The 105,284-nt window shown below is 59.5% G+C and carries 100 protein-coding genes, 4 tRNA genes and 1 riboswitch; of the genes, 66 read left to right on the forward strand and 38 right to left on the reverse strand.

Features of this window, described 5'->3' with window-relative positions; genetic code table 11:
* Both AB5Y86_RS09695 and AB5Y86_RS09700 read left to right on the forward strand, forming a co-directional pair.
* Nucleotides 1-189 (forward strand): hypothetical protein (locus AB5Y86_RS09695; RefSeq protein WP_227016271.1); only part of this gene is annotated, 189 nt, incomplete at its 5' end.
* A gap of 346 nt (nt 190-535) precedes the next feature.
* On the forward strand, nt 536-1,027 hold the full coding sequence (locus tag AB5Y86_RS09700; RefSeq protein WP_005339200.1) for an RNA-binding protein: 492 nt from the start codon (nt 536-538) through the stop codon (nt 1,025-1,027).
* Between the two features lie 6 nt (nt 1,028-1,033).
* Here the strand turns inward: AB5Y86_RS09700 and murI are convergent, their stop codons facing one another.
* The 3 genes from murI to AB5Y86_RS09715 all read right to left on the reverse strand — a co-directional run bounded on the left by murI (nt 1,034) and on the right by AB5Y86_RS09715 (nt 4,979).
* Nucleotides 1,034-1,837: a glutamate racemase gene (murI, locus tag AB5Y86_RS09705; RefSeq protein WP_368192764.1), complete on the reverse strand. Its 804-nt coding sequence runs from the start codon at nt 1,835-1,837 to the stop codon at nt 1,034-1,036.
* A gap of 108 nt (nt 1,838-1,945) precedes the next feature.
* A complete protein-coding gene (locus tag AB5Y86_RS09710; RefSeq protein WP_368192766.1) occupies nt 1,946-3,811 on the reverse strand; it encodes a TonB-dependent receptor in 1,866 nt (621 codons plus the stop codon).
* A gap of 51 nt (nt 3,812-3,862) precedes the next feature.
* Nucleotides 3,863-4,041: riboswitch (cobalamin riboswitch) on the reverse strand.
* A gap of 35 nt (nt 4,042-4,076) precedes the next feature.
* Complete coding sequence (locus AB5Y86_RS09715; RefSeq protein WP_368192767.1) at nt 4,077-4,979, reverse strand: LysR family transcriptional regulator; 903 nt, start codon at nt 4,977-4,979, stop codon at nt 4,077-4,079.
* A 109-nt stretch (nt 4,980-5,088) separates the two neighbouring features.
* Between AB5Y86_RS09715 and AB5Y86_RS09720 the strand changes: the two genes are divergently transcribed.
* The 4 genes from AB5Y86_RS09720 to AB5Y86_RS09735 all read left to right on the forward strand — a co-directional run bounded on the left by AB5Y86_RS09720 (nt 5,089) and on the right by AB5Y86_RS09735 (nt 8,016).
* Complete coding sequence (locus tag AB5Y86_RS09720; RefSeq protein WP_005342109.1) at nt 5,089-6,015, forward strand: sodium-dependent bicarbonate transport family permease; 927 nt, start codon at nt 5,089-5,091, stop codon at nt 6,013-6,015.
* Between the two features lie 4 nt (nt 6,016-6,019).
* Nucleotides 6,020-6,322, forward strand: a complete 303-nt coding sequence (locus AB5Y86_RS09725) for a hypothetical protein (protein ID WP_005321666.1) — start codon at nt 6,020-6,022, stop codon at nt 6,320-6,322.
* Between the two features lie 63 nt (nt 6,323-6,385).
* On the forward strand, nt 6,386-6,895 hold the full coding sequence (purE, locus tag AB5Y86_RS09730) for a 5-(carboxyamino)imidazole ribonucleotide mutase (RefSeq protein WP_236368100.1): 510 nt from the start codon (nt 6,386-6,388) through the stop codon (nt 6,893-6,895).
* The gene (locus AB5Y86_RS09735) at nt 6,892-8,016 is read left to right on the forward strand and encodes a 5-(carboxyamino)imidazole ribonucleotide synthase (protein ID WP_368192768.1); all 1,125 of its coding nucleotides are present in this window, start codon (nt 6,892-6,894) and stop codon (nt 8,014-8,016) included. The genes purE and AB5Y86_RS09735 overlap by 4 nt, the downstream gene beginning before the upstream one ends.
* 73 nt (nt 8,017-8,089) lie before the next feature.
* Here AB5Y86_RS09735 and AB5Y86_RS09740 read toward each other — a convergent pair whose 3' ends face one another.
* The 6 genes from AB5Y86_RS09740 to fabV all read right to left on the reverse strand — a co-directional run bounded on the left by AB5Y86_RS09740 (nt 8,090) and on the right by fabV (nt 15,074).
* Nucleotides 8,090-9,280, reverse strand: coding sequence for an MFS transporter (locus tag AB5Y86_RS09740; protein ID WP_005339218.1), 1,191 nt, complete (start codon nt 9,278-9,280; stop codon nt 8,090-8,092).
* Nucleotides 9,281-9,389: 109 nt separating this feature from the next.
* The gene (locus AB5Y86_RS09745) at nt 9,390-10,133 is read right to left on the reverse strand and encodes a LytTR family DNA-binding domain-containing protein (RefSeq protein ID WP_108613331.1); all 744 of its coding nucleotides are present in this window, start codon (nt 10,131-10,133) and stop codon (nt 9,390-9,392) included.
* A gap of 46 nt (nt 10,134-10,179) precedes the next feature.
* Nucleotides 10,180-11,853 carry a LytS/YhcK type 5TM receptor domain-containing protein gene (locus AB5Y86_RS09750; protein ID WP_368192769.1) on the reverse strand — a complete coding sequence of 558 codons (1,674 nt, stop codon included), beginning with the start codon at nt 11,851-11,853 and terminating at the stop codon, nt 10,180-10,182.
* 81 nt (nt 11,854-11,934) lie between these two features.
* Nucleotides 11,935-13,119, reverse strand: coding sequence for an NAD(P)/FAD-dependent oxidoreductase (locus AB5Y86_RS09755; protein ID WP_368192798.1), 1,185 nt, complete (start codon nt 13,117-13,119; stop codon nt 11,935-11,937).
* Nucleotides 13,120-13,269: 150 nt separating this feature from the next.
* A complete protein-coding gene (gene ftnA / locus AB5Y86_RS09760) occupies nt 13,270-13,794 on the reverse strand; it encodes a non-heme ferritin (RefSeq protein ID WP_005339225.1) in 525 nt (174 codons plus the stop codon).
* 92 nt (nt 13,795-13,886) lie between these two features.
* Nucleotides 13,887-15,074, reverse strand: a complete 1,188-nt coding sequence (gene fabV / locus AB5Y86_RS09765) for an enoyl-ACP reductase FabV (protein ID WP_368192770.1) — start codon at nt 15,072-15,074, stop codon at nt 13,887-13,889.
* A gap of 411 nt (nt 15,075-15,485) precedes the next feature.
* Between fabV and AB5Y86_RS09770 the strand changes: the two genes are divergently transcribed.
* Both AB5Y86_RS09770 and trpS read left to right on the forward strand, forming a co-directional pair.
* The gene (locus AB5Y86_RS09770) at nt 15,486-15,923 is read left to right on the forward strand and encodes a universal stress protein (RefSeq protein ID WP_005339229.1); all 438 of its coding nucleotides are present in this window, start codon (nt 15,486-15,488) and stop codon (nt 15,921-15,923) included.
* A gap of 193 nt (nt 15,924-16,116) precedes the next feature.
* The gene (trpS, locus tag AB5Y86_RS09775) at nt 16,117-17,130 is read left to right on the forward strand and encodes a tryptophan--tRNA ligase (protein WP_368192771.1); all 1,014 of its coding nucleotides are present in this window, start codon (nt 16,117-16,119) and stop codon (nt 17,128-17,130) included.
* On the opposite strand, the gene AB5Y86_RS09780 is transcribed toward trpS, so the two are convergent.
* Nucleotides 17,109-18,068: a LysR family transcriptional regulator gene (locus AB5Y86_RS09780; protein WP_047439835.1), complete on the reverse strand. Its 960-nt coding sequence runs from the start codon at nt 18,066-18,068 to the stop codon at nt 17,109-17,111. The two genes, trpS and AB5Y86_RS09780, sit on opposite strands and share 22 nt — an antisense overlap.
* A gap of 91 nt (nt 18,069-18,159) precedes the next feature.
* Here AB5Y86_RS09780 and AB5Y86_RS09785 point away from each other — a divergent pair, with 91 nt between their 5' ends.
* Together AB5Y86_RS09785 and AB5Y86_RS09790 are read left to right on the forward strand one after the other, a co-directional pair.
* Nucleotides 18,160-19,059: a DMT family transporter gene (locus tag AB5Y86_RS09785; RefSeq protein WP_005355734.1), complete on the forward strand. Its 900-nt coding sequence runs from the start codon at nt 18,160-18,162 to the stop codon at nt 19,057-19,059.
* Complete coding sequence (locus AB5Y86_RS09790) at nt 19,044-19,205, forward strand: hypothetical protein (protein WP_005339236.1); 162 nt, start codon at nt 19,044-19,046, stop codon at nt 19,203-19,205. Before AB5Y86_RS09785 ends, AB5Y86_RS09790 begins: the two co-directional genes overlap by 16 nt.
* Nucleotides 19,206-19,330: 125 nt before the next feature.
* On the opposite strand, the gene AB5Y86_RS09795 is transcribed toward AB5Y86_RS09790, so the two are convergent.
* Nucleotides 19,331-19,792: a DUF6314 family protein gene (locus tag AB5Y86_RS09795; protein ID WP_368192772.1), complete on the reverse strand. Its 462-nt coding sequence runs from the start codon at nt 19,790-19,792 to the stop codon at nt 19,331-19,333.
* Nucleotides 19,793-19,832: 40 nt separating this feature from the next.
* Between AB5Y86_RS09795 and AB5Y86_RS09800 the strand changes: the two genes are divergently transcribed.
* The gene (locus tag AB5Y86_RS09800) at nt 19,833-20,687 is read left to right on the forward strand and encodes a carboxylate/amino acid/amine transporter (protein WP_323907313.1); all 855 of its coding nucleotides are present in this window, start codon (nt 19,833-19,835) and stop codon (nt 20,685-20,687) included.
* A 6-nt stretch (nt 20,688-20,693) separates the two neighbouring features.
* Here AB5Y86_RS09800 and AB5Y86_RS09805 read toward each other — a convergent pair whose 3' ends face one another.
* Together AB5Y86_RS09805 and AB5Y86_RS09810 are read right to left on the reverse strand one after the other, a co-directional pair.
* Nucleotides 20,694-21,557 (reverse strand): sensor domain-containing diguanylate cyclase, encoded by an 864-nt coding sequence (locus tag AB5Y86_RS09805; RefSeq protein WP_338710757.1) that lies wholly within the window; start codon nt 21,555-21,557, stop codon nt 20,694-20,696.
* 70 nt (nt 21,558-21,627) lie between these two features.
* Entirely contained in the window at nt 21,628-22,341 is a 714-nt protein-coding gene (locus AB5Y86_RS09810; protein WP_368192773.1) for a 3-deoxy-D-manno-octulosonic acid kinase, read from the reverse strand.
* Between the two features lie 222 nt (nt 22,342-22,563).
* Between AB5Y86_RS09810 and AB5Y86_RS09815 the strand changes: the two genes are divergently transcribed.
* From AB5Y86_RS09815 to AB5Y86_RS09850, 8 genes are all read left to right on the forward strand, one after another.
* The gene (locus AB5Y86_RS09815) at nt 22,564-23,616 is read left to right on the forward strand and encodes a glycosyltransferase family 9 protein (RefSeq protein ID WP_270818432.1); all 1,053 of its coding nucleotides are present in this window, start codon (nt 22,564-22,566) and stop codon (nt 23,614-23,616) included.
* Nucleotides 23,617-23,919: 303 nt separating this feature from the next.
* Nucleotides 23,920-24,546 (forward strand): guanylate kinase, encoded by a 627-nt coding sequence (gmk, locus tag AB5Y86_RS09820; protein WP_005357125.1) that lies wholly within the window; start codon nt 23,920-23,922, stop codon nt 24,544-24,546.
* A 79-nt stretch (nt 24,547-24,625) separates the two neighbouring features.
* On the forward strand, nt 24,626-24,901 hold the full coding sequence (gene rpoZ, locus AB5Y86_RS09825; protein WP_005307060.1) for a DNA-directed RNA polymerase subunit omega: 276 nt from the start codon (nt 24,626-24,628) through the stop codon (nt 24,899-24,901).
* Between the two features lie 131 nt (nt 24,902-25,032).
* A complete protein-coding gene (gene spoT / locus AB5Y86_RS09830; RefSeq protein ID WP_019446267.1) occupies nt 25,033-27,150 on the forward strand; it encodes a bifunctional GTP diphosphokinase/guanosine-3',5'-bis pyrophosphate 3'-pyrophosphohydrolase in 2,118 nt (705 codons plus the stop codon).
* 44 nt (nt 27,151-27,194) lie between these two features.
* A complete protein-coding gene (gene trmH / locus AB5Y86_RS09835) occupies nt 27,195-27,926 on the forward strand; it encodes a tRNA (guanosine(18)-2'-O)-methyltransferase TrmH (RefSeq protein WP_021230464.1) in 732 nt (243 codons plus the stop codon).
* The gene (locus AB5Y86_RS09840; RefSeq protein WP_335818003.1) at nt 27,926-28,585 is read left to right on the forward strand and encodes a CatB-related O-acetyltransferase; all 660 of its coding nucleotides are present in this window, start codon (nt 27,926-27,928) and stop codon (nt 28,583-28,585) included. The genes trmH and AB5Y86_RS09840 overlap by 1 nt, the downstream gene beginning before the upstream one ends.
* Nucleotides 28,585-29,625 (forward strand): alpha/beta fold hydrolase, encoded by a 1,041-nt coding sequence (locus AB5Y86_RS09845; protein WP_368192774.1) that lies wholly within the window; start codon nt 28,585-28,587, stop codon nt 29,623-29,625. Before AB5Y86_RS09840 ends, AB5Y86_RS09845 begins: the two co-directional genes overlap by 1 nt.
* A gap of 89 nt (nt 29,626-29,714) precedes the next feature.
* The gene (locus AB5Y86_RS09850) at nt 29,715-30,530 is read left to right on the forward strand and encodes a Cof-type HAD-IIB family hydrolase (protein ID WP_040069618.1); all 816 of its coding nucleotides are present in this window, start codon (nt 29,715-29,717) and stop codon (nt 30,528-30,530) included.
* Nucleotides 30,531-30,564: 34 nt separating this feature from the next.
* Here AB5Y86_RS09850 and AB5Y86_RS09855 read toward each other — a convergent pair whose 3' ends face one another.
* From AB5Y86_RS09855 to AB5Y86_RS09875, 5 genes are all read right to left on the reverse strand, one after another.
* Nucleotides 30,565-31,080, reverse strand: a complete 516-nt coding sequence (locus AB5Y86_RS09855) for a ricin-type beta-trefoil lectin domain protein (RefSeq protein ID WP_368192775.1) — start codon at nt 31,078-31,080, stop codon at nt 30,565-30,567.
* Nucleotides 31,081-31,259: 179 nt separating this feature from the next.
* A tRNA-Pro gene (locus AB5Y86_RS09860) sits at nt 31,260-31,336 on the reverse strand.
* Between the two features lie 76 nt (nt 31,337-31,412).
* Nucleotides 31,413-31,498, reverse strand: a tRNA-Leu gene (locus AB5Y86_RS09865).
* Nucleotides 31,499-31,518: 20 nt separating this feature from the next.
* A tRNA-His gene (locus tag AB5Y86_RS09870) sits at nt 31,519-31,594 on the reverse strand.
* 51 nt (nt 31,595-31,645) lie between these two features.
* Nucleotides 31,646-31,722: transfer RNA gene (locus AB5Y86_RS09875), tRNA-Arg, on the reverse strand.
* Nucleotides 31,723-31,954: 232 nt separating this feature from the next.
* On the opposite strand from AB5Y86_RS09875, the gene AB5Y86_RS09880 reads away from it, so the two are divergent.
* The 10 genes from AB5Y86_RS09880 to AB5Y86_RS09925 all read left to right on the forward strand — a co-directional run bounded on the left by AB5Y86_RS09880 (nt 31,955) and on the right by AB5Y86_RS09925 (nt 48,613).
* Entirely contained in the window at nt 31,955-32,551 is a 597-nt protein-coding gene (locus tag AB5Y86_RS09880) for a TetR/AcrR family transcriptional regulator (RefSeq protein WP_005339267.1), read from the forward strand.
* Complete coding sequence (locus AB5Y86_RS09885) at nt 32,548-33,681, forward strand: efflux RND transporter periplasmic adaptor subunit (RefSeq protein ID WP_005339268.1); 1,134 nt, start codon at nt 32,548-32,550, stop codon at nt 33,679-33,681. The genes AB5Y86_RS09880 and AB5Y86_RS09885 overlap by 4 nt, the downstream gene beginning before the upstream one ends.
* 15 nt (nt 33,682-33,696) lie before the next feature.
* Nucleotides 33,697-36,777: a multidrug efflux RND transporter permease subunit gene (locus AB5Y86_RS09890; RefSeq protein ID WP_005355755.1), complete on the forward strand. Its 3,081-nt coding sequence runs from the start codon at nt 33,697-33,699 to the stop codon at nt 36,775-36,777.
* Between the two features lie 118 nt (nt 36,778-36,895).
* Complete coding sequence (locus tag AB5Y86_RS09895) at nt 36,896-38,863, forward strand: ATP-binding protein (protein WP_236272352.1); 1,968 nt, start codon at nt 36,896-36,898, stop codon at nt 38,861-38,863.
* Nucleotides 38,864-38,939: 76 nt separating this feature from the next.
* Nucleotides 38,940-40,289 (forward strand): glutathione-disulfide reductase, encoded by a 1,350-nt coding sequence (gene gorA, locus AB5Y86_RS09900; protein ID WP_368192776.1) that lies wholly within the window; start codon nt 38,940-38,942, stop codon nt 40,287-40,289.
* A gap of 457 nt (nt 40,290-40,746) precedes the next feature.
* The gene (gene kdpA, locus AB5Y86_RS09905) at nt 40,747-42,441 is read left to right on the forward strand and encodes a potassium-transporting ATPase subunit KdpA (protein ID WP_368192777.1); all 1,695 of its coding nucleotides are present in this window, start codon (nt 40,747-40,749) and stop codon (nt 42,439-42,441) included.
* A gap of 67 nt (nt 42,442-42,508) precedes the next feature.
* Nucleotides 42,509-44,566, forward strand: a complete 2,058-nt coding sequence (gene kdpB, locus AB5Y86_RS09910; RefSeq protein WP_368192778.1) for a potassium-transporting ATPase subunit KdpB — start codon at nt 42,509-42,511, stop codon at nt 44,564-44,566.
* Nucleotides 44,567-44,628: 62 nt separating this feature from the next.
* Nucleotides 44,629-45,156 carry a potassium-transporting ATPase subunit C gene (locus tag AB5Y86_RS09915; RefSeq protein ID WP_368192779.1) on the forward strand — a complete coding sequence of 176 codons (528 nt, stop codon included), beginning with the start codon at nt 44,629-44,631 and terminating at the stop codon, nt 45,154-45,156.
* Between the two features lie 126 nt (nt 45,157-45,282).
* The gene (locus tag AB5Y86_RS09920; RefSeq protein WP_368192780.1) at nt 45,283-47,871 is read left to right on the forward strand and encodes a DUF4118 domain-containing protein; all 2,589 of its coding nucleotides are present in this window, start codon (nt 45,283-45,285) and stop codon (nt 47,869-47,871) included.
* Nucleotides 47,872-47,929: 58 nt separating this feature from the next.
* Nucleotides 47,930-48,613 (forward strand): response regulator, encoded by a 684-nt coding sequence (locus tag AB5Y86_RS09925; RefSeq protein WP_047439862.1) that lies wholly within the window; start codon nt 47,930-47,932, stop codon nt 48,611-48,613.
* 4 nt (nt 48,614-48,617) lie between these two features.
* On the opposite strand, the gene AB5Y86_RS09930 is transcribed toward AB5Y86_RS09925, so the two are convergent.
* Nucleotides 48,618-49,745, reverse strand: a complete 1,128-nt coding sequence (locus AB5Y86_RS09930; protein ID WP_368192781.1) for a multidrug effflux MFS transporter — start codon at nt 49,743-49,745, stop codon at nt 48,618-48,620.
* Nucleotides 49,746-49,837: 92 nt separating this feature from the next.
* Here AB5Y86_RS09930 and AB5Y86_RS09935 point away from each other — a divergent pair, with 92 nt between their 5' ends.
* Complete coding sequence (locus tag AB5Y86_RS09935; protein WP_368192782.1) at nt 49,838-50,662, forward strand: helix-turn-helix domain-containing protein; 825 nt, start codon at nt 49,838-49,840, stop codon at nt 50,660-50,662.
* On the opposite strand, the gene AB5Y86_RS09940 is transcribed toward AB5Y86_RS09935, so the two are convergent.
* Entirely contained in the window at nt 50,592-50,825 is a 234-nt protein-coding gene (locus tag AB5Y86_RS09940) for a hypothetical protein (RefSeq protein WP_139473927.1), read from the reverse strand. The two genes, AB5Y86_RS09935 and AB5Y86_RS09940, sit on opposite strands and share 71 nt — an antisense overlap.
* Before the next feature lie 293 nt (nt 50,826-51,118).
* On the opposite strand from AB5Y86_RS09940, the gene AB5Y86_RS09945 reads away from it, so the two are divergent.
* On the forward strand, nt 51,119-52,369 hold the full coding sequence (locus AB5Y86_RS09945) for a valine--pyruvate transaminase (protein WP_127007973.1): 1,251 nt from the start codon (nt 51,119-51,121) through the stop codon (nt 52,367-52,369).
* Between the two features lie 71 nt (nt 52,370-52,440).
* Here AB5Y86_RS09945 and AB5Y86_RS09950 read toward each other — a convergent pair whose 3' ends face one another.
* Both AB5Y86_RS09950 and AB5Y86_RS09955 read right to left on the reverse strand, forming a co-directional pair.
* The gene (locus AB5Y86_RS09950; protein ID WP_108542505.1) at nt 52,441-52,881 is read right to left on the reverse strand and encodes an Hsp20 family protein; all 441 of its coding nucleotides are present in this window, start codon (nt 52,879-52,881) and stop codon (nt 52,441-52,443) included.
* A gap of 92 nt (nt 52,882-52,973) precedes the next feature.
* Nucleotides 52,974-53,387, reverse strand: coding sequence for an Hsp20 family protein (locus tag AB5Y86_RS09955; RefSeq protein ID WP_005339298.1), 414 nt, complete (start codon nt 53,385-53,387; stop codon nt 52,974-52,976).
* A gap of 278 nt (nt 53,388-53,665) precedes the next feature.
* Here AB5Y86_RS09955 and AB5Y86_RS09960 point away from each other — a divergent pair, with 278 nt between their 5' ends.
* From AB5Y86_RS09960 to AB5Y86_RS09975, 4 genes are all read left to right on the forward strand, one after another.
* On the forward strand, nt 53,666-54,436 hold the full coding sequence (locus AB5Y86_RS09960) for an MBL fold metallo-hydrolase (RefSeq protein WP_368192783.1): 771 nt from the start codon (nt 53,666-53,668) through the stop codon (nt 54,434-54,436).
* 91 nt (nt 54,437-54,527) lie between these two features.
* Nucleotides 54,528-55,487 (forward strand): helix-turn-helix domain-containing protein, encoded by a 960-nt coding sequence (locus AB5Y86_RS09965; RefSeq protein ID WP_368192784.1) that lies wholly within the window; start codon nt 54,528-54,530, stop codon nt 55,485-55,487.
* A 65-nt stretch (nt 55,488-55,552) separates the two neighbouring features.
* Nucleotides 55,553-56,257, forward strand: coding sequence for a helix-turn-helix transcriptional regulator (locus AB5Y86_RS09970; RefSeq protein ID WP_368192785.1), 705 nt, complete (start codon nt 55,553-55,555; stop codon nt 56,255-56,257).
* 66 nt (nt 56,258-56,323) lie between these two features.
* The gene (locus AB5Y86_RS09975; protein ID WP_368192786.1) at nt 56,324-56,701 is read left to right on the forward strand and encodes a VOC family protein; all 378 of its coding nucleotides are present in this window, start codon (nt 56,324-56,326) and stop codon (nt 56,699-56,701) included.
* 97 nt (nt 56,702-56,798) lie between these two features.
* Here the strand turns inward: AB5Y86_RS09975 and gyrB are convergent, their stop codons facing one another.
* The 4 genes from gyrB to dnaA form a co-directional block, all read right to left on the reverse strand.
* Nucleotides 56,799-59,210, reverse strand: coding sequence for a DNA topoisomerase (ATP-hydrolyzing) subunit B (gene gyrB / locus AB5Y86_RS09980; protein WP_368192788.1), 2,412 nt, complete (start codon nt 59,208-59,210; stop codon nt 56,799-56,801).
* Nucleotides 59,207-60,310 carry a DNA replication/repair protein RecF gene (gene recF / locus AB5Y86_RS09985; protein ID WP_335877854.1) on the reverse strand — a complete coding sequence of 368 codons (1,104 nt, stop codon included), beginning with the start codon at nt 60,308-60,310 and terminating at the stop codon, nt 59,207-59,209. Before recF ends, gyrB begins: the two co-directional genes overlap by 4 nt.
* A gap of 2 nt (nt 60,311-60,312) precedes the next feature.
* Complete coding sequence (dnaN, locus tag AB5Y86_RS09990; protein WP_005339306.1) at nt 60,313-61,416, reverse strand: DNA polymerase III subunit beta; 1,104 nt, start codon at nt 61,414-61,416, stop codon at nt 60,313-60,315.
* 83 nt (nt 61,417-61,499) lie between these two features.
* Nucleotides 61,500-62,870, reverse strand: a complete 1,371-nt coding sequence (gene dnaA, locus AB5Y86_RS09995) for a chromosomal replication initiator protein DnaA (RefSeq protein ID WP_123174080.1) — start codon at nt 62,868-62,870, stop codon at nt 61,500-61,502.
* 311 nt (nt 62,871-63,181) lie between these two features.
* Between dnaA and AB5Y86_RS10000 the strand changes: the two genes are divergently transcribed.
* The 8 genes from AB5Y86_RS10000 to mnmE all read left to right on the forward strand — a co-directional run bounded on the left by AB5Y86_RS10000 (nt 63,182) and on the right by mnmE (nt 69,448).
* Nucleotides 63,182-63,940, forward strand: a complete 759-nt coding sequence (locus AB5Y86_RS10000; protein ID WP_005339308.1) for an amino acid ABC transporter substrate-binding protein — start codon at nt 63,182-63,184, stop codon at nt 63,938-63,940.
* A complete protein-coding gene (locus AB5Y86_RS10005; protein WP_019445518.1) occupies nt 63,941-64,609 on the forward strand; it encodes an amino acid ABC transporter permease in 669 nt (222 codons plus the stop codon).
* Between the two features lie 12 nt (nt 64,610-64,621).
* Nucleotides 64,622-65,356: an amino acid ABC transporter ATP-binding protein gene (locus tag AB5Y86_RS10010; protein WP_005339311.1), complete on the forward strand. Its 735-nt coding sequence runs from the start codon at nt 64,622-64,624 to the stop codon at nt 65,354-65,356.
* A gap of 270 nt (nt 65,357-65,626) precedes the next feature.
* Nucleotides 65,627-65,761: a 50S ribosomal protein L34 gene (rpmH, locus tag AB5Y86_RS10015; RefSeq protein WP_005307156.1), complete on the forward strand. Its 135-nt coding sequence runs from the start codon at nt 65,627-65,629 to the stop codon at nt 65,759-65,761.
* On the forward strand, nt 65,761-66,120 hold the full coding sequence (gene rnpA / locus AB5Y86_RS10020; protein WP_005339313.1) for a ribonuclease P protein component: 360 nt from the start codon (nt 65,761-65,763) through the stop codon (nt 66,118-66,120). The genes rpmH and rnpA overlap by 1 nt, the downstream gene beginning before the upstream one ends.
* Nucleotides 66,087-66,335 (forward strand): membrane protein insertion efficiency factor YidD, encoded by a 249-nt coding sequence (gene yidD / locus AB5Y86_RS10025; RefSeq protein ID WP_010672280.1) that lies wholly within the window; start codon nt 66,087-66,089, stop codon nt 66,333-66,335. Before rnpA ends, yidD begins: the two co-directional genes overlap by 34 nt.
* A 5-nt stretch (nt 66,336-66,340) precedes the next feature.
* A complete protein-coding gene (gene yidC / locus AB5Y86_RS10030) occupies nt 66,341-67,987 on the forward strand; it encodes a membrane protein insertase YidC (protein WP_005355794.1) in 1,647 nt (548 codons plus the stop codon).
* Between the two features lie 99 nt (nt 67,988-68,086).
* The gene (gene mnmE, locus AB5Y86_RS10035) at nt 68,087-69,448 is read left to right on the forward strand and encodes a tRNA uridine-5-carboxymethylaminomethyl(34) synthesis GTPase MnmE (RefSeq protein ID WP_064339080.1); all 1,362 of its coding nucleotides are present in this window, start codon (nt 68,087-68,089) and stop codon (nt 69,446-69,448) included.
* A gap of 70 nt (nt 69,449-69,518) precedes the next feature.
* Here mnmE and fhuB read toward each other — a convergent pair whose 3' ends face one another.
* From fhuB to AB5Y86_RS10060, 5 genes are all read right to left on the reverse strand, one after another.
* Nucleotides 69,519-71,501, reverse strand: a complete 1,983-nt coding sequence (fhuB, locus tag AB5Y86_RS10040) for a Fe(3+)-hydroxamate ABC transporter permease FhuB (RefSeq protein WP_199415666.1) — start codon at nt 71,499-71,501, stop codon at nt 69,519-69,521.
* Entirely contained in the window at nt 71,498-72,382 is an 885-nt protein-coding gene (locus tag AB5Y86_RS10045) for an ABC transporter substrate-binding protein (RefSeq protein WP_064339078.1), read from the reverse strand. The genes fhuB and AB5Y86_RS10045 overlap by 4 nt, the downstream gene beginning before the upstream one ends.
* 34 nt (nt 72,383-72,416) lie before the next feature.
* On the reverse strand, nt 72,417-73,181 hold the full coding sequence (locus AB5Y86_RS10050) for an ATP-binding cassette domain-containing protein (RefSeq protein WP_064339077.1): 765 nt from the start codon (nt 73,179-73,181) through the stop codon (nt 72,417-72,419).
* Between the two features lie 46 nt (nt 73,182-73,227).
* A complete protein-coding gene (locus tag AB5Y86_RS10055) occupies nt 73,228-74,874 on the reverse strand; it encodes a multidrug ABC transporter permease/ATP-binding protein (RefSeq protein WP_368192789.1) in 1,647 nt (548 codons plus the stop codon).
* Between the two features lie 79 nt (nt 74,875-74,953).
* Nucleotides 74,954-77,050, reverse strand: a complete 2,097-nt coding sequence (locus AB5Y86_RS10060) for a TonB-dependent siderophore receptor (RefSeq protein WP_368192790.1) — start codon at nt 77,048-77,050, stop codon at nt 74,954-74,956.
* Between the two features lie 396 nt (nt 77,051-77,446).
* Here AB5Y86_RS10060 and mioC point away from each other — a divergent pair, with 396 nt between their 5' ends.
* From mioC to glmU, 15 genes are all read left to right on the forward strand, one after another.
* Nucleotides 77,447-77,896, forward strand: coding sequence for an FMN-binding protein MioC (mioC, locus tag AB5Y86_RS10065; protein ID WP_279497191.1), 450 nt, complete (start codon nt 77,447-77,449; stop codon nt 77,894-77,896).
* Nucleotides 77,897-78,404: 508 nt separating this feature from the next.
* Nucleotides 78,405-80,294 carry a tRNA uridine-5-carboxymethylaminomethyl(34) synthesis enzyme MnmG gene (gene mnmG / locus AB5Y86_RS10070; RefSeq protein WP_110304417.1) on the forward strand — a complete coding sequence of 630 codons (1,890 nt, stop codon included), beginning with the start codon at nt 78,405-78,407 and terminating at the stop codon, nt 80,292-80,294.
* 8 nt (nt 80,295-80,302) lie between these two features.
* Nucleotides 80,303-80,929 carry a 16S rRNA (guanine(527)-N(7))-methyltransferase RsmG gene (rsmG, locus tag AB5Y86_RS10075; protein WP_005339331.1) on the forward strand — a complete coding sequence of 209 codons (627 nt, stop codon included), beginning with the start codon at nt 80,303-80,305 and terminating at the stop codon, nt 80,927-80,929.
* A 26-nt stretch (nt 80,930-80,955) separates the two neighbouring features.
* Nucleotides 80,956-81,759: a ParA family protein gene (locus tag AB5Y86_RS10080; protein WP_127008002.1), complete on the forward strand. Its 804-nt coding sequence runs from the start codon at nt 80,956-80,958 to the stop codon at nt 81,757-81,759.
* Entirely contained in the window at nt 81,756-82,664 is a 909-nt protein-coding gene (locus tag AB5Y86_RS10085; protein WP_005342343.1) for a ParB/RepB/Spo0J family partition protein, read from the forward strand. Before AB5Y86_RS10080 ends, AB5Y86_RS10085 begins: the two co-directional genes overlap by 4 nt.
* Before the next feature lie 190 nt (nt 82,665-82,854).
* The gene (locus tag AB5Y86_RS10090) at nt 82,855-83,265 is read left to right on the forward strand and encodes an ATP synthase subunit I (RefSeq protein ID WP_019445506.1); all 411 of its coding nucleotides are present in this window, start codon (nt 82,855-82,857) and stop codon (nt 83,263-83,265) included.
* Between the two features lie 8 nt (nt 83,266-83,273).
* Complete coding sequence (gene atpB, locus AB5Y86_RS10095; protein WP_005339335.1) at nt 83,274-84,056, forward strand: F0F1 ATP synthase subunit A; 783 nt, start codon at nt 83,274-83,276, stop codon at nt 84,054-84,056.
* Between the two features lie 58 nt (nt 84,057-84,114).
* Nucleotides 84,115-84,357 carry a F0F1 ATP synthase subunit C gene (atpE, locus tag AB5Y86_RS10100; RefSeq protein ID WP_005307205.1) on the forward strand — a complete coding sequence of 81 codons (243 nt, stop codon included), beginning with the start codon at nt 84,115-84,117 and terminating at the stop codon, nt 84,355-84,357.
* 54 nt (nt 84,358-84,411) lie between these two features.
* Nucleotides 84,412-84,882, forward strand: a complete 471-nt coding sequence (gene atpF / locus AB5Y86_RS10105) for a F0F1 ATP synthase subunit B (protein ID WP_005339336.1) — start codon at nt 84,412-84,414, stop codon at nt 84,880-84,882.
* Between the two features lie 13 nt (nt 84,883-84,895).
* Complete coding sequence (gene atpH, locus AB5Y86_RS10110) at nt 84,896-85,429, forward strand: F0F1 ATP synthase subunit delta (RefSeq protein ID WP_005339341.1); 534 nt, start codon at nt 84,896-84,898, stop codon at nt 85,427-85,429.
* A gap of 15 nt (nt 85,430-85,444) precedes the next feature.
* Nucleotides 85,445-86,986 carry a F0F1 ATP synthase subunit alpha gene (gene atpA / locus AB5Y86_RS10115; RefSeq protein ID WP_005339342.1) on the forward strand — a complete coding sequence of 514 codons (1,542 nt, stop codon included), beginning with the start codon at nt 85,445-85,447 and terminating at the stop codon, nt 86,984-86,986.
* 43 nt (nt 86,987-87,029) lie between these two features.
* Entirely contained in the window at nt 87,030-87,896 is an 867-nt protein-coding gene (gene atpG / locus AB5Y86_RS10120) for a F0F1 ATP synthase subunit gamma (protein WP_005339343.1), read from the forward strand.
* Nucleotides 87,897-87,929: 33 nt separating this feature from the next.
* Nucleotides 87,930-89,318, forward strand: a complete 1,389-nt coding sequence (atpD, locus tag AB5Y86_RS10125) for a F0F1 ATP synthase subunit beta (protein WP_005339344.1) — start codon at nt 87,930-87,932, stop codon at nt 89,316-89,318.
* Between the two features lie 18 nt (nt 89,319-89,336).
* Nucleotides 89,337-89,765 (forward strand): F0F1 ATP synthase subunit epsilon, encoded by a 429-nt coding sequence (locus AB5Y86_RS10130; protein ID WP_005339345.1) that lies wholly within the window; start codon nt 89,337-89,339, stop codon nt 89,763-89,765.
* A 95-nt stretch (nt 89,766-89,860) separates the two neighbouring features.
* A complete protein-coding gene (gene glmU / locus AB5Y86_RS10135) occupies nt 89,861-91,222 on the forward strand; it encodes a bifunctional UDP-N-acetylglucosamine diphosphorylase/glucosamine-1-phosphate N-acetyltransferase GlmU (RefSeq protein WP_368192791.1) in 1,362 nt (453 codons plus the stop codon).
* Between the two features lie 51 nt (nt 91,223-91,273).
* Here glmU and creD read toward each other — a convergent pair whose 3' ends face one another.
* The 5 genes from creD to blrA form a co-directional block, all read right to left on the reverse strand.
* A complete protein-coding gene (creD, locus tag AB5Y86_RS10140) occupies nt 91,274-92,623 on the reverse strand; it encodes a cell envelope integrity protein CreD (RefSeq protein ID WP_368192792.1) in 1,350 nt (449 codons plus the stop codon).
* Nucleotides 92,624-92,740: 117 nt separating this feature from the next.
* Entirely contained in the window at nt 92,741-93,220 is a 480-nt protein-coding gene (locus AB5Y86_RS10145) for a DUF1566 domain-containing protein (RefSeq protein WP_219296855.1), read from the reverse strand.
* Between the two features lie 83 nt (nt 93,221-93,303).
* A complete protein-coding gene (blaOXA, locus tag AB5Y86_RS10150; protein ID WP_368192793.1) occupies nt 93,304-94,098 on the reverse strand; it encodes an OXA-12 family class D beta-lactamase in 795 nt (264 codons plus the stop codon).
* 80 nt (nt 94,099-94,178) lie between these two features.
* Complete coding sequence (blrB, locus tag AB5Y86_RS10155; protein WP_368192794.1) at nt 94,179-95,600, reverse strand: beta-lactam sensor histidine kinase BlrB; 1,422 nt, start codon at nt 95,598-95,600, stop codon at nt 94,179-94,181.
* Nucleotides 95,597-96,271: a beta-lactam response regulator transcription factor BlrA gene (gene blrA, locus AB5Y86_RS10160; RefSeq protein WP_157161682.1), complete on the reverse strand. Its 675-nt coding sequence runs from the start codon at nt 96,269-96,271 to the stop codon at nt 95,597-95,599. The genes blrB and blrA overlap by 4 nt, the downstream gene beginning before the upstream one ends.
* Before the next feature lie 122 nt (nt 96,272-96,393).
* Between blrA and AB5Y86_RS10165 the strand changes: the two genes are divergently transcribed.
* Entirely contained in the window at nt 96,394-97,167 is a 774-nt protein-coding gene (locus tag AB5Y86_RS10165) for a DeoR/GlpR family DNA-binding transcription regulator (protein ID WP_064335026.1), read from the forward strand.
* A 56-nt stretch (nt 97,168-97,223) separates the two neighbouring features.
* Nucleotides 97,224-99,056, forward strand: coding sequence for a glutamine--fructose-6-phosphate transaminase (isomerizing) (gene glmS, locus AB5Y86_RS10170; RefSeq protein WP_368192795.1), 1,833 nt, complete (start codon nt 97,224-97,226; stop codon nt 99,054-99,056).
* A gap of 73 nt (nt 99,057-99,129) precedes the next feature.
* Here the strand turns inward: glmS and AB5Y86_RS10175 are convergent, their stop codons facing one another.
* A complete protein-coding gene (locus AB5Y86_RS10175; RefSeq protein ID WP_005339360.1) occupies nt 99,130-99,906 on the reverse strand; it encodes a LuxR family transcriptional regulator in 777 nt (258 codons plus the stop codon).
* Between the two features lie 210 nt (nt 99,907-100,116).
* On the opposite strand from AB5Y86_RS10175, the gene AB5Y86_RS10180 reads away from it, so the two are divergent.
* Genes AB5Y86_RS10180 through AB5Y86_RS10205 form a run of 6 tightly spaced genes read left to right on the forward strand, consistent with a single transcriptional unit; the run spans nt 100,117 to nt 104,944 of the window.
* The gene (locus AB5Y86_RS10180) at nt 100,117-100,878 is read left to right on the forward strand and encodes a DUF3450 domain-containing protein (protein WP_005339362.1); all 762 of its coding nucleotides are present in this window, start codon (nt 100,117-100,119) and stop codon (nt 100,876-100,878) included.
* Complete coding sequence (locus AB5Y86_RS10185; RefSeq protein ID WP_368192796.1) at nt 100,875-102,179, forward strand: MotA/TolQ/ExbB proton channel family protein; 1,305 nt, start codon at nt 100,875-100,877, stop codon at nt 102,177-102,179. The genes AB5Y86_RS10180 and AB5Y86_RS10185 overlap by 4 nt, the downstream gene beginning before the upstream one ends.
* Nucleotides 102,176-102,706, forward strand: coding sequence for a MotA/TolQ/ExbB proton channel family protein (locus AB5Y86_RS10190; RefSeq protein ID WP_005339367.1), 531 nt, complete (start codon nt 102,176-102,178; stop codon nt 102,704-102,706). The genes AB5Y86_RS10185 and AB5Y86_RS10190 overlap by 4 nt, the downstream gene beginning before the upstream one ends.
* Complete coding sequence (locus tag AB5Y86_RS10195) at nt 102,703-103,104, forward strand: biopolymer transporter ExbD (protein ID WP_005339369.1); 402 nt, start codon at nt 102,703-102,705, stop codon at nt 103,102-103,104. The genes AB5Y86_RS10190 and AB5Y86_RS10195 overlap by 4 nt, the downstream gene beginning before the upstream one ends.
* On the forward strand, nt 103,101-103,763 hold the full coding sequence (locus AB5Y86_RS10200) for an energy transducer TonB (protein ID WP_005339371.1): 663 nt from the start codon (nt 103,101-103,103) through the stop codon (nt 103,761-103,763). The genes AB5Y86_RS10195 and AB5Y86_RS10200 overlap by 4 nt, the downstream gene beginning before the upstream one ends.
* Before the next feature lie 2 nt (nt 103,764-103,765).
* Nucleotides 103,766-104,944 carry a hypothetical protein gene (locus tag AB5Y86_RS10205; RefSeq protein ID WP_368192797.1) on the forward strand — a complete coding sequence of 393 codons (1,179 nt, stop codon included), beginning with the start codon at nt 103,766-103,768 and terminating at the stop codon, nt 104,942-104,944.
* 151 nt (nt 104,945-105,095) lie between these two features.
* On the opposite strand, the gene AB5Y86_RS10210 is transcribed toward AB5Y86_RS10205, so the two are convergent.
* Nucleotides 105,096-105,284, reverse strand: a 189-nt coding sequence (locus AB5Y86_RS10210) for a hypothetical protein (RefSeq protein ID WP_227016271.1), incomplete at its 5' end; no start/stop codon positions are given.

Genomic DNA, 105,284 nt, shown 5'->3' on the forward strand with positions numbered 1-105,284 from the left:
GTCACTTCACCAGACATTGAAAATCAAAAATTGTTTTTGATGTTCGATGCTGTGAGTGCCCACACAGATTGCTTGATTCAAATTGTTAAAGAGCGTCACGCTTGCCGCGTTGAGGAGGCGCATATTACGCTTCTCACTTCGAAAGTCAAGCGATTGTTTTCGCTTTTCTTTCGGCGCCCACTTCGCTAGGAAGCTGGCTCATCAGGTTGGCGTGTTCCGCCGTGCTGGTAGGGGCGCATTATAGGGAGCGACGCTGCGATGACAAGACTTTTTTTGAAGAAAATCACGAAAATTTCAAATTATTCAATTAGAAACAGCTTATTCAGTGTATATATACAATGTTATCCACAATCCTGTTATTTCACTCCCATTTTAGCGTCATTTATGTCGCCTTTAGTGACCTTGGGAATGCCATACTGGAGCCGATAACCTCTCCCGAGTGGTCCATGGTAGCGCCAATCAGGAAAGCTGGTTACCATGGAGGTGAATATAGTGTTGCACCTTTTTTGCTTTCATTTACAAAAGGTCTTTTAAGATGAATTTATCCAAGTTTCCCGTATATATGCAGGCCGCAATCCTTGCTCTGGTATTGGCAGTGGTTGGCTACCTGGTTGCCCAGGCCCTGCAGTTCTCTTTGAAAGCGGAAGTGATTTTTGCAGCAGGTCTGGCCATCGGCGGTTTCGTGGTACCGCTGTTCCTGAAGCGAACCCCGGCTAATGTTGCCGAGTCGATCGCCAATCAGGAGACTTGCACCTTATATGTAGGCAACCTGCCCTATCGCGCCAATGAGATCGCAGTGCGCGAATTGTTTGCCGAACAGGGCCAGGTCATTTCCGTACGGTTGATGAAAGACAAGGCAACCGGCAAGCGCAGAGGTTTCGGTTTCGTGGAGATGCCCGCCGCCGATGCCGCCAAGGCGATTGCCGCTTTGAATGACAAAGAGTATCAGCAGCGCACCCTCAAGGTGCGTGAAGCGAATGACAAACGTGATAAAGAGGAAAGAGAAGGTAGCGAAACTGACGCCTAACCGCCGTCAGTACTTCACCTCTTCCAGTGATGACAGCCCCCATGCTTGCAATGGGGCTGTCAGTTTTTGAGCCTCCCCATCCAGCCGGGTACAGTAAGCCCTGGCAATTACCTCTTCTATATGTACAGGCTGCACGATGGCATGCCCGCCATTGTTCAGCAACCAGGCCACCCGTTTGGCAACGGCACTGCCCGAGTCAATAAGCTGACATTGCGGCATCAGTTGCCCAATCTCTTCATTGAGTAGCGGGAAGTGAGTGCAACCAAGCACCAGCGTATCCGGCTTCTCTTCCCCCCCCAGCCAGTCGGCCAATACTTCGCTCAACAACGCCATATTGACCGGTAGGCCCGCCAGCTTGTGTTCGGCTTCTATGACCAGCTCGGTGGTGCCCTTGAGTAGCACCTGCTTGCCGGGAGCAAACTGGGCGATCAGTTCATGGGTATAGTCGCGGCTGACGGTGCCCGGCGTAGCAAGCAGACCGATACAACCGTTGCGAGTCTGTGCAGCGGCGGGCTTGATGGCTGGCACCACCCCCACCACGGGAATATCCAGTGCCTCACGCAGGGCCGGCAGCGCTATGGTGCTGGCCGTGTTGCAGGCAATCACCACCAGATCGATATGATGACGGGCTACCATGGTGGTCACCAAGCGGGTGCAGGCAGCAATCAGGGCGGGCTCGCTCAATTCACCATAGGGGAAGTTGGCGTTGTCGAAGCAGTAGAAATAGTTGTGTGCCGACAGAACGCGGCGGATCTCGCGGTAGATGGTCAGGCCACCCATACCGGAATCAAACACGAGAATATTGGCCACTTGAGCTCCCCTTTGGTGCAAGGCGGCGATCATACTCCCGCCTGCCGCCAATAGAAAAGGCCCTGCCAATGGCAGGGCCCCTGATTTTTCCGCTTGGCCGGGTCCGGCTTAGAGTGAGTAATCCATTGTCACGTAGTAAGCGCGCTCATCGGCAGGGTAACCCACCGCCGTCTGATAGTCCTTGTCCAGCAGGTTGTTGATCTTGCCAGATACTTTGAGCGCCGGGGTGACCTTGTAGCCGACAGCCAGATTCCACACGCTGTAGCCACCGAGTTTGGTGGTGTTAGCCACATCGCCATAGCGCTCACCCTGATAGAGCCAGCTCAAGGAACCATCAAGCTGCTGCCACTGCGCCTGAGTTACCCACTTGGCCCCTTTACGGGAGATCAGCTGCAACTGTTTATCGGTCACCTTGTCTTTGGGATCCTTGTATTCGGCAGAGACTCTATGACTCAACCAGCCGGTATCAAACTCCCCTTCCAGCTCGATCCCTTCAATGCGCGCCTTGCCAACGTTCTGTGGTGTCCACATACCCTGACTGTTGGGCGCCCACTGGATCATCTGCTCGAAATCATTGCGATAACCGGTCATACGCCACTCGACACCCGCAGTTTGACCATCCAGCATCAGCTCGCTGCTCTTCGACTCTTCCGGCTTCAGGTTGGGATTGCCAGAGCCCGGATAGTAGAGGTCATTAAAGGAGGGGGCGCGGAAACCGGTGCCATAGCGGGCGCTCAGGCGGTAATCCTCGACAAAACGCCAGCCTGCCCCGGTTTGCCAGGTGTTGTGACGACCAAACTGCTCGTTGTCATCACTGCGGCCGCTCAGCTCACCCTGCCATATCTGGTTGTCAAACTGGGCCAGGGCATAGAGGCCGGTGTTGTCGCGCTCTTTGGCGTCGACCGGATACGTGGAGCCGGAGGAGCGGGAGCGATCATCCAGTCGATCACTCTGCCAATCGGCCCCGCCTCCCAGCGTCCAGCTCTCGTTCAATCTCAAGCTGTTGACCCAGTTCAGGCTGTACTGGCGGGTGTAGGTCCGGGTATTGGCCTGATCGCGGCCACTGTTGTCCTGATAGTCGTACGCATCCTGTTTGGAGAAGGCGCCACGCAACTCACTCAGATAGCGATCATCGTGATAGCGCGACCCCAGCTGATAGCTCTGGTTTTCAGTCCAGGTCTCGTTGCGCTGATGGGTGGCAGGCCCCCAGGCGGAAGCCGCAGAAGAGCGGTCGTACTGGGCGACATTGCGGAACCAGCGGGTTGTACCGAACAGATCCCAATTGCTGCCGAGCGCCTGCTGGTAGTCCAGCATGGCGTTGTAGCCCTGATGCCCGTGACGATCACCATCGTTGATGCCGGGCAAGGGGTGTACGTTGTAACCCTCTTCATCATCAAAACCGCCAGCCACCTTGAGCTGACCCGCCTCACCGACCTGGCTGGCACTACTGAAAGCGGCCTGACGCTGTTGATGGGAACCAGCACCGATATTGAACTTGTGCTGATTGGTCCCCTTGTCGGGGCGGGTAATGATGTTGATCACCCCACCGATGGCGTCGGAGCCGTAGATGGTGGCGCGCGGGCCGCGGATATACTCGATCCGCTCGACCTGATTGAGTGGCAGATTGTTCAGTTCGGTCATCCCGGCGGTCAGGGAGGCACTGCGCACCCCATCCACCAGCACCAGCGTCTGGGAAGAAGTGCCACCACGCACCCGCAGCGAGCTAAGCTGGCCTCGGCCACCATTGCTGACCACTTCCACACCGGGCAGGGTCTTGACCACATCGGTCACGGTCTGGGCTTGCAGGCGATCGATCTCGTCCCGGGTCACCACATTGACCGGGGCAAGCACGCTGGAGGCAGGTTGGGCGACGCGGGTAGCGGTCACCACCATGGTGGGATTGACGGGAATGGTCAGCTGCTGGGCAAACGCCGCCGTCGGCAACAGGGCAGCCGCCAGAAATTTCTTCGACATGAGAGATCCTTAAGTTCGCGTAAGTATCTACTTCGTGGCCGGTTTCTCTCGGCCCGAAATACGAACTCTGGCAGGTCTTCGGGCTCGGGGGCTGATAGCCTACGGCGACGGCTTCCCGCCTGACGGCAGTGCCCTGATGTCGCTTCGTTCCCCCTTACCGCTGCGCGCCAGCTCCGGATTTTCACCGGATTCCCTATTAAGCATGATGCGCCAAAGCGGGAGGATTATAGGCAGAGCCAAGCTGGATGTATAGCCATCCAGATTTCTATTTCTTGCCAGCCAGCACCGCCAGCCGCTGCTGGGCCCCCTCCATCACCGCTTGTACCCCGGGATGGGAGAGATGGCGCCCTGCCGAGACCAGATAGTAAGAGAGAGTGACGTCGGTGAGGGTCGCAATTCGCTCCACCCCGTAGAGGCGACCAATTTCATCAGCCATCGCCAGCGGCGCCGGGAAGATCCCCATCCCCGCCTTGCCGAACGACTTCATCAGAGTGGAGTCATCAAACTGCCCCACCAGATGGGGATGAATGCCCTGCTGGCGATACCAGACCAGCAGCCGATCGTGGGTAGCCGACTTCTCTCCGGGGATCAGCAACGGCAACCCCTCCAGCGAGGCGGGAAAGCCATCCCGCGCCCGCGCCGCCAACTCGGGACTGGCAAACAGTGCCAGCGGGCTGCGCCCCAGCTCGTGGTTATAGCCACGCACGCCGCTGTCGGGAGGGAGCGGGCGATCGATCAGCACCATATCCAGCTTGTGGCGGGCCAGCTCGCTGAACAGCTGCTCGGCCCGCTCCTCGTGACACACCAGCCGCAACGGAGTCGCCAGCGCCATGGCGGGGGCCAGCAGCTCGAACGCCAGGGTGCGGGGTACCGAATCGGCGATCCCCACCTGCATAGTCAGCTCCTGACTGGCGTGGCGCAGGGTGTGCTCCAGCTCGGCACCGAGCGAGAAAATCGCCCCAGCCTGCTCCTGCGCCTGCCGTCCGGCAGCGGTCAGCACCAGACGCCGCCCCACCCGGTTGAACAGCGCCACTCCGAGGGACTGCTCCAGCTCGGCGACCTGACCGCTGATGGTCTGCGGCGTGAGATGCAACTGTTCGGCGGCCTGCGTCACGCTGCCGCAGCGCGCCACATGCCAGAAGTAGTAGAGCTGTTTGTAGTTGAGCATGCCGTTCCCTATCAGTTTTTACCGAACAACTATCAGTGAGAATCTGATTTTATCGAAACATTGCGGACTCTAGCATGCAACCATTATCTGAACTGCCCTGCGAACCATCATGCTGGACGTTGTTGTACTCTTCTTTCTGTTTGGTCTGCTGGCCGGTCTGGTGCGCTCCGAGCTCAAACTGCCTCCTGCCCTCTACGACACCCTCTCCCTCTTTCTGCTGCTGGCCATCGGCCTCAAGGGCGGCGTCGGTTTGGCCCAGCAATCCCTGCAACCTCTGCTGCCACAACTGGCGCTGGTGATCCTGCTCGGCGTGGTGCAGACCCTGCTCGGCTTTGCCGTGCTGCGCCTCAAGATGAACCGGGTCGATGCCGCTGCCACCGCCGCCCACTATGGTTCGGTCAGCGTCGCCACCTTTGCGGTCGGGGTGAACTGGCTCACCGAGCGGGGCATCAGCTTTGAATCCCAGCTCTCCATCTTCCTCGCGGTGATGGAGATCCCCGCCATTCTGGTGGGCATAGTGCTGGCCCGCGGCATCAGTCGCGAGACTCGCTGGCGCATGCTGGCCCACGAGACCTTCCTCGGCAAAGGGGTCACCCTGCTGCTGGGCGGCATGGCCATCGGCTATCTGGCCGGGCCGGATGGAATTGCTCCGCTCAAACCGCTGTTTGTCGACCTGTTCAAGGGGGCGCTGGCGCTGTTCCTGCTGGAGATGGGCCTCATCGTCGCCCGCCAGTGTCAGGATCTGCGCCGCCATGGCCTGTTCCTGCTCGGCTTCGCCCTGTTGATGCCGCTCGCCTCGGCGGGACTGGGATTGGCAGCTGGCCAGCTGATGGGGCTCTCCCTCGGTGGCCTGACCCTGCTGGCCACCCTGGCGGCCAGCGCCTCCTATATTGCCGTGCCGGCCACCATGCGCATCGCCGTGCCTCAGGCCAACCCGGGGCTGTCCCTCAGCGCCGTGCTGGGAGTCACCTTCCCGTTCAACATCATGCTGGGGATCCCGCTCTACCACAGCTGGGCCCGCCACTTCACGGAGTAGCCACATGCAGACCGAGACCCGCACCCTGCTGACCGTCATTACGGAAGCCAATCTGGAGCCAACCCTGCTGCGCACCCTCACCCGCGAGGGGCTGCGCGGCTACACCATCACAGATGCCCGCGGCCGGGGAGATCATGGCGAGCGCAACGCCAGCTGGAGCGAGAGCGGCAACATCCGGCTGGAGGCGATCTGCAGCCGGGAGCAGGCGGAGCGGCTGCTGGCCCACCTGCAGAGTCGCTACTACCCCGATTACGCCATGATCGCCTTTCTGCAACCGGTCGAAATCGTGCGACCCGAGAAATTCTGAGCCGGCTTGCCGGCTCTTTTTGTTTACCAAAAGCAAACGTTTAACAGCAAGGAACCAATACACATGAACACCCCTCCGCTGATCGGCCTGATAATGGGCTCCGACTCCGACTGGCCAGTGCTGCAGGCTGCCGCCCGCATCCTCAAGGAGCACGGCGTGCCCTACGAGGCGCGGGTGGTCTCGGCCCATCGCACCCCGGATCTGCTGTTCGAGTATGCCGCCACAGCCCGCGAGCGCGGCCTGCGCGCCATCATCGCCGGGGCCGGTGGCGCCGCCCATCTGCCGGGCATGGTCGCCGCCAAGACCACTCTTCCGGTGCTGGGGGTGCCCATCCCATCACGCCATCTCAAGGGGATGGACTCGCTACTCTCCATCGTGCAGATGCCCAAAGGGGTACCGGTCGCCACCTTCGCCATCGGCGAGGCGGGGGCCGCCAACGCGGCCCTGTTTGCGGTCTCTCTGCTCTCCGTTGCACAAGACGGCGACGCCCCCCGCTACCGGCAGCAGCTCGACGACTTCCGCACCCGCGAGCGCGACCGGGTGCTGGCCCTCACGCTGGAGGAGCCGACATGATCCTGCCTCCCGCCACCCTCGGCATGCTCGGCGGCGGTCAGCTTGGCCGCTACTTTGTGATGGCCGCCCACCGCCTCGGCTACAAGGTGGTGGTGCTGGATCCCGATCCCGCCAGCATTGCCGGTGCCGCCGCCGATCACCATATTGTCGCCCCCTATGACGACCAGACCGCCCTGCACCAACTGGCACTCCGCTGCGATGCCATTACCTGCGAGTTCGAAAATGTGCCCGCCGCCACCCTCGCTCTGCTCGAAAAACAAAAGCCGGTGCACCCGGCCGCCAGCGCGGTGCGCATCTGTCAGGATCGCCGCGAGGAGAAAGCTTTTCTGCGCAGGGCCAATATCCCGGTTGCCCCCTCTCTGGCGCTGCTGCCGGAAGAGCCCATCCCCGCACAGGCCAGCGAAATTTTCCCCGCCATTCTCAAGACGGCCCGCGAGGGGTACGACGGCAAGGGGCAGTGGCAAGTGAACAATCTGGATGAGCTGGCGACGGCGCTGGCAGCCAGTGCTGTGCCCTGCGTGCTGGAAAAACGGCTGGCGCTGGAGGGGGAGTTTGCCCTGACCCTGGCCCGCAGCCCGAGCGGCGCCATCAGCTCCCTGCCACTGGTGCAGAACTGGCACAGCGGCGGCATTCTCGACCAGACTCGCTCCCCGGCCAAGGTGCCGGCGCTGGAGAGCGAAGCCAAAGCAATAGCCGAGCGGCTGATCGCGGCCCTCGATTACGTGGGGGTGCTGACGGTGGAGTTCTTTCTGGTGGAAGGCCGACTGCTGGTCAACGAGCTTGCGCCCCGCCCCCATAACTCGGGTCACCCCAGCCTCGACAACGCTGCATGCAGCCAGTTCGAGTTGCAGGTGCGCGCCCTGTGCGATCTGCCGCTGCCGGAGCAGATTGCCGTGCGCCCCGCCCTGTTAATCAACCTGCTGGGGGATCTCTGGCAAAACGGCACCCCAGACTGGGCCGCCCTGCTGGCGCTGCCCGGCCTGCATCTGCACCTCTACGGCAAGGGCGAACCCCGCCCCGGCCGCAAGATGGGCCACATCACGGTAACCGGTGATGAGTGGTCAACGGTGGAAGAGAGCTGCCGCAAGGCCCGCCAGCTGCTGGGGCTAGCGCCACGCTAATCGACCATCGGAAATGCAAAGACCCGGGCATGGCCCGGGTCTCTGTTTTTGCTTGCTATGGCAGGGAGGCTTATCAGGCCCGCTCCACCGCTACCGGTGCCGGCAGGCGGATGGTGAGGGAGAGCACCAGCGCCACCACCAGCAACACCAGGATCAGGTGGAAGGTCGCCATAAAGCCGCCAAACAGGGAGGCCACGATGGAGCCGATGATGCTGCCCAGACCAAAGCCCAGATAGATGACGCCGTAGTTCTTGGTCAGGTTGTTGAGACCGAAGAAGTCGCTCACCAGCGAGGGGTAGACGGTGATGGTGCCACCGAAGCTGAATGCCACACAGGCAACCGCCACGAAGAACAGATTGGCATTGAGCGGCACGAACAGCAGTAGCGCCATGCCCGCCAGGGTAATCAGCTGGGCGATGGTGATGACCCGGATGCGGGACATCTTGTCGGAGAGGATCCCCAGCACCAGACGGCCACCCAGGTTGGCCATGGCGATGATGGCGACGGCGTTGGCGGCGACCACGGCAGGCAGACCCACCATCTTCTCGCCGATATCCTTGGCCACGCCGATGACGTAGAGGCCGCTCATGCAGGCGGTGAGGAACATCAGCGCCAGCATCCAGTACTGCGGCTTGCGCATCGCTTCGGCCAGGGTGAAGTCACGGCTCTCGCTCTGCTGCACGGAAGCGGCCTGCTTGGGCGCATCCTTCATCAGCATGCCGCCCACCAGCACCATGGACATGGCGATCAGCCCCCACAGCTGGAAGGTGGTCTCAAGACCGGAGCTGGAGAGCAGCAGCAGGTTGATGTATTTGAAACCGAGACTGCCGAGGCCGTAGGCACCGATGGAGCAGGCGGAGATCAGACCCTTGCGCTCCGGGAACCACTTCACGCAGTTGGAGAGGGTCATCAGGTAGCCGGTACCGTCGGCAAAACCGACCAGAATGCCCGCGCAGAGGTAGAGCATCGCCAGATTGCTGGCGTGGGCGGTGAGGAAGAAGCCGATGCCGAGCAACACACCGGCGCCCAGGGTCACGTTGCGCACCCCGAATCGCTCCTGCAGCTTGCCCGCCATGGAGGAGGCGACCGCCAGCGAGAGGCTGAGCAGGCCGAAGGCGAAAGCGACCTGACTCACCGGCTCGTCCAGCTTGTCGGAGAGCTGGGCGTTGAACAGGCTCCAGGTGTAGACGGAACCCAGTGCGAACTGGGTAATGATGGTACCGATCAGTGTCAGGTACCGGGTGCGGTTCAGATCGATGGTCATGATGCGTCTCGGTCGATGGCCTTAAGGAAATTGAGGCCACTATAGGCAAGACGCAGCTCGCGCCGATCGATTAAGGCATGAAATGCAGATCGGCGGGAATGAATGACAATCAGAGCCGCATCAGCTGACGGAACGCCTTGATGTTGCTGCGACTGACCGGCACCTCGAACGGCAGATCATGGAGTCGGATGAGATAGGTGCTGTTAAACCAGGGGACGATTTCGCGGATCTTGTTGATGTTGACGCAGTAGGAGCGGTGGCAACGGAAGAACCCCTCGGCAGGCAGCCGGCTGACAAACTCGCTGATGGTCATGGTCATCACGTAGCGGTCATCACGGGTGTAGACATAGGTGAGCTTCTCGTCGGCTTCCGCGTAGTAGATCTGCTCGCAGGGGGTGACGATGATGCGCTCCCCCTTCACCAGATTGACGGTGCGATTGTGCGGGCTATTCCCCTCGCCGCTCGCCTCCCCCGTGGTGGCTGGCTGCGACTTGCCCGCATGCTCGAGCTTTTGCAGCAGATTGATGAGGCGCGGCTCGTTGTAGGGCTTGAGGATGTAGTCGAACGCCTCCAGCTCGAACGCCTCCACCGCAAACTCCTTGTAGGCGGTGACAAAGACGATGTGGGGCGGATGGCTCGACTTGTGCAGGTTCTTGGCCAGCAGCAGGCCATCGATGGAGGGGATCTGGATATCCAGAAACACCACATCCACCTCGTGATCCTGCAGGTATTTGAACGCCTCCAGCCCATCCTCGAAGCTCGCCACTATCTCGATGGTGCTGTGCTGATTCACCAGATAGATCAACTCCTCGCGAGCCAGATACTCATCTTCGACAATAATGGCTTTCAGCATGACAACACCTCTCGCGGCACACACTTATCCTCAACCATGATGGCTCTCAGCATGGCATCGACTCCTGATCCGGCAGATAGAAACTCACTTCGGTACCCGGCTCCAGCCGCTTGAGGTGCAGGCCGTCGCCATAGAGCAGCTTGACCCGCTGATGCACGTTCATCAGGCCGATGCTGCGGCTCTCCACCCGACCGGCGGCCACCCCGTCGATTACAGCCTGACTGATGCCGTAACCTGTGTCTCGTACCGATACCCGGATGCCGCCCGCCAGCTGTTTCACCTCGATAGTGACCCGACCCGGCGCGCTGCGGGGCTGGATGCCGTGCAGGATGGCGTTTTCCACCAGCGGCTGCAACAACAGGCTCGGCACCTGGATGTGCACATCGTCCACCTCGAACACCACCTCCAGCTTGTCGCCAAAGCGGGCCTGCTCGATGGCCACGTAGTCGCGCACCTGCTGCAGCTCCTCCTGAATGTCGATAAGCTCATCCCCCTTGTTGAGGTTGTAGCGCAGGTAGTCCGCCAGATTGGCAATGAGCTGGCGCGCCTGCTGGGGCCGGATGCGGATCAGCGACGAGATGGCGTTGAGGGCATTGAACAGAAAGTGCGGGTTGATCTTGCTCTGCAGTGCGGTGAACTCCGCCTTGCGGGTCATCTCCTTGAGTTGCTCGATGCGCGACACCTCCATCTGGGTGGAGATGAGCTGGGAAAGGCCCACCGCCATCTCCCGCAGGGAGCTGGTGATGCTGTGGGTGCGGCGATAGTAGATCTTGAGGGTGCCGCTCACCGAGCCGTTTTCTCGCAGCGGAATAATGATGACCGAGTGGAAATCGGAGAGGTGATACTGGCGCAAATCGTTGTTGATGATGATCTGGTCGAGCAGCACCGCCTGCTGGGTCATGCCGCTGATGGCGTGGTGCTCATCCAGCTCGTAATAGTCCTTGCCCACCCCGACATAAGCCAGCACGTCACGGGTATCTGTGATGGCCACCGCATCGGCGCTGATGTCGCGCCGGATCACATCGCACACCTGACTGAGGGAGTGGCGATCGATGTTCTGGAAGAAAGGCAGCGTCTTGTTGGCGATATCGAGCGCCAACTTGGCCTGCTTGGCAGCAATCAGCTCCTTCTCGTCATCCAGATCCTGCACCAGCTTGATGATAAGGCCGATGCAGAGCGCCCCGGCGATCATCGGATAGGCGATGTGGTTAACGATCTCCACCCCGACTTCGTGGGGCTCGGTCAGCAGCCAGATCAGCAGCATGGTGAGCCCTTCGCACAGCATCCCCGCCAGAATGCCGTAGAGCCAGAGCCGCGACTTGCGGCAGCGCAGGTGCAGCCAGGTGGCGAGCAGGCCGGCAATAATGCTGGCGATGAGGCAAGGGATGGAAGTGTGACCATCCATGTCGATGAGATAGCGGTGCAGACCGGAGATGACCCCGGCCGGAATACCGACCCAGGGGCCGAACAGGATGCCGCCGGAGATAATGGCAATGATCCGCACGTTGATCAGCGCCCCCTCCACCGGAATGCCGGTGTAGGTACTGAACACCGCAAACAGGCCGAAGATGGAGGCCACCAGCACCAGCTCGGCCGGGGTGTGATCCCGCTTCTGGAACAGCCGCTGGAACGGCCGGGTGCGGGTCAGGAAGAAGAGGGTCATCAGCATCAGCGCCGCCCGCTCGAACACCGCCAACAACATCATCTGATTCTCAAGCATCTGCGCCCCCTTGCGGCAACCCGACCGATCACCATAACCCCGACCAATAAATCGGGGCCGGATAAACCAGCCCCTGTGACATCAACAGTACTGACCGGCCACCCAGCCCGAGGACCAGGCCCACTGGAAGTTGTAGCCGCCGAGCCAGCCGGTCACATCCACCACTTCACCGATGAAGTAGAGGCCGGGCACCTTGCGCGCTTCCATGGTCTTGGAGGAGAGCTCGTTGGTATCGACGCCGCCCAAAGTCACTTCGGCGGTGCGATACCCCTCGGTGCCGTTGGGCAGGATCTGCCAGTCACCCAGAAGATTGGCCACTGCTTCCAGTTCCCGCTCGTTGTACTGGCGCATCGGCTTGCTGACCAGCTGACCCAGCTCCACCAGCTTGTCGACGAAGCGCTTGGGCAGCTCGCGCCCCAGCACGGTTTTCAGCTCCTGCGCCGGATGCGCTTGCGCCCATTCGCGCAAGGCAGCCGGAATATCCAGCTCCGGCAGCAGGTTGATGTGGATCTTCTCGCCGGCATGCCAGTAGGAGGAGATCTGCAGGATGACGGGGCCGGAGAGGCCGCGATGGGTGAACAGCATCGCCTCCTTGAAGCGGGTGCCATCCTCGGTGGTCACCGCCACCGGCAGACTGATGCCCGCCAGATCGGCGAACGCCTCTTTCTCCGCCTGATGGAGGGTAAAGGGCACCAGACCGGCGCGGGTCGGCAGCACCTTGAGGCCGAACTGCTCCGCCAGCTTGAAGCCATAAGGGGTCGCCCCCAGCTTGGGCATGGAGAGACCGCCGGTCGCCACCACCAGCGAGTGACAGCCGACCTCACCCTTGCTGGTGGTCAGCAAAAAGCCTTCGTCCTGCTTGCTGACGGTGAGGATCTCGGTCTGGAACTGCAGGGTCACCCCGGCCCAGTCACACTCGGTGAGCAGCACATCGACGATATCCTTGGCGCTCTCGAGACAGAACAGCTGCCCCAAGGTGCGCTCGTGATAGTTGACCCCGTGGCGATCCACCAGATCGATAAAGTCCTGCTGGGTATAGCGAGCCAGCGCCGACTTGCTGAAGTGGGGATTCTCCGACAGGTAGGCGTGAGCGCCAGCCTGATGGTTCGTGAAGTTGCAGCGGCCACCGCCACTGATGAGGATCTTGCGGCCCGGCTTCTTGGCGTTATCGAGCACCAGCACGGAGCGACCACGGTAGCCCGCCTGCGCCGCACACATCAATCCGGCCGCACCGGCCCCGATCACCACCACATCGACCTGCTTCATCATCACTCACTTATCAAAATAGAAACGGCACCTGGCCAGAACCGAGATTGCCTCTGACGGAACACAACCATAGTGGCTGCCCACCAGAATAAATAACGGCCCTTAAAAGGGCCGTTATTGTACTGGCTGAACACTAAGTGTCCACGACTATCAGGCGTTGCTGTCCATGATGCTGGCAGGGGCGCCCTTGGCCAGTTCGGCCAGCTCCTTGTCGATGAAGTAGAGGCCTTTGCCATCTTCACCCACCAGACCCAGACGGTCGACGATGCTCTTGAACAGCTTCTCCTCTTCATGCTGCTCGGCCACATACCACTGCAGGAAGTTGAAGGTGGAGTAGTCCTGAGTGGTGAAAGCTACGTGGGCCAGACCATTGATGCACTTGGTGATGTGGTACTCGTGCTCCAGGGTGGTACGGAACACGTCGCCCAGCGACTTGAACTCGTGGGGAGGGGCATCGATGGCACCCAGCTTGGGCATGGCGCCGGTCTCGCTCACATAGGTGAACAGACGCTCCATATGCTGGCGCTCCTCGACCGCGTGCTGGCGCAGGAAGGTCGCCGCCCCTTCAAAGCCCTTGTCTTCGCACCAGGCGCTCATCTGCAGATAGAGATTGGAGGAGTAGAACTCCAGGTTAATCTGCTCGTTCAACTTCTCGATCATGGCTTGGGCCAGCATCTTGTTTCTCCTCAGTGATTTGGTATCGATTGTCGCCACACTCCCGCCGCGAATCAACCCGCCAACGAGAGGGAGATCCCGTTTCTTTCAGCTCAGGGGGTCAGCTCGCCAAGGGAGGCGACATCCACCGGCGCAGCATAATCGACGCCCGGCAGCTCGAAGCCGTTGAGCTGCATGAAATCCTGCCGCAGCCCGGCAAAGTCCCCCAGTGCGTGGAAATTGTCCGGCGTCACCTTGGGCCAGAGCGCCGAAACGGCGGCCTGAATGGCAGGGTCGAGCTCATGGTCATCCATCCGGATCAGCCGGTTGCCATCAGCCACCACCCCATTGGGCCCATACATCTTGGCGGCGAACAGTCGCTGCATCTGCTCGATACAGCCCTCATGGACACCGCGCTCCTTCATCACCCCCATCAGCAGGCCGAGATAAACCGGCAGCACCGGAATATAGGCGCTAGCCTTGGTCACCAGCGCCTTGCAGACCGATACCCAGGCGTGGCCACCAATCTCGGCCAGCTGCAGGTTGATGGTCTCGGCGGTGGCGTGCAGATGCTCCTTGGCATAACCGATGGTGCCGTCCCGATAGAGGGGATAGGTGGATTCCGGGCCAATGTAGGAGTAGGCCACGGTTTGCGCGCCAGGGGCGAGACAATCCGCCTGCTGCAACGCCTGCATCCAGAGCTGCCAATCCTCGCCCCCCATCACGGTAACGGTATCGCGGATCTCCTCCGGGGTGGCGGGCGCCAGTGACTGCTGCACCAGCGTATCGCGCTCCAGATCAAGCCCCCAGCCGCTGAACGGCTGGCCGGTAGTCTTGAGCACCGAACGCACTTGCGAGCCATCGGGCAGCACCCGGATGCCGCTCGCCAGCGAATAGATCACCAGATCCACCTGCCCCAGCTGCTGGCGGATGGTGTCGATGGCCTGCTGGCGCATGCCGTCGGAGAAGGCATCACCAATCAGGTTGATGGCTATACGCCCCTCCTGCTCCGCCTCCTTGCGAAACCAGATGTTGTTGTACCAACCGGCACTGCCCAGCCCCTTGTCGGAGGGGCCCCGCTCGAACGAGATGCCAATGGTGTCGGCACCGGCACCGAAGGCGAGCGCAATGCGCGACGCCAGCCCGAACCCGGAGGAGGCCCCCAGCACCAGCACCCGCTTGGGGCCGTTGAACGGGCCGGCGGCCTTGATCCGTTCGATCTGCTGTTGCACGGCGGCGCGGCAGCCGATGGGGTGACAGTTGCGGGCAACACAACCTTGAATCTGGGGATGAATGATCATGAGAAGGCCTCCAAAGAAACTGGCTACAGCATAACCAAGTCGCGGGAGATTAACTTGATGCCGGATCTCTATCAGCAAGAAAACGGCAAGAAAAGCAGCAGGAAATGAGGCAGAAAAACAAAAGGGAGCACGTGGCTCCCCAAAGCGGTATTTAGATGCTTTTTGTTGTTTTGTGTTCATTGCGAAGCACGGGCACATCCTATGCCTCTCACTGGCTGCGGGCAATAGAGTGGGTGTGACCTGGCTCAAACTCCTGTTTAATTTACGAGCAAAAAGTGATTATTAATTGAGTCAATTGCAACCGTCAGCTGGAAATTAAACTCGTTCAAATCCCTAAACTGTGCCCAAGGCACCATTTTAGTTTCAGCAGAGATTGGTATAGTGAGTGAAGGATCGGTAAGGAGACATCCCATGAGTGGTACAACCTATTACAAGCACATTCTGGCCGCGATCGACTTGTCGGAGGATAACCGCAAGGTGATCGACAAGGCGGTGGACAGAGCCCGTTCCAACGGCGCCAAGCTGTCGGTTATCCATGTCGATGTGGACCTCAAGGATCTCTACACCGAGATGATCGATATCGACATCGACAACGTGCAGGATCAGGTGATCGCCGAAGCGAAAGAGAAGCTGGAGGCCTTCCTCGCCTCGGTGGACTACCCCATCGAGAAGAAGCTGGTCATCTGCGGCGATCTGAGCGAACGGGTCAATCAGGCAGTCAAGGAGTACGAGATCGATCTGCTGGTGTGCGGCCATCGCCAGAGCTTCTGGAGCCTGCTCACCTCGAGCGCCCGTCAGCTGATGAATACCGTGCCCTGCGATCTGCTGGTCGTTCCCTTGCAGAAGTGATGAAACCGGCGTAGTTTGATTTGCTATGAACATGACCGCATTCAATCACAACTACTGGTGGTGCTGCTCCTAAACAGGCGGCACCGCGTTTCTATTCGAGATTTTCCCAAATAAAACACCGTGACCGCCGAGAGGCGGTCAACTGTTTTTATCCCTTTGTCGCCTCCCGGCTCACCCAACTGGAGAGAGTGACATGCACAACCCCCTAATCCTGACTGGCGATCGTCCCACCGGCAAACTGCACATCGGCCACTATGTCGGCTCCCTGCGCCAGCGCGTCGAAGCCCAGCACCACTATCGTCAATTCGTGATGATCGCCGATCTGCAGGCGTTGACCGACAACGGCCACAATCCGGCCAAGGTGACCGACAACGTGCTGGAGGTAATGGCAGACTATCTGGCGGTCGGCCTCGACCCGGCCAAGACCACCTTCTGTTTGCAGAGCGCCCTGCCCGCCCTCGCCGAACTCACCTGCTACTACCTCAATCTGGTCAGCGTTGCCCGGCTGGAGCGCAATCCCACCGTCAAGGCGGAGATCCAGCAAAAAGGGTTCGAACGCACGCTGCCGGCCGGTTTTCTGGTTTATCCGGTCAGTCAGGCCGCCGACATCACCGCCTTTCGCGCCAGCCACGTGCCGGTCGGGGAAGATCAGCTGCCAATGCTGGAGCAGACCAACGAGATCGTCCGCCGCTTCAACTCTCTGGTAGGCAAAGATGTGCTGACCGAATGCCAGCCGATCCTGAGCGACACCGGCCGCCTGCCCGGCATCGACGGCAAGGCCAAGATGTCCAAATCCCTCGGCAACACCATAGAACTCGGCATGTCGGCGGAAGAGGTCAAACAGGCGGTGTTCGCCATGTATACCGACCCCAACCACCTCAAGGTGAGCGATCCGGGTCAGGTGGAGGGAAATACGGTGTTCGCCTATCTCGATGCCTTCCACCCCCACAAGGCGCTGGTCGCCGAGATGAAGGCGCACTACCGGCGCGGCGGACTGGGCGATATGCGCTGCAAACAGGTGCTCAATGACTGCCTGCAGACCCTGCTCGCCCCGATGCGGGAGCGCCGGGCCGCGGCCATCGCCGACAAGAAGATGCTGCTGGAACTGCTCTATCAGGGCACCGAGCAGGCCCGCGTCATCACAGATGAGGTCTTGGCTGAGGTGAAAAGCGCCATGGGGCTCGACTACTTCGCCAGCATCCGCTGAGCGGGAGTACCGAGCGCATCGTCGCCGTAGAGGTCGAACACCAGCTGGTGCAGCAGGCTCTTGAACCAGCCGATCGCCTCGTCATGGGCGGTCAGCGGGTGCCCCGCCATCAGGTAGACGATCGGGATGGCGGGGTCGAGCTGGTGCATCCGCAGCGGGTAGTAGCGGCAGAAGTGGCGTCCGATCATCTCGGGCACCACCACCAGATAGCGGCCGGTCGCCATCAGCGGCGGCACCGCCATAAAGCTCGGCAACCGCACGCCCAGCTCCCGCTCCACCCCGAAGCGGGCCAGCCAGAGCTCCACCATCGCCTGACTGTGACCCCAACTGGAGGTATGGATGTGGGGACGGCTCACCAGCTCGACCGGAGTCAGCACATCGGGCAATTCGCTGCCAAGCGGCGACAGGCAGACCAGCGGGTTGTTGAACCACTCCTCCCGCCACAAGCGGGGTGAGAGATGATTCGCCCCGGCGAAACCGATCACCAGATCCAGCTCCCCCTTCTCCAGCTCTCGCTCGTAGTTGCTGTCGGCCAGCTCGCACACCTCAAGCCGACAGTGAGGGGCCTGCCGATGGAGCCTCTCCACCAGCATCGGCACCAGCCCATGCTCCACCGAGCCTGGGGTGGCGATGCGGAAAATCCGCCGCGCGGTGGCGGGATCAAACCCCTTGGCCTGTCGCAAGCCCTGCTCCAGCATCGCCAGCGCTTGGCGCACCGGCCCGGCCAGCGCCTTGGCCCGCTCGGTCGGCATCATCTCGCGCCGACTCATCACGAACAGCGGGTCATCCAGCGCCACCCGCAGCCGCCCCAAGGCGTGACTGACGGTGGATTGGGAGAGATGCAGCCGTTCGGCGGCACGGGTGACGTTGCGCTCCTGCATCAGCATGTCGAATACGGCGAGCAGGTTGAGGTCGAGACGGGCGAGCGAGCTATCCATCGATATTAGCCATAGTTAAATGCCAACAATTCATTTTTACCATAGTAACAGATTGCCTAGAATGCGCTGGCTTAATACATCGGAGATTCAAATGCGTAGCTATCTGTTATTGCTGGCCATTGGCCTGCTGTGGGGTTCCCAATTCATTTTCATGCACCAGGCCGTTGCCGAGTTGCCCCCCATTCTGGTGGCTGCCGGTCGTGCCCTGTGCGGCAGCCTGACCCTGGGTCTGCTCTGCCTGTTCATGCGGCTCAAGAGTGAGCACACCCCGTGGCGCACCTATATGCTGATCGCCCTGCTGGATGCCACCATTCCCTTCATCATGGTCGCCTGGGGCCAACAGTATGTGGATAGCGCCATCGCCGCCGTGGTCATGGGTTGTATCCCGTTTGTGACCATTCTGGCTGCACCGCTGTTTATTTCTGGTGAAAGAATCACCAAAACCGGTCTGCTTTCCGTGATCATCGGCTTTGCCGGTGTACTCACCCTGTTCTGGCCGAAACTCTCCCAGGGCATGAACGCCGGTCTGCTCGGTGCCATGGCCATCCTGCTGGGTGCCAGCTGCTTCGCCATCGGCCTGCTGATGATCAAGCGCTTCGCCAAGGACCATCCGGTCGTGGTCGCCCGCAATATCCTGATCTCCTCGGCAATCCAGTTGCTGCTGGTCGCCCCCTTCATGGTTGACCTCAGCAGCCTGACCCTGCCGAGCACCCAGGCCCTGAGCGCGATTACCGTGCTGGGTACCCTCTGTACCGGTCTGGTCTACTTCCTCTACATGGCGCTGATCCAGAAGGCCGGCCCGACGTTCGCCTCCTTCAGCAACTATCTGGTGCCGCTGTTCGGCGTGATGCTGGGTGCCCTGTTCCTCGGCGAGCAGATCCACCCCACCACAGGTGTTGCTCTGGCCCTGATCCTCGGCTCGGTCGCCATGAACCAGTGGGCGCAGCAGCGTCGCATGCAGCGCGAGGTCTCCCTATGTCAGGCATCCTGACCACACTGTGCGGTGGTCTGGTACTGATTGCCGGCTGGCAGTATCGCCAGCGGCTGGCCGGGATCTTGGGCCTGCTGATGGTACTGCTGCCCTGGTTCTTCGATAGCAAGCTGCAAGCCATGCTGAGCTATGCCCTGAATGCCTGAAGTCCATCTCTGAATGTGTGACGAGAGTCTATCTCTCCTGTTTTTGGGACTGTTTTAAAAAACCTCCGATTTGTCCCCCGCTACCGGCGCTCTGCGCCGGTTTTTTTTATGCCTGCCAGCCGGCGTCAGATCAGATAGCGATAGCTGAGTCGCTCGTTCTTGCGCGGCCCGGTGATCTGCCAGCTCAGCAAGAAACCGCCGTCGATCTCGGTCAACTCGGCGCTGTAGTGATCCGCCCCGCACAGATGGGGTTCGGCGGTCAGCCAGCGGCCATCCCCCTGCGGCAACAGCTCGAACAGTTCGACCGGCGCTTGATAACGCAGATGGGAGAGACGGATCCCCCGCGCACTGCGCTGCCACCAGAAGCGGTTGTGCATGGCGAGTTCCCTGCCATGAGGCGTGGTGTAGCGACCCTGCTCGTTATACTGCCACCCCCCCTGATGATCGGTCACCTGCACACGCCCCTCGCCCCGACCATTCCAGTCGGTCGCCGACCCCTCGCCATTGCTGGCGGTAAAGGAAAATGCTCCGACCTGTGGCAATCGCGCCCATAAACGCTGGATTGCCGCTTCCATCTCGGCCATCATAGCCCCCCTTGAAATTGACAACTGATGATAAATCAAACACATGAACTACTTGATAGGGGTCACCCTGCTCTGGTCATTCTCCTTCAGCCTGATCGGGGTCTACCTCGCTGGCCAGGTGGATGCCTACTTCTCGGTGCTGACCCGCATCGCCCTCGCCAGTCTGGTGTTTCTCCCCTTCCTGCGCCGCCGCTGGCTACGCCCCGATCTGGCGGCCAAGCTGATGGCCCTCGGCGCCATCCAGCTCGGCATCATGTATCTCTTCTACTACCACTCCTTCCTGCTGCTGACGGTGCCGGAAGTGCTGGTCTTTACCATCTTCACCCCCATCTACGTCACCCTGCTCCACGACCTGCTGGAAGGGCGCTTCAAGCCCACCTATCTGTGGGGCGCCCTGCTGGCGGTGATCGGGGCTGCCGTCATCCGTTTCGACGGCCTGACCGAAAGCTATGTGCTGGGATTTATGGTGGTGCAGGGGGCCAACCTCTGTTTCGCGCTCGGTCAGGTGGGCTACAAGGTACTGCTGGCGCGGGAGGCGGAGCAACCACCGCAACTGGCGGTGTTCGGCTGCTTCTATCTGGGAGCGCTGGTGATCGCACTGCCCGCCTGGTGGCTGCTGGGCAAGCCGCAATACCCAACGTCAGGGTTGCAGTGGGGCATTCTGCTCTGGCTGGGGGTGGGTGCCTCCGGCCTCGGCTACTTCCTCTGGAACAAGGGGGCGACGCTGGTCACCAGCGGGGTGCTGGCCATCATGAACAATGCGCTCATTCCGGCCGGCTTGCTGGTCAATCTGCTGCTCTGGGGCAAGGATACCGACCTGACCCGACTGACCATCGGCGGCCTGCTGATGCTGGCCTCGCTCTGGGTCTGCCAGCGTGACAAGCGCGGCCAACCCTGACCGCACTCAGCCGACGACGGTGTTGTGCTCCCGTCTGGCCTGACTGTGACAGCTGGCCAGCCGGGCCAGCAGATGATCGAGCTGCTCGTAAGCCTGACTTTGCACCAGTCCGATGCTGACGGTGACCGGCCGCTGTGACAGCAGGCTGGCATCGGCAATCTCGAGGCGCAGCCGCTCGGCGATCTCCAGCGCACTCATCCGCTCGGTCTGGGAGAGCATCAGGATAAAACCGTCCTCATCCCAGCGGGCGAAGGGATCTTCCCGCCGCAGTTCGTGGCGTACGATACGCGCCAGCTTGGCCAGCATGGCGTCGCAAGCCGCTTCACCAAACAACTGCTGGATTTTGGCCATGTGATCGACCGAAAACTGCAGCAGACTGAAAGTGCCGCTCTCGGTCGCCAGCCGCTCTTCAAGCAGTTGCTCGAAACGGCCACGGCTCTCCAGTCCGGTCAGCGGATCGGTGCCATGTCGCTCCTCCACCAGCACGGCAGCGGGATCGAGGTGACGGACGACCCCCAGCAGATAACCCCGCTCATCGCGACGCATCCGCTCTTCCAGCCGGATGTAGTGACCGTGATGATGCAGAATGCGGTATTCGAGGCGCAGACCGCTGCTGCGGCCGCTCTGGCAGGCGAGCAGGGCATCTTCCAGCCGGGCAACATCGTCGGGATGAACCCGATCCAGCCAGCCAAGATCATCCGGCCAGCACTCTCCCAATCCCAACAGGCGCAGGCAGGAGGGATCACGCTGCAGTCCATGTTGGGCTGACCAGCTCCAGATCCCCGCCTCCAGCAGCGCCATGGCATCAGACAGCAGACCCGGATCAAGCCGGGCAGTCACATCGACCAAAGGTGTCTTGAGCATTTCCATGGGGCGCCTCGAAACAGGATCTGAATACCTGCTCAATAAGTAACATTGGCGTTCACGCCGAGCAACAGGGTCAGATCGCTTTTCCCTGATACCCGTTCATCAAGGTCTGCCAGTTCTCCGGTACGAAGTGGAAACTGGTATGCAGTTGAGACTCTTTATTGAATGAACGGAGCAAGCGTTCCAGATTGGCCTTCTGCCATTCGCCGGGGGAGCGGATCGCACCCTTGTCAAAATCGATCACCCACACCTTGCCCTCTTTATCGAGCAGCAGGTTGTGGCTGTTGAGATCGGCGTGATAGACCCCGGCATCGTGCAGCTGGCGCACCGTCTGGCCTATCTTGTACCATACCTCGGTCGCCACCGGCCCCTGCTTGAGCAGCGCCACCATATCCTTGGCACCGCGAATTCGCTCAATCAGGATATCGGCACGATAGAAGGGTCCCTGTTTGACCATGCGGGCACCAAACGGACGCGGCACCGGCAGCCCCAGCTCGCACAGCTTGGCCAGCAGGGTGTATTCGGCCATGGCGCGGCTCGACTCGACCCCTTCGAACCAGAAACGATCCCGCACCACCTTGCCCACCATGCCGCCACGATAGTAGTGGCGCAGCACCAGATGGCGGGACTCATCCTTGACGAACCAGGTCACTCCCCGTCCGATGGAGGTTCCCACCACCTGACGGTTGTTCTGCCACCAGGCAGGATCGAATAACTGGGGAGAAGGGTCGCGAAAGGCCCCTTCGGCATACCAGCAGATCTGGTTGTGTTCGGTCTGTACTCGCATCGTGGAGATCCCGCTCGGTGGGTCATGGATCGCAATTTTTCAATTGGCGATGAGGCTGCCGCTCTGGCATGCCCGCAATAGTGGCCTTTAATCAACAACGTGCAGAGACAGGTCATGGCGCTGGGCCCGACCTATCCCGGCTGACGATTGTGCGCAATTTTACAATCCAGAGGGGAGTTTGCATAATGCCATCCACCCTTTTTGCCAGCAGTGCGCCACAACATGCCGCTATTTCAAACGCCCCCCTCCTCCATCTGCATCCTGCGGCTCTCCGCCATCGGGGATTGCTGCCACGCACTGGCGCTGGTGCGCGTCATCCAGCGGGAGTGGCCACAAACCCGCATCACCTGGATCACCGGCAAAATCGAGGCAACCCTGTTTGCTGATCTGCCCGGCGTCGAAGTCATCCCCTTCGACAAGAGCAAGGGGTGGCGCGGCTATCGCGATCTCTGGCATACCCTCAAGGGGCGCAAATTCGATGCCCTGCTCCACCTGCAGGCAGCGATGCGAGCCAGCATCGCCACCCTCGGCATCAGCGCCAAGGTCAAACTCGGGTTTGATCGGGAACGGGCCAACGACGGCCAGTGGCTGTTCACCAACCACAAGGTGCCTTCGCCTGCCTCTCCCCATGTGCTGGACGGTTTCCTCGCTTTCGCCAAAGAGCTCGGCATCAAGGATCTGACCCCGGACTGGCAACTGCCCATCAGCGCTGATCATCAGGCGTGGGCAAGGGAGAAGATTGGCGGCAAACCGACTCTGCTTATCTGCGCAGCCGCCAGCAAGGCATTCAAAAACTGGACGGCCGCAGGCTATGCCGCGCTGGCAGATCACGCCGCCAACAAGGGCTTTCAGGTCTATCTCTGTGGCGGGCCTGCCAAACTGGAGCGGGATCTGGCTGCCGAGATCCAGCGCTTAAGCCAGAGCAAACCGGTCGATCTGGTGGGGCAGACCAACCTCAAGCAGCTGCTGGCGCTGATTGGTGAGGCGAGTCTGGTGCTGGCCCCCGATACCGGCCCCACCCATATGGCCACCATAGTGGGCACGCCGGTGATCGGTCTCTATGCCCACCACAATCCGGCCCGCACCGGCCCCTATCTGTGCCGCGACTACGTGGTCAGCGTCTATCAGGAGCTGGTCGAGCAGGAGACCGGCAAGCCGCTGGCCGAATTGAGCTGGCGCACCCGCCTCAAAGACCCGGAGGCCATGGCCAAGATAACCCATGAGCAGGTGATCGCCGCGTTCGATCGGCTCTGCGCAGATCGTCAACTGCCGTAGTGACAGGGCACCTCGGGAATTCCGAGCCATCAGGCAGGGATAACCTGATAGCCTCTGCCCTCAGCCAAAGGCACAATGCAGGCTGATGTGGGTTACGCTCCCGCAGCAAGCTACGAATACTTTGATCGGCTGGAATATGATTCCGGCCGTTTTTTTATTCGCCGCATTCTGGTAAAATTCGCCGCCTTTACATCCTCCTGACTCAAGAATTTTCCGCGTTTTGCGTTTGGCTGTCTCCCTTTCGGGCACAAGACGGCGGTCTCTGCTACAACCAAAACAGCGGTTTCGATTAAAGGTAATAATATGGCGCAACAAGGCACTCTCTATATCATCTCCTCTCCGAGCGGCGCGGGTAAATCCAGTCTGCTCAATGCCTTGCTGACCCAACATAACGCTGCGGGCAAGATGCAGCTGTCGGTTTCCCACACCACTCGCGCCACCCGTCCTGGCGAAGAGCACGGTGTACACTACCACTTCGTTCAGGTGGAAGAGTTCAAGGCACTGATCGAACGCGGTGATTTTCTGGAGTGGGCCGAAGTGTTCGGCAACTACTACGGCACCTCACGCGCCGCCATCGAAGCCTGTCTGGCCAAGGGGATCGACGTATTCCTCGACATCGACTGGCAAGGTGCCCGCCAGATCCGCGAGCAGATGCCGACCAAATCCATTTTCATCCTGCCCCCCAGCCGCGAAGAGCTGGAACGCCGCCTGATTGGGCGCGGTCAGGACAGCGCCGAAGTGATTGCCGGCCGGATGGCGAAAGCCATTGCCGAAATGGTGCACTACGACGAGTATGACTATGTCATTATCAATGAAGACTTCGAGCAGGCGCTGTTCCAGCTCAGGTCCATTATTGAGTGCCAACGGCTGGAGATGCGTCACCAGCAACAGGCTCAAAAAAACTTGCTGCAACAGCTACTGGCAGAGTAAGCCAAAAACAAGTAAACTTTTGCGTCATTTTTAAACACTGCTTTTCTAAATACAGAAAGCCCAAACACTGGAGTCCTGCATGGCACGCGTTACTGTAGAAGATGCTGTAAAACAGGTAGGTAACCGTTTTGACCTGGTGCTGGTCGCCGCGCGCCGCGCTCGTCAAATCGCGGTACAAGGCAAAGATCCCCTGGTCGACGAAGAGAACGACAAGCCGACTGTGATCGCCCTGCGTGAGATCGAGCTGGGTCTGGTGAACAATCAAGTGATGGACACCCAGGACCGCTACGAACAGCAAGAGCAGGAAGCCGCCGAGCTGGCTGCCGTTGCTGCCATCGCCGAAGGCCGCGGTTAAGTTATTCCTCCGGTTGGCACCCGCCCGGGTGCCGACTGTTCATCCCCATTTACAACCGCTCGAAAACCTCGCAAACTCAGGGCTATACCCTCAATTCCACGAATTGCCGTTTCACCGCTGCGGGGACTGTCTTGTATTTATTTGAAAACCTTAAAGAAATAGCCAGTTCCTACCTGCCGCCAGAGCAGGTTGAGAAGCTCAAGCAAGCCTATGTGGTGGCCCGTGATGCCCACCAGGGCCAGATGCGTTCCAGTGGCGAACCCTACATCACCCACCCTGTTGCCGTTGCCCGGATCCTGGGTGACATGCGCCTCGATCATGAAACCCTGATGGCCGCCGTGCTGCACGACGTCATTGAAGACACCTCTGTCACCAAGGCCGATCTGGCTGAACAGTTTGGCAATGCCGTCGCCGAGCTGGTGGCCGGGGTCTCCAAGCTCGACAAGCTGAAGTTTCGCGATCGCAAAGAGGCGCAGGCCGAGAACTTCCGCAAGATGGTGATGGCAATGACCCAGGATATCCGGGTCATTCTGATCAAGCTGGCCGACCGCACCCACAACATGCGCACTCTGGGTTCCCTGCGCCCTGACAAACGCCGCCGCATCGCCCGGGAAACCCTCGAAATCTTCGCCCCCATCGCCAACCGCCTCGGTATTCACACCATGAAGAACGAGCTGGAAGAGCTGGGCTTCGAGGCGCTCTATCCGATGCGATCCCGCGTGCTGCGCGAATCGGTGCGCCGTGCCCGTGGCAATCGCCGCGAGATCATCGACTCCATCCAGAGCGAAATCAGCGGTCGCCTGAAAGAGGCGGGAATCGAGCATCAGGTCAGTGGCCGCGAGAAGAATCTCTTCTCCATCTACAACAAGATGGAGAAAAAAGAGCTGCAATTTCATGAGGTAATGGATATCTACGCCTTTCGTGTCAAGGTGAAGGACATAGATACCTGTTACCGGGTGCTGGGGCAGATGCACAGCCTCTACAAACCGCGCCCCGGCCGCTTCAAGGATTACATCGCCATCCCCAAGACCAACGGCTACCAGTCGCTGCACACCTCTCTGGTGGGGCCGCACGGGGTACCGGTCGAGGTGCAAATTCGCACCGAGTTCATGGATCAGATGGCCGACAAAGGGGTTGCCGCCCACTGGGCCTACAAGCAGGATGGCGACAGTTCGGGCACCACTGCCCAGATCCGCGCCCAGCGCTGGATGCAGAGCCTGCTGGAATTGCAGCAGAGCGCTGGCAGCTCCTTTGAATTTATTGAAGGGGTCAAAACTGACCTCTTCCCCGACGAGATCTACGTGTTCACGCCGGAAGGACGCATCATGGAGCTGCCCGCTGGCGCCACGCCGGTGGATTTTGCCTACACAGTGCACACCGACATTGGCCACGCCTGCGTCGGTTCACGGGTCGACCGCCACCCCTACCCGCTCAGCAGCCCGCTGCACTCGGGCCAGACGGTGGAGATCATTACTGCACCGGGCGCCCGCCCCAACGCGGCATGGCTCAACTTCGTGGTGACCACCAAGGCCCGTTCCAAGATCCGCCAGTTCCTCAAGAACCTGCGCACCGAAGAGTCGGTGGTGCTGGGTCGCCGCCTGCTCAACCATGCGCTGGGCGCCAAGAATATCGAAGACATTCCCGAGCCACGCATCAAGCAGGTGCTGGCCGATACCAAGCATGAGAATCTGCAGGGGCTGCTGGCCGATGTGGGCCTCGGCAACGCCATGAGCGTAATGGTGGCGCGCCGCATGCTGGGGGATGAACTGCCGCCGGAAGAGCAACCCAAGTCCAGCAGCAAGAAGATGCCGATCAAGGGTGCCGACGGCATGCTGGTCACCTTCGCCAACTGCTGCCGTCCGATCCCGGGAGATGCCATCATCGCCCACATCAGCCCGGGCAAGGGTCTGGTGATCCATCAGGAAGCCTGCCGCAACATCAAGGGCTACAGCAAGGAGCCGGACAAGTACTTGCCAGTGCAGTGGGAAGTGGACAAGGAGCAGGAACAGGAGTTCCGCACCGGCATCAGCATCGAGATCGTCAACCATCAGGGTGCGCTGGCCGAGCTGGCCAACGTGATTGCCGCCACCGGCGCCAATATTCACGCCATCAGCACCGAAGAGAAGGATGGCCGGGTCTATCAGGTCAGCCTGCTCATCACCACCAAGAGCCGCATCCACCTGGCCAACATCATGCGCAAGATCCGCGTGATGCCCAACGTGCTCAAGGTGAGCCGACAGAAGAACTGAACACAGGCGGCGCAAGCCGCCTGCTGCTTTTATAGAGACAAGCCATGACCCCCGAACGCTTCAAGCGCATCACCGATATGCTGGCCCAGCGTCAGCTCGATTTGACCGTCTGTATGGAAGAGGTACACAAACCTCACAATCTGGCCGCCATCGTGCGTACCGCCGATGCCATCGGCATCCACCGGGTACACGCCGTCTGGCCCAAAACCTGGATCCACAAGCGCAAGGGCACCGCCCGCGGCAGCCAGAACTGGGTGGATGTAAAACTGCACCCGGATATCGGCACAGCCGTTGCCGAGCTGAAAGCCTCCGGCATGCAGATCTTGGCGACCCACCTCTCAGACAGCTCGGTCGATTTTCGCGCCATCGACTACACCAAACCGACCGCCATTCTGGTGGGTCAGGAGAAGCACGGCATCGGTGAAGAGGCGCTGGCGCTGGCCGACCACCATATCGTCATCCCCATGGTGGGCATGGTGCAGTCCCTCAACGTCTCGGTGGCTGCTGCCGCCATCCTCTACGAAGCGCAGCGTCAGCGCGAGCTGGCCGGTTGCTATCAGCGCGGCTGCCCGCTCACGCTGGAGGAGCAGAACAGCATCCTGTTCGAGGGGGGTTATCCTATCTATGCCCAGCTCTGCAAAGAGAAAGAGATGCCCTACCCCCAGCTCGGCCCGGCCGGTGAAATTCTGGCGGACGAAGAGTGGTGGCAACGGATGCAGCTGACCCGCAAAGGGTGGGCGCAGCAGAGCGAACAGGACGATCCGCAGGAGGAGTGATGGAGAACCCTTTTGGCAGCTGGCTGGAATCGCAAATCATCCGGGATCACCTGACCAACCCGAACATAGAGGCAGGCGACTACAGCTACTACTCCGGCTACTACCACGGCAAGCCGTTCGAGGATCACTGCGTCCGCTACCTGCTCGGCGATGGCTCGACCCGCGACACCTGGGAGAGCGGCCTCTGGGGCGAGGTGGACCGGCTGATCATCGGCAAGTTCTGCTCCATCGGCTCGGGCGCCACCTTCATGCTGGCGGGCAATCAGGGCCACCGGCTGGATTGGGTCTCCACCTTCCCGTTCAATCCCGACACCTTTGGCGAAGGGGCCCGCAGCGGCTTTCTGCGCAAGGGGGACACCCGGATTGGCAACGATGTCTGGATCGGCTCGGAAGCGATGATCATGCCCGGCATCACCATAGGTGACGGCGCCGTCATCGCCACCCGCGCCGTGGTGACCAAAGATGTGGCCCCTTACACCATAGTCGGCGGCAACCCGGCCCAACAGATCCGCCGCCGTTTCAGCGATGAGCAGATCCTCATGCTGCAAGAGATGCAGTGGTGGGACTGGCCCCTGCCTCGCTTGCAAGCCAGCATGGCGCTGCTCTGCTCGGAGGATATCGCGGCCCTTTATCACCATTGGCAACTGGAGTGTGCCTGATGAAACCCCTCTCTCTTTCCCTGTTGGCCCTGACCCTGTTTTCTGCCGGAGCCCTTGCCGTGACCAATACCTATCAGCTCACCAGCGAAGCCGATGTACCCAGCCTCTACCAGCAAACCCTGCCCGACTTCTGGCGCCAGCATGCGGTTGAAGGGGAGTTCAAGGGCAAGGATGGGGTGACCATCCGCTATGCTGCGCTACGGCAAGCCAAGGTCGATCGCGCCATCCTGATCGTCAATGGCAGGGTCGAGAGCTACCTCAAGTATCAGGAGCTGGCGTGGGATCTCTGGCGTCAGGGCTACAGCCTCTACCTTATCGACCATCGCGGTCAGGGGATGTCTGGCCGGATGCTGAATGACCCGCAGAAGGGATATGTCGACCAGTTCGACGATTATGTCGTCGATCTCAAGCAGTTTTACGACCAGATAATCATGGCGGACCAGCCTGCCAAGCTGTTCCTGCTGGCCCACTCCATGGGCGGAGCCATCTCGGCCCGCTATCTGGAACGCTGGCCCGATGATATCAAGGCGGCTGTGCTCTCCTCCCCCATGCTGGGCATCAATCTCGGCGGTCTGCCCAAGTGGCTGGCCAAGGGATTGGCGAGCACCATAGGCACGGTCGGCAGTTGGATTGGTGAGCCTCCCTACGGCCCCGGTCAGGGAGCCTATCAGGATCACGGCTTTGCCGATAACGAACTGACTCACAGCCAGCCCCGCTATCAAGCCTTCCGCCAAATCTACGAGCAGCACCCGCAAATCAAGCTGGGTGGCGCGACCGCCCACTGGATTTATCAGGGGATCACCGGTGCCGATGCCGCCATCGCCGATGCGGGCGCCATCAAGACGCCGCTGCTGGTGCTGCAGGCTGGCAACGACAGCGTGGTGGACAATGCCGCGCAGGATCGCTTCTGCACCATTGCCAAGTGCGAAGGGGGCAAACCGCTGCGCATCGAGGGAGCCTGGCACGAGCTGTTTATCGAATCCGATGACAAACGCCAGCCCGCCCTGACCGCGATGGTCGACTTTTTCGCCCGCTTCTGAGCTGGCTATTTTTTGTAACCCTAAATAAATGGGGTGACAGTGCGGGCTAAGGTAAACTGCCCCTGTTTTCAATCGATGCCGAGGTAATGATGTTCAAGGTAGTTGTATCCGATCTCGATGGCACTCTGCTCAACAAGCAGCACCAGATCTCTCCCCGTACCCGGGATACCCTGCACCGCCTGGTAGAACAAGGTGTGAAATTCGTGGTCGCCACCGGCCGTCATCACGTTGACGTTCGCAGCTTCCGCGATGCGCTGGGGATGGACATCTACCTCATTACTTCCAATGGCGCCGTGGTCCATGACAAACAGGATCAGCTGATTTTCAACCAGCCGCTGCCGACCGAGATTGCCGCCGAACTGATTGCGCTGGAGCGCGACCCCTCTATCCACCTCAATGTCTATCAGGGTGATGACTGGGTGGTGGAAGAGGAGCTGCCCTGGTTGCTGCAGTTCCACGACGAGTCAGGGTTCACCTACCGTCTGGTCGATGACCTGAAGCAGGAACCGAAAGAGCAGATCAACAAGGTGTTCTACATCGGTGACCACGAAAAGCTGCTGAAGATCGAGGCGCACCTCAACCAACGCTACGGCGATCAGCTCAACGTCACCTTCTCATTGCCGGACTGTCTCGAAGTGATGCACGCCGGGGTGCACAAGGGTAATGCGGTGCGTGCCGTGCTGGAGCAGAACGGGTTCGATATGTCGGAGGCGATCGCCTTCGGCGATGGCATGAACGACTTCGAGATGTTGACCATGGTGGGACGCGGTATCGTGATGGGCAACGCCCATGACCGCCTGAAAATGGCGCTGCCGGAGTATGAGCAGACCCTCACCTCCGACGAAGATGGCGTCGCCGTCTATCTGGAGAAGCTGTTCGAGCTGGAGAACGTCAGCGCAGCCTGATCCTCTTCAGCCCGCCATCCGATTCAGCAAAGCCTCACCATGTGAGGCTTTGTTTTTTCAGGGTTTCCAGCCAGGGATTGGGCCGCTGCCAACTGAAGCTCTGGTTCGCCCCGCCGTAGCATTCAGCCAGCCGCAGCGGCGTGCCGGGGGTATGGCGTCGCCCGGCCACATCGAGGCAGCGAGAGATCTTGCTGTTGAACAGCCTGTCTTTCTGCCACTCCCACTGCGCCTGACCGTCACAGGGTGCCAGCATCACTTCGCTGTCGTTTTTGGCTTGCAGGCAGAGATCCTGCAGGCGCAACTCACCCAGATCCCACTCGAACAGTTGATCGTCTTTTCCGCTGCAAGGTTGTGCCAACACCTTCTGTTGGGACACCGCAACGCAAAAATCACCGCTGGTCAGCAAGGGGGAGAGAGAACGCTCCTCCTGCGGTTGTGATGCAATGGAGCCCATCATCACATCGGTGGATGGCGGCTTGATGGTACAGCCACCCAGCAGCAAGGCTGCCAGCATGGCAGGTGAGCAAGCAAAGGAAATTTTGTTATTCATGGAAAAATGCCTGAAATGGGCCGATGACATCCGGTTGTCAGTGACTCGAGGCTGAAGCATAACCGAAAGGCGGGGCGCGCTGCCCAAATAGAGTGTAAACAGACGTAACAGGGAGAGAGTGCTGGCACGGCGGAGGCCGGAAAGCAAAAAACCCCGCCGAAGCGAGGTTTTTCTAAATGTGGTCGGTGATAAAGGATTCGAACCTTTGACCCTCTGGTCCCAAACCAGATGCGCTACCGGACTGCGCTAATCACCGAGGCTATTTCTTTCAAAATAGTTTACTTCAAAAAAACAAAGACGACCTGATGGTCATCCTCGTCATACAGCAAGTATGGTGCGAAGAGAGGGACTCGAACCCTCACACCCGGGGGGCACTAACACCTGAAGCTAGCGCGTCTACCAATTCCGCCACCTTCGCGTACCTGACAAGCTGTAAAATGGGGTGGCTGATGGGGCTCGAACCCACGACAACCGGAATCACAATCCGGGACTCTACCAACTGAGCTACAGCCACCACAGCTGTTTTCGTTCCACAACAACGCCCGTTTAACCGACGCACTTTTGATGGTGCGCCCGACAGGATTCGAACCTGTGACCTCTGCCTCCGGAGGGCAGCGCTCTATCCAGCTGAGCTACGGGCGCTACGCTGTCGAACGGGGCGCATTATTAATGATGGTTGCTGGTTTGTCTACACTTTTCTGTCACCGAAGCACTGTTCGTTGTTTTTTCAAGCACATTGCGCACTTTTCTTCCACTATTCCCCTGCTGCCAGCCGAAAAGGGGCAGATCGCAGTCGCAAATCGCCTTGCTGCCTTGACTTGATTTGATGCCCATCTAGAATGAATGAACGTTCATTCAATCGAAAGTCACACTGATGATTCTGGATAAAAAAGAGAGCATCTTCAACGCGGCCCATGAGGTGCTGGGTGAACGGGGTTTTCATGGTCTGTCGATTGCGGAAGTCGCCAAGAAGGCCAATGTTGCCACCGGCACCATCTATCGCTACTTCGGCGACAAGGATGATCTGATCCGGCAACTGCACCAGCACACTATCTTGCAGTGTGTGCCCATGGTCATGGCCGATGTAGCAATCGATAAAGTTTCATTTCAACAATTTCGCCAATTATGGCTCAATATTCATGCCATTTTTGTTAACGAACCCAACGCTATCCGGTGCAAATTGCAGTACGAGAGCTCTCCGCTAGGGGCAGAATTGGAGACCAATCCTGTCATTCTGGCTGCCTGGGAGCCTCTGGACCGATTTTTTGAACAGGGCGTTGAACAAGGATTGTTTATTGATTTACCGATACGGGCACTCCAGGTGTTGAGTCTGGACAGTGTCATGCATCTGGCCCTGCAGTGCAGGGTGCACAACATCACGCTGACCGAATCGCAGTTGGAAACCGCGATCCGGGCCAGCTGGAATGCCATTTTATCCCCCAATCTTTCCACCTCAGGAGCCTGTTCATGAAAAAGTGGATGGCCATTATGTTGCTGATAGCGATCGCCTTGTTTGGCAGCGTCATCGGCTTCAATTTGTTCAAACAGAAGATGATTGCCCAATACATGGCCAACCGGCCGGAACCCGAGTTCCCCGTCACCGCCATGGTGACCAAGGCGCAGGATTGGGTACCGACCATCGAAGCGATCGGCTTCATCGAGCCGAATCAGGGGGTGACCCTCTCCACCGAACTGGCAGGTACCATTGACGCCATCACCTTCGAATCAGGCAAACCGGTCAAGGCTGACCAGCTGCTGCTGAGCCTGGACTCCACCGTGGAGCGGGCCAATCTGCGCGCCTCCCAGGCCAAGCTGCCGGCGGCAAAAGCCAAGTTCGATCGTTTCCAGAACCTCTACAAGACCAGCTCCATCTCCAAAGAGCAGCTGGATGAGGCGGAAGCGGCCTATCGCTCGCTGGAAGCGGATATCGAGAGTCTGAAGGCGACCATTGCCCGTCGTGAAGTGCGTGCGCCCTTTAGCGGCGTGGTCGGCCTGCGCAATGTGTTCCTCGGTCAGTATCTGCAACCGGGCACCGATATCGTGCGCCTGGAAGATACCAGCGTGATGCGCCTGCGCTTCACCGTGCCCCAGACCGATATCTCCAAAATCAAGCTGGGCCAAACCATCAAGATCAATGTGGATGCCTATCCGCAAACCCAGTTTGACGGTCACATCACCGCCATCGAGCCTGCGGTCAACTTCCAGAGCGGCCTGATCCAGGTACAGGCAGACATTCCGAACAACGATGGTCAGCTCCGTTCCGGCATGTTTGCCCGCGCCAGCATCATTCTGCCGACGGTGAAAGATCAGATCGTGATCCCGCAGAGCGCTATCTCCTTCACCCTTTACGGTCAGAACGTCTACGTGCTCAAAGAGGGCGAAGAGACCGACAAAGAGGGTAACAAGGTGAAAGTGCTGCGAGCCAAGCAGGTTGTGGTCAAGGCGGGTGAGCGCCGTGGCAACGATGTGCATGTGCTCTCCGGCATCCAGGCCGGTGACCAGATCGTACTGTCGGGTCAGGTTCGCCTGAGCAACGACACCAAGGTGCATGTGGTCGAGAACGATGCCCTGGCCGTTCCGGCACAAACCCCGATGCTGTAAGCGCGGAGATCTGCGATGCGATTTACTGACATATTTATAAAACGGCCTGTGCTGGCGATCTCGCTCAGCTTCCTGATCGCCTTGCTGGGCTTTCAGGCCATCTTCAAGATGCAGGTACGGGAATACCCCGAGGTGACCAACACGGTGATCACCGTCAGCACTGGCTACTATGGCGCCAGTTCTGATCTGATCCAGGGGTTCATCACCCAGCCGCTGGAACAGGCGGTCGCGCAAGCCGACAACATCGACTTCATGACCTCCTCCAGCCAGCTGGGTAGCTCCACCATCACTGCGTACATGAAGCTCAACACCGACCCCAACGCCGCGTTGTCCGACATCCTGGCGAAGGTGAACTCGGTGCGATCCCAGTTGCCGAAAGAGGCGGAAGACCCGTCGGTCACCTCCTCCACCGGTTCAACCACGGCGGTGCTCTACCTCGGCTTTACCAGCCCGGAGCTCAATTCCAGCCAGATCACCGACTATCTGGAGCGGGTTATCAAGCCGCAGCTCTTTACTGTCGGCGGGGTCTCCAAGGTTGACCTCTACGGCGGTGTCGAGTTTGCCCTGCGGGTATGGCTGGATCCGGCCAAGATGGCGGCCTTCAACCTGACTGCCAGTGACGTGATGACGGTGCTCAACAGCAACAACTATCAGTCCGCGACAGGTCAGGCGACCGGTTACTTTACCCTGTTCAACGGCAACGCCGAGACCCAGGTCAAGGATGTCGACGAGCTGAAGCGTCTGGTGGTTGCTACCCGTGACGGCAAGGTGATCCGCCTTTCCGACATTGCCAAGGTGACCCTCGAGAAGAGCCACGACATCTATCGCGCCAGCGCCAACGGCCGCGAAGCCGTGGTCATGGCGGTCAACGCCGCGCCGACAGCCAACCCCATCAACATCGCCCACGATGTGCTGGCGTTGCTGCCGAGCCTTGAGCGCAATATGCCGAGCACCATGCGTCTCAACGTGATGTATGACTCAACAGTGGCGATCAACGAGTCCATCCACGAGGTTATCAAGACCATCCTGGAGGCAGCCGCCATCGTTCTGGTGGTCATCACCCTGTTCCTCGGTTCGTTCCGCGCGGTCATCATCCCGATCATCACCATTCCGCTCAGTCTCATCGGCGTGGTGATGATGATGGATATGTTCGGCTTCTCGATAAACCTGATGACTCTGCTGGCGATGGTGCTGGCGATCGGTCTGGTGGTGGATGACGCCATCGTGGTGCTGGAGAACGTCGACCGCCATATCAAGGAGGGGGAAGAACCGTTCCGGGCCGCCATTATCGGTACCCGCGAGATCGCGGTACCGGTTATCGCCATGACGGTTACCCTGGCGGCGGTATACGCCCCTATCGCCCTGATGGGGGGCATCACAGGCTCCCTGTTCAAGGAGTTTGCCCTGACCCTGGCCGGTGCCGTGTTCGTCTCAGGCATCATCGCTCTGACTCTGTCACCGATGATGTGTTCCAAGATGCTCAAGGCCAACGAGCAGCCAGGCAAGTTCGAGAGCACAGTCCATCACCTGCTGGAGCGGATGACCGATCGCTACGACAGCATGCTGCACGCCGTGATGAAAAAGCGCCCCGTCATCGTGGTGTTCGCCGTCATCGTCTTCGCCAGCCTGCCGCTGCTGTTCAAGTTCATCCCGAGCGAACTGGCACCGTCAGAGGACAAGGGGGTAATGGCCGTGCTGGGTACCGCACCGTCCAACGCCAACCTGGACTACATCGAAAACACCATGGCGGATGTGAACAAGATCCTGGACGACCAGCCCGAGATCGCCTTCTCCCAGGTCTTCTCAGGGGTGTTCAACGCCAACCAGGCGTTCGGTATCGCCTCCATGGTGCCCTGGAGCCAGCGTGAAGCGAGCCAGAAAGAGGTGCTGGACCGGGTCGCCAATCTGGTGAAAGACATCCCGGGTATGGCCATCACCACCTTCCAGTTCCCGGAACTGCCGGGTGCATCGAGTGGTCTGCCGATCCAGTTCGTCATCACCACCCCGAACAGCTTCGAAAGCCTGTTCCTGGTGGCCGGGGAAATTCTGGCAGCAGCGCAGAGTAACGGTCAGTTCGTCTATTCGGATCTCGATCTGAACTACGACTCAGCCACCATGAAGATCCGCATCGACAAGGACAAGGCGGGTGCCTACGGCATCACCATGCAGGATATAGGTATCACCATGGGCACCATGATGGCGGACGGTTACGTCAACCGTATCGACCTGGATGGCCGCTCCTACGAGGTGATCCCGCAGGTCGAGCGCAAATACCGTCTCAATCCGGAGTCCATCAAGGGCTATTACGTGCGGGCCGCAGACGGCAAGTCGATCCCGCTCGGCAGCCTGATCAGCATTGAAGTGGTTGGCGAGCCCCGTGCCCTGCCCCACTTCAACCAGCTGAACTCTGCCACCATAGGCGCCGTTCCGGCTCCGGGCGTGGCCATGGGTGATGCGATCAACTGGTTCCAGACCACCGCTGACGAGAAGCTGCCGCAAGGCTATCGTTACGACTTCATGGGTGAAGCCCGTCAGTTTGTCACCGAAGGCAATGCGCTCTATGCCACCTTCGCGCTGGCACTGGCCATCATCTTCCTGGTGCTGGCAATCCAGTTCGAGTCGGTGCGTGACCCGCTGGTCATCATGGTCTCTGTACCACTCGCCATCAGCGGGGCCTTGATTGCCCTTGCATGGGGGATGGCGACCATGAACATCTACTCCCAGGTGGGCCTCATCACCCTGGTGGGTCTGATTACCAAGCACGGTATCCTGATCTGTGAAGTAGCAAAGGAAGAGCAGTTGCTGCGCGGCATGAACCGGATGGAAGCCGTGATGCAGGCTGCCAAGGTGCGTCTGCGTCCGATCCTGATGACCACGGCCGCTATGATTGCCGGTCTGATCCCGCTGCTCTACGCCGCTGGCGCCGGTGCGGCACAGCGTTTCAGTATCGGTATCGTCATCGTGGCAGGTCTTGCCATCGGTACCCTGTTCACCCTGTTCGTGCTGCCGGTGATCTACACCTATCTGGCTTCCGAGCACAAACCCTTGCCGGTATTCGATGAAACCATTCCGCCCAAAGCAAACGGCGGACATTAATCATTAATGACATGCAAAGGCCCCGTATCGGGGCCTTTTTTATGCTTCGCAGGAAAGACGACATAAGTGCATGAAGCAGTTAAACTAAAAAACACCACATCCAGACCGCAAGGACGCCATGTCAGGACTCTTCACCAAGACCGCCAGGGCCGTAGGCCGCAACGGACTCTCATATCGCCTGCTCTCCTACATTCTGGTCTGCAGTACCGTATTGGCGATGATCATTACGGCGCTGCAACTCGCCTGGGATTACCGCAAGGATGTTGCCGTCATCGAAGACAGCATCGGCCAGATCGAGGCCTCGTTCCTGCAACCCATCGCCGCCAGCTTGTGGAACCTGGATGAAGAGCAGGTCAAAGTGCAAATTGAAGGGATCATGAACCTGCCCAACATGCAGTTCGTGATGGTCAAGGAGATGCTCGGCAACTCCGAAGTCCCGCTGCTGACCCAGGGGGTCGAGCGGGAAAGCTATGATATCTCCCGAGAATTCAACCTCACCTATCAGGGGGAGATTGTCGGCAAGCTGTTCGTTGCCGCCTCTCTCGAACAGATCTACCAGCGCCTCATCGAAAAATCGGTGCTGATCATGGTCAGCCAGACCATCAAGACCCTGGTAGTCTCATTTTGCATTCTGATCATCATTTACTATCTGGTGGTCAGGCACATCAACCGCATCGCCAACTACGCCCAGAAGTTCAACCTCGATCGGCTCGACATGGCGCTGGAGCTGGAAGGCCGCCCGCAACCACGCAAGAAACCCGACGAACTGGATACCCTGGTCTCCACCCTCAACCAGATGCGCACCCGGCTACGTGACGAGCTGGTCGCTCGTCATCAGGCGGTGGAACAGCTGCAACAGGAGCGGGATTTCTCCGCCACCCTGATCAACTCCGCCAACATGGTCATCTGCTGCATGGAACCAGACTTGACCATCGCCAGCATCAACCCGGCAGCCATACTGCTGACCGGCTACCACCAGCAGGAGCTGTTGCAACACAACTGGCTGGATCTTTTTGTCAGCCCGGCGCAACGGGAAGAGCTGAACGATATTCTGGCGGCGGAGGGTTCACTGTCAGACAAAGAGGTCATCATGCATGACCAGCAGGCTCATGAGCTGGTACTGCAGTGGACCTTCGTACCCTTCTACGATGGTCCCAACCTCAAGTACCAGATCGGCTTCGGCTACGACATCACCCAGCTGAAAAAGGTCGAGCGGGAGATAATCCAGCTCAACGAGCAGCTGGAAGGCAAGGTGGTGGAGCGTACCCGCAGCCTGAGCGAAGCCAACAACCAGCTGGGCAAGGCGTACGACGACCTGAAACAAGCCCAGCAAACCCTGGTGGAGTCGGAGAAGATGGCCTCCCTCGGCTCGCTGGTGGCCGGGGTGGCACACGAGATCAATACCCCCATCGGCATCAGCGTGACCGCCTCCTCCTACCTGCAGGAGCGGGTCGCCGATTTCAAATCTCATATAGAGTCAAAACAGCTGTCGCGCTCCTATCTCAACGAGTTCACCGTCAACCTCGACGAGTCGATGCAACTGCTGCAGAGCAACCTGCGGCGCGCCTCGGAGCTGATTGCCAGCTTCAAGCAGGTGGCTGTCGACCAGTCATCAGAAGCACGCTACAACTTCAGCCTCGCCGACAACCTTCATCAGGTGGTGGTATCTCTCGGTCACAAACTGAAAAAGAGCCAGTGCGAAGTGGATATCCAGTGCGATCCCAAGCTGTCGATCTTCTCCTTCCCTGGCAGCTTTACCCAGATCTACTCGAACCTGATCCTCAACTCTATCAACCACGGGTTCGACAGCTGGGACAAACCGAAGAAGATCACCATCAAGGTGGAACAGCAGGGAGAAGAGCTGTTTATCGACTATTCGGACAACGGCCGCGGCATCCCACCCGAAATCTTGCCGCGCATCTTCGATCCCTTCGTAACCTCCAAGCGGGGTCAGGGCGGCAGCGGTCTGGGCACTCACATCATCTACAACCTGGTGGTGCAACTGCTGAAAGGCCGTATCAGCTGTGCCAGCGAACCGGGCCAGGGCGCCCAGTTCCATATTCGCCTGCCGATCCAACATAACTGAGCGCTGGCTCTTGTGAGCCAGCCGCTTTATCCCCATCATGCTGTGATTGCATTCTTAATGAGCGGAGAACCTCGCAATGGCACAGCATTTTGACTATATCGCCATCGGCGGCGGCAGCGGCGGCATCGCCTCGGCCAACCGGGCTGCCATGTACGGTAAGAAAGTTGCCCTGATTGAAGCCAAAGAGTTGGGTGGAACCTGCGTCAACGTAGGCTGCGTACCGAAGAAGGCCATGTGGTATGCCGGCCAGATCGCCGATGCCCTGAAATATGGCGCCGACTACGGCTTTGACACCACTCTAAACCACTTCAACTGGGCCAAGCTGGTTGAGTCCCGCCAGGCCTACATCGGCCGCATTCACCAGTCCTATCAGAACGTGCTGGGCAAGAACCAGATCACCGTCATCAAGGGCTTCGCCCGCTTTGTCAGCAGCAACACCATCGAGGTTAATGGCGAGCACTACACGGCCGATCACATTCTGATCGCTACCGGTGGCCGCCCGGAAATTCCGGCGATCCCGGGTGCCGAGCTGGGTATCGACTCCGACGGTTTCTTCGAACTGCAGGCACAACCGAAGCGGGTTGCCGTGGTTGGAGCTGGCTACATCGCAGTCGAGATCGCCGGGGTGATGCAGGCACTCGGCTCAGAGACCCATCTGGTGGTGCGCAAGCACGCGCCGCTGCGCAACTTCGACCCCATGATCCACGAGACACTGGTGGAAATCATGGCGCAGGAAGGGCCCAAGCTGCACACCCACGCCATTCCCAAAGCCGTGCTCAAAAACGCTGACAACAGCCTGACCCTGCAACTGGAAGATGGTCGTCACCTCACCGTTGACTGCCTGATCTGGGCCATCGGCCGGGTACCGGCTACCGACAACCTCAATCTGGCCGCCGCAGGCATCACGCTGGACGAGAAGGGCTTTATCCCGACCGACAAGTTCCAGAACACCGCCGTCGCCAACATCTATGCAGTGGGTGACAACACGGGTCGCATCCAGCTCACGCCGGTAGCCGTCGCTGCGGGCCGCCGCCTCTCCGAGCGGCTGTTCAACAACAAGCCCAACGAGCACCTCAACTACGATCTGGTGCCGACCGTGGTGTTCAGCCACCCGCCCATCGGCACCATCGGCATGACCGAACCGGAAGCCATCGCCGAATACGGCGAGGATCAGGTGAAGGTCTACCGCAGCCAGTTCACCGCCATGTACTCTGCACTGACCCAGCATCGCCAGCCCACCCGGATGAAGCTGGTCTGTGTCGGCCCGGAAGAGAAGGTGGTCGGTCTGCACGGTATCGGCTTTGCGATGGACGAGATTCTGCAAGGCTTCGGCGTCGCCATGAAGATGGGTGCCACCAAGGCAGATTTCGATAACTGCGTTGCTATCCATCCGACCAGTGCCGAAGAGTTCGTGACAATGCGATAGGTACGTTTGAAGTTGGCCTGTCATTATCAGGCCAACTTCAACAACTGCGTTCCCATGCCTCATCCCACCAGCGCGGAAGAGTTCGTCACTATGCGCTAAGGGCAGATGAAGTTGGCCTGTCACGAGCAGCCGGCTTCTGCAGCCATGTAACCCCTTCACCCAAACCCGGCTCAGGCCGGGTTTTTTGATCCCTCCTCGCTATTTCTCTCGCAAATCCGTCGTTCTTTACGCCGATTTTACGCCTGCCACATGGCGCTTTATGGCGCTTTTACGCCTGTTTTACATACCCTTTTCAGCGTCAATGACACCAACAGAGTCGATATGGTCTTACATCGGCTCTCGCAGCTAATTATCTCAATGGAGTCGATATGAATTGGCTATATCTGCTGCTCGTCCTCGCCTTGATGGCCTATCTGATGCGCGCACTCACGCGCAGTCACGAGTGAGGAACTAGAACATGTGGCAAGAAATAATCTATCCGGTAGCCTTCGTGCTGCTGGTTCTGCTGCCGGCACCGCTGCTGGGCAACTACATCTACCGGGTATTTGAAGGCAAAATCCACTGGTTGGCACCGGTCGAGCGCGCCACGCTGGCTTGCTGTGGCACCGATGGACGGGAGCAGGACTGGAAGTCCTACGCCCTCAGCCTGCTGGCCTTCAATGGCGCCTGTTTCGGTCTGCTGTTCCTGATCCTGATGGCGCAGGGGTTGCTGCCCCTCAACCCGCAACAACTGCCGGGTCTGAGCTGGCAACTCGCCTTCAACACCGCAGTCAGCTTTATGACCAACACCAACTGGCAAGCCTATTCCGGTGAGGCCAGCCTCTCCTACTTCAGCCAGATGGTGGGGCTGACCACCCAGAACTTCGTCTCCGCAGGGACGGGCGCCGCCGTCGCCATTGCCCTGTTCCGCGGCATCGCCCGTCAGCAGACCATCAACCTTGGCAACTTCTGGCAGGATCTGGTGCGTTTCTGCCTCTATGTGCTGCTGCCCATCGCGCTGATCATGGCGCTGGTGCTGGTATGGCAAGGGGTGCCGCAAAGCCTCTCCGCCTATCTGCCGTTCCACGGTATGGAAGGTCAGGAGCAGCTGCTTCCCCTCGGCCCGGCGGCCTCGCAGATCGCCATCAAGCAGCTGGGCTCCAACGGCGGCGGCTTCTTCGGCATCAACTCGGCACATCCGTTCGAGAACCCGACAGCCCTCTCCAACTGGCTGGAGATGGTCGCCCTGCTCACCATCGCCGCCGCCATGGTCTTTACTCTGGGCCGCTATGTCAAAGACATGGCCCACAGCCGCGCCATTCTCGGTGCCATGACCCTCATGCTGGTGCTGGGGCTCTTCGTCTCCCTCTCCCAAGAGCTGAAACCGGATCACGCCCTCGCCCAGCTCACCACTGACGCCAGCAACATGACTGGCAACTGGGAAGGCAAGGAGAGCCGCTTCGGCCCTGTGCTCTCCAGCATCTGGGAAGTGGCGACCACTGCCGCCTCCAACGGTGCCGTCAACGCCATGCACGACAGCTTTACTCCGCTCGGCGGCATGGTGGGCATGATCAACATGCTGCTGGGTGAGGTCATCTTCGGCGGGGTCGGCTCCGGTATCTACGGCATGATGCTGTTCGTGCTTCTGACCGTGTTCCTGTGCGGCCTGATGGTGGGACGTACCCCGACCTATCTGGGCAAACGCCTCGGCATCACCGAGATGAAGTGGGTGGTCGCCAGCATGCTGGTCATGCCGGTGGGGGTTTTGGTGATCGGTGGTGTCACCCTGCTGATGCCGGATGCCAGCACCATCATCGGCCATGATGGCCCGCACGGGCTGTCACGCCTCATCTATGCCTACGCCTCGGCTGCCGGCAACAACGGCTCCGCCTTCGCCGGTTTTGCCGCCGGTGACAACTGGCAGTGCATCGCCATCGGTCTGGCCATGCTGCTCGGTCGCTTCGGCTACATCATTCCGGTACTGGCCATCGCCGGTCAGCTGGCCCGCGCGCCCCGTCAGGAGACGAGCGAAGGGGACTTCCCCATTAGCGGCCCGCTGTTCGTTACCCTGCTGATCATCACCGTCCTGCTGATAGGTGGCCTCTCCTTCCTGCCGGTGCTGGCACTGGGCCCGGTGGCCGAACATCTGAGTCTGATCGGAGGAGCATTCTGATGAACCTGACCCTGTCGATCACCATCCGGATGCCAATGGCCAACTATCTGATGCTGGGAGCTTTCCAATGAGCAAGTCCACTGCAATGAGCACTGACACCATGTTGGTGAAGGGCAAAAAACAGAAATCACAGATCATCCAGGCAATGGTTGAAGCCCTTTATCGCTTCAATCCCAAGGCGCTGTTTGGCAGCCCCATCCTGTTCACCCTCTGGCTGGCCGCAGTCATGGCGACCCTGGAGTCCCTGCTGGGGCAGCCTTTCTCCGGCGTCGCCCCCTCGCTGGCCTGGCAGCTGACCGCCTGGCTCTGGCTGACCCTCTGGTTTGCCAACTTCGCGGAAACCCTGGCCGAGGGGCGCGGCAAGGCCCGCGCCGACAGCCTGAAGGCGGGCATGAGCCAGCTCAAGGCCCGTCGGGTGGCGAATGCCAAAGATGGTCAGGGCGAGTGGGTACCCGCCACCAGCCTGATGAAGGGGGACCTGGTGCTGGTACGCAGCGGCGAGATGATCCCGGCCGACGGCGAAGTGATCGCCGGTATCGCCTCGGTCAACGAGGCGGCCATCACCGGCGAATCCGCCCCCGTCATCCGCGAGTCGGGTACCGACCGCAGCGGCGTAACCGGCAACACTACGGTCGTCTCCGACGAGATCTGGGTGCGCGTCAGCAACAATCCGGGCGAGAGCACGCTGGATCGGATGATCGCACTGGTGGAAGGGGCCAAGCGCCAGAAAACACCCAACGAGATGGCGCTCGACGCCCTGCTGGTGGGTCTGACCCTGATCTTCCTGCTGGTGGTCGCCACCCTGCCCTGGTTCCTCGACTACAACGGCACCCAGGTCCCGCGTCTCTACCTGATCGCTCTCTTTATCACCCTGATCCCGACCACCATCGGCGGCCTGCTCTCCGCCATCGGTATTGCCGGAATGGATCGATTGGTGAAGCTGAACGTCATCGCCAAGTCTGGCCGTGCCGTCGAAGCGGCCGGTGACGTGCGCACCCTGCTGCTGGACAAGACCGGCACCATCACCTTCGGCAACCGGATGGCCGACGAGCTGATCCCGGCACCGGGCGTCGACCCCGCCCTGCTGGCACAAGCCGCCATGCTGGCCTCGCTGGGTGACAACACCCCGGAGGGCAAATCCATCCTGACTCTGGCCAGCAAGAGCATGGCCAAGCCGAGCCAGCTGGAGAGCGACAAGGTGATCCCCTTCAGCGCCGAGACTCGCCTGAGCGGACTGGATCGCAACGGTCATCAATATCGCAAGGGTGCGGTAGATGCCGTGTTGAACTACCTCAGCCTCGACCGCAAGGCGGTGCCGGAGCTGGTACTCAAGTCAGTCGACAGCATCGCCCGTCAGGGTGGGACTCCGCTGCTGGTCTGCACTCAGGAGAAACTGCTGGGGGTGGTCTACCTCAAGGACATCATCAAGCCCGGTATCAAGGCTCGCTTCCAGATCCTGCGCCACATGGGGATCCGCACCGTGATGATCACCGGCGACAACCCGAAAACCGCCGCCGCCATCGCCGCCGAAGCCGGGGTGGATGACTTCATCGCCGAAGCGACGCCGGAGAAGAAGCTCGCCTATATCCGGCAGGAGCAGGCCGATGGCCGTCTGGTCGCCATGTGCGGTGACGGCGCCAACGATGCGCCCGCACTGGCGCAGGCTGACGTGGGGCTGGCCATGAACGAGGGTACCCAGGCCGCCAAGGAGGCGGGCAACCTGGTGGATCTCGACTCCAACCCCACCAAGCTGCTGGACGTGGTGCTGGTCGGCAAACAGCTGCTGGTGACCCGTGGCGCCCTGACCACCTTCTCCATCGCCAACGACGTGGCCAAGTACTTTGCCATCCTGCCAGCCCTGTTCATCGCCGCCTACCCGCAACTGGGGGCACTGAACCTGATGCAGCTGGGCAGCCCGCAGAGCGCCATCCTGTCGGCCATCATCTTCAACGCCCTGATCATTGTGGCGCTGGTGCCGCTGGCGCTGCGTGGTGTCGACCTGAAAGGCTCGGCCGCCAGCCTGCTGCGCCGCAACCTGCTGATCTACGGTGTCGGCGGCCTGCTGGTGCCGTTTATCGGCATCAAGCTGATCGATCTGGTCATTACCGGCCTGGGTCTGGTGTAACGACATAACCGGGATGCGGGGCAGACCCGCATCCCCTGCCATCCATTTGGAGCAAGAGAATCATGATAGCAATCAGAACCCTGTTAACCCTGACCCTGCTGCTGGGAGTGGGTTATCCGCTGGCGGTGACCGGGCTGGCCCAACTGCTGTTCCCCTGGCAGGCCAACGGCAGCCAGCTGACCGACAGCAAGCAGCAACTCATCGGTAGCGCCCTGCTGGGGCAGAAATTCGAGCGGGCTGACTACTTCCATCCCCGCCCCTCCGCCAGCGATTTCAACACCATAGGCGGCAGCGCCAGCAATCTGGGGATGAGCTCGCCGCTGCGGGCAGAATTCGCCGAACAGGCCGCCAAGGCACAGCCTGAAACCAGCACCCCCGCCATGCTGACCCGCTCCGCCTCCGGCCTCGATCCCCACCTGCCGCTGGATGCGGTGCTGGCTCAGGTCGACCGCGTCGCCAAAGAACGTGGACTGGATCCCGCCCAACTGACGGAGCAGGTCAAGTCGGCCACACAAGCTGGTATCCTTGGCCCGCAGGTGGTCAACATTCTCCAGCTGAATCTGCAACTGGATCATAAAAAGGGCGCCTGATGGCGCCCATTCCGGTTTGGTGATGACCTCGATTTTCGAAACGGGCGGTTGGCTCGATAGGGATAACAATGGCTGATGTAGCAAGCGCCGACGCCCTGCTGGCGAATCTGATGCAGGAGCATGGGGATGCGTGATGAGGTAAGGGCCGACGCCCTGCTGGCGAGCCTGGAACAGGAGCACAAGGGCAAGCTGAAGGTGTTTCTCGGGGCAGCTCCCGGCGTGGGCAAGACCTACGCCATGCTGCAGGCGGTGCGGGAACAGGCCAAAGAGGGGGTCGACATCCTGATCGGCGTGGTGGAGACCCACGGCCGTCAGGAGACGCTGGCTCTGCTCGACAAGCTCGCCATCATGCCGCGCAAAATCCACATGCACCGCCAGCAGCGACTGGAGGAGATGGATCTCGACGGCCTGCTCGCCCGCAAACCGGCCATCGCCGTGGTGGACGAGCTGGCCCACAGCAACGCCCCCGGCAGCCGCCACGAGAAGCGCTGGCAGGATGTGGAGGAGCTGCTCAACGCCGGGATCGACGTCTACACCACCCTCAACGTGCAGCATCTGGAGAGTCTCAACGATCTGGTGTGGCAGCTGACCGGGGTCAGGGTGAAAGAGACTCTGCCCGATCAGGTGCTGCTGGAAGCCGACAGTCTGGTGCTGATCGACCTCCCCCCCAAGGAGCTGCTCGGCCGCCTCAAGGAGGGCAAGGTCTATGTGCCCCATCAGGCCAAGGCGGCTCTGCAATCCTTCTTCTCCCTCAACAACCTCACCGCATTGCGGGAACTGGCGATGCAGACCGCCGCCAGCCATGTGGAGGGCGATTTGCAACTGCAGTGGCAAGCGGCAGGCAAGAGCACCTTGCCGCTGCGGGGCAAGCTGATGGTTTGCCTCGGCGACCTGCACGGCTCGGCGCTAGTGCGCTATGGCCACCGATTTGCCCAGCGTCGCCAGCTGCCCTGGCTGGTGGTGCATGTCGACAGCAATGGCCGCCGCTCTGCTGATGTGGAACAAGCACTGGCGCTCGCCTCTCACCTCGGCGCCAAGGTGCTGACGCTATCCAGCCCGGCGGTCGCCAACACCCTGCTGGAGACCGCCGAACAGCAGCAGGTCTCCCAACTGCTGCTCGGCAAACCCCACAAGGCGCCGTGGCGTCGCTCGCTGGTGCAACACCTGCTCAAACAGGCGCAGGGGCTCGAAATCACGCTGGTCGATACCGAGAAGCAGAAGCCCGAAGTGGGAATGCGCGTCCCGACCCCGAAGGATATACACCACAGCATGCTGGCAGTGGTGATCATGGGGATCACCTCGGCCGCCGCCTGGGGGCTCTCCTACTGGCTGCCGCCCGCAGCGTTGCCACTCATCTTCGTGCTGGGGGTGCTGGCGACCGCCCTCACCACCAGTCTGGTGCCCGCCACGCTGGCGGCTGTGCTGGGCTTTATCGCCCACAATCTGCTGTTCACCGCCCCCTACTTCTCCCTGAGCGTCGCCAACCACAGCGACCTGCTCACCCTGTTTGTGCTGCTTATCGTCGGCATGACCGCGGGGCGCCTCGCCTCCCGCCAGCGGCAACAGCTGATCGGTCTGCGCGAGACCCAGCAGTTGGGCAATGCCCTGCTCTCCCTCAGTCAGGGGTTAGCCACCGCCAGCAGCCCGGAGGAGGTGCTCAGACAAGGTGCCCAGGCCATTGCACTTGCGCTAGGCCAGCCGACCGTGGTGATCGACAAGGAGTTCAACGACAGGCTCGGCAACGAGAAGCACAGGCCCGGCCAGACCGACAAGGCGGCCATCGACTGGTGTCTGGCCCAGAAGCAGAGCGCCGGGGCCCACACCGCCACCCTCAATGCCGCCGAGGCCCAGTATCACCACCTCAGCGATGAGCTGGTGATCGGCATAACGCTGGCCAATCCGCTCTCCTCCTCTGCCGAGCATCAGCTGCAAGCGCTGCTCACCGACATTCGCGCCGCGCTGGCGCGGATCGACCTCAACGAGCGGCTGGCCGACAGCCAGTTGCAAGCGGAGACAGACCGGATGCGCGCGGCCCTGCTCTCCTCGGTCTCCCACGATTTGAAGACACCGCTGGCCACCATCATGGGTGCAGGCAGCACCCTGCTGGAATATGGTGACCGGATCCCCGCCGAAGACCGTGACGAACTGCTCCACTCGGTGCAGGAGGAGGCGCGCCGCCTCCACAGCTATGTGCAGAATCTGCTGGATATGACCCGCATCGGCTCCCCCGACTTCCAGCTGAAACGGGACTGGGTCGATCTGGCGGATCTGGTGGAGAGCGCCCGCAAGCGGCTCGACTCCTCCTGGCGCCAGCACAAGCTGCTGGTCCATTTCGATCAGCATGTGCCCCAGCTCTATGTCCATGGCGCTCTGATCGAGCAGGTGCTGGTCAACATCCTCGACAACGCCTCCCGCTACTCGCCGGCAGGCACCCCCATCGAGTTCAAGGTGATGGTGGCCGAACCCGACCTCATCATCGATATCATCGATATCGGGGTCGGTATCGCCGAATCGGATCGGGAGAAGATCTTCAACCTCTTCTACACCCAACCGGTGGGTGATTGCGGCAGCCGTGGCACCGGGCTTGGCCTCGCCATTTCCCGCGCTATGATAGAGGCCCACGGCGGCAAGATTTGGGCCTTCTCCGGCCCCAATGGCAACGGAACCTGCATGCGCATCTCCCTGCCGCTCGCACTCAATTCACCGGAGGTCTGATGGTTGACCGCCAGATCAGGTCACTCAGCCCCTCCCACCATTCGCCTCTGGAGGTTCGATGGCGCACATTCTGGTCATAGATGATGAAGCGGCGATCCGTCGCTTTCTGCGGATCAGCCTGATTGCCGAGGGGCATCAGGTGAGTGAGGCGGTGGGGGTCAATGAAGGGCTGGAGCAGTATCGCCACCTCAACCCCGATCTGGTGATCCTCGATCTCGGTCTGCCGGATGGCGATGGCATTCAGGTGTTGCAGGCCATTCGCGAACACCACCCCAATCCTGTGCTGGTGTTGTCGGCCCGCGATTCGGAGCAGGAGAAGGTGCGACTGCTGGATGCCGGTGCCAACGACTACATGAGCAAGCCGTTCGGCATCGGCGAGATGATGGCCCGCATCCGTGTGCTGTTGCGCCAGCGGGCTGGCGTCAGCAGCGGCGAGCGGCGCCACTTCCCCCAATGCGGCCTGACGCTTGATGTCAGCAGCCACAAGGTGACCATGAAGGAGGAGGAGATCCCCCTCTCCCGCAAGGAGTTCGCCCTGTTGCAGGCGCTGGTGTGCCACCCCGGCAAGCTGGTGATGCAGACCCAGCTGCTCAATGACATCTGGGGGCCGAGCCACAAGGAGGACACCCACTACCTGCGCATCGTCATCGCCAGCCTGCGCAAAAAGCTGGGGGATAACCCCCAGCAACCGACGCTTATCGAGACCGAATCAGGTATCGGCTACCGCTTTATCGGCAACTGATGTTTCACGTGGAACGACGCCCACTGCAAATCAGCGCCAATAGACCGCAGCCACTCAGCAACAGGCCGAGATCCTGCAATCCGGCCGCTACCGCCAACCCCAGACTGAGCAGCAGGTAGTAGCCAAGCCCGAACAGGGCGCCAGCGCTGCCTGCCACCTCGCGATAGGCCAGCAGCGCCTGACTCAGCGCATTGGGGATCGCCAGCCCAAATGCGATGACTACACCCATCATGGGCAACAGGAACCAGAGGCTGGCCTGAGTCGCCCATACCAGCAGCCCGGCAACCAGCGCCAGAGCGCAAGCCAATCTGACCAGAGATGACGGCAGCCACCCCCTCCCCAGCAGATGCTTGTTGAGCAGGCTGCCGAGCAGAGTCGCCAGCGCCAGCAAGATCCCCGAATAGCCAAACTCGCCGGTGCTCAATCCCAATCCGGCAAACAGGAACGGGGCCAGACTGTAGTAGCCAAACAGCATGGTGTTGAACAGGGCGACCAGCATGGCACTGCGCCAGAGCCCGCCATCCTTCATCATCCGGCACGCCAGCGGACAGAGTTCGACTTGCCGGGTGGTGGCCGGACGGGTTTCCGGCAACTGCCAGCAGGTCACCAGCAGCAAACCTACCGCCAGGACCAGCAGGCCGCTGAACACCCCGAGATAGCCGAACCAGCTCGCCATCTGACCACCACTGAGCAGCCCCAGCACCGGACTCAAGGAAAGCGCTATGCCCATCACCGAGAAGACCCGCGCCAGATCGCTGCCCTGATAACTGTCGCGCAGCATGGTCTGGGTCACCACGGAGCCAACGGCGGCGCCAAAGGCCGAGATGACCCGGGCTAACAGCAGGGTTTCAAACTGGTTGGCCAGCAGCGCCAGCAGGGTGCCTACGCCATAGGTGAGCAACCCGGCCAACATGGCGGGACGGCGCCCGATCAGATCGCAGAGCCGTCCCCAGCAGACCACGCCCACCGCAAACGCCAGAAAATAGACCGACAGGGTCTGGGATGCCTGCCCTTCGCTCACCTGAAACTGGGTAGCGATGTGGGTCAGGACCGGGCTGTAGATGGTTTCCACAATTTGGGGAAACATCATCAATCCCACCACCAGCCAGAGCGGTGGCAACTTGTTGTTCATGACAAACCTCCTTCACAAGAGGTCGCCATTCTAGAGAGATGCCGATTGTCTGATTACAATAAGCAGGACTATAAACATCAAAAATCGGACATATGGCCTTTATTCTTCCCGATCACCCTTTTGACCCCGACCAGCTGACGGGCAGCGTGATCGGCATCGCCTCAGCCCTTGGCTGGCACGACTCGGGTCTGCATCAACATCAACGCCATCAGCTGCTGTTCGCGCAATCCGGCTGCATGACCATGGAGCTGGAAGGTCGGGTCTGCCTGCTGCCGCCCACCCGTGCCGCCTGGCTGCCTGCGGGCACTGCCCACCGGGTACTGATGCGTGGTGTGGTGGCCTACCGCTCCCTCTACTTCCAGCCGCACCCCGAGTTGCCTGGCACGGTCGAAGTGCTGGCGGTCAATCCGCTGCTGCACGAACTGATCGAACGGATGGCGCTCTGGCCGTGGGACAAACCGCAAGAGCAGCAGCAACGGACGGTGGCACTGTTTATGGAGGAGTTGGAGCAGGCACCGCGGGAGTCGTGGCAGTTGCCGCTGCCGACGGATCCCAGACTGGGCGACTGGCTACAGCAGTTGAAACGGGGGGATGCCCTGCCCGATCGGCTCAACCGGCTGGCCGAGCGGGTGGGTGCCAGTGACAAGACCATTGGCCGCATCTTCATGCGGGAGACCGGCATGAGCTATCAGGCGTGGCGTCAGCAGTGGCGGCTGCTGCGGGGGATGGAGCTGTTGGCCGAGGGGCAATCCATCAGTCGAATATCCTCAGCTCTGGAGTTTTCCAGCGACAGCGCCTTCATCAGCTTCTTCAAACAACATACGGGACAGACCCCCCTGCGCTACCTCAGCTCTCGGGGTGAGTCGCCACAGCCTGACTCGCCTCCACCACCAGGGTATCCAGCGCCAGCGGCTTGAGATTGTGCAGCGCATCCTGCACCACGGCATGAGATGCCTGTTGCAACTCGCTCTGCACATCTTGCTCCAGCTGGACACTATCCAGCTCGGGCCGCGGGTTTTCGTTGGCCATCACGTTCAGGCTCAGGGCACTCACAATCAGGGTAGCGATCAGGCTTTTCATCTGGTTTGCTCCGGTATGGTTGAGATGACCAGATAGCTATTCCAATAGTTGTGCCAATCCTCACGCAATTCATAACATGATGATTTTGTTTAAATTAACTATATCTCGATACCAAATTGAGTCGCAAAATGCATCCCGCTCGGTCATTTTTAAACCAACAGTTGGTGCTTTTAACCACGCTTGATTTTTGCACCATGTTCCACGTGGAACGTCCCATCTTTTTGATCGACACCCACTTTTAAACTGAGCTATGGTGCTACATCCCCGTAACTCAAATCTGGATCTGTCACTGAATGGAATTTTCCTTGTTCGGCGAGAAGTTCACTCGCCACGCCGGCATTACCCAACTCATGGATGACCTCAATCAGGGGCTGACCAATCCGGACGCCATCATGCTGGGTGGCGGCAATCCGGCCCCCATCCCCGCCATGCTGGAACGCTTTCAGGCCGAGGCCAAGAGCCTGCTCGACAACGGCGAGCTGGTCAAAGCGATGGCCAACTACGACGGCCCACAAGGCAAAGACAGGTTCACCAAAGCGCTGGCTGCCCTGCTCAGCAAGGAGCTGGGATGGGATATCTCGGCTCGCAATATCGCCCTGACCAACGGCAGCCAGAATGCCTTCTTCTACCTGTTCAACCTGCTGGCCGGCGAATTTGCCGATGGCCGCAAGAAGAAGGTGCTGTTCCCGCTTGCCCCCGAATACATCGGCTATGCCGACTCGGCGTTGGCGGACGACTACTTCGTGGCCTACAAGCCCACCATCGAGAAGCTGCCCGATGGCCAGTTCAAATACCACGTGGATTTCGAGAGCCTGCAGGTGGGCGACGATATCGGGGTGATCTGCGTCTCCCGCCCGACCAACCCGACCGGCAATGTGCTGACCGACGAAGAGATCGAACATCTCGACCAGATCGCCCGCGACAAGGGGATTCCGCTGCTGATCGACAACGCCTACGGTGTCCCCTTCCCGGGCATCATCTTCAGCGAAGCCAAGCCGTTCTGGAACGCCAACACCATCCTCTGCATGAGCCTCTCCAAGCTCGGCCTGCCAGGCACCCGCTGTGGCATCGTCATTGCCGACGAGAAGATCATCCAGGCCATCACCAACCTGAGCGGCATCATCAATCTGGCGCCGGGCAGTCTGGGGCCCGCCATCACTATCCCGATGATCGAGAGCGGCGAGATCATCGCCCTCAGCGAACAGGTGGTGAAGCCCTTCTATCAGCAGAAGGCGGAGCTGGCGGTGCAACTGCTGCGCGAGGCGATCCCCGACCCGCGCTTCCATATCCACAAGCCGGAAGGCGCCCTCTTCCTCTGGCTCTGGTTTGAAGGCTTGCCGATCCACTGTCAGGAGCTCTATGAGCGACTGAAGGCGAAGAACCTGCTGATCGTGCCGGGTCACTACTTCTTCCCCGGCATTGATGACCCCGAGTGGCGCCACAGCCAGGAGTGCATTCGCCTCAACTACTCCCAGAGCGAGGAGCTGGTGCGTCGCGGCATCGCCATTCTGGCCGACGAGATCAACACCCTCTATGCTGGTTAATCCAATCCAGCGATACAAAACAGAAAGGCCTGCAGATGCAGGCCTTTGTTGTTTATCGCGATCCGGTTTGCTTAGCCGGGCAACGCCAGCTGCTCGGGTTTGCCGATGGGAATGGCGCGGGGCTTGAGCGCCTCCGGCAACTCGCGAGCCAGATCGATGGTTAGCAGACCATGCTCCAGCTTGGCACCCTGCACTTCCACATGCTGGCTCAGCTTGAAGGCGAGCTCAAAGTCGCGCTCGGCAATCCCCTGATGAAGGAACTGACGCTCACCGGCAACAGCCCCTTTGCGCCCCTTCACCTTGAGGGTGCCGTTTTCGGTCTCCAGCTCCAGCTCTTCGCGCTCGAAGCCAGCCACGGCGACCGTGATGCGATAGCCATCCTGATCGCGCTTTTCAATGTTGTACGGGGGGTAAGCGGCGGTCTTCTGCTCGAACAGACCTTCCAGCTCACGGGCCATCCGCTCGAAGCCGACGGCGTTGGAATAGAGATGAGAAAAATCGAGGTTACGCATAATCCTATCCTTCTAATAAGCAACAGGTTTAACTCTCCACAGGCCCGTCATCGGCACCCGGGAAATTTTAAAATTTCAGTGAATTCAGACTATCAGCCGTTGATCTCTATCTTGCGCGGCTTCATCGCCTCGGGCACTTCACGCACCAGCTCGATGTGCAGCAAGCCGTTTTTCAGGTCGGCCCCTTTCACCCGCACATAGTCGGCCAACTGGAAGCGACGCTCGAAACCACGTTCGGCAATCCCCTGATAGAGATAGTTGCGCCCGGTGTCGGCCTGCTTGTTGCCCTTCACCGTCAACAGATTTTCTTGGAAGCTCAGCTCCAGCTCTTCCTGGGTAAAGCCCGCCACCGCCATGCTGATGCGGTAGTCGTTGTCACCCAGCTGCTCGATGTTGTAGGGGGGATAACCGGCATTGCCATTGCTGGCCGCAGATTCGATGAGATTAGCCAGACGATCGAAACCGATGGCAGAACGATAGAGCGGAGAAAAGTCGATAGAACGCATAGTATTACCCTCTTGTGAGCGATAACGGATTGTTTGCCCTCCTTATGGACGGGCGCCTGGTCGAAACCTCTGTCGAGCGTTCCGGCCTTGTTACCTATATAGGGGCTCACTTTTTCCTTTCAAGGGGATTTTTTCAAATTTTTTAAATGGCCGCGCCGACCTGAGAACATCAACCTGTTGGCCCGATAGTGACGATAATCGACCCGTGGGCCACTGATGGCAACTCGCTTAGCGCCCCATAATTGGTTGCATATCCACCAGCCAATATGGAGCATCCCATGAAGATTACCCAGGTTCGCAACGCCACCTTGCTGCTCAACTATGCCGGTACCCGCTTTCTGATCGACCCCATGCTCTCGGCCAAAGGGGCCTTCCCCGGCTTTGAGGGCACCGCCAACAGCCATCTGCGCAATCCGCTGGTCGAGCTGCCGCTACCGATCGATGAGCTGGTCGATGTGGATGCCGTGATCGTCACCCACGACCATCCCGACCACTGGGATGACGCCGCCAGAGCCCTGATCCCCAAGCATCTGCCGCTCTTGGTGCAACATCAGAAAGATGCCGATGCCATTCGTGCCAGTGGCTTTGAGGATGTGCGCCTGCTGAGCGACCAGCCCGAATTTGCCGGCATTCGCCTGCAGCAAACCGGTGGCCAGCACGGCAGCGACCAGTTGATGGCGGTGCTGGGCGAGCGCATGGGAGAAGTGTGCGGTGTGGTCTTCTCCCACCACGATGAGCAGTGCCTCTATCTGGCCGGTGATACCATCTGGCATCCCTCGGTCGAGCAAGCCCTGCAACAGCATCAACCCGAGGTCATCATCCTCAACTGCGGCGATGCACAGGTGCCCGGGCTCGGTTCCATCATCATGGGCAAGGAGGATGTCGCTGCCGTTTATCAGGCTGCACCGCAAGCCACGCTGATCGCCAGCCATATGGAGGCGGTCAACCACGCCGTGCTGTCACGCCAGGAGCTGCGCGACTATCTGGCGGAACGGGACATGATGGATCGGGTACGGGTGCCGCAAGATGGCGAGGCGATATCGCTGTGATCCACAAGAGGGCCATGCCAGACATGGCCCTTCGGCTTTTACTGCCAGACGCTTATGATGAGTGGTCTGCGCGCAGAGAGGAGTCAACATAATGCCCACCCCGATCGTTGCCGTGGTGACCTTCGATCACTTCAGCCCTTTTCACTGCGCCGTCCCCTGCCTCATCTTCGGCGATATCCTGCCGGGCCAGCCGCTGTTCGAGCTCAAGATCTGCTGCGGTGATGGCAACCGCCACTCACACTCGGCTCAAGGCTTCACCATTCAGGCTCCCCATGGGCTGGAGGTGCTGGTCGAGGCGGAGATCATCGTCATCCCCTTCTGGCACGACCCGGCAGCACGGCCACCTGCAGCGCTGCTCGATGCCCTGATTGCCGCCAGGGCCAGAGGTGCCTGGCTGGTCGGGCTCTGTCTTGGCACCTATGTGCTCGCCTACGCCGGGCTGCTCAATGGTCGCAAGGCATCGACCCACTGGGAGTACGAACAGGATTTCTGCCACCGCTTTCCCTGCGTGCAGCTCGATACCAACGCCCTCTATGTGGATGACGATGGGCTGGTCACCTCGGCAGGTACTGCCGCCGGGCTGGACTGCTGCCTCTATCTGGTGCGCCAGTACCACGGCTCTGCCATCGCCAACAAGGTGGCGCGGCGGCTGGTGATCCCGCCCCACCGGGAAGGGGGCCAGGCCCAGTTTATCGAGCAGCCGGTGCCCGCCTCCACTCGCGATGTCAGGATGAACCAGTTGCTCGATCACCTGCGTGCCCATCTGGCCGAACCCCACACCCTGGACTCTCTGGCAGATCTCACCCTGATGAGCCGACGCACCTTTACCCGCCGCTTTCATCAGGCAACTGGCCTCTCGGTGGGTGAATGGCTGCTGGCGGAGCGGCTCAGGCGCAGTCAGGAGCTGCTGGAGGTAAGCGGTCATTCCATCGATCGCATCGCCGAGCTGGTCGGCTTCAAGAGTGCCACCTCCCTGCGCAATCACTTCCGCGCCCGCTTTGCCATCTCCCCCAGCGAGTGGCGACGATCTTTTCGTGACCATAACTCCTGATGATGCCCGCTGTACCCGCTCACTCCGCTATGGCAGGCTAACCAGAGATCCCGAGGAGTCATACCATGTCCCGTTCCGAACGCCTGCTGGCCCTGCTCCAGCTGCTGCGCGGCCACCGCTACGCCATCACAGGTGCGGAACTGGCCAGCCAGCTTGGCATCAGCCTGCGCACCCTCTACCGGGATATCGCCACCCTGCAGGCACAAGGTGCCCATATCGAGGGTGAACCGGGGATCGGCTATGTGTTGCGTCCCGGATTCATGCTGCCGCCATTGATGTTCAGCGAGGAGGAGCTGGATGCGCTGGTGCTGGGGTCACGTTGGGTCGTCGCCCACGGTGATGGAGCCTTGAGTGCATCGGCCAGCAGTGCGCTGGCCAAGATAGAAACCGTGCTGCCCGCCGGCTATCGCCAGCAGCTCCAGAGCAATGCCCTGCTGATCGGCACCTCCCGCAGCGACAGCCTCACCGATGAAGCCCCCCTGCGCAGTGCCATCCGCCGGCAACGCAAGGTGATCCTGGGCTATCGCGATCTCAAGGATGAGACCTCTGAGCGCACCGTCTGGCCCTTTGCCCTCGGCTACTTCGAACAGGTACGGGTACTGGTGGCCTGGTGCGAACTGCGTCAGGGCTTTCGCCACTTTCGGGTCGATCGCATCACCCGCATGCAACCGCAAGATTGCCGCTATCCAAAAAGCAGAGAGAGCCTGCTGAAGGAGTGGCGCGCCACCCAGCAGATCCCGCAGCCGAAATTCATTGCTGACAGAAACTGACAGCAGGTAGCGCCATGCTGACGGGGTCGGCGCCGATGCGCCATTTCATCAGCAAGGAGCATCACCATGTTAGTCCCCCAGTTCACCATCCTCTACGTTACCAATCCGACCCGCAGCGCGCTCTTCTACCGCGAGTTGTTCGGGCGTGAACCGGTGGAGGAGTCACCTACCTTTGCCATGTTCGTGTTCGAATCTGGCGCCAGACTGGCACTCTGGTCCAGTACCACCGTCGAGCCAGCCGTGACCCAAACGGCCGGAGCGATGGAGCTGGCCTTCGCCCTCCCGGATGATGATGCCGTCGATCGCCTGTCTGCCGAGTGGCTGGCGCGCGGGCTCACCCTGATCCAAGTGCCGACCAAGATGGAGTTTGGCTACACCTGCATGGCCCTCGATCCGGATGGCCATCGTCTGCGCCTCTACTGCCTGGCACCTGAGCTTGGTTAATCGGGTTCAATGTTCCACGTGGAACGAGCAACGTCCTCCACAGAAAAACAAAAAGCCGCTCTTGTGAGCGGCTTTTTATTGCAATCAGCGATTCTGATTAGACGTCGAGGTTGGCCACGCGCAGAGCGTTGGTCTCGATAAAGTCACGACGGGGCTCAACGGCATCACCCATCAGGGTGGAGAAGAGCTGGTCGGCACCGACGGCATCGTCGATGGTGACGCGCAGCATGCGGCGGGCTTCCGGATCCATGGTGGTTTCCCACAGCTGGTCCGGGTTCATCTCGCCCAGCCCTTTGTAGCGCTGGATGTAGATGCCGCGCTTGCCTTCGCCCATCAGCCACTCGACGGCTTCCACGAAGTTGGCAACCGGTTTGACCTTCTCGCCACGCTTGATGTAACCGCCTTCCTCGATCAGGTTGGCGATCTCCTTGCCCAGCGAGACCAGCTGACGGTACTCAGAGGATTGCAGGAAGTCGTAGCTGAGCGGATATTCGCGATCGACACCGTGCTGACGTACCACGGCGTGCGGCACGTACAGGCTGCGCTCTTCGTCACGACGAACCTGGATCTGGTACTGGATACCGTGGTTGCTCTCGTTGAGCACGGCTTCCATACCCTGACACCAGGCCAGCAGATCGTTCTCGCTGTTCAGCAGCGCTTCATTCAACTCCGGCTGATAGATCAGCTGGGTCAGCACTGCTTCCGGCGCACGACGAGACATGCGGGTGATCAGGTGAGTCACCGAGCGGTGCTGGTTGACCAGACGCTCCAGTGCCTCGCCACCGATAGCCGGGGCAGATTCGTTAACGTGCAGGGTCGCACCATCCAGCGCCATGGCGGTCTGGTACTGCAGCAGCGCATCTTCGTCTTTCAGATACTGCTCCTGCTTGCCCTTCTTCACCTTGTAGAGCGGCGGCTGGGCAATGTAGACATAGCCACGTTCGATGATTTCCGGCATCTGACGATAGAAGAAGGTCAGCAGCAGGGTTCGGATGTGCGCACCATCGACGTCCGCATCGGTCATGATGATGATGTTGTGATAACGCAGCTTGTCCGGGTTGTACTCGTCGCGACCGATACCGCAGCCCAGTGCGGTGATCAGGGTGCCCACCTCTTGCGAGGAGATCATCTTGTCGAAACGGGCCTTCTCTACGTTCAGGATTTTACCCTTGAGCGGCAGGATGGCCTGGTTCTTACGGTTGCGACCCTGCTTGGCGGAACCGCCAGCAGAGTCCCCTTCCACTATGTAGAGTTCGGAGAGAGCCGGGTCTTTTTCCTGACAGTCAGCCAGCTTGCCGGGCAGACCTGCGATATCCAGCGCGCCTTTGCGGCGGGTCAGTTCGCGGGCTTTGCGGGCCGCTTCACGGGCACGGGCCGCATCGATGATCTTGTTGACCACGATCTTGGCATCGCCCGGGTTTTCCAGCAGGAAGTCAGCCAGCTTCTCACCCATCGCCTGTTCAACGGCGGTCTTCACTTCGGAAGAGACCAGCTTGTCTTTGGTCTGGGAGGAGAACTTGGGATCCGGCACCTTGACGGAGATAACGGCAATCAGACCTTCACGCACGTCGTCGCCACTGGCGGCAGACTTGGCCTTCTTGCTGTAGTCCTCTTTGTCCATATAGGAGTTCAGAGTACGGGTCAGCGCGGTACGGAAGCCAACGAGGTGAGTACCACCATCGCGCTGCGGAATGTTGTTGGTGAAGCAGTAGACCCCTTCCTGATAGGCATCGTTCCACTGCATCGCCACTTCAACACCAATCCCATCCTGCTCGGTAGTGAAATGGAACACCTTCGGGTGGATCGGGGTCTTGTTCTGGTTCAGGTATTCAACGAATGCCTTGATGCCACCCTCGTAGCAGAAATGCGCCTCACGGCCGTCACGCTCATCCATCAGACGGATGGAAACACCGGAGTTGAGGAAGGAGAGCTCGCGCAGGCGCTTGGCCAGGATCTCGTAGTGGAACAGGGTATCGCTGAAAATGGCCGGGCTCGGCCAGAAGCGAACTTCAGTACCGGTGCCGGTGCTGTCGCCAATCTGCTTGAGCGGCGCCAGTGGCTCACCCAGATGATAGGTCTGCTCGTAGACGTGACCGTTACGACGAATAGTCAGCAACAGCTTGTCAGAGAGGGCGTTAACTACCGAGACACCCACGCCATGCAGGCCGCCGGATACCTTGTAGGAGTTGTCATCAAACTTACCGCCAGCGTGCAGCACGGTCATGATGACCTCTGCGGCGGAGCGGCCCTCCTCCTCGTGCATGTCTACCGGGATACCCCGGCCATTGTCACGCACAGAGACAGAACCGTCGGAATGGATCTTGACCAGAATATCGGAGCAGTAGCCAGCGAGCGCCTCGTCAATGGAGTTATCGACGACCTCGAACACCATGTGGTGCAGACCCGAGCCATCATCCGTATCGCCGATATACATCCCCGGGCGCTTACGGACCGCATCCAGGCCCTTCAGCACCTTGATATTCGAGGAGTCGTAAGTATTTTCACTCATAGCTTACTCTCTGCCTTCTCTAACGTTTCGGAGATTTTACCCTGTTCCACGTGGAACAACTTGCAGTCATTCGCATCCATCATGTCTGCGAGCTGACCGGTGTCGATGGCGGTGATAAACACCTGGGACGCACACTGCTTCAGCCTTGCGGCCAGCAAGCGGCGCTTGTCGACATCCAGTTCAGAGGCAAAATCGTCAATTAAAAAAATACAGCCACGGCTGCTATGTTGATTCAAATAGAGCCCTTGGGCCAGTCGCATGGCGCAGACCAGCAACTTCAGCTGACCCCGGGACAAAATATCCTGAGCGGGTACCCCGTTCGCCTTGAGGCGCACATCGGCTTTCTGTGGACCGACACCGGTATAGCCCAGCGCCCGATCCCGCTCAAACCCCGCCTCAAGCAGATCGCCGAGGGGAGTATCTTTCTCCCAGCCCCGGTAAAAGCCGAGACTGATATCGAATTCCGGCAGAAAATCCGCCGTCATCTCCTTGATCAGGGGCGTAATGGCCTGACAATAACTGGCGCGAAACTCGGCCAGCTCACCACCCAGCCGCACCAACTCCTGATCCCAGAACGCCAGCTGGCGATATTGGGTGCTCTGGCGCAATAGCGCATTGCGCTGTTTCAGCAGCCGCCGCACTCGTCCCCAGAGGGCAAAGAAGGTCTGCTCCTGATGGAAAACGCCCCAATCGAGCCAGGCGCGGCGAGCCTGAGGCCCGCCCGTCAGCAGGTTGAAGCCATCGGGATGGATCAACTGCACCGGCAACAGCTCCGCCAAATCGGCCAGCCGCTGGGCCTGCGCCCCGGCAATCTTGAGCTGGGTCTCGCCACTCTTGTCTTTGGCAAGACCGATCGGTACCTGACGCCCCTCCAGTTCACACTGGGCAAACAGGGTAAAGGCCCTCTCCCCCTGGCGGATTACCCGCCCGGTCAAATGAGTGCGAAAGGAGCGCCCCAGACCAAGGTAGTGAATGGCTTCCAGCACGCTGGTCTTGCCGCTGCCATTGCACCCGACCAGAATGTTGAGGCCGGGCGACAGCTTGAGACTGGCTTGCTGGATATTGCGAAAATCGCTGAGCTGGAGTTTGACCAGGGACACGACTAGATCCGCATCGGCATCACCACGTACTGAGCATCCTGATGTTCAAAATCCTCAATAATGGCACTGCTGATGGAATCGCTCAGGCTAATCCGAATTTGGTCACATTTTAACGTATTCAGCACGTCGAGCACATAAGAGACGTTAAAGCCGATCTCCATCTCGCCAGCGGCATATTGTACGTCAAGCAGCTCTTCGGCTTCTTCCTGTTCCGGGTTGTTGGCGGTAATGCGCAGCAGGTTTTCCTGCAGATTGAGACGCACCCCACGGAATTTCTCGTTGGAGAGGATGGCGGCGCGGGCAAACGCCTGACGCAGATCCTCACGACCGGCGATCAGCGCCTTGTCGCTGTTGCGCGGAATGACGCGGCGCCAGTCCGGGAAGCGGCCATCCACCAGCTTGGAGGTGAAGATGAAGCCGTCGAGGGCTGCACGCAGATTGCTGCGACCGATCTGCAGCCGCACCGGCTTGTCTTCCGCCTCCAGCAGACGCACCAGCTCCAATACCCCTTTGCGCGGCAGGATAACTTGATGATCGGGCAGCGATTCCCCTACTACCTCGCGGCGGCAGGTGGCCAGACGGTGACCGTCGGTCGCCACGGTGCGCAGACCGTGACCTTCGCTCTCGAACAGCATGCCATTCAGGTAGTAACGCACGTCCTGGCTGGCCATGGAGAACTGGGTCGCATCGATCAGCTTCTTCAGCTCCAGCTGGCTGATATCGAACTCGAGCACGGATTCCCAATCCTCGATGTTCGGATACTCGGTCGCCGGCAGGGTCGAGAGGTTGAAGCGAGAACGACCGGACCGGATGATCAGGCGCTCGCCTTCGGTATTGAGACGGATCTCGGCGCCTTCCGGCAGACCACGGCAGATATCCAGCAGCTTGCGCGCCGGTACTGTGGTGCGGCCATCTTCGCTGGCCCCGTTCAGATAGACCTGACCGATCATCTCTACTTCGAGATCGGTACCGGTCAGTGACAGCAGACCGTTGCTGACATCAAGCAGCACGTTGCCGAGGATCGGCAGGGTCGGTCGGCCGCCGAGGGCGCCGGACACCAGTTGCAGAGGACGTAACAGGGCCTCACGGCTAATTTCGAGCTGCATCTGTGCTCTCCGTTGTGATTAGGAGGAAAAGATTCGGATCAGGTTGGAATATTCGCGCTGCATCTGTCCACTCGATTCCGTTATCAGGAAGAAAGGGTACGGATCAGGTTGGAATAATCCTCCTTGATGTCGTGACTCTCCTCCTTCAGCTGCTCGATCTTGCGGCAGGCATGAAGAACGGTAGTGTGGTCACGGCCACCAAAGGCATCACCTATCTCCGGCAAACTGTGGTTGGTCAGCTCCTTGGCCAACGCCATCGCCAACTGGCGCGGACGGGCAACGGAGCGGGAACGCCGCTTGGAGAGCAGATCCGCCAGCTTGATCTTGTAGTACTCCGCCACCGTCTTCTGGATATTGTCGATGGTGACCAGCTTCTCTTGCAGTGCCAACAGGTCGCGCAGCGCTTCGCGCACGAAATCAATATTGATGGCACGGCCGGTAAAGTTGGCGTTGGCGATCACCCGGTTGAGGGCGCCTTCCAGTTCACGGACGTTGGATCGCAGACGTTTGGCAATGAAGAAGGCCACTTCGTCCGGCAGATGGATCTGGTTCTCGTCTGCCTTGCGCATCAGGATCGCGACGCGGGTCTCCAGCTCCGGCGGTTCGATCGCCACGGTCAGGCCCCAGCCGAAGCGGGACTTGAGGCGATCCTCGACACCGTTGATCTCCTTCGGATAGCGATCAGAGGTCAGGATAATCTGCTGGTTACCTTCCAGCAAGGCATTGAAGGTATGGAAGAACTCCTCTTGGGAGCGCTCCTTGTTGGCGAAGAACTGGATGTCATCGATGAGCAGGGCATCGACGCTGCGGTAGTAACGCTTGAACTCTTCAATGGCGTTATTTTGCAGCGCTTTCACCATGTCCTGAACAAACCGCTCGGAGTGCATATAGATGACTTTGGCATCTTTTTTACTCTCCTTGATGGCATTGCCAACGGCGTGCAGCAGGTGGGTTTTACCCAGGCCGGTGCCGCCATAGAGGAACAGCGGGTTGTAAGCACCACCCGGATTGTCCGCTACCTGACGGGCAGCCGCACGCGCCAACTGGTTGGACTTACCCTCGACGAAATTCTCGAAGGTATAGTTCACGTTGGTGTTGCTCTTGTGGTTCGGCTCGGGCTTGGCTTCAGCCTTGCTTTCCCAGCTCTTCTGCAAGTTATTCACAGGCGTGGCACCCTGTACCGGCGCTCTGGCGACAGCAACAGGATGGGGACGATTGCCTATATCAAAACGCAGGGCGGGGCCGTCGACCCCGCAGAGTTCGTTGATGATGCCGTTAACCCGGATGAGATACTTGTCTCGTACCCAGTCCAGAACAAAGCGATTCGGTGCATACAGGGTCAGAGTATTGTCACTCAACTCCGCTTGAAGCGGCCGGATCCACATGCTGAATTCTGCCGAGGGCAACTCATCTTGCAGCCGGTTAAGGCACTGCTGCCATAGCGAAGCAGTCACTCTAAACTCCTGTCGATTGATTAACTAAAGACCGGCTATTCTACGTTTTTAGCCGCCGGATCTCCAGCCATCGCCCGGTGGATCCAGCAAATAAGATCCTTGACTTTCAAGGATCCAGCGCCTTTGGATCGGATTTCATCCCCAAAGTTACCCACAGCTTGATCCACCGTCCGGATTGGTCGATCCCGTGCTTCTCTCCTGTTATTTCATATAACCAAATGTCATTTATTTTTTAAATTTTATTCCAATAACATCAGGGCCAAACCAGTTATTACAACTACAAATACAAGACATTGAGAGAGAGAAACACCATGAAAACATCCATCAAACTGATTTCCGGCGCAGCCATCCTGCTCGCCACCCTGTCCGGTCAGGCCATCGCCCAAGAGACCATCAAGGTCGGCATGTCTGGCAAATATTTCCCGTTCACCTTCGTCAAGCAGGACAAGCTGCAAGGCTTTGAAGTGGATATGTGGAACCAGATCGGCGAGCGCACCGGCTACAAGGTCGAATTCGTGACCGCCAGCTTCTCCGGCCTGTTCGGCATGCTGGAAACCGGCCGCATCGATACCATCTCCAACCAGATCACCATCACCGACGAGCGCAAGGCGAAGTACGACTTCTCCCAACCTTACGTCTATGACGGCGCCCAGATCGTGGTACGCAAGGGCAACAGCACCATCCACGGTATCAAGGATCTGGAAGGCAAGAAGGTGGCCGTAAACCTGGGTTCCAACTTCGAAGAGCTGCTGCGCAAGAACGACCCGAACAAGAAGATCGATATCCGCACCTATGACTCCGCCTTCGAGCAGGATGTTGCCCTGGGTCGCATCGATGCCTTCGTGATGGACCGCGTCTCCACCGCCCAGCTGATCAAAGAGTCCAAGCTGCCGCTGCAACAGGCTGGCGCACCGTTCGAGACTATCGAGAACGCCCTGCCCTTCCTGAAGACCCCGGAGAAACAGGCGCTGCTGAAGAAGGTCGACGAGGCCCTGACTGCCATGCGCAAGGATGGCTCCCTGCGTCAGATCTCTGAGAAATGGTTCGCTTCCGACATCACCGACAAATAAATGATGGAATTTGACCTCGAATACACGCTGGGGCTGTTTCCCATCCTGCTCAAATACCTGGGCACCACGATGGAAATGGCCCTGTGGGGATTCGTGCTGGCACTCGTACTCTCGCTGGCCCTGGCGATAGTACGGGTGTTTCGCGTCCCTGCGATTCACTGGCTGGCGATGCTCTATATCTCGTTCTTTCGGGGTACACCGCTACTCGTTCAGCTGTTCCTGCTCTACTACGGACTGCCGCAACTGTTCCCGATCTTCGTGGGGATGGATGCCTTTACCGCCGCCATCGTCGGTCTGACCCTGCACTTCGCCGCCTACATGGCCGAGTCGATCCGCGCAGCCATCCTCGGCATTCACAAAAGCCAGATGGAAGCGGCGCTCAGTATCGGCATGAGCCGTTATCAGGCGATGCAGCGGATCATTCTGCCGCAGGCGGCCCGTATCGCCACCCCGTCGCTGATGAACTACTTCATCGACATGATCAAAAGCACCTCGCTGGCGTTCACGCTGGGAGTGGCCGAGATCATGGGCAAGGCGCAGATGGAAGCCTCCTCCTCCTTCAAGTTCTTCGAGAGCTTTATGGCGGTGGCGCTGATCTACTGGGTGGTGGTGATCTTCTTTACCCGCTTGCAGCATCTGCTGGAAGTCCGTCTTAACCGTGCCTATTAAAGGAGGGCTCTCATGATCAAGCTAACCGGCCTCTCCAAGGCATATCACGGCAATCAGGTGCTCAACGGCATCGATCTGGAGGTCAAAAAGGGGGAAATTGTCGTCATCATCGGCCCCTCAGGTACCGGCAAATCGACCCTGTTGCGCTGCCTGAACCTGCTGGAGACCCCGGATGCGGGCACCCTTGCCATCGACGATCTCGAGCTGAATCTGGCCAAGGCCAGCGAACAGCAGGCGATCGAGCTGCGCAAGCGGGCCTCCTTCGTGTTCCAGAACTACGCCCTGTTTGCCAACAAGACGGCGCTCGACAACATCGCCGAAGGGCTGATCACCGTCTGGAAGCAGCCAAAAGCGGAGGCCCGCGCCACAGCGCTCGGCATCCTCAAGGACATTGGTCTTGCCGACAAGCAGGATGCCTATCCGGCCTCCCTCTCCGGCGGCCAACAGCAGCGGGTCGGCATTGGCCGCGCCATGGCGGCCCACTCCAAGGTGATCCTGTTTGATGAGCCCACCTCGGCCCTCGATCCCGAGTGGGTCGACGAGGTTTTGGGACTGATGAAAGAGTTGGCCCGCCAGCACCAGACCATGGTGGTGGTGACTCATGAGATTGAATTTGCTCGTGATGTTGCCGATCGGGTGATCTTCATGGAAGGGGGGCGGATCGTCGAGCAGGGCCCGCCGGATCAGATATTGGTCGATCCCAAGGATCCCCGCACCCGGGAGTTCTTGCGGAAAGTCCTTAAATAGCTCTCTCTTTGGCGGCCTGGCCGCCTTTTTTATTGAGGGATCCCTTGTTTAACCCCGGGTTGCCAGTATAATCCGGAGCCCTTGATCCTCTGGATCCTCACGCTCGGCAGCGGCCTTTTCAAGACCACGGCAGGATGAGAGGGAACGGCGGATTGACTAAAAGCCGAACTCTGTTTAGAATTCGGCCTCTTTTGCTAGTCGTCACACGCTATAGCTGGCGCGTCGGCTAAGTGTGACAATCAAAACTGTACAGAAATACGGAATCGAATCATGAAACGTACTTTTCAACCGTCCAACCTGAAGCGCAAGCGCTCTCACGGTTTCCGCGCCCGCATGGCAACTGCCAACGGTCGTAAAGTTCTGGCCGCTCGTCGTGCCAAGGGTCGTGCCCGTCTGGTAGTTTAATGCCTACCCAGCACACCTTCTCTCGGGAGTTACGTCTGTTAACTCCCGAACACTTCAAACGCGTTTTCGCCGAGCCTGTCCGGGCTGCTTCCCCGCAAATTACGCTTCTCGCCTGCCCCAATTCACTCGAACACTCTCGTCTTGGTCTCGCTGTGCCCAAAAAAGCACTCAAGCGTGCCGTCTGGCGTAACCGTGTCAAACGGGTGGTCCGGGAAAGTTTCCGCCTCAAACAACATCAGCTGCCCGCTATCGACATCGTGGTGATCGCCAAGGCCGGTGTGAAAGAGATGGATAACGAGGAACTGTTCAAGTTACTGGAAAAGCTATGGCGCACTCTGTCACGCCGTTGCAATGGGTAGCTATCAAACTGATACGCCTGTATCAGCTAATCATTAGCCCTCTGCTCGGGCCGCGCTGCCGTTTTACTCCAACTTGTTCCCAATTTGCGATAGAAGCCATCCGACTTCACGGTTTCATAAAAGGCGTTTGGTTAGCTAGCAAACGTCTATTAAAATGCCATCCCTTATCCGAGGGTGGTTATGACCCGGTTCCGCAACCAAAGCGAAGAAACTGAAGACTATGGAATCACAACGCAATCTACTCCTGATCGGTTTGCTGTTCGTGAGCTTTCTGCTCTGGCAACAGTGGGAGTCCGACAAGGCTCCGAAGCCGGCCCCGACTACCGTGGCCCAAACCGAACATTTCGTACCTGAAGCCGGTCAGACCGGTGATATTCCTCAGGTTTCCGAGCAAGCCAACGCGACTGCCGCACGCAAGCTGATCACCGTCTCCTCTGACGTGCTCAAGCTGACCCTGGATACCCAGGGTGGTGACGTCGTGTCTGCCGAACTGCTGTCTCACAAACTGGAAGAGGGCAAGGACCAACCGTTCGTGCTGCTGACCAGCAAGCCTGAGCACCTCTATATCGCCCAGAGCGGTCTGGTGGGTCGCAACGGTCCGGACAGTCAGGCCGAAGGTCGTCCTACCTATGAAGCCGCCCAGACCAGCTATCAGCTGGCCGATGGTCAGGATCAAGTCGTCGTTCCGATGACCTGGACCGACAGCAAGGGCGTGGTCTTCACCAAGGAGTTCATCCTCAAGCGTGGCGATTATGCCGTTGGCGTTGATTACAAGATCGACAACAAATCTGCCGAGCCGGTTCAGGTGCAGTTCTATGGTCAGCTGAAGCAGACCGTAGCAACGCCGAAGGATCAGGAAGGTCATGCCATGGTAGCCAGCGCTTACCGTGGTGGTGCCTTCTCCACTGAAGATACCCGCTACAAGAAGTACACCTTCGACGAGATGAAGGATGCCGACCTGAACAAGACCACCAAGGGTGGTTGGGTCGCCATGCTGCAACACTACTTCGTCTCTGCCTGGGCACCGAATGCCGACGATACCAACAGCTTCTACAGCCGTGTGATCCCTGGTAAAGGCCAGGCCATCATCGGTTACAAGGCGCCGCTGGTTGACGTGGCTGCCGGCCAACAGGCTGAAGTAACCAGCAAGCTGTGGGTCGGTCCCAAGCTGCAAGACCAGATGGCCAAGGTGGCTAACCACCTCGACCTGACCGTCGACTATGGCTGGCTGTGGTTCATCGCCCAACCGCTGCACTGGCTGCTGACCGTGTTCCACGGTTTCGTCCAGAACTGGGGTCTGGCCATCATAATGCTGACCCTGCTGGTGCGCGGCATCATGTTCCCGCTGACCAAGGCCCAGTACACCTCCATGGCCAAGATGCGCATGCTGCAACCCAAGATTGCGGCCCTGCGCGAGCGCTTCGGCGATGACCGCCAGAAGATGTCTCAGGGCATGATGGAGCTGTACAAGAAGGAGAAGGTCAACCCGCTGGGTGGCTGCCTGCCGATCCTGGTTCAGATGCCGATCTTCATCGCCCTTTACTGGGCACTGATGGAGTCCGTTGAACTGCGTCACGCGCCGTTTGCCCTGTGGATCACTGACCTGTCAGTGAAGGACCCCTTCTTCGTGCTGCCAATCCTCATGGGTGCCTCCATGTGGTATCTGCAGAAGATGAGCCCGACCACCGTAACCGACCCGATGCAGCAGAAAGTGATGCAGTTCATGCCGATCATCTTCACTTTCATGTTCCTCTGGTTCCCGGCTGGCCTGACTCTCTACTGGCTGGTGAGCAACGTCATCTCCATCATCCAGCAGACCATCATCTATCGTCAGCTGGAGAAGAAAGGACTGCATTCACGCAGCTAATCTTCCCGTGATGACAAAAGAGGCGGCCTTCGGGCCGCCTTTTTTATTACAATGTCTCCCACTACGTTTTCCTATCAGCGAACAAACGAGCCAAGCAAGATGACAACAGATACGATCGTGGCCCAGGCCACCGCGCCAGGCCGTGGTGGCGTCGGCATAGTCCGGGTCTCCGGCCCCGCCGCCGAACAGGTCGCCGGGATAGTGCTCGGCAAGCTCCCGCGGGTGCGCTATGCCGAATATCTGCCGTTCAAGGATGAGCAAGGCCAGGTACTGGATCAGGGCATCGCCCTGCTGTTCAAAGCTCCCAACAGCTTCACCGGCGAGGATGTGCTGGAGCTGCAGGGCCACGGCGGCCCCGTCATCATGGACATGCTGATCCGCCGCATTCTGAAAATCGACGGCATTCGTCCTGCCCGGCCCGGCGAGTTCAGCGAGCGCGCCTTCATCAACGACAAGCTGGATCTGGCCCAGGCCGAAGCTATCGCTGACCTTATTGAAGCCTCCAGCGAACAGGCCGCCCGCAGCGCCATGCACTCCCTGCAGGGGCAGTTCTCCAGCAAAATCCAGCAACTGGTGGAGAGCCTGATCCGGCTGCGCATCTATGTGGAAGCGGCCATCGACTTCCCGGACGAGGAGATCGACTTCCTCTCCGACGGCAAGGTGGCGGGCGACCTCTACGCCATCATGTCCGAGCTGGACGACGTGCGCGGGGAAGCCAAACAGGGCGCCCTGCTACGGGAAGGGATGAAGGTGGTGATCGCCGGTCGTCCCAACGCCGGCAAATCGAGCCTGCTAAATGCCCTGGCGGGCCGCGAGTCAGCCATCGTCACCGAGATTGCCGGTACCACCCGCGATGTGCTGCGCGAGCATATCCATCTCGATGGCATGCCGCTGCACATCATCGACACCGCCGGTCTGCGCGACACCCAGGACAAGGTGGAGCAGATCGGTATCGAACGCGCCTGGGCCGAGATCGAACAGGCCGACCGGGTGCTGTTTATGGTGGATGGCACCACCACAGACGCGGTTGACCCGCGGGAGATCTGGCCGGAATTTGTTGATCGGTTGCCAAAAAACATCGGCCTCACCGTCATTCGCAACAAGGCCGATCTGACCGGCGAGGATCTGGCTCCGAGTCAGGAGCTGGGCCACGCCGTCTACCGCATCTCCGCCAAAACCGAGCTGGGGCTGCCCGCCCTGCGCGAGCACCTTAAACAGTGCATGGGCTTCCAGGGCAACACCGAAGGGGGCTTTATGGCCCGCCGCCGCCATCTGGATGCGCTGGAGCGTGCTGCCGAGCGGCTGCAGGTGGCCAAAGAGCAGCTGGAAGTGTTCGTGGCCGGCGAGCTGGTGGCCGAAGAGCTGCGCCTCGCGCAGGAGTCCCTCTCCGAGATCACCGGCGAATTCAGCTCCGACGATCTGCTGGGCCGCATCTTCTCCAGCTTCTGCATCGGCAAGTAACTCTCCGCACAGCAGGCAACAAAAAGCCCGGGTTTATCCCGGGCTTTTTGTATGTTTTTTATCCGCAAACCTAGAGGCGACGCAGGCACCACATGAAGTAAGCGCCCCCTAACAGGGTGGATACCAGCCCGACCGGCACCTCCTGCGGGAAGAGGATCTGCTGGCCGACCCAGTCAGCCGATACCATCAGCAGTGCGCCGGAAGCGGCGGCCCCAAGCAGGTGCCAACGTGCCCGCACCAACCCCATCAGCTTGGCCATATGTGGCGCCAACAGACCGACGAAGGAGAGCGGCCCGACCACCAGGGTGGCACTGGCGGTGAGCACGGCCACCAGCAGCAGGATGGCGAGCTGGGCACGGTTGAGGCGAATGCCAAGCGCGGTCGCTACAGCACTCCCCATCGGCAGCAGATCGAGCCAGCGGCTCACCAACAGGCAGACGGCCAGCATCAACAGCGCCAGCCCCACCAACTCATAGGCCACCGGCAGGGTGACGTAGTAGGTGGAGCCGGACATCCAGGAGAGCAGTTGCTGCACCCGCAGGTCACCGTTGGCCAGCGCGATGGCCTGCAGCGGCTCAAACAGTGCCGTGATGGCGATACCGGAGAGCAGGATCCGCTCCGGCTGGAAGCCGTGCTTGCGATTGACCACCACCAGCAGCAAGAGACAAGCGAAGGCACCGAGCAGGCCACCGGACAGCATCAGCGGCAGGGGCAATGCAGGCAGCAACAGCGCCGTCGCTATCACCCCCATAAAGGTGCCACCGCTCACCCCCAGCAGCTCCGGGCTCGCCATCGGGTTGTTGCTGACCCGCTGCAACAGGGTGCCCGCCAGCGCCAGCAGCACACCGGCCGCCCCCGCCGCCAGAGTGCGCGGCAGCCGCCACTCCAGCTGGGCCTGCCAGCGGAGCCAGCTTGGCCAGCTCCAGCCCGTCATTCCCTGCCCAACCAGCAGGGAGGCGACCACGGCCAGCAGCAACCCGACCAGCAACAGGCCAATAAGGCGAGCCGGAGCCGGATGGCGAGCCACCAGCAGGCCGGCGTTTGCCTTCGGCGTACCCGACTTGATGCCAAGGCGCGGGATCAGCCAGAGCAGCAGCGGCGCCCCCAGCAGGGCGGTCATGGCGCCGGTGGGGATCAAGACTGGCCAGAAGCGGCTCAGGCTCTGCAACAACAGATCGGTCGCCGCCAGCAGCAGGGCGCCGAGGATCGGTGCCCACAACAGCCGCTGGCCAAGCTGGCGGATCCCGAGCAGCTGCACCATGGCGGGTGCGGCCAGCCCGACAAAGCCGATCAGCCCCACCACGCTCACCACGCAAGCGGTGACAAACACCGCCAGCCCAAGTCCGGCAAAACGCAGATGCTGAAGGGAGACCCCCAGACTGCGGGCGCTGGCATCATCCAGCTCCAGCACCGCCAGCGGGCGAACCAGTACCGCGGCCAGCAAAGCGGCTGCCAGCAGGCGGGGTAACAGGTAACTAACCCCGCTCCAGCTGTTCTGCACTAGCGAGCCACTGCCCCACACCAGCAAGCCTTTCAGCTCCTCCTGAAAGAACAGCAAGAGTCCCATGCTGATGGCCGCCAGATAGAGGTTGATCACCAGCCCGGCAAAGACGATGACCACCGGATTGAGCTGGCGACGCCAGGCCAGGGCAAACACCAGTGCCATCGCGAGGCTGCCACCGGCCATGGCGATCCACTCCCGCCCCAGCAGCAACCAGGAGGGGGCAAACAGGGTCACCATCATCAACGCCAGCTGGGCGCCGGAGGCCACCCCAAGAGTGGTGGGTGATGCGAGCGGGTTGCGCAGCACCTGCTGCATCAGGGTGCCTGCCAGCCCGAGCGCCGCCCCAGCCAGCAGGGTGACAACCAAGCGGGGCAGCCAGCTGAAATGCACCACCGCTTGGCTGACGTCATCCAGATTGGGGGCGAAGAGGCTCTGCCACCAGAGCGCACCGGGCAGCTGGCGAGCCAGCTCCCAATACGCGAGCAAGAGGATCAACCCCAGCAGGATCGAGACCGGCCGCAGCAGCGGCGATGTGAGCAGTCGCTTCATCGGCTCGCCTCCATACGCTCGGCATCTTGCAGCAATGCATCGCTGAGCAGACCGGCGAAACGGCGGGCTGCAAGTACGCCGCCAAAACTCCAGACCGCAGGCAGATGCAGCACGGGCGCCTGCCGTACCAGCGGCAGATGCTGCCACAGCCCAGGCTCCTGCAGCCGTTCGCTCACCCCTACCGGGATAGGATCGACCACCACCAGCCGCGCGGTTGGCAAGGTCATAAACTGCTCGATGCTGACCACCGAGAAACCCCAGTCATTGGTCTGCTCCTGCCAGCCATTGCGCAGGCCGAGCCGCGTCATCACCGCATCGAACAGGCTGTGGCGACCAAACACCCGCACATGGCGCTCATCGATAAACTGCACCACCAGCAGGGGCGGCAGATCCGCAGGCAATCTGGCCTGCATGCTGGTGAGATCCCGATCCAGCCCGGCCAGCAGCCGTTCGCCCTCGGCGGTTTTGCCCACCATACGGGCGAGGGTCAGTGTCACCTCGTGCAGCCGCTGCCACAGATCGGTTTGCCCATCATAGAGGGCGATGGTGCTCACCGGCGCGATGCGGGAAAGAGTTGGCGCCAGCGGGGCCGCCAGCGGCGAGATCAGGATGCGATCGGGTTTGAGCTCCGCCAGCAGCTCACGGTTGGGCTGGGTGCGCAGGCCGATATCCACCACTCCGGCAGGTAGCCGTGGCTCGCCGACCCATGCCTGATAGGGGCCTGCATCCCCCACCGCCAGCGGCGTCACCCCGAGTGCCAGCAGGGTCTCGGCTATGGTCCAGTCGACGGTGGCGATACGGGGTAGCGGCGCAGAGGCGATCGGGGATGTGTCGGCCTGCGCCGCTAGTGGCAGCAGCAGGCTAATAAGGCAAGGTGCCATCTTCTTCAATAAACGGTTCAAGAGAGCCCCCCGGTCAGACGATGGCGATGGGATGAGCATGAGCCGGGTGGCGAATGACCTCCATCGGAATGCCATAGATAGCGTGCAGGGTCTCGCTGGTCATGAGTCCCTCAGGTTCGCCGTGGGTGAGCAGGCGGCCAGAGTGGAGCGCCACCAGCCGATCACAGAAACGGGAGGCCATATTGATGTCGTGAATGACGATGATGACCCCAAGGTTTAGCTGACGGCTCAACTGCTTGACGAGCGTCAGCACCTCCACCTGATGGGCCACATCCAGCGCGGCCAGCGGCTCGTCCAGCAGGATGAAGCGGCTCTCCTGGGCCAGCAGCATCGCCAGCCAGACCCGGCCCCGCTCGCCGCCGGAGAGGGTATCCACCAGCCGCTCGGCAAAGCGTTCGGTATGGGTAAGGGCGATGGCCCGCTCGACCTGACGGTGATCCTCCGCCCCCATCCGGCCCAGCAGGCCGCGCCAGGGGTAGCGGCCCATCTCCACCAGCTCCCGCCCGAGCAGATTCTCGGCGCTCGGCAGATGCTGGGGCAGATAGGCCACCTGACGGGCAAACTCCCGGTTACCCCAGTCGGGTAGCGGCTTGCCATCGAACAGGATCTCGCCATCACTCAAGGGTTGCTGGCGGGCCAGCAGCTTGAGCAGGGTCGATTTGCCCGACCCATTGTGGCCGATGAGGCCATAGACCTGTCCCTGCTCGAAACGCAGGTCGGTGGGGTGCAGCAGCGTGCGGTCATTGACAGTGAAGCTGGCTGATTTCATCTCGAACATAAGCAATTCCTGTGCTGGCTTGCCGCCAGTCTCATCGGTGCCAGCATCAAGCCGGCACCTCGCAATCCAGATGGGCGATCGCATCGCGGCTCACTTCGGCACGGCGCGCGCCGGTCAGTTCGGTGAGCTGGCCCTGACGCATCTCCAGCAGGCGATCGGCCAGCGGGAAGTAGTGATCATCGTGACTGATGGCAATCACCGTCTTGCCCATCTCCTTGAGGCGCGGCAGCAGCACCTGATAGAAGATGCGGCGGAACTGGGGATCCTGATCCGCGGCCCACTCGTCAAACAGCATCACTTCGCGCTGCTCGGCCAGCGCCAGCAGCAGGGCGACCCGCTTGCGCTGCCCTTGGGAGAGCTCGATATCGGCGATAAAGCCATCCTCGATGGTGAGCTTGCTGCCCATCTGCAACCGCTCCAGCCACTCAGCCACCAGCTCATCCTTGGGTTCCGGCCCCAGCAGGTGCTGGAACAGGTGATAGTCGGTGAAGATGGCGGAGAAGAGCGCCAGATAGCCGTTGCGATCGGTGATCGGCTCACCATCCAGCAGGATCCGGCCCGATATCGGCTGGTAAAGGCCGGTCAGCAGCATGGCCAGCGTCGACTTGCCGGAGCCATTGCCACCGATGATGAAGATCTGCTCCCCCTTTTCGATGACCAGATCGATGGGGCCGACGGCAAAACCGCCCTCCCCCTGATAGTGAAAGCTCACCTGCTCCAACTCGATACGCTGCCAGGGGCGGATGGCGGGCGGCAGCGGGAAGTCCGCATCCGGCTCGGCCAGATTGAGGGCGGCTATCTTGTCGAACGCCACCTGAGCGGCAAGCAGGGTCGGCAGGGCGCCAATCCCCTGCAACAGCGGGGTGCGCAGGAACAGCAGGGTCAGGGCGAAGGTGGCGGCCACATTGGTGTTGGCCCAGCCAAGGCCGTTGGCCAGAAAGAAGACCAGACCGATGGCCCCCAGCATCATGATATTCGACCAGTTCACCGTGCTCAGGTGATAGGTGTCGGCGCGAATGATCTGCTGGCGGTAGTCACGGGCATTTTGCTCATAGAGCTGGTGGTAAACGAAGTGAGCCCGCTCGCGGTTGAGCGCCAGCTCCTTGCTGCCGGCGATGATGGCCTGATAGTTCTGATAGAGCCGATCTTCGGCCTGACGCATGTGGGAGAGATGGCGATAAACACGGTTCACCAGCAACCAGCCCACCACCATGGTGACGGTGACCCAGAGCGCAGTCACCCCGAGCAGGGCCGGAGAGAGCCAGCCAAGGTAAAGGGCAGAACCCAGCGTGAGCACCAGCCCCTGCACCAGCTCAGGCAGGCGCACGAAGGCAATGGTGATTTGGCCGATATCGCTGGAGAGGGAGGCCAGCAGTGGCCCCTGACCAATCTGGCGGATGCGGGCGACATCGGTATCCAGCAGTTGCTTGAGCAGACGGCCGCGCAACCGGTAGACAAAATGGTGACCGAGAGTGGTCAGGGCCAGCTGAGATCCGAGTGTGATCACCAGCAGCAGCACTATCAAGCCGACCAGCTGACCAAGGATCGGCAGCGGATCACCTATAGATTCGATAAGAGACTGATTGATAAAAGCAATGACGCCAATCCCGCTGACGGCACTGAGCAGACTGAGCAGGGTGATGGCGATAAAAGGCCAACGATATTGGCGATAAACCAGAGACAAGAGTTCCATAATGGACCGGTATTCCAGAGAGATCAGAACAACTGCGGGTGAAAAGAAGGGCGGGAACCTGGTTCCCGCCCGACTTCGATTACCAGCGGTAGTTGATGCTGCCCACTACGCTGCGCGGCTCGCCGTAGTAGCAGTAGTAGTCACAACTGGCCACGTAGGTTTCACCCAGCAGGTTGTTGACGTTGAGCTGGGCGCGCCAGTTCTTGGCAAAATCATACCCGATCATCGCATCCCAGACGGTATGGGCCGGCACCTCGGCAGAGCCGTAGATGGGGGTATAGTCCGCATTCACGGCGCCAATACCCACGCTGGAACCGATATAACGCACACCGGTCCCCAGCTCCAGACCTGAAGCCACCCCTTGCTGCACCTTGTAGTTACCCCAGAAGGAGGCCTGGTGGCGCGGGATCAGGCTGGCACGGCGATCGCCACTGCCGGTGTCGTTAGTTTTGGCATCGGTGTAGGTATAAGCAGCGGTCAGACGCAGTGCATCGGTCACCTGCACGCTCCCTTCCAGCTCAACCCCCTGAGAGGTCACTTCACCCGCCTGGGTCTGCTGGCCGGAACCGGTAGAGACCAGCGAGTTGGTCTGGGCCAGATCGAACAGCGCCAGATTGATATAACCGTCGAGGAAGGCAGGCGCATACTTCATGCCGGTCTCGTAGAGCTTGCCCTTGAGCGGCTTGTAGGAACTCTTGGTGTTGGGATCGATCCCCGGCAGCACCTCGAACGACTCGGCATAGGCAAAGTAGGGAGAGAGGCCGTTGTCAGCCAGATACATCAGGCTGCCCGAGAGGGAGAGCTCGTGATCGTACTGGCGCTCGTCCTTGCTGGTATTGGTGTTGTGGGTCTCCACATAGTCAAAACGGCCACCGGCAGTCAGCAACCAGCGATCGTCCCAGCGGATCTGGTGCTGGGCATAGAGGCCGCTCTGGCCCTTGCTGCTCTTCTGGTGAGTGGCGGTCGACTCGTCAAAACCGGGGAAGCCGCTGTAATCCGGGTTCATGGTATTGATGGAGCCCATGGCGTAGTTGTCGGCCTCGACCCCTTCATTGACGTGACGCTGCAGATCCACCCCCAGCAGCAAGGTCTGCTCGGTGCTGTCGGTGTTCCAGTAACCCACCATCTGGTTATCCATGGTGGCACTCTTGGTATTGCCATCGCGGTAAACCAGACCACGACTGGCGGTTGTGCCTTCATAGGTCGGGAAGATATAGGTCTGGCGCAGCAGCAGATCGTTGTAGTTGAAGCGGACGTTCTGCTTGAACTCCCAGGTCTGGTTGAGCTGGTGGGCCAGCTCATAACCGGTGGAGATCTGGGTATTGCGGTTGCGATCGTAATCCGGCTGGCTCAGGTTGGTGGAGGGATCAATCTGGCCACCTGACGTATTCAGGGTGCCATAGACCGGGAAAAAGCCGTTGGTCGGGACCCCTTCGTCGTGTAGGAAGCTGGCCAGCAGAGTCAGGCTGGTACGATCCGAAAGATCGAAGGTGACGCTTGGCGCCAGATAAACCCGATCGTTGTAAGTACCGGTAAGCACACCATCACGCTCTTTATAAAGAGCAACCATGCGGTAGCGGCTGTTGTCGGAGAGCGCGTCAGAGACGTCCACCCCGACCTGACGATGATCCCGGCTGCCAAGCTGCAGATCCACCTGCCCCTGCGGCGTGGCGGTCGGTCGCTTGCTGATGGCATTGATCACCCCGCCCGGAGGCGCCTCACCGTAAAGGATCGAGGCTGGCCCCTTCAGCACTTCCACACTCTCCAGACCGAACGGTTCCGGCGTCCAGACGTAGTAGCCGGTGCCAAACAGCCGGTTGCCATCCAGATAAGAGGCAGCATCGAAGCCACGCACCTTGAACCAGTCGGTGTTGTTGTCTGAGCCATAGAGGCCGGTCAATACGCCGGAACGGTAGCGAATCGCTTCATCCAGCTGCAACACGGCGTGCTGATCCAGCTCCTCGCGATTAACCACTGAGACGGCGCGAGGGGTCTCGGCCATCGGCACTTCCACCTTCATGGCCGTACCGGTCACCACCATGGTTTCGCTGGCTTTGGGCAGCTCAGCAGTGGTTTGTTCGGCCATCAGCGGCAGGGAGACGAGCAAACCGGAGAGCGAAAGCACGCCGAAGGCGCCCTTCTTGCCGGGTCCTGTAGTGTATTTTTGCGCAATCATATTAAAGTCTCGTTTATCAATGAGTTATGTTGTTTTAATTGTTATTTGTGGTCGTTTGTCACGACATCACCCTGTTCCATGGGCGAATAAAGCAGCGCAATCCTACTACAGGAGCCGTGATCGAATCGATTCAATAATTGCTAATCATTTGCATCTGCATTGTTATCTAACTGCTTCGTTGGCAGGATTGCGCGGGAGATCGGAGCCATCAGGAGAGCCATGGGTGGAGAAGAAAATGAAAAGGAATATAAAGAAGCAGAAAAAAGATCGGCGGGATGGATCCGGTGGCATTATCTGACTGGATCCATTATCCCCAAGCTTTATCCATATTTATCCACACCCTTTGGCGGTAGAATCCGGCTTTCCGTTTCTTTGTCTGAAATCAGGATCCATTCCATGGCCAAACTCAATCTCGTCGTCGGCTCCATGCTGGGCGCCGCCGAATATGTCGCAGACCACGTCGCCAACCTGCTGGAACAGGCTGGCCACCAGACCCAGATCCACAACCCGGCCAAGCTGGCAGAGGTACTGGATGATGCGGGATCCATCCTGCTGGTGGTCACTTCCACCCATGGTGCCGGGGATGTGCCCGACAACCTGCAACCCTTCGCCAAGGATCTTGCCGAGCAGCATCCTGATCTTAATTCATTGAAATATGGCGTGATCGCCCTTGGCGACAGCAGTTATGACACCTTTTGCCAGGGCGGCAAGACGCTGGATCGACTGCTGGCCGAGTGCGGTGCCAGCCGGATCGGCGAGCGGCTCGACATCGATGTGACCCAACACGAGATCCCCGAAGATGCCGCAGAAGTGTGGATCCGCGACTGGATGACGATGATCGCCTGATCAGCGTGCGGGAGATCCTGAAAAAAAGCTTGATCTCCCCACTTATCCCCAGATCGACTATCCACCATGTTATTAACAGATTGATCCGGGGGATTTGTTCTACAAGGTTACCCACAACGCCCAGGGGTAATGTGTATAACTACGGTGTAAAGCTCTGCAAAACCTATAGTTATCCATGTATTAGATCCAGACTGACAGACCTCTGTGTATAAAAGCCCTGGTTATCCCCTCGTTCACCGGGCCAGGATCCAAGCTTTTCCACAAGCTAGGATCGTCCTTAAATTAATGATCTTTATGATCAAAAAGTGCTTATCAACAGAAAGGGCGGATCCTAATAAGAGATCCAGTAAAAGATCGATCTAAAGATCCTTAAGATCTAATTAGTGGATCCTCCCTTCATACTGAACGTTAAGTAGACGTTCCCCTCAGGACGTGAAACAGATAGAATGTTCCGCCCTTTAGCCCATGCAAATAAAGATCTTCAGGCGTGCAGATCAAGGTGATCCCAATGCAATACCATGAACAATTTGATGTGATCGTCGTCGGTGGCGGTCATGCCGGAACCGAAGCAGCAACAGCGGCAGCCCGCATGGGCATGAACACCCTGTTGCTGACCCACAATATCGATACGCTGGGACACATGTCCTGTAATCCGGCGATCGGCGGGATCGGCAAGGGACACCTGGTCAGGGAAGTTGACGCACTCGGCGGGATCATGGCGCGTGCCATCGATCTTGGCGGGATCCAGTTCCGCACCCTCAACTCATCCAAGGGCCCGGCAGTGCGAGCCACTCGTGCCCAGGCGGATCGCCTGCTCTACAAGGCCGTCGTTCGCCAGATGCTGGAGAACTACCCGAACCTGAAGATCTTCCAGCAGGCCTGTGACGATCTGATCATGGACGGGGATCGTGTTGCCGGTGTGGTGACCCAGAGCGGGATCCGAATCAGCGGCAAGACAGTGGTGCTGACGGTCGGTACCTTCCTGAATGGTTTGATCCATATCGGGATGGAAAACTACAAGGGCGGCCGCGCCGGGGATCCTCCCTCGATCGCCCTAGCCCAACGCCTGCGTGAACTGCCGCTGCGCATCGATCGTCTCAAGACTGGCACCCCGCCGCGCATCGATGCCCGCAGCGTCGATTTCTCCGTCATGCAGGAACAGCACGGCGACGATCCGCGTCCTGTCTTCTCGTTTATCGGCAATGCCAGTCAGCATCCACGTCAGGTGCCTTGCTACGTCACCCACACCAACGAGCGTACCCACGAGGTGATCCGCAATAACCTGGATCGCAGCCCCATGTACGCCGGGGTGATCGAAGGGATCGGCCCGCGCTACTGCCCGTCGATCGAGGACAAGATCACCCGTTTCGCCGACAAGACGGCGCACCAGATCTTCGTCGAGCCGGAAGGCCTGACTACCCACGAACTCTATCCGAACGGGATCTCTACCAGCCTGCCGTTTGACGTGCAGGTGCAGATCGTCCGTTCTGTGCGCGGCTTCGAGAACGCCCACATCACCCGCCCCGGCTATGCCATCGAATATGATTTCTTCGATCCGCGGGATCTCAAGGCCAACATGGAGAGCAAGTGCATTCCAAACCTGTTCTTCGCTGGCCAGATCAACGGCACGACCGGTTACGAAGAGGCGGCGGCACAAGGCCTGATGGCCGGCCTGAACGCGGCCCTGCGTGCCCAGGACAAGGATCCCTGGAACCCTCGTCGGGATCAGGCCTACATGGGCGTGATGATGGATGATCTCTCCACCCTGGGGACCCGCGAGCCTTACCGCATGTTCACCAGCCGTGCCGAATATCGCCTGCTGCTGCGTGAAGACAACGCCGATATCCGCCTGACCGCCATCGGTCGTGAGCTGGGTCTGGTGGATGACGAGCGCTGGAGCAAATTCAACGCCAAGATGGAACAGGTCGAGCTGGAGCGTCAGCGCATGCGTTCAACCTGGATCCACCCGCAACATCCGTCACTGGAGGCAGTCAACGCCCTGGTCAACACCCCGCTGACCCGCGAACAGAGTCTGGAAGAGCTGCTGCGTCGCCCAGAGGTGACCTATGATGCGCTGATGGCCATCGAAGGGGTTGGCCCCTCCGTGACCGATTCTGCCGCGGCCGAACAGGTTGAGATCCAGATCAAATACGCCGGTTACATCGAGCGTCAGCACGATGAAGTGGAAAAGCAGCTGCGCAACGAAAACACCCTGCTGCCGCTGGATCTGGACTATCGCGAGGTGAACGGCCTCTCCAACGAGGTGAAAGCCAAGCTGAACGATGCCAAGCCGCAGACCATTGGTCAGGCTTCCCGCATCTCCGGCATCACCCCGGCGGCCATATCCATCCTGCTGGTTCACCTGAAAAAACACGGCCTGCTGCGTAAAACCGCCTGAGGAATCCCATGTTGGAAAGATTGAACGGCCTGCTCAAGCAGGCCGAAATTGTTATCACCGATACCCAAAAGAGCCAACTGGTGCAGTTGGTCGAGTTGCTGCACAAGTGGAACAAGGCTTACAATCTCACCTCGGTGCGAGATCCGGACGCCATGCTGGTCAAGCATATCCTCGATAGCCTGGTGGTAAGCCCCCACTTGCACGGTGAGCGCTTCATCGACGTGGGGACAGGTCCTGGCCTGCCGGGATTGCCGCTGGCGATCATCAATCCGGACAAGCAGTTCGTCCTGCTCGACAGTTTGGGTAAGCGGATCAACTTCATCCGTCAGGTGATCCAGGAGCTGGGTCTGACCAATGTGACGCCGGTCAAATCCCGGGTTGAAGAGTATCAACCTGAGGTGGGGTTTGATGGTGTACTGAGTCGGGCATTTGCCTCGCTGGAGGACATGCTGAGCTGGTGTCACCACCTGCCGTCAGAACAGGGTTGCTTCCTGGCACTCAAGGGACAATATCCCGAGCAGGAGCTGGCCCAGTTGCCTGCCAATATCCGTCTGGTAGCCTGTCATGAGTTGAGGGTGCCGGAGCTGGAAGGCGAACGTCATCTGCTGGAATTCAAACATATCCAGCCCGAATAGGGTCGCAGTTTCATTTAGGGGATCGTGTGGGAAAAGTCATCGCCATAGCCAACCAGAAGGGTGGAGTGGGTAAAACCACCACCTGTGTGAATCTGGCCGCCTCCATGGCTGCCACCCGGCGCAAGGTGCTGGTGATCGATCTGGATCCGCAGGGCAATGCCACCATGGGCAGCGGCGTCGACAAATACGAAGTCGAGCGCACCGCCTATGAGTTGCTGATCGAGGATGCCCCCATCAGCGAAGTGATCATCCCCGAAACTACCGGGGGTTATCACCTGATCGCCGCCAATGCCGACGTGACCGCGGCCGAAATCCGTCTGATGGAATTTTTCGCCCGCGAAATCCGCCTGCGCAATGCGCTGGCCTCGGTGCGGGACAAATACGACTACGTCTTCATCGACTGCCCGCCCTCTCTCAACATGCTGACCGTGAACGCCATGGCCGCCGCCGACTCCGTGCTGGTGCCCATGCAGTGCGAATATTACGCGCTGGAGGGGCTCACCGCTCTGGTCGACACCATCAGCAAGCTGGCCGCCGTGGTCAATCCGGATCTCAAGATCGAAGGGGTGCTGCGCACCATGTTCGATCACCGCAACCGGCTGGCCAATGATGTGTCCGATCAGCTAAAACAGCACTTTGGCGACAAAGTCTACCGCACCATCATTCCCCGCAACGTTAGACTGGCTGAGGCCCCGAGTTTCGGAGCCCCGGCCATGCACTATGACAAATCATCGGTGGGCGCCAAGGCCTACCTGGCTCTGGCTGGCGAGATCCTGCGCCGCCAGGAGCAGGAACGTCAGGCGACCATCGCAGACCGAGAGAGCATATGACTCCGAAAAAACGTGGACTGGGCAAGGGGCTGGATGCCCTGCTCAGTACCAGCACGGCTGCCCGCCAGAAACAGGTGATGAGCGATCAACGTACTGAAGAGGCCATGGCCCCCACCAATCAGGGCGAGCTGCGCAAGCTGCCGGTGGAGTGGTTGCAGTCTGGCAAGTACCAGCCCCGCAAGGATATGTCTCAGGATGCACTGGAAGAGCTTGCCAACTCCATCCGCGCCCAGGGGGTGATCCAGCCCATCGTGGTACGCCCTCTCGGCGAACAATCCTTCGAAATCATCGCCGGTGAACGGCGCTGGCGTGCTTCCCAGCTGGCGCGGCTCGAGGTGGTGCCCTGCATCGTCAAGGATGTGCCCGACGAGGCTGCCGTCGCCATCGCGCTGATTGAAAACATTCAGCGGGAAGACCTCAATGCCATCGAAGAGGCGGTCGCTTTACAAAGACTGCTGACCGAATTCGAACTCACCCACCAGCAGGTGGCCGAGGCGGTGGGCAAGTCCCGCACCACGGTGACCAACCTGTTGCGTCTCAACCAGCTCAACGACGACGTGAAGCGTTTCGTCGAGCATGGCGACCTCGACATGGGCCATGCCCGTGCCCTGCTGGCCCTGAGCGGCCAGGCCCAGTCCGAACTGGCCAAGCTGGTTGCCCAGAAAGGGCTGACCGTACGCGATACCGAGAAGCTGGTGCAAAAAGCGCTCGAACCGGCAAAAGCCAGGGTCGAACCGGCCCGTGATCCACAGATCGGCTACCTGGAGCGCCAACTGGCAGAAAAAATTGGCAATCAGGTGCAACTTCAGCCTGGCAAGCGGGATAGCGGGAAGTTAGTAATAAGTTACGAGAATTTGTCCGATTTGGACCGTATATTAGGCTATTTTGGCGTGTCGGAATCGTGATTTTTACGCTTTTTGTAGTAATAAAACATCCATTCCTTTTGATATGACCATAACCCTGATTTGCCGCGGAAAGCCGCAAAAATTAAGGATTTTTGTCATATTGCAATAGCTGCCCTCAAGGGTATAATTTGACCGGCTTTAAGAGCTGTTAACATGGGGTCTTCGGATCCCGATTTTTTACAGTTCTGTAATGTTCAGGGGTAGGTTGGTGAAGCAGAAAATAGCCTTGGAAGGTTTGACACTGGCCTTGGTTATGCTCGTTTGTCAGCTCATCCTGATCCTGGCGATGAGTGCCGTCTGGTTTTACCTGACTGGTGCCAGCGCCGGTTATTCCGCTCTCTACGGAGGGGGGATGTACTGGGTTCCTCAAGCCTTGTTTACTGTCTGGGTGCTGCGCCGCAAGGTGACAACCGAGAGTGTGGGCCTGGTTTTGCGGGACTTTTATGGTGGGGCAGGGATTAAGCTCATTTCTACAACAGGTCTATTCGCCCTGATGTTTGGTGCGGGAGTCGAGGTCGTTACCGTCTCGTTTTTCGCCACTTATATCCTCGCCCTCGTTGTACAGTGGATGGTTTCATTCACGCTTAACAACCACTATTAGGAAAACTCATGTCTGCAACCGGAGAAGTCCTGACTCCTCAGGGATATATCTCCCACCACCTGACCCACCTTCAAGTCGGGTCCGGGTTCTGGACGGTCAATATCGACTCAATGGTATTTTCCGTCGTGCTAGGCGCTCTGTTTATCCTGCTGTTCCGCAAAGTAGCCGTTAACGCTACCAGCGGGGTGCCGGGTAAGCTGCAGTGCTTTGTGGAGATGCTGGTCGAGTTTGTGAATGGTAACGTCAAAGACATCTTTCACGGTCGCAACAAGGTCATCGCACCTTTGGGGCTGACGGTGTTTGTGTGGATCTTCCTGATGAACTTCATGGATCTGATCCCCGTTGACTTTATCCCTCACGCTGCACAATTGATGGGTATTCCCTATCTGCGTGTGGTTCCCTCTGCTGACGTTAACATCACCATGTCCATGGCTTTGGGCGTGTTCTTCTTGATCCTGTATTACAGCATCAAGGTCAAGGGTATCGGCGGGTTTGTGAAGGAGCTGACGCTTCAGCCTTTCAACCACCCGGCGGCCATCCCGGTTAACCTCATCCTGGAAACTGTTACGCTGATTTCCAAACCTGTTTCTCTGGGTCTTCGACTGTTCGGCAACATGTATGCTGGCGAACTGATCTTTATCCTGATTGCTGGTTTGTTACCCTGGTGGTCACAGTGGATCCTGTCCGTGCCTTGGGCAATTTTCCACATCCTGATCATCACTTTGCAGGCATTCATTTTCATGGTTCTGACCATCGTCTATCTGTCGATGGCGCAGGAAGACCATGGTTGATGCAACTCAAATAATCCTTTTTATACAATCAATTACATCTAAATAACTGGAGATCCTCATGGAAAACTTGAACATGGACCTGCTGTACATCGCTGCTGCAATGATGATGGGTCTGGCTGCTATCGGCGCTTCCATCGGTATCGGTATCCTGGGTGGCAAGTTCCTGGAAGGTGCTGCTCGTCAACCGGATCTGATCCCTGTTCTGCGTACCCAGTTCTTCATCGTAATGGGTCTGGTGGATGCGATCCCGATGATCGCCGTTGGTCTGGGTCTGTACGTGATGTTTGCGGTTGCTGGCTAAGTCGTTACGACTCTCCAGGCATAACCCATTAACTAACTTAAGAGGACATCGGCTGTGAATATCAATGCCACCCTCCTCGGCCAAGCAATTGCTTTTTTCTTCTTCGTAGTGTTTTGCATGAAGTACGTATGGCCGCCGCTGATTGCAGCCATCGAAGCCCGTCAGAAAGCTATTGCTGACGGCCTCTCTTCTGCCGAACGTGCCAAGAAAGATCTGGATTTGGCCAAGGCCAACGCCACCGATCAGCTGAAAGAAGCCAAGCTGCAGGCTGCTGAAATCATTGAGCAGGCTAACAAACGTAAAGCCCAGATCATTGATGAAGCTGCCGCTGGTGCCCAGTCTGAGCGGGAAAAAATCCTGGCTCAGGGCCGTGCCGAGATCGAAGCTGAACGTCATCGTGCCAAAGAAGAACTGCGTAAGCAGGTTGCTGCTCTTGCCATTGCTGGTGCAGAGAAGATCCTGGCGCGTCAAATCGACCAGGCTGCCAACAGCGACATCGTCGACAAACTGGTAGCAGAACTGTAACGGGAACGGGGCTATGTCTGAACTGACTACAATTGCTCGCCCCTACGCCAAGGCTGCTTTCGAGTTTGCCGTTGAGCACAAGGCGGTTGACCAGTGGCTGGGTATGCTCGGTTTCGCTGCGCAAGTAGTGGAAAACGAGACCATGCACAATCTGGTAAACGGCTCTGTGGCCGCCGAAGAGCTGGCAACGCTGTTTGTCGGTGTCTGCGGTGAGCAACTCGACGTGCATGGCCAGAACCTGATCCGGGTGATGGCCGAGAATGGTCGCTTGGGTGTGCTGCCGGCGGTCGTTGCTGAATTTGTAGCGTTCAAAGCTGAACTGGATAAAGAGGTTCAGGCTGACGTGATTTCGGCGATCGAACTGACCGACCAGCAGAAAGCCAATATTCAGGCTTCTCTGGAACAACGTCTCGCGCGCAAAGTGAAGCTGAATTGCAGCATCGATGCGTCCTTGATGGCCGGGGTGCTCATCAAGGCCGGTGATCTGGTAATCGACGGCACAGTCCGCGGTAAGCTGGATCGCATGGCTGACGCGCTGCAATCTTGATTGGGGTATTAGAGCATGCAACTGAATTCCACTGAAATCGCCGAGCTGATCAAGCAGCGCATTGCGCAGTTTGATGTAAAGAGCGAAGCGCGTAACGAAGGTACTATCGTCTCTGTGAGCGACGGTATCATTCGTATTCACGGCCTGGCTGATGCCATGCAGGGTGAGATGATCGAGCTGCCGGGCAACCGCTACGCTCTGGCATTGAACCTGGAGCGTGACTCCGTCGGTGCGGTGATTATGGGTTCCTATGACGGTCTGTCAGAAGGAATGAAAGTAAAAGGTACTGGCCGCATTCTGGAAGTGCCGGTAGGTCGTGGTCTGTTGGGCCGGGTGTTGAACACCCTGGGTCAGCCGATCGACGGTAAAGGTCCGATCGACAACGATGGCTTCTCGCCGATCGAAGTGATCGCACCGGGCGTTATCGAGCGTAAGTCTGTTGACCAGCCGGTCCAGACCGGTCTGAAAGCCATCGATGCCATGATCCCAATCGGTCGTGGCCAGCGTGAGCTGATCATCGGTGACCGTCAGGTTGGTAAGACCGCCATCGCGATCGACACCATCATCAACCAGAAAGATTCCGGCATTAAGTGTGTTTACGTTGCGATTGGCCAGAAGGCCTCCACCATCGCCAACGTAGTGCGCAAGCTGGAAGAGCACGGCGCCCTGGCCAACACCATAGTAGTGGTTGCCTCTGCCTCCGAAGCGGCTGCTCTGCAGTACCTGGCTCCGTATGCCGGTTGCTCCATGGGTGAGTACTTCCGTGACCGCGGTGAAGACGCGCTGATCATCTATGATGACCTGTCCAAACAGGCCGTAGCTTATCGCCAGATCTCCCTGCTGCTGCGCCGTCCGCCAGGACGTGAAGCTTACCCGGGTGACGTTTTCTATCTGCACTCCCGTCTGCTGGAGCGTGCTGCTCGCGTTAACGCCGAGTACGTAGAGAAGTTCACCAAGGGTGAAGTGAAAGGCAAAACCGGTTCTTTGACTGCGCTGCCAATCATCGAAACCCAGGCGGGTGACGTATCTGCGTTCGTTCCAACCAACGTGATCTCCATCACCGATGGTCAGATCTTCCTGACTTCACAGCTGTTCAACTCCGGTATTCGTCCGGCGGTTGACCCGGGTATCTCCGTATCCCGTGTAGGTGGTGCTGCTCAGACCAAGATCGTCAAGAAGCTGTCCGGTGGTATCCGTACCGCGCTGGCCCAGTATCGCGAACTGGCGGCATTCGCCCAGTTCTCTTCCGATCTGGACGAGGCGACTCGCAAGCAGCTGGATCACGGTGTGAAAGTGACCGAGCTGATGAAGCAGAAGCAGTACTCTCCGCTGAGCGTGGCTCACCAGTCTCTGGTGCTGTTCGCCGCCGAGAAAGGCTATCTCTCCGATGTCGAGCTGAACAAGATCGTCGACTTCGAAGCCGCTCTGCTCTCTTACGCCAATACCCAGCATGCCGAGCTGATGGCTGAAATCAATGCCAAAGCCGACTACAACGACGCGATCGTTGGCAAGCTGACTGCGTTGCTGGATAGCTTCAAAGCAACCCAGACCTGGTAAGCGTGTGTGGCAGCGTGAGCTGCCACTTGATGGAGAGTAAGAGATGGCCGGCGCAAAAGAGATACGTAACAAGATCGGGAGTGTGAAAAACACTCAGAAGATCACCGGCGCTATGGAAATGGTGGCAGCAAGCAAAATGCGCCGTGCGCAGGAACGCATGTCTGCCAGCCGTCCGTACGCTGAAACCATGCGCAAGGTGATCGGCCATATCGCTCAGGGGAACTTGGAATACAAGCACCCCTACCTCATCGAACGTGAGGTCAAGCGAGTGGGTTACATCGTCGTCTCCACCGACCGTGGCCTGTGTGGTGGTCTGAACATCAACCTGTTCAAGGCTGCCCTCAATGATATGAAGCAATGGAGCGCGAAAGGTGCCAAGGTTGACCTGGCACTGATCGGTAACAAGGCCTCCAACTTCTTTGAACGGCACGGCGCCAAGGTTAAAGCTCATGTCGCAGGACTGGGCGATAGTCCGAGCGTCAATGACCTGATTGGTTCAGTCAAGGTCATGCTGAAGGCTTACGACAACGGTGAGATTGACAAGCTGTATCTGGTGTACAACAAGTTCGTCAACACCATGGTGCAGCAACCACGGGTCGATCAACTGCTGCCTTTGCCCGTAACTGAAGACAGCAAGCTCGCCAAGAAACACCACTGGGATTACCTCTATGAGCCGGATCCCAAGAAGCTGCTGGATACCCTGCTGGTTCGCTACGTCGAATCTCAGGTTTACCAGGGTGTAGTGGAAAACTTGGCAAGTGAACAGGCAGCCCGAATGGTTGCCATGCAAGCCGCGACTGACAACGCCGGTAACCTGATTAACGATCTGCAACTGGTATACAACAAGGCCCGTCAGGCCAGTATTACCCAGGAGCTGACAGAGATCGTATCCGGTGCTGCTGCGGTGTAAGGCAAGGGTTATCAAAGGTTTAGAGGATTTGACATGAGTAACGGTTTCATCGTCCAAATCATCGGCGCTGTGGTGGACATCGAGTTCCCGCAGAATGCCGTGCCCCAGGTGTACGATGCACTGAAGGTCGTTAGCGAAGGTCAAGGCCAGGGTCTGGTGCTGGAAGTTCAGCAACAGATCGGTGGCGGCGTCGTTCGTTGCATCACCATGGGCTCCTCCGACGGTCTGCGTCGTGGGTTGGAAGTAGTGAATAGCGGTAAATCCATCCAGGTTCCGGTCGGTACTGCGACTCTGGGTCGGATCATGAACGTACTGGGCGAGCCAATCGACGAAAAAGGTCCGATCGGTGAAGAAGAGTGCTGGTCTATCCACCGCGCTGCCCCCAGCTACGAAGATCAGTCCAACAGCAACGATCTGCTGGAAACAGGCATCAAGGTTATCGACCTGGTATGCCCGTTCGCCAAGGGTGGTAAAGTTGGTCTGTTCGGTGGTGCCGGTGTAGGCAAAACCGTAAACATGATGGAGCTGATCCGTAACATCGCGATCGAGCACAGTGGTTACTCTGTGTTCGCCGGTGTTGGTGAGCGTACCCGTGAGGGTAACGACTTCTACCACGAGATGATGGAGTCCAACGTACTGGACAAAGTATCTCTGGTTTACGGTCAGATGAACGAGCCGCCCGGAAACCGTCTGCGCGTTGCGCTGACCGGCCTGACCATGGCCGAGAAGTTCCGTGACGAAGGTCGTGACGTATTGTTCTTCGTAGATAACATCTACCGTTACACCCTGGCCGGTACTGAAGTATCCGCACTGCTGGGCCGTATGCCTTCCGCTGTAGGTTACCAGCCGACCCTGGCCGAGGAGATGGGTGTTCTGCAAGAACGTATCACCTCCACCAAGACCGGTTCCATCACCTCCGTACAGGCCGTTTACGTTCCTGCGGATGACTTGACTGACCCGTCTCCGGCGACCACCTTCGCCCACCTGGATGCGACCGTCGTACTGTCCCGTCAAATCGCAGCACTGGGTATCTACCCGGCCGTTGACCCGCTGGACTCTACCTCTCGTCAGCTGGATCCGCTGGTGGTTGGCAAAGAGCACTACGAGACCGCTCGTGGCGTTCAGACCGTACTGCAGCGCTACAAAGAGCTGAAGGACATCATCGCCATCCTGGGTATGGATGAACTGTCAGAAGAAGACAAACTGACCGTAGCCCGTGCCCGTAAGATCGAGCGTTTCCTGTCCCAGCCGTTCTTCGTAGCAGAAGTGTTTACCGGTTCTCCGGGTAAATACGTGCCGCTGAAAGAGACCATCCGTGGTTTCCAGGGCATCCTGAAAGGCGAGTATGACGATCTGCCCGAGCAGGCGTTCTACATGGTTGGCGGTATCGACGAAGTCGTCGAGAAATCCAAGAAACTGTAAGCCTCGACAGGAGGGCCCATGGCAGAGATGATCTCCTTTCACCTGGACGTGGTGAGCGCCGAAGGAAAACTGTTTTCCGGTCGCGTGCAATCCGCTCAGGTATCAGGCTCCGAAGGTGAGTTGGGTCTCCGCCACGGTCATGCTCCGTTGCTGACTGCCATCAAGCCGGGCCTGGTCCGCTTGGTGAAGCAGAACGGAACTGAAGAGGTGCTGTACATCTCCGGCGGTATGCTGGAAGTACAACCTGAATCCGTGACCGTGCTGGCGGACACCGCGATTCGTGCTGACGACTTGGATGAGGCGAAAGCCCAGGAAGCCAAGCGTGCAGCCGAAGAGCGGATCCACAGCTCCCATGGTGATATCGACTACGCCCAGGCCGCCACCGAGCTGGCCAAGGCGATGGCTCAACTGCGAGTCATCGATATCGTCAAAAAGAATTACCGCTAATAACGGTGATGTAAAAAGCGACCTTCGGGTCGCTTTTTTTTTACCCGTTGGATAGACTCCGCCGGGTATCTCCACACAAGTTCAAGGTCGAAGTCATGTCTCTCAACGTCGTGATCCTGGCGGCGGGTAAAGGTACCCGCATGCGTTCCGTTCTGCCCAAGGTACTCCACCCGGTAGCCAACAAACCCATGGTTTCCCACGTGATCGATACCGCCCGTCAGGTCGGCGCCGAGCAGCTGCATCTGGTCTATGGCCACGGTGCCGAGCTGCTGAAAGAGCGGATCGTGGCGGCCGACGTGAACTGGGTGCTGCAGGCGCAGCAGCTGGGGACCGGTCATGCCGTCGCCCAAGCTATCCCATTCTGGAAGGATGAAGACGATGTGCTGGTGCTGTACGGCGATACCCCGCTGATCCAGCCAGAGACCCTGCAGCGACTGCTTGCTGCCAAGGCTGAAAACGGGATGGCACTGCTGACCGTGGTACTGGACAACCCCACCGGTTATGGCCGTATCGTCCGTGAAAATGGTCAGGTAGTCGGCATCGTCGAGCAGAAGGATGCCAACGCCGAACAGCTGGCGATCCGAGAGGTGAACACCGGCGTGCTGGTGGCCAACGGTGGTCAGCTGCGCAGCTGGCTCTCCCGTCTGGACAACAAGAATGCTCAGGGCGAGTTCTATCTGACCGACGTGATCGCCATGGCGCACGGCGATGGCTGTCCGATTGCAGCGGTACATCCGGATCATGCTGCCGAGGTGGAAGGGGCCAACAACCGGGTGCAGCTGGCTGCTCTTGAGCGTAGCTATCAGCAGATGCAGGCCGAGAAGCTGATGATCGCCGGTGTCACCCTGATCGATCCGGCTCGCTTCGATCTGCGCGGTACTCTCGAGATCGGTGAAGAGGTGGTGATCGACGTCAACGTCATCATCGAAGGCAAGGTCGTCTTGGGCAATCATGTGCGTATCGGTGCCGGTGTCGTGCTGAAGGATTGCGTCATTGGCGATCACACCGAAGTGAAGCCCTACTCCATCGTTGAAGGGGCTCAGGTGGCGGATCAGTGCTCGGTCGGCCCGTTTGCCCGTCTGCGCCCGGGTGCCGTGCTGGAGCAGGATGCCCACGTTGGCAACTTCGTTGAGATGAAGAAGGCCCGTCTGGGGGTTGGTTCCAAGTGCGGTCACCTCACTTATCTAGGGGATGCTGAGGTGGGTGCTAAGGTGAACATCGGTGCCGGCACCATCACCTGCAACTACGACGGCGTGAACAAGTTCCAGACCATCATCGAGGATGATGTGTTTGTCGGTTCCGATACCCAGCTGGTGGCGCCGGTGCGCATCGGTAAGGGGGCGACTCTGGGGGCGGGTTCCACCATCACCAAGGATGTGGCCGAGAACGAGCTGGTGATCACTCGGGTGCCCCAGCGCCACATCAAGAACTGGGCTCGCCCGGTCAAGAAGAAGTGATGCCCGATCAATAAAATAGAACCGGCGCCTGATGGCGCCGGTTTTTTTGGCTTATGACTTATGGCTGGTGTCACTGGTCGATGACTGGGGGGCCGCCCATGTGGTGGCGGGGGCGCTGTAGTCCATCACCTGATACCAGTCGAGCTTGCGGGTCAGCATCATGATCAGCGCCAGGGTGGCGAACAACAGCAGGGCGCCGAGCAGCAAGGCGATCTCTTCGGCCTGCAGCAGGCTGTAGAGGATGGCATAGACCAGCCCGAGCAGCGCAGCGAAGCCGATCCCCTGTTTCGGGCCACCCAGCACATGACTGAGGTAGAAACCGTTGAGCAGTACGCTGGCCAGTGCGGCCACCAGATAGGCCCAGCCAAAGCCGAGGTGTTCGGTCAGGGCCAGCAGTACCAGATAGAAGATAGCCAGCCCCATGCCCACCAGCGCGTACTGGATCGGGTGAACCCGCAGCCCCTTGAGCAGCTCGAACATGAAGAAGCTGATAAAGGTGAGGCCGATAAACAGCAGGGCATATTTGGCCGCCCTCTCATTGAGTTGATAGTGATCCACCGGCTGCACCAGACTGACGCTGAAGCTGGGCAGATGTTTGGAGGCGCTTTGGATCATGTCAGGGAACTGATTCTCCATATCTGTGGCAAACCAACTTGTCTGCCAGTCAGCATTGAAACCTTGATCTTTTACTGTACGGGTGGTTGGCAGGAAATCGCCCAGGAAGTTGGGGTGGGGCCAGTTACCGGACAAGGTTAGTTTGCTGTCACGACCGACCGGAATCAGGGTGAATTTTTCCATACCCTGTAGGGAAATCTTTATATCGAACCACCCTCCTTGCTGTTGTTTGGTGGTTAGCGGGACATGCACGCCAGATCGGTTGCCAAGCCGTGCACCGGGAGTGACAGTCAGTAGCTCGTTGGCGAAGGTGATGGTTGGTATCTGAATGATGCCTCGAGCGTCGGAGACGATTAGGCTGAGATAGGGTTGGCCGCGGATGCTGTCGCGTGGTGGCTGCCAATCAGGGATCGCTGGTAATTGGCCGGTTAGAGTGACGTTAGCCTGATATAGCTGGGCTTGGTAGATCCCCAGTTTGCGTGGTGTTACCTCCATATTCGCTGTGGCCGTTAACTGTTCTGGCAACAGGTAGCGGTAGCGTATCTCTACCTCTCTCCGAGTTTCCTTACCATTGGTCAGGATCAGCTCTCTTGTATACGGGAGGACAATTACGGGGCCTATTAGGCGCTGCGGTCCGCTCGTACTGGCCATTATCTGTTTGATGGCTTGTGCGCGGTAAGCCTGACGCTCCCGGTTCAGCTCCATGATGGATTGCACCGGCACCATCAACAGCAGGCTGAGCAACAGCAGCAGAAATATCTTGTGGGTGAATATCTGTTTGACCATGACACGTCTCCTTGTTGGATGGAGTGAGTCTGTCAGTCCGGCGTGAAGTGGTGATGGGCTTGTGTGAAGTGGCTGTGAACTGTTGAAAAACGGCGCCATCAGGCGCCGTGGGATTGTTCAGGGGTGGGAGCGCACCAACCGAGCGGCTTGGGCGAAACGATCGGTATGGCCGTCGATCAGCCCGTGCATAAAGTCGATGTAGTAGACCAGTTCAGGCATCTCCTCAATGGAGCTGGAGGTCCAGTAGGGGGCTGAATTTTCCCCGTTGTCATGGATATCGGAGAAGAAGCGCGGGTCTGTCATCGGCGCCCGGCAATCTTCGTCGAGCAGGGTGAAGAGCTCCTCGATGGTGGGGAGTCGCCACCCCTCGCCAAGGCGGGCTGCTTCATCTTTGGCTTCAAGCAGCGTCAGCAGGGCCGGTGTGCCCACGCACCCTTTCCCCTCCTGCCACTGGCTGCCGAGGCTGCACGCCTGCCATTCGAGCTGGTTTAGCCGATCATGGATGATTTCTCCCTGCCGTGTCAGGCGGTCGGAGAGATCACAGGCAGCCAGCGCCATGCTGGCCGGAAGCCAGATCAGCAATAGAAATAATTTCATGTTTGTCTCGTTTACGAATGACGGTCAGTCCGTCGCTGGTGGGCTGACCGTGGTTATCGGGGTTTATCTGGCGGGAAGCGAGCTCACTGCTTTTTAAGTCGTGCAGGCAGGGCGGCCAGCACCTCTTCTTTCGCTTTGAGGGAGGCGAACTGCTTGCCGGGCTTTTGCACCACGGTATGGACGAAGATCAGTTGTTTGCCCGGTTTGCTGGCCCAGCCGACGAACCAGCCGATCTGCTGATCGCGGTTGAGGCTGCCATCCAGCTTCTTCGGGTAGCCCATGCCGGTCTTGCCGTGGATCTGCCAGCCGTCGATCTCGCTCACCTTGAGGATATTGGCGGTGTACTGCAGGGTCTGCGCCGAGACCGGAAGCTTGCCGCTCAGCATCTTGCCGAGGAAGCGGGCCTGCTCCTCCGGACTGATGGCGAGGCTGGAGCTGAGCCAGGCCTGGGTCAGGCCGTCATGTTTGCCCGGATTACCGGAGAGATCCCGGTTGCCGTAGTCGAAGCGGTCGACATATTGCTGGAAGCGCTCCATCCCCAGCCATTCGGTGAGCTGCTGGGAAAACCAGACCACCGAGTAGGTTTCCCAGCGGCGCGGGGTGGTGGTTTCACGCCAGGCGGGCAGCCAGCCGTCATAGCTCGGTTTGTAGGGCAGCGCCGGATGCTCTTCATCCACCAGATAGCCACTGTCGTAACCCATCAGCGCCAGCGGGATCTTGAAGGTGGACGCGGGCGGCAGCTGGCTGGAGCAGTCCCCTTCGCTGGAGAGGGTCTGGCCGTTGCCGTCGGCATAGAGAAAGCAGCCGCTGGCGGCGGAGGCAGGCAGGTCTGCGAGCAGACCGGCAGCCAGCAGGCTGGAGAGAAGCAGGCGGGACATAGCATTTCCTTGAGCAAATGGATGAGAGAAAGCGGCAGTCTAATGCCGCTTTGTGTGGGGAATGTGAAGTTGCGGGGGGACTAGGCGAATGGCAGCCAGAGTTCCGCCAGCGCGCCTCCTTCCGGCCGGTTGCTCAGGGTCAGACGGCCGCCATGCTGGTGGGCTACCTCATGGGTGAAGCTAAGCCCCAGACCACTGCTCTTGCCCTTGTCCGGTCGTGGCAGGGAGTAGAAGCGCTCGAAAATGCGCGGCAATGCGTAGTCGGGAATGCCGGGGCCGCAGTCGGTAACCCGAAAACAGTAGCCCTCCTCCTGCTGGCTGCCGCTCAGGGTGACCTGCCCGTTGGCGGGAGAGAAGTCGATAGCGTTATCCAGCAGGTTGCCGATGGCCTGCTCCACCAGCAGCGGATCCCACTTCTGTTTCGGCGCGCTGGCCAGCTCGGCCACCAACTCGACCTGACGGCGCTGGGCGATGATCTGGCGAGCATCGAGGGTGCGCTTGCCCAGTTTCGCTGGCTCCACCGACTGGCGATCCAGCCCCTGCCCCGACTCCAGCCGCGCCAGTTGCAGCATTCGCTCGATCAGCTGCTGCATGCGCGCGGTTTCCAGATTGATGTTGCCGATAAACCGTTTGGCAACTTCGGGGGGTGGCGTTTCGGCCAAAATCTCCCCTGCCCCGCGAATGGCCGCCAGCGGGCTCTTCAGCTCGTGGGTCAGGCTGTGCACATAGGCTTCGATGTAGCTTTTGCCATCGAGCTGGTGGCGCATGGTTTCCAGCGAGCGGCCGAGCCGATCCAGCTCGACGGTGTGCAACTGCGGCAGCGGTGCCGCCTCCCCCTTGCTGACCGAGTCGGCATAGTGCACCAGCTTGCCGATGGCGCGGTTGAGCCACCACACCAGCAGGCTGCCGATCAGCAGCGAGATGAGCAGCATCTGGCCGCCGGCCCGCAGCAGCTCCTGTTCCCCCCGCTCGATGGCTGGCATCAGGGTGCGGTTGGGTTTGGCGACGGTGAGGGAGCCGATGATCTCGGCCCCTTCCCGCAGCGGTGCAGCCACATACATGGTCGAGCTGGCGGCATCGTCGGGATCGGTGCGGGTGCTGCGGGCGCCATACTGGCCACGCAGAGTGCGGTAGACATCGTTCCAGCGGGAATAATCCTTGCCCAGATCCGTGCCGTCGGAGTCGTAAATCACCATCCCCTGCCGATCCGTCACATAGATGCGGTACTCCGCCTGCTGCTTGAGGTGGCCGTCGATCATCGCATTGATGGGATTCTGGTTGAGGCGGGCGAAGGCGCTGGCCAACCGCCCGTTCATCATATTGCCCTCTTGCAGGTCATCGAGCGCGAGCGGCGCCAGCAGCTGGGTCATGTCGACCAGAGTATCCTCGGTGGCGCTGCGCACCCCGGGTTTTATCTCCTCGACGAAGATCTCCAGTACAAACCAGGCGGCCAGCGCGAAGATCAGCAGCAGGCCGCACAGCAGTTGCAACCCGAGTCTCATGCCAGCTCCAGGCTGTAGCCCAGCCCGCGGTGGGTGAGGATCAGGTTGGCTTCTGGATCATGTTCGCGCAGCTTGGCGCGGATGGTCTTGATGTGGGTATCGACGGTGCGATCAAGACTCTCCTCCGCATCCTGCCACACCAGATCCATCAGCTGCTGGCGGGAGTAGACCCGCCCCGGCGCCTGCATCAGGGTCTTGAGCAGTAGATATTCGTAGCGGGTGAGGGCCAGCGGTTGGCCGCGAAAGTGAATGCGGGCCCGCTGCTCATCCAGTACCAGCAGGGTGCTGGGCTGGGGGGCGACCGGCTGGCTGCGGCGCAGGATGACCCGCACCCGGGCACACACTTCCCGTGGCGAGAAGGGTTTGGCCACATAGTCGTCGGCACCGATCTCCAGCCCGATCAGTCGGTCTATCTCCTCGCTGCGGGCGGTGAGGAACATCAGGGGGATATCGGTCAGCGCCCTCACCTGCTTGCAGAGTTCGAAGCCGCTGATGTCGGGCAGCCCCACATCGAGGATCAGGAAGTCGGGTCGCGTCTGTTCCAGTCGTGTCAGCAACTGCTGGCCCAGCATGAACCACTCCACCTCGAACCCGTCGGTCTGCAGGGCGTAAATCAGGGTGTCGGCGATGCTGGCCTCATCCTCCACCAGCCAGATGACTCTCTTTTGCATGGCATCCTCGTCGCAAATTGGCACCCCATTCTGGCATCGAACCAAATCGGATCCTATTTGCTGTTTTATTTTTCCGAAAAAGGGGCTAATATTTCGATGTTCTTTCGAATCGAAACTTAAAAATGACCAAACGTAATACTCAACAACGCCGACACACCATAGTGACCCTGGTACAAGAGCAGGGTGAAGTGAGCGTCGATGCCCTCGCCAAACACTTTTCTACCTCCGAAGTGACCATCCGTAAAGATCTGGCGGTACTGGAGACCGGCGGTCTGCTGCTGCGCCGTTACGGTGGTGCCGTTCCCTTGCCGAACGAGATGGTGGTCGAGGTCAACCCTGAACAAGTTTCGAACCGAAAGTTAGCCATTGCCCGTGCGGCGGCCGAGCGGCTGCGTGATCACAACCGCGTCATCATCGACAGCGGCAGCACCACCAGCGCCATGATCCCCATGCTGGGCAACAAGCGCGGCCTCATCGTGATGACCAACTCCCTCAATGTGGCCGGTGCCCTGCGCGAGCTGGAAAATGAGCCTACCCTGTTAATGACCGGTGGCACTTGGGACCCTCACTCCGAATCCTTCCAGGGGCAGGTGGCGGAACAGGTGCTGCGCTCCTACGACTTCGACCAGCTCTTTATCGGTGCCGACGGCATCGACCCGGAGCGTGGCACCACCACCTTCAACGAGCTGGTGGGCCTGTCGCGGGTTATGGCAGAGGTATCGCGGGAGGTCATTGTGATGGTCGAATCGGAAAAGATCGGCCGCAAGATCCCCAATCTCGAACTTCCCTGGTCGAGCATCCATACCCTGGTGACCGACGAGGGGCTGGCCAGCGAGGCCAGAGAACAGATTCAAGCCCAGGGGGTGACGCTTATCTGCGCCCCGGTCACTTGCTGACATCGAGCTCTGAACCATCCAACTGACTTTACGATTTGCATCTCAAGGAGAAGTGTATGTGTGGCATCGTCGGGGCTGTTGCCCAACGTGATGTGGCTGAAATTCTGGTAGAGGGCCTGCGCCGTCTGGAGTACCGCGGTTATGACTCAGCCGGTGTGGCCGTGTTCAGCGCCAACCAGCCGTTGCAGCGGGTTCGCCGTCTGGGCAAGGTGGCCGAGCTGGCCAAGGCGCTTGACGAGCAGTCCGTCCACGGCGGTACCGGCATCGCCCATACCCGCTGGGCCACTCACGGCGAGCCCTCCGAACGCAATGCCCACCCCCACGTTTCCGAGCATATCGTGGTGGTGCACAACGGCATCATCGAGAACCACGAAGAGCTGCGGGAAGAGTTGAAGGCGCTGGGTTATGTGTTCAGCTCCGACACCGATACCGAGGTGATTGCCCATCTGGTCCATCACGAGCTGAAGAGCGCCGGCAGCCTGCTGGCCGCTATGCAGACTGCGGTGAAGCAGCTGCGCGGTGCCTACGGTACCGTGGTCATGGATAGCCGCGACGACAGCCGCGTGGTGGTTGCCCGCTCCGGTTCACCGCTGGTGATCGGCCGCGGTATCGGCGAGAACTTTATCGCCTCCGACCAGATGGCGCTGCTGCCGGTGACCCGTCGTTTCATCTTCCTGGAAGAGGGTGATGTGGCCGAAGTGACCCGCCGCGACGTGCACATCTTCGATACCAACGGCAACGCCGTGGTGCGCGAAGAGCAGGAGTCCGAACTATCCCACGATGCCGGTGACAAGGGCGAATACCGTCACTACATGCTCAAGGAGATCCACGAGCAGCCCAAAGCGATCACCAACACCCTGGAAGGGCGTCTGGGTAGCGATCACGTGGTGGTCGAATCGTTCGGCAACGGCGCGCGTGCCATCTTTGACAAGGTCGAGCACGTGCAGATCGTTGCCTGCGGCACCTCCTATCACTCCGGCATGGTGGCTCGCTACTGGTTCGAAGAGATCGCTGGCGTCTCCTGCGATGTAGAGATCGCCTCCGAGTTCCGCTATCGCAAGTCGGTAGTGCGCCCCAACAGCCTGCTGGTGACCCTCTCCCAGAGTGGCGAGACCGCCGATACCCTGGCCGCCCTGCGTCTGGCCAAGGAATCCGGCTATATGAGCTCGCTGGCTATCTGCAACGTGCCGGGCTCCTCGCTGGTGCGTGAATCGGATCTGGCCTTTATGACCCGCGCGGGGGCAGAAATTGGTGTGGCCTCCACCAAGGCATTCACCACCCAGCTGGCTGGCCTGCTGATGCTGGTGGCCTCCGTCGGTCACTGCCGTGGCCACCTGAGCACCGCCGCCGAGGCTGAACTGGTCAAGGCGCTGCAAGCCCTGCCGCTGCGTATTAAAGAGAGTCTGGCGCTGGCCAAGGATATCGAAACCCTGGCCGAAGAGTTTGCCGACAAGCAGCACAGCCTGTTCCTCGGCCGCGGCAGCCAGTACCCCATCGCCATGGAGGGGGCGCTCAAGCTCAAAGAGATCTCCTACATCCACGCCGAAGCCTATGCCGCTGGCGAGCTGAAGCATGGCCCGCTGGCGCTGATCGATGCCGAGATGCCCATCATTGTGGTGGCGCCGAACAACGATCTGCTGGAGAAGCTCAAGTCCAACGTGGAAGAGGTGCGCGCCCGTGGCGGTATCCTCTACGTGTTCGCCGATGCCGATACCGGCTTCAAGAGCGACGAGACCATGCGGGTCATGAACCTCAACCATGTGGAAGAGGTGATCGCCCCCATCGTCTATACCGTGCCGCTGCAGCTGCTCTCCTATCACGTTGCCCTGATCAAGGGGACTGACGTGGACCAGCCGCGCAACCTGGCAAAATCGGTGACCGTTGAGTAAGTCACTTTTGATAAGTCACTTTCTGAAATGAAAAAGAGCCGCAATTGCGGCTCTTTTTGTTGCTGCTGAGGGGTTACGACAGCCGCAGGTTGGTGATGGTGACCTCGTCGAGGGAGGGCACTATGATGCCGCTGGTGATCCCTTTGGCGATGGCCTGACTGCGGTTCTTTGAGTCGGTCTTGTTGGTCACCTGGGTCAGGTGAAAGTTGACCGTCCGCTCACTGATGCCGAGGATGGTGGCGATCTCCCAGGAGGTCTTGCCCTCGCTGGCCCAGAACAGGCACTCCTTCTCCCGATCCGACAGTTCGGTCAGGTATTTCATCATATCCGGTCTGCTTTTTATCAGTTGCAGCGCGGAGTTGAAGATGTAGCTGGCGCAGAACGACAGCAGCGGAACATTTTCAAACATCAGATCGGAGTTGGATTTGTCCTTGGTGATGAATGAGAGGATGCCGTGCTCCCCCTGCGGGGTGTGTAGCGGAAAGGAGACGCCATTGCGTACCCCGAAATCGGCCGCAAGGTTCATCACGTCGCGGCTGGCGCTGGGTAGCCAGGGCGAATCGCAGTCGAGCTTGTTCCAGAAGATCGGCTGGGTCTGTTTCAGCCCCAGATAGACCACCGGATCCTGGGTCAGATACTGGTTTTCGCTGTAGGCGTCAAACCAGGTGGTCGGACAGTTGTTGAACAGTGCCACGTGGGATTTTTGCATGCTGATGGGGAAAATAATCAGCAGCCGAAAGTAATCAAAGCCCATTTGATGACTGAAGCGCTCCAGCAGTTGCTGGATATCGCTGGTTTTTGTTGCCTTGGTGAACTTGTCGATATGTTCCCAGATCGCATCGTTGAGCATTACTTTCTCCTTTTTCGATCTCTATCACACTGATCGAAAAGATTTTTTATCGTTATTTATATTTGTGCGGTGGCTATTGGAGCCACTTATTCCGTGCGTGCTTAAAAATTATCCTGTTTTTGTGCATAAAGGCCAAGAAAATCCTCTCGTTGCCAGTCCGCCCTGCATTTGAGATAATGATAATAGTTATCATTAGTAAGATGTATTTCAATGAACAAATTATGGGGTGTGGCCCTGCTGCCACTGTCAGTCCACTTTGCTGCCATCGGGGATGAGCTGGTTGCTCCCGCCCTCAAGAACAGCATAGCTGCCGGGAAAGCCTCCCAGCAGCGGGTGGAAAAAGCCGCCGATGCCGCCGTTGCCGCACGACTGGAGCTGCAAAATGCCCAGCTTCAACTACGCGACCTCGAAGCCTACAACCGCTACATGCAATCTCTGGTGGCCGATCAGCAAAATGAGCTGGGTAAATTGAGCCAGCAGCTGGAAGCGGTGCAAGAGACCCGTCAGGGCTTGATTCCGCTGATGTTGCAGATGCAGGCAGATCTGGAACAGCTGGTGCAAAACGACATCCCGCTGCGCAAGGAAGATCGGCTGGCGCGGGTTGAACAGTTGAAAGCGACCCTGGCCCGTGCAGACGTTAGCGAGGCAGAGAAATTCCGTCAGCTGCTGCAGGCCTATCAGATTGAAGCCGAATACGGCAGCCGGATGGACAGCTATTCCGCCGAGCTGGAGCTGGATGGTGCTCCGCGTCGGGTCGATGTGCTGGCGCTGGGTCGGGTCTCCCTGCTGGCAATGACGGCCGATCGCAGTCAGGCATGGCGCTGGTCTGCCGAGTCTAAGCAGTGGCAAGCCCTCGACAGCCAGTGGCTCTCCCCTATCGCCGAGGCGATGGATGTGGCCGCCGACAAGAAAGTTCCCCAGTTGCTCAATGTCCCCCTCTCTGTCAGCCGTAGTCAGGAGGCCCAATCATGAGAGTCACCATGAAGTGGTTCCCCCTCCTTATTGCTCTCTCCTGCGGTGCCAATGCCGCTGTCGCTGATGAGTGGCAGCAGCAGGAACAGGCTCGTGAACAGCAGGCTCAGCAAGATCTGGCGACCGTTGCCAAGGAGCTTGGCACTGCCCGCGCCAGACTGGCCGAGGCCCAGCGCTTGAGCAAGGAGCTGGCTGGCAAGTTCGCCAGCAACGAGAAGCAGCTGGTCGAGTTTAACGCCCAGTGGGAGCAAGCCTCCGGCGACATGAACGAGATCTTCGCGGTCACCCGTCAGGGCGCCAGCGATGCAGTCAAGCTGCTGAGCGAATCCGCCGTCGAGGGCCAGTACCCGGAGCGTCTCGCCCCGCTGAAAGCCATGGCACAGGATAAACAGGTGCCGGATCGTGCTGCTCTCGCCCTGCTGCCCGCCACGCTGCTGCAGGAGATCCGCGAATCTGGCCGGATTGCCCAGTTCAACGGCAAGGTGCTCGATGCCCAGGGGGCTGCCAGCGAGCAGTCGCTGACCCGGGTTGGCAGTTTTGCCCTGCTGGGGAGCGAAGGCTTCCTGCAACCGACCGCCGAAGGCTTGAGCCCGGTACTGGGTCTGCCCGGTAGCGTGCTCTCTGCCGTTGCGGCTTATCAGGGTCAGGAAGGGGAAGCGCTGCCGCTGGATCCTTCTCATGGCACTCTGCTGGCGATGCTGGCACAGGCGCCCACCTTCTGGCAGCAGGTACAACAAGGTGGTCAGGTCGGCGCCATTATCGTGCTGTTGGCCGCCATCGGTTTGGGTATCGCTGCGGTACGGCTGTGGAGCCTCTCCCGAGAACTGGGTCGGGTGCGCCGCCAGCTCAAGAGCGGTGAGTATCACGCCGACAACGCCCTCGGCCGGGTGCTGACGGTGGCAGACAAACACCCCGAGCTGAGCATGGAGACCCTCGAACTGCGTCTTGATGAGGCAATCCTGCAGGAGACTCCTCGTATGGAGCGCGGCATCGGCATGGTCAAGGTAATCGCGGCCATCGCCCCCATGCTGGGTCTGCTCGGTACCGTGACCGGTATGATCGGCACCTTCCAGGCCATCACCCAGTTTGGTACCGGCGATCCCAAGATCATGGCGGGAGGCATCTCCATGGCGCTGGTCACCACGGTACAGGGTCTGGTGGCGGCCATTCCGCTGATCCTGGCCCACAGCCTGCTGCAATCGCGCTTCACCGAGCTCTCTAATGTGTTGGAGCAGCAGGTAGCCGGCATTCTGGCCGAGCGCGCCGAGAGCAATAACGGCGGGATGGAGCGAGCAGCATGATGCTCGACATCTGGCAACAGCTGCAGAGTTTCATGGGCCGTGGCGGCCCGGTGCTCTGGGTCATTCTGGCCCTGCTGGTGCTGATGTGGATTTTGATGATCGAGCGGCTGCTCTACCTCAATCTGGGTTTTGGCCCCTTGCAGCAACAGCTGCTCGGTCGCTGGCAGGCCCGCAGCGAGCGCCACAGCTGGCACGCCCGGGCGATCCGCAGTCGCTGGCTGGCGCAGGCGGAGCTGGAACTGAACCGTCATCTGATCTTCATCCGCACCCTGGTGGTGCTCTGCCCCATGCTGGGGCTGCTGGGCACTGTGACCGGCATGATCGGCGTATTCGATGCGTTGGCTGCGGCCAACCGCTTTAACCCGGAGAGCATGGCAGGTGGGATCTCCCGCGCCACCATCCCCACCATGGCAGGCATGGTGGTGGCCCTCTCCGGCGTGTTGTTACTCAGTCGGCTCGAGAGTCAGGCCAAGCGTGCGCTGGCCAAGACCCGGGACGGCCTGCGAGAAGAGAAGGTAATGCAATGAGACGGCAATCCAAACGCCAGCGTGACGAAGTGCAGATCGACATGACCCCCATGCTGGATATCGTGTTCATCATGCTGATCTTCTTTATTGTCACCACCTCCTTCGTGCGCGAAGCCGGGCTCGAGGTGCACAGACCCCAGGCCAGTCAGGCCAAGGCGCAGAAATCTTCCAGCATCATGCTGGCGATCGGGGCTCAGGGTCAGATCTTCCTCGACCGCAAGCAGATCGATGTGGAGCGGGTACAGGCCACCATCGCCCGTCTGCTGGCGGAGCAGCCCGATGCCAGCCTGGTGATCCAGGCCGACGAGCGAGTGCCCCATGGCAAGGTGGTGCGGGTGATGGATGAGGCCAAGGCGGCAGGCATCGCCAATATCGCTGTGGCGGTGGCGCCGAAATGAAATACAAGCTGATGAGCCTGGGGCTGGGGATTGCCCTCAGTCTGGGTATCCTGCTGTTCATGGCCACCCTGGTTGAACCGCCCCGAGGCGAAAAGGTGGCGAGCGAGCAGAAGCCCATCGTCATCAATATGCAGAACGAGGTGACCGAGGTGCAGGTGCGCGAGCGTCCGGTACCGCAGGAACCCGAGCCTCTGCCAGAGCCTCCCGCTGCATTGGCCTCGACACCGCTGCCGATGCCCGCTGCAGCCCCCTTGGCGGCCGTTGAGCCGAGTCTGGATCTGGTCTCCAGCCTCAGTGCGGTGCAGGTCTATGCCCCCGGCGTGGCGACCAGTACCGCACCGGTATTGAGTGGCAACTACCACGGCCAGCAGCAGGGAGCGGGTATCGGCGCCGGTGACATGCTGATGCCGCTGCAACGGATCGAGCCGGTCTACCCCTATCGTGCCCAGCAGTCAGGGATCGAAGGATTCGTCACCCTGCGCTTTAGCGTGAATGCGGAAGGTGGCGTGCAGGATGTGGAAGTGGTCGAGGCCAAGCCCAAGCGTCAGTTCGAGCGGGCGGCCATTCAGGCGATCAACAAGTGGCGCTATCAGCCGAGACCGGGCGCTACCGACAAGCTGGTGCAAGTCATCACGCTCAAATTCAAACTGGAGTCATAACTATGTTGCGGATCTGGATCTGTCTGCTGGCCCTGGTCGGCCAAGCCTGTCTGGCGATGGAGGTCAGCCCTCACTTCTCCCGTCAGCTTGAACCCGTGATGAAGCTCTATCAGTCCGGTCAGTGGCAACAAGCCCAGAGCAAGGCGTCCGGCCTCAAGCCAAATAGCGATGCCGAGCGTGCCTGGCTGGCGCAGTTGCAAGCCTCGCTGGCGGCCAATCTGCAACAGACCGCTCAGGCGAGCCGTTATGTCGAACAGGCTCTTGCCTATAAAGAGTGGCCCGAGCAGCAACAGCTCCAGCTATTGCGGCTGCGCGGCGATATTCAGGCCCAGCAATCCAACTGGTCTGGCGCCATCGCCAGCTACAAGGCGGCACTGGCACTCAAACAAGACGATGGGCTGCGCCTGCGTCTGGCCGGCCTCTATTACCACAACAAACAGTATGGTGACGCTGCCAGCCAGAGCGAACAGTTGTTGAAGAAGGGTTGGCAGAAGCAGGCCGCCATCATTCGTCTCTCCGCCCTCACCGCCCAGCAACGTTATTGCGTGGCGGCCGATCAGGCGGCCGAGCTGATCCGTCACGAGCCGACAGAGAGCAAATGGTGGCAGCAGGCGGTGTCGCTCAACCTCTCCGCCAAACGTGGCGATCAGGCGTTGGCTCTGTTGCAGACTGCCATCGACAGAAAACTGATGGATGATGCGTCTGCCCGCAATCAGCTGATCCGTCTCTATGCCTGGCAAGGGCTGCCTTATCGTGGGGCCCGTCTGCTGGAAGCGGCTATGGCCAAGGGACAGATGAAGCAAAGTGCTGAAAATCGCCAACTGCTGGCTCAATTGTGGGAAGGTGCCCGGGAGTGGTCACAAGCGGTCGATAGCTGGCAGCTGCTCGCCAACCAGCACGGTCAGCCCAAAGCCGCCATGCGCGCCGCCGAGCTGCTGCTGCAACAGGGCAAGACTGATGCTGCCATGACCCAGCTCGCAGCCATCACGTCGGTGAAGGGCGAGCAAGGCAATCGCGCCAAAGCGCTGCTGGTGCAGGCACACCTCAATAAGGAGCAGTATGCCCAGGCGCTGGAACTGGCCCGTGAGCTGCAGCAACAGGATAACTGGCAGCAGAAGGCAACCAGCTGGGTCAACTATATCCGGGCACAAAGCGAAGAATTGAGCAAAAAAGCGGCGTAAAAGAGATGCCAAGGGGTTGTTTTGGGGCGTTCAGTTCGCTTTTTCAGCAAACGAACGCATTTTTGCAAAAAGCCCTTGTCATCCCGGCGCGGCTCCCTATAATGCGCCCCTACCAGCACGGCGGAACACGCCAACCTGATGAGCCAGCTTCCTAGCGAAGTGGGCGCCGAAAGAAAAGCGAAAACAATCGCTTGACTTTCGAAGTGAGAAGCGTAATATGCGCCTCCTCAACGCGGCAAGCGTGACGCTCTTTAACAATTTGAATCAAGCAATCTGTGTGGGCACTCACAGCATCGAACATCAAAAACAATTTTTGATTTTCAATGTCTGGTGAAGTGAC

This window comes from Aeromonas sp. s8, assembly GCF_040907785.1.
Lineage (GTDB): Bacteria > Pseudomonadota > Gammaproteobacteria > Enterobacterales > Aeromonadaceae > Aeromonas > Aeromonas veronii.

Coding starts and splice junctions, on each gene's coding strand:
- purE (WP_236368100.1), top strand. CDS start 6,386: ATGAACACCCCTCCGCTGATCGGCCTGATAATGGGCTCCGACTCCGAC.
- AB5Y86_RS09855 (WP_368192775.1), bottom strand. CDS start 31,080: ATGAATAACAAAATTTCCTTTGCTTGCTCACCTGCCATGCTGGCAGCC.
- glmS (WP_368192795.1), top strand. CDS start 97,224: ATGTGTGGCATCGTCGGGGCTGTTGCCCAACGTGATGTGGCTGAAATT.
- atpE (WP_005307205.1), top strand. CDS start 84,115: ATGGAAAACTTGAACATGGACCTGCTGTACATCGCTGCTGCAATGATG.
- atpG (WP_005339343.1), top strand. CDS start 87,030: ATGGCCGGCGCAAAAGAGATACGTAACAAGATCGGGAGTGTGAAAAAC.
- AB5Y86_RS09880 (WP_005339267.1), top strand. CDS start 31,955: ATGATTCTGGATAAAAAAGAGAGCATCTTCAACGCGGCCCATGAGGTG.
- AB5Y86_RS09845 (WP_368192774.1), top strand. CDS start 28,585: ATGAAACCCCTCTCTCTTTCCCTGTTGGCCCTGACCCTGTTTTCTGCC.
- trmH (WP_021230464.1), top strand. CDS start 27,195: ATGACCCCCGAACGCTTCAAGCGCATCACCGATATGCTGGCCCAGCGT.
- mnmG (WP_110304417.1), top strand. CDS start 78,405: ATGCAATACCATGAACAATTTGATGTGATCGTCGTCGGTGGCGGTCAT.
- fhuB (WP_199415666.1), bottom strand. CDS start 71,501: ATGAAGCGACTGCTCACATCGCCGCTGCTGCGGCCGGTCTCGATCCTG.
- AB5Y86_RS10195 (WP_005339369.1), top strand. CDS start 102,703: ATGAGACGGCAATCCAAACGCCAGCGTGACGAAGTGCAGATCGACATG.
- AB5Y86_RS10005 (WP_019445518.1), top strand. CDS start 63,941: ATGATGGAATTTGACCTCGAATACACGCTGGGGCTGTTTCCCATCCTG.
- AB5Y86_RS10045 (WP_064339078.1), bottom strand. CDS start 72,382: ATGGCACCTTGCCTTATTAGCCTGCTGCTGCCACTAGCGGCGCAGGCC.
- AB5Y86_RS09770 (WP_005339229.1), top strand. CDS start 15,486: ATGAGTGGTACAACCTATTACAAGCACATTCTGGCCGCGATCGACTTG.
- AB5Y86_RS10145 (WP_219296855.1), bottom strand. CDS start 93,220: ATGAAATTATTTCTATTGCTGATCTGGCTTCCGGCCAGCATGGCGCTG.
- AB5Y86_RS10010 (WP_005339311.1), top strand. CDS start 64,622: ATGATCAAGCTAACCGGCCTCTCCAAGGCATATCACGGCAATCAGGTG.
- AB5Y86_RS10200 (WP_005339371.1), top strand. CDS start 103,101: ATGAAATACAAGCTGATGAGCCTGGGGCTGGGGATTGCCCTCAGTCTG.
- AB5Y86_RS09700 (WP_005339200.1), top strand. CDS start 536: ATGAATTTATCCAAGTTTCCCGTATATATGCAGGCCGCAATCCTTGCT.
- AB5Y86_RS09800 (WP_323907313.1), top strand. CDS start 19,833: ATGAACTACTTGATAGGGGTCACCCTGCTCTGGTCATTCTCCTTCAGC.
- atpB (WP_005339335.1), top strand. CDS start 83,274: ATGTCTGCAACCGGAGAAGTCCTGACTCCTCAGGGATATATCTCCCAC.
- dnaN (WP_005339306.1), bottom strand. CDS start 61,416: ATGCAGCTCGAAATTAGCCGTGAGGCCCTGTTACGTCCTCTGCAACTG.
- AB5Y86_RS09965 (WP_368192784.1), top strand. CDS start 54,528: ATGCCCACCCCGATCGTTGCCGTGGTGACCTTCGATCACTTCAGCCCT.
- AB5Y86_RS09740 (WP_005339218.1), bottom strand. CDS start 9,280: ATGACCATCGATCTGAACCGCACCCGGTACCTGACACTGATCGGTACC.
- AB5Y86_RS09925 (WP_047439862.1), top strand. CDS start 47,930: ATGGCGCACATTCTGGTCATAGATGATGAAGCGGCGATCCGTCGCTTT.
- AB5Y86_RS09920 (WP_368192780.1), top strand. CDS start 45,283: ATGCGTGATGAGGTAAGGGCCGACGCCCTGCTGGCGAGCCTGGAACAG.
- AB5Y86_RS09950 (WP_108542505.1), bottom strand. CDS start 52,881: ATGCGTAACCTCGATTTTTCTCATCTCTATTCCAACGCCGTCGGCTTC.
- AB5Y86_RS09895 (WP_236272352.1), top strand. CDS start 36,896: ATGTCAGGACTCTTCACCAAGACCGCCAGGGCCGTAGGCCGCAACGGA.
- AB5Y86_RS09805 (WP_338710757.1), bottom strand. CDS start 21,557: ATGGAAATGCTCAAGACACCTTTGGTCGATGTGACTGCCCGGCTTGAT.
- AB5Y86_RS10090 (WP_019445506.1), top strand. CDS start 82,855: ATGTTCAGGGGTAGGTTGGTGAAGCAGAAAATAGCCTTGGAAGGTTTG.
- blaOXA (WP_368192793.1), bottom strand. CDS start 94,098: ATGTCCCGCCTGCTTCTCTCCAGCCTGCTGGCTGCCGGTCTGCTCGCA.
- AB5Y86_RS09735 (WP_368192768.1), top strand. CDS start 6,892: ATGATCCTGCCTCCCGCCACCCTCGGCATGCTCGGCGGCGGTCAGCTT.
- AB5Y86_RS09715 (WP_368192767.1), bottom strand. CDS start 4,979: ATGCTCAACTACAAACAGCTCTACTACTTCTGGCATGTGGCGCGCTGC.
- AB5Y86_RS09795 (WP_368192772.1), bottom strand. CDS start 19,792: ATGATGGCCGAGATGGAAGCGGCAATCCAGCGTTTATGGGCGCGATTG.
- fabV (WP_368192770.1), bottom strand. CDS start 15,074: ATGATCATTCATCCCCAGATTCAAGGTTGTGTTGCCCGCAACTGTCAC.
- AB5Y86_RS09790 (WP_005339236.1), top strand. CDS start 19,044: ATGTCAGGCATCCTGACCACACTGTGCGGTGGTCTGGTACTGATTGCC.
- AB5Y86_RS09780 (WP_047439835.1), bottom strand. CDS start 18,068: ATGGATAGCTCGCTCGCCCGTCTCGACCTCAACCTGCTCGCCGTATTC.
- AB5Y86_RS09810 (WP_368192773.1), bottom strand. CDS start 22,341: ATGCGAGTACAGACCGAACACAACCAGATCTGCTGGTATGCCGAAGGG.
- AB5Y86_RS09750 (WP_368192769.1), bottom strand. CDS start 11,853: ATGCTTGAGAATCAGATGATGTTGTTGGCGGTGTTCGAGCGGGCGGCG.
- AB5Y86_RS10000 (WP_005339308.1), top strand. CDS start 63,182: ATGAAAACATCCATCAAACTGATTTCCGGCGCAGCCATCCTGCTCGCC.
- AB5Y86_RS10050 (WP_064339077.1), bottom strand. CDS start 73,181: ATGTTCGAGATGAAATCAGCCAGCTTCACTGTCAATGACCGCACGCTG.
- AB5Y86_RS09840 (WP_335818003.1), top strand. CDS start 27,926: ATGGAGAACCCTTTTGGCAGCTGGCTGGAATCGCAAATCATCCGGGAT.
- AB5Y86_RS09915 (WP_368192779.1), top strand. CDS start 44,629: ATGATAGCAATCAGAACCCTGTTAACCCTGACCCTGCTGCTGGGAGTG.
- AB5Y86_RS09930 (WP_368192781.1), bottom strand. CDS start 49,745: ATGAACAACAAGTTGCCACCGCTCTGGCTGGTGGTGGGATTGATGATG.
- AB5Y86_RS09725 (WP_005321666.1), top strand. CDS start 6,020: ATGCAGACCGAGACCCGCACCCTGCTGACCGTCATTACGGAAGCCAAT.
- rnpA (WP_005339313.1), top strand. CDS start 65,761: ATGCCTACCCAGCACACCTTCTCTCGGGAGTTACGTCTGTTAACTCCC.
- glmU (WP_368192791.1), top strand. CDS start 89,861: ATGTCTCTCAACGTCGTGATCCTGGCGGCGGGTAAAGGTACCCGCATG.
- yidD (WP_010672280.1), top strand. CDS start 66,087: ATGGCGCACTCTGTCACGCCGTTGCAATGGGTAGCTATCAAACTGATA.
- atpD (WP_005339344.1), top strand. CDS start 87,930: ATGAGTAACGGTTTCATCGTCCAAATCATCGGCGCTGTGGTGGACATC.
- mioC (WP_279497191.1), top strand. CDS start 77,447: ATGGCCAAACTCAATCTCGTCGTCGGCTCCATGCTGGGCGCCGCCGAA.
- AB5Y86_RS10055 (WP_368192789.1), bottom strand. CDS start 74,874: ATGGAACTCTTGTCTCTGGTTTATCGCCAATATCGTTGGCCTTTTATC.
- rpoZ (WP_005307060.1), top strand. CDS start 24,626: ATGGCACGCGTTACTGTAGAAGATGCTGTAAAACAGGTAGGTAACCGT.
- atpA (WP_005339342.1), top strand. CDS start 85,445: ATGCAACTGAATTCCACTGAAATCGCCGAGCTGATCAAGCAGCGCATT.
- AB5Y86_RS10190 (WP_005339367.1), top strand. CDS start 102,176: ATGATGCTCGACATCTGGCAACAGCTGCAGAGTTTCATGGGCCGTGGC.
- blrA (WP_157161682.1), bottom strand. CDS start 96,271: ATGCAAAAGAGAGTCATCTGGCTGGTGGAGGATGAGGCCAGCATCGCC.
- AB5Y86_RS10165 (WP_064335026.1), top strand. CDS start 96,394: ATGACCAAACGTAATACTCAACAACGCCGACACACCATAGTGACCCTG.
- mnmE (WP_064339080.1), top strand. CDS start 68,087: ATGACAACAGATACGATCGTGGCCCAGGCCACCGCGCCAGGCCGTGGT.
- AB5Y86_RS09890 (WP_005355755.1), top strand. CDS start 33,697: ATGCGATTTACTGACATATTTATAAAACGGCCTGTGCTGGCGATCTCG.
- rpmH (WP_005307156.1), top strand. CDS start 65,627: ATGAAACGTACTTTTCAACCGTCCAACCTGAAGCGCAAGCGCTCTCAC.
- kdpB (WP_368192778.1), top strand. CDS start 42,509: ATGAGCAAGTCCACTGCAATGAGCACTGACACCATGTTGGTGAAGGGC.
- gorA (WP_368192776.1), top strand. CDS start 38,940: ATGGCACAGCATTTTGACTATATCGCCATCGGCGGCGGCAGCGGCGGC.
- AB5Y86_RS09935 (WP_368192782.1), top strand. CDS start 49,838: ATGGCCTTTATTCTTCCCGATCACCCTTTTGACCCCGACCAGCTGACG.
- AB5Y86_RS09975 (WP_368192786.1), top strand. CDS start 56,324: ATGTTAGTCCCCCAGTTCACCATCCTCTACGTTACCAATCCGACCCGC.
- AB5Y86_RS10060 (WP_368192790.1), bottom strand. CDS start 77,050: ATGATTGCGCAAAAATACACTACAGGACCCGGCAAGAAGGGCGCCTTC.
- ftnA (WP_005339225.1), bottom strand. CDS start 13,794: ATGCTGGCCCAAGCCATGATCGAGAAGTTGAACGAGCAGATTAACCTG.
- AB5Y86_RS09710 (WP_368192766.1), bottom strand. CDS start 3,811: ATGTCGAAGAAATTTCTGGCGGCTGCCCTGTTGCCGACGGCGGCGTTT.
- rsmG (WP_005339331.1), top strand. CDS start 80,303: ATGTTGGAAAGATTGAACGGCCTGCTCAAGCAGGCCGAAATTGTTATC.
- blrB (WP_368192794.1), bottom strand. CDS start 95,600: ATGAGACTCGGGTTGCAACTGCTGTGCGGCCTGCTGCTGATCTTCGCG.
- AB5Y86_RS09945 (WP_127007973.1), top strand. CDS start 51,119: ATGGAATTTTCCTTGTTCGGCGAGAAGTTCACTCGCCACGCCGGCATT.
- gmk (WP_005357125.1), top strand. CDS start 23,920: ATGGCGCAACAAGGCACTCTCTATATCATCTCCTCTCCGAGCGGCGCG.
- AB5Y86_RS10085 (WP_005342343.1), top strand. CDS start 81,756: ATGACTCCGAAAAAACGTGGACTGGGCAAGGGGCTGGATGCCCTGCTC.
- creD (WP_368192792.1), bottom strand. CDS start 92,623: ATGGTCAAACAGATATTCACCCACAAGATATTTCTGCTGCTGTTGCTC.
- yidC (WP_005355794.1), top strand. CDS start 66,341: ATGGAATCACAACGCAATCTACTCCTGATCGGTTTGCTGTTCGTGAGC.
- AB5Y86_RS10205 (WP_368192797.1), top strand. CDS start 103,766: ATGTTGCGGATCTGGATCTGTCTGCTGGCCCTGGTCGGCCAAGCCTGT.
- AB5Y86_RS10180 (WP_005339362.1), top strand. CDS start 100,117: ATGAACAAATTATGGGGTGTGGCCCTGCTGCCACTGTCAGTCCACTTT.
- atpH (WP_005339341.1), top strand. CDS start 84,896: ATGTCTGAACTGACTACAATTGCTCGCCCCTACGCCAAGGCTGCTTTC.
- AB5Y86_RS10130 (WP_005339345.1), top strand. CDS start 89,337: ATGGCAGAGATGATCTCCTTTCACCTGGACGTGGTGAGCGCCGAAGGA.
- AB5Y86_RS09885 (WP_005339268.1), top strand. CDS start 32,548: ATGAAAAAGTGGATGGCCATTATGTTGCTGATAGCGATCGCCTTGTTT.
- kdpA (WP_368192777.1), top strand. CDS start 40,747: ATGTGGCAAGAAATAATCTATCCGGTAGCCTTCGTGCTGCTGGTTCTG.
- AB5Y86_RS09970 (WP_368192785.1), top strand. CDS start 55,553: ATGTCCCGTTCCGAACGCCTGCTGGCCCTGCTCCAGCTGCTGCGCGGC.
- AB5Y86_RS09815 (WP_270818432.1), top strand. CDS start 22,564: ATGCCGCTATTTCAAACGCCCCCCTCCTCCATCTGCATCCTGCGGCTC.
- AB5Y86_RS09955 (WP_005339298.1), bottom strand. CDS start 53,387: ATGCGTTCTATCGACTTTTCTCCGCTCTATCGTTCTGCCATCGGTTTC.
- gyrB (WP_368192788.1), bottom strand. CDS start 59,210: ATGAGTGAAAATACTTACGACTCCTCGAATATCAAGGTGCTGAAGGGC.
- AB5Y86_RS10175 (WP_005339360.1), bottom strand. CDS start 99,906: ATGCTCAACGATGCGATCTGGGAACATATCGACAAGTTCACCAAGGCA.
- AB5Y86_RS10185 (WP_368192796.1), top strand. CDS start 100,875: ATGAGAGTCACCATGAAGTGGTTCCCCCTCCTTATTGCTCTCTCCTGC.
- AB5Y86_RS09940 (WP_139473927.1), bottom strand. CDS start 50,825: ATGAAAAGCCTGATCGCTACCCTGATTGTGAGTGCCCTGAGCCTGAAC.
- AB5Y86_RS09720 (WP_005342109.1), top strand. CDS start 5,089: ATGCTGGACGTTGTTGTACTCTTCTTTCTGTTTGGTCTGCTGGCCGGT.
- trpS (WP_368192771.1), top strand. CDS start 16,117: ATGCACAACCCCCTAATCCTGACTGGCGATCGTCCCACCGGCAAACTG.
- AB5Y86_RS09745 (WP_108613331.1), bottom strand. CDS start 10,133: ATGCTGAAAGCCATTATTGTCGAAGATGAGTATCTGGCTCGCGAGGAG.
- AB5Y86_RS09785 (WP_005355734.1), top strand. CDS start 18,160: ATGCGTAGCTATCTGTTATTGCTGGCCATTGGCCTGCTGTGGGGTTCC.
- AB5Y86_RS09850 (WP_040069618.1), top strand. CDS start 29,715: ATGTTCAAGGTAGTTGTATCCGATCTCGATGGCACTCTGCTCAACAAG.
- AB5Y86_RS09960 (WP_368192783.1), top strand. CDS start 53,666: ATGAAGATTACCCAGGTTCGCAACGCCACCTTGCTGCTCAACTATGCC.
- AB5Y86_RS09755 (WP_368192798.1), bottom strand. CDS start 13,119: ATGAAGCAGGTCGATGTGGTGGTGATCGGGGCCGGTGCGGCCGGATTG.